This window comes from Kosakonia sp. R1.Fl (assembly GCF_023516815.1).
GTDB lineage: Bacteria > Pseudomonadota > Gammaproteobacteria > Enterobacterales > Enterobacteriaceae > Kosakonia.
The window spans coordinates 910,041-1,025,383 of record NZ_JAMGSQ010000001.1 but is presented as its reverse complement, the minus strand read 5'-3'; the positions used below and the strand labels follow the sequence as shown (position 1 = coordinate 1,025,383).

At 54.8% G+C, this 115,343-nt stretch carries 107 protein-coding genes and 2 pseudogenes (2 of these 109 cut by a window edge); 54 read left to right on the top strand and 55 right to left on the bottom strand.

Features of this window, described 5'->3' with window-relative positions; translation table 11 throughout:
- The 6 genes from bcsB to M8Q36_RS04840 form a co-directional block, all read left to right on the top strand.
- Positions 1 to 904 carry the 3' portion of a cellulose biosynthesis cyclic di-GMP-binding regulatory protein BcsB gene (bcsB, locus tag M8Q36_RS04865; RefSeq protein ID WP_249880180.1) on the top strand. 1,481 nt of this gene lie to the left of the window's left edge, so only the last 904 of its 2,385 coding nucleotides appear in the window; its start codon lies off the left edge, out of view; its stop codon occupies positions 902 to 904.
- A gap of 5 nt (positions 905 to 909) precedes the next feature.
- The gene (bcsZ, locus tag M8Q36_RS04860) at positions 910 to 2,016 is read left to right on the top strand and encodes a cellulose synthase complex periplasmic endoglucanase BcsZ (RefSeq protein ID WP_249880179.1); all 1,107 of its coding nucleotides are present in this window, start codon (positions 910 to 912) and stop codon (positions 2,014 to 2,016) included.
- Positions 1,998 to 5,486, top strand: coding sequence for a cellulose synthase complex outer membrane protein BcsC (gene bcsC / locus M8Q36_RS04855; protein WP_249880178.1), 3,489 nt, complete (start codon positions 1,998 to 2,000; stop codon positions 5,484 to 5,486). Before bcsZ ends, bcsC begins: the two co-directional genes overlap by 19 nt.
- A gap of 220 nt (positions 5,487 to 5,706) precedes the next feature.
- Positions 5,707 to 7,713, top strand: coding sequence for a biofilm formation regulator HmsP (gene hmsP, locus M8Q36_RS04850; protein WP_249880177.1), 2,007 nt, complete (start codon positions 5,707 to 5,709; stop codon positions 7,711 to 7,713).
- A gap of 157 nt (positions 7,714 to 7,870) precedes the next feature.
- Entirely contained in the window at positions 7,871 to 9,157 is a 1,287-nt protein-coding gene (locus tag M8Q36_RS04845) for a dicarboxylate/amino acid:cation symporter (protein WP_017458265.1), read from the top strand.
- A gap of 217 nt (positions 9,158 to 9,374) precedes the next feature.
- Positions 9,375 to 10,874, top strand: coding sequence for a M16 family metallopeptidase (locus M8Q36_RS04840; protein ID WP_249880176.1), 1,500 nt, complete (start codon positions 9,375 to 9,377; stop codon positions 10,872 to 10,874).
- A gap of 41 nt (positions 10,875 to 10,915) precedes the next feature.
- On the opposite strand, the gene kdgK is transcribed toward M8Q36_RS04840, so the two are convergent.
- Complete coding sequence (gene kdgK / locus M8Q36_RS04835; RefSeq protein WP_249880175.1) at positions 10,916 to 11,845, bottom strand: 2-dehydro-3-deoxygluconokinase; 930 nt, start codon at positions 11,843 to 11,845, stop codon at positions 10,916 to 10,918.
- Between the two features lie 232 nt (positions 11,846 to 12,077).
- On the opposite strand from kdgK, the gene pdeH reads away from it, so the two are divergent.
- Together pdeH and M8Q36_RS04825 are read left to right on the top strand one after the other, a co-directional pair.
- Positions 12,078 to 12,848 carry a cyclic-guanylate-specific phosphodiesterase gene (pdeH, locus tag M8Q36_RS04830; protein ID WP_249880174.1) on the top strand — a complete coding sequence of 257 codons (771 nt, stop codon included), beginning with the start codon at positions 12,078 to 12,080 and terminating at the stop codon, positions 12,846 to 12,848.
- Positions 12,849 to 12,915: 67 nt separating this feature from the next.
- Positions 12,916 to 14,970, top strand: a complete 2,055-nt coding sequence (locus tag M8Q36_RS04825; protein WP_249880173.1) for an AsmA family protein — start codon at positions 12,916 to 12,918, stop codon at positions 14,968 to 14,970.
- Positions 14,971 to 15,020: 50 nt separating this feature from the next.
- Here the strand turns inward: M8Q36_RS04825 and M8Q36_RS04820 are convergent, their stop codons facing one another.
- From M8Q36_RS04820 to M8Q36_RS04810, 3 genes are all read right to left on the bottom strand, one after another.
- A complete protein-coding gene (locus M8Q36_RS04820) occupies positions 15,021 to 16,337 on the bottom strand; it encodes an MFS transporter (RefSeq protein WP_249880172.1) in 1,317 nt (438 codons plus the stop codon).
- Between the two features lie 272 nt (positions 16,338 to 16,609).
- Complete coding sequence (gene yhjD / locus M8Q36_RS04815; protein ID WP_020455658.1) at positions 16,610 to 17,641, bottom strand: inner membrane protein YhjD; 1,032 nt, start codon at positions 17,639 to 17,641, stop codon at positions 16,610 to 16,612.
- Positions 17,642 to 17,690: 49 nt separating this feature from the next.
- On the bottom strand, positions 17,691 to 18,593 hold the full coding sequence (locus M8Q36_RS04810; RefSeq protein WP_044489752.1) for a LysR family transcriptional regulator: 903 nt from the start codon (positions 18,591 to 18,593) through the stop codon (positions 17,691 to 17,693).
- 119 nt (positions 18,594 to 18,712) lie between these two features.
- On the opposite strand from M8Q36_RS04810, the gene M8Q36_RS04805 reads away from it, so the two are divergent.
- The gene (locus M8Q36_RS04805; protein WP_249880171.1) at positions 18,713 to 19,471 is read left to right on the top strand and encodes an SDR family NAD(P)-dependent oxidoreductase; all 759 of its coding nucleotides are present in this window, start codon (positions 18,713 to 18,715) and stop codon (positions 19,469 to 19,471) included.
- A gap of 41 nt (positions 19,472 to 19,512) precedes the next feature.
- Here the strand turns inward: M8Q36_RS04805 and M8Q36_RS04800 are convergent, their stop codons facing one another.
- Both M8Q36_RS04800 and M8Q36_RS04795 read right to left on the bottom strand, forming a co-directional pair.
- Positions 19,513 to 19,911 (bottom strand): YdeI family stress tolerance OB fold protein, encoded by a 399-nt coding sequence (locus M8Q36_RS04800; RefSeq protein WP_249880170.1) that lies wholly within the window; start codon positions 19,909 to 19,911, stop codon positions 19,513 to 19,515.
- 68 nt (positions 19,912 to 19,979) lie between these two features.
- Positions 19,980 to 20,525: a GNAT family N-acetyltransferase gene (locus tag M8Q36_RS04795; RefSeq protein WP_502825488.1), complete on the bottom strand. Its 546-nt coding sequence runs from the start codon at positions 20,523 to 20,525 to the stop codon at positions 19,980 to 19,982.
- 148 nt (positions 20,526 to 20,673) lie between these two features.
- Here M8Q36_RS04795 and M8Q36_RS04790 point away from each other — a divergent pair, with 148 nt between their 5' ends.
- Positions 20,674 to 22,263 carry an STY4199 family HEPN domain-containing protein gene (locus M8Q36_RS04790; protein ID WP_249880168.1) on the top strand — a complete coding sequence of 530 codons (1,590 nt, stop codon included), beginning with the start codon at positions 20,674 to 20,676 and terminating at the stop codon, positions 22,261 to 22,263.
- 125 nt (positions 22,264 to 22,388) lie between these two features.
- On the opposite strand, the gene M8Q36_RS04785 is transcribed toward M8Q36_RS04790, so the two are convergent.
- Entirely contained in the window at positions 22,389 to 24,038 is a 1,650-nt protein-coding gene (locus M8Q36_RS04785) for an alpha,alpha-trehalase (protein ID WP_017458277.1), read from the bottom strand.
- Positions 24,039 to 24,345: 307 nt separating this feature from the next.
- Here M8Q36_RS04785 and M8Q36_RS04780 point away from each other — a divergent pair, with 307 nt between their 5' ends.
- A complete protein-coding gene (locus tag M8Q36_RS04780; RefSeq protein WP_249880167.1) occupies positions 24,346 to 24,753 on the top strand; it encodes a GNAT family N-acetyltransferase in 408 nt (135 codons plus the stop codon).
- A 31-nt stretch (positions 24,754 to 24,784) separates the two neighbouring features.
- On the opposite strand, the gene aguA is transcribed toward M8Q36_RS04780, so the two are convergent.
- On the bottom strand, positions 24,785 to 25,867 hold the full coding sequence (gene aguA / locus M8Q36_RS04775) for an agmatine deiminase (protein WP_249880166.1): 1,083 nt from the start codon (positions 25,865 to 25,867) through the stop codon (positions 24,785 to 24,787).
- Positions 25,868 to 25,870: 3 nt separating this feature from the next.
- Positions 25,871 to 26,755 (bottom strand): N-carbamoylputrescine amidase, encoded by an 885-nt coding sequence (gene aguB / locus M8Q36_RS04770; protein ID WP_020455649.1) that lies wholly within the window; start codon positions 26,753 to 26,755, stop codon positions 25,871 to 25,873.
- Between the two features lie 133 nt (positions 26,756 to 26,888).
- On the opposite strand from aguB, the gene M8Q36_RS04765 reads away from it, so the two are divergent.
- Positions 26,889 to 27,782, top strand: coding sequence for a LysR family transcriptional regulator (locus M8Q36_RS04765; protein ID WP_249880165.1), 894 nt, complete (start codon positions 26,889 to 26,891; stop codon positions 27,780 to 27,782).
- The gene (locus M8Q36_RS04760; RefSeq protein ID WP_249880164.1) at positions 27,783 to 28,391 is read left to right on the top strand and encodes a histidine phosphatase family protein; all 609 of its coding nucleotides are present in this window, start codon (positions 27,783 to 27,785) and stop codon (positions 28,389 to 28,391) included.
- Between the two features lie 16 nt (positions 28,392 to 28,407).
- On the opposite strand, the gene M8Q36_RS04755 is transcribed toward M8Q36_RS04760, so the two are convergent.
- The 3 genes from M8Q36_RS04755 to M8Q36_RS04745 form a co-directional block, all read right to left on the bottom strand.
- Positions 28,408 to 28,788 (bottom strand): hypothetical protein, encoded by a 381-nt coding sequence (locus M8Q36_RS04755; RefSeq protein ID WP_249880163.1) that lies wholly within the window; start codon positions 28,786 to 28,788, stop codon positions 28,408 to 28,410.
- Positions 28,789 to 28,922: 134 nt separating this feature from the next.
- Positions 28,923 to 30,275 carry a glutathione-disulfide reductase gene (gene gorA / locus M8Q36_RS04750; RefSeq protein WP_020455643.1) on the bottom strand — a complete coding sequence of 451 codons (1,353 nt, stop codon included), beginning with the start codon at positions 30,273 to 30,275 and terminating at the stop codon, positions 28,923 to 28,925.
- Positions 30,276 to 30,357: 82 nt separating this feature from the next.
- Positions 30,358 to 31,200, bottom strand: a complete 843-nt coding sequence (locus tag M8Q36_RS04745) for a 23S rRNA (adenine(2030)-N(6))-methyltransferase RlmJ (protein WP_249880162.1) — start codon at positions 31,198 to 31,200, stop codon at positions 30,358 to 30,360.
- Positions 31,201 to 31,394: 194 nt separating this feature from the next.
- Here M8Q36_RS04745 and M8Q36_RS04740 point away from each other — a divergent pair, with 194 nt between their 5' ends.
- The 3 genes from M8Q36_RS04740 (at position 31,395) to rsmJ (ending at position 35,647) form a co-directional block, all read left to right on the top strand.
- Positions 31,395 to 32,663, top strand: coding sequence for an acid phosphatase (locus M8Q36_RS04740; RefSeq protein WP_249880161.1), 1,269 nt, complete (start codon positions 31,395 to 31,397; stop codon positions 32,661 to 32,663).
- Between the two features lie 184 nt (positions 32,664 to 32,847).
- The gene (gene prlC / locus M8Q36_RS04735; protein ID WP_249880160.1) at positions 32,848 to 34,890 is read left to right on the top strand and encodes an oligopeptidase A; all 2,043 of its coding nucleotides are present in this window, start codon (positions 32,848 to 32,850) and stop codon (positions 34,888 to 34,890) included.
- A gap of 4 nt (positions 34,891 to 34,894) precedes the next feature.
- Positions 34,895 to 35,647, top strand: coding sequence for a 16S rRNA (guanine(1516)-N(2))-methyltransferase RsmJ (rsmJ, locus tag M8Q36_RS04730; protein WP_249880159.1), 753 nt, complete (start codon positions 34,895 to 34,897; stop codon positions 35,645 to 35,647).
- A gap of 189 nt (positions 35,648 to 35,836) precedes the next feature.
- Here the strand turns inward: rsmJ and uspA are convergent, their stop codons facing one another.
- On the bottom strand, positions 35,837 to 36,274 hold the full coding sequence (gene uspA / locus M8Q36_RS04725) for a universal stress protein UspA (RefSeq protein ID WP_007369617.1): 438 nt from the start codon (positions 36,272 to 36,274) through the stop codon (positions 35,837 to 35,839).
- 26 nt (positions 36,275 to 36,300) lie between these two features.
- Here uspA and M8Q36_RS04720 point away from each other — a divergent pair, with 26 nt between their 5' ends.
- A complete protein-coding gene (locus tag M8Q36_RS04720) occupies positions 36,301 to 36,516 on the top strand; it encodes a hypothetical protein (RefSeq protein ID WP_097406451.1) in 216 nt (71 codons plus the stop codon).
- Positions 36,517 to 36,723: 207 nt separating this feature from the next.
- On the top strand, positions 36,724 to 37,062 hold the full coding sequence (uspB, locus tag M8Q36_RS04715) for a universal stress protein UspB (protein ID WP_017458289.1): 339 nt from the start codon (positions 36,724 to 36,726) through the stop codon (positions 37,060 to 37,062).
- A gap of 61 nt (positions 37,063 to 37,123) precedes the next feature.
- Here the strand turns inward: uspB and pitA are convergent, their stop codons facing one another.
- Entirely contained in the window at positions 37,124 to 38,620 is a 1,497-nt protein-coding gene (pitA, locus tag M8Q36_RS04710) for an inorganic phosphate transporter PitA (protein ID WP_045507687.1), read from the bottom strand.
- A 229-nt stretch (positions 38,621 to 38,849) separates the two neighbouring features.
- On the opposite strand from pitA, the gene M8Q36_RS04705 reads away from it, so the two are divergent.
- Entirely contained in the window at positions 38,850 to 40,052 is a 1,203-nt protein-coding gene (locus M8Q36_RS04705) for a BaiN/RdsA family NAD(P)/FAD-dependent oxidoreductase (RefSeq protein ID WP_249880158.1), read from the top strand.
- A 73-nt stretch (positions 40,053 to 40,125) separates the two neighbouring features.
- Here M8Q36_RS04705 and M8Q36_RS04700 read toward each other — a convergent pair whose 3' ends face one another.
- Complete coding sequence (locus M8Q36_RS04700; protein WP_249880157.1) at positions 40,126 to 40,962, bottom strand: DUF1796 family putative cysteine peptidase; 837 nt, start codon at positions 40,960 to 40,962, stop codon at positions 40,126 to 40,128.
- Between the two features lie 673 nt (positions 40,963 to 41,635).
- Here M8Q36_RS04700 and M8Q36_RS04695 point away from each other — a divergent pair.
- Positions 41,636 to 43,057: a hypothetical protein gene (locus tag M8Q36_RS04695; protein ID WP_249880156.1), complete on the top strand. Its 1,422-nt coding sequence runs from the start codon at positions 41,636 to 41,638 to the stop codon at positions 43,055 to 43,057.
- A gap of 150 nt (positions 43,058 to 43,207) precedes the next feature.
- Here M8Q36_RS04695 and M8Q36_RS04690 read toward each other — a convergent pair whose 3' ends face one another.
- Positions 43,208 to 43,912 carry a GNAT family N-acetyltransferase gene (locus M8Q36_RS04690; RefSeq protein ID WP_249880155.1) on the bottom strand — a complete coding sequence of 235 codons (705 nt, stop codon included), beginning with the start codon at positions 43,910 to 43,912 and terminating at the stop codon, positions 43,208 to 43,210.
- Between the two features lie 531 nt (positions 43,913 to 44,443).
- Here M8Q36_RS04690 and M8Q36_RS04685 point away from each other — a divergent pair.
- The 6 genes from M8Q36_RS04685 to M8Q36_RS04660 all read left to right on the top strand — a co-directional run bounded on the left by M8Q36_RS04685 (position 44,444) and on the right by M8Q36_RS04660 (position 53,406).
- Entirely contained in the window at positions 44,444 to 46,369 is a 1,926-nt protein-coding gene (locus M8Q36_RS04685; protein WP_249880154.1) for a type VI secretion system Vgr family protein, read from the top strand.
- Positions 46,369 to 46,788 carry a DcrB-related protein gene (locus M8Q36_RS04680; protein WP_249880153.1) on the top strand — a complete coding sequence of 140 codons (420 nt, stop codon included), beginning with the start codon at positions 46,369 to 46,371 and terminating at the stop codon, positions 46,786 to 46,788. Before M8Q36_RS04685 ends, M8Q36_RS04680 begins: the two co-directional genes overlap by 1 nt.
- A gap of 2 nt (positions 46,789 to 46,790) precedes the next feature.
- Positions 46,791 to 51,308 carry an RHS repeat-associated core domain-containing protein gene (locus tag M8Q36_RS04675; RefSeq protein ID WP_249880152.1) on the top strand — a complete coding sequence of 1,506 codons (4,518 nt, stop codon included), beginning with the start codon at positions 46,791 to 46,793 and terminating at the stop codon, positions 51,306 to 51,308.
- An 8-nt stretch (positions 51,309 to 51,316) separates the two neighbouring features.
- Positions 51,317 to 51,751 (top strand): hypothetical protein, encoded by a 435-nt coding sequence (locus M8Q36_RS04670; RefSeq protein ID WP_249880151.1) that lies wholly within the window; start codon positions 51,317 to 51,319, stop codon positions 51,749 to 51,751.
- Between the two features lie 267 nt (positions 51,752 to 52,018).
- Positions 52,019 to 52,741 carry an RHS repeat-associated core domain-containing protein gene (locus M8Q36_RS04665; RefSeq protein ID WP_249880150.1) on the top strand — a complete coding sequence of 241 codons (723 nt, stop codon included), beginning with the start codon at positions 52,019 to 52,021 and terminating at the stop codon, positions 52,739 to 52,741.
- A gap of 8 nt (positions 52,742 to 52,749) precedes the next feature.
- Entirely contained in the window at positions 52,750 to 53,406 is a 657-nt protein-coding gene (locus tag M8Q36_RS04660) for a pentapeptide repeat-containing protein (RefSeq protein WP_249880149.1), read from the top strand.
- 746 nt (positions 53,407 to 54,152) lie between these two features.
- Here M8Q36_RS04660 and M8Q36_RS04655 read toward each other — a convergent pair.
- Positions 54,153 to 54,740 (bottom strand): DUF4291 domain-containing protein, encoded by a 588-nt coding sequence (locus tag M8Q36_RS04655; RefSeq protein ID WP_249880148.1) that lies wholly within the window; start codon positions 54,738 to 54,740, stop codon positions 54,153 to 54,155.
- Positions 54,741 to 55,351: 611 nt separating this feature from the next.
- Here M8Q36_RS04655 and M8Q36_RS04650 point away from each other — a divergent pair.
- Both M8Q36_RS04650 and M8Q36_RS04645 read left to right on the top strand, forming a co-directional pair.
- Positions 55,352 to 55,825, top strand: coding sequence for a hypothetical protein (locus tag M8Q36_RS04650; protein WP_249880147.1), 474 nt, complete (start codon positions 55,352 to 55,354; stop codon positions 55,823 to 55,825).
- Between the two features lie 347 nt (positions 55,826 to 56,172).
- Entirely contained in the window at positions 56,173 to 57,150 is a 978-nt protein-coding gene (locus M8Q36_RS04645; RefSeq protein ID WP_249880146.1) for an AEC family transporter, read from the top strand.
- Positions 57,151 to 57,167: 17 nt separating this feature from the next.
- Here M8Q36_RS04645 and M8Q36_RS04640 read toward each other — a convergent pair whose 3' ends face one another.
- The 7 genes from M8Q36_RS04640 to nikA form a co-directional block, all read right to left on the bottom strand.
- A complete protein-coding gene (locus M8Q36_RS04640) occupies positions 57,168 to 57,962 on the bottom strand; it encodes an SDR family NAD(P)-dependent oxidoreductase (protein ID WP_249880145.1) in 795 nt (264 codons plus the stop codon).
- Between the two features lie 132 nt (positions 57,963 to 58,094).
- Positions 58,095 to 58,496 (bottom strand): nickel-responsive transcriptional regulator NikR, encoded by a 402-nt coding sequence (nikR, locus tag M8Q36_RS04635; RefSeq protein ID WP_249880144.1) that lies wholly within the window; start codon positions 58,494 to 58,496, stop codon positions 58,095 to 58,097.
- Entirely contained in the window at positions 58,484 to 59,269 is a 786-nt protein-coding gene (gene nikE / locus M8Q36_RS04630) for a nickel import ATP-binding protein NikE (protein ID WP_097406459.1), read from the bottom strand. Before nikE ends, nikR begins: the two co-directional genes overlap by 13 nt.
- A complete protein-coding gene (gene nikD, locus M8Q36_RS04625; protein WP_249880143.1) occupies positions 59,266 to 60,030 on the bottom strand; it encodes a nickel import ATP-binding protein NikD in 765 nt (254 codons plus the stop codon). The genes nikE and nikD overlap by 4 nt, the downstream gene beginning before the upstream one ends.
- Positions 60,030 to 60,863 carry a nickel ABC transporter permease subunit NikC gene (nikC, locus tag M8Q36_RS04620; protein WP_020455617.1) on the bottom strand — a complete coding sequence of 278 codons (834 nt, stop codon included), beginning with the start codon at positions 60,861 to 60,863 and terminating at the stop codon, positions 60,030 to 60,032. The genes nikD and nikC overlap by 1 nt, the downstream gene beginning before the upstream one ends.
- Positions 60,863 to 61,804, bottom strand: a complete 942-nt coding sequence (gene nikB / locus M8Q36_RS04615) for a nickel ABC transporter permease subunit NikB (RefSeq protein WP_249880142.1) — start codon at positions 61,802 to 61,804, stop codon at positions 60,863 to 60,865. Before nikB ends, nikC begins: the two co-directional genes overlap by 1 nt.
- The gene (gene nikA / locus M8Q36_RS04610) at positions 61,801 to 63,372 is read right to left on the bottom strand and encodes a nickel ABC transporter substrate-binding protein (RefSeq protein WP_249880141.1); all 1,572 of its coding nucleotides are present in this window, start codon (positions 63,370 to 63,372) and stop codon (positions 61,801 to 61,803) included. Before nikA ends, nikB begins: the two co-directional genes overlap by 4 nt.
- Positions 63,373 to 63,537: 165 nt before the next feature.
- Between nikA and M8Q36_RS04605 the strand changes: the two genes are divergently transcribed.
- On the top strand, positions 63,538 to 64,269 hold the full coding sequence (locus M8Q36_RS04605; protein WP_249880140.1) for a substrate-binding domain-containing protein: 732 nt from the start codon (positions 63,538 to 63,540) through the stop codon (positions 64,267 to 64,269).
- Here the strand turns inward: M8Q36_RS04605 and M8Q36_RS04600 are convergent.
- The 4 genes from M8Q36_RS04600 to M8Q36_RS04585 form a co-directional block, all read right to left on the bottom strand.
- The gene (locus M8Q36_RS04600; RefSeq protein WP_249880139.1) at positions 64,231 to 65,001 is read right to left on the bottom strand and encodes an ABC transporter ATP-binding protein; all 771 of its coding nucleotides are present in this window, start codon (positions 64,999 to 65,001) and stop codon (positions 64,231 to 64,233) included. The genes M8Q36_RS04605 and M8Q36_RS04600 overlap by 39 nt on opposite strands.
- A complete protein-coding gene (locus M8Q36_RS04595) occupies positions 64,998 to 65,999 on the bottom strand; it encodes a FecCD family ABC transporter permease (RefSeq protein WP_249880138.1) in 1,002 nt (333 codons plus the stop codon). The genes M8Q36_RS04600 and M8Q36_RS04595 overlap by 4 nt, the downstream gene beginning before the upstream one ends.
- Positions 65,986 to 67,044 carry an ABC transporter substrate-binding protein gene (locus M8Q36_RS04590; protein WP_249880137.1) on the bottom strand — a complete coding sequence of 353 codons (1,059 nt, stop codon included), beginning with the start codon at positions 67,042 to 67,044 and terminating at the stop codon, positions 65,986 to 65,988. The genes M8Q36_RS04595 and M8Q36_RS04590 overlap by 14 nt, the downstream gene beginning before the upstream one ends.
- 100 nt (positions 67,045 to 67,144) lie before the next feature.
- Entirely contained in the window at positions 67,145 to 68,002 is an 858-nt protein-coding gene (locus M8Q36_RS04585) for a LysR family transcriptional regulator (protein WP_020455614.1), read from the bottom strand.
- Between the two features lie 98 nt (positions 68,003 to 68,100).
- On the opposite strand from M8Q36_RS04585, the gene M8Q36_RS04580 reads away from it, so the two are divergent.
- The 8 genes from M8Q36_RS04580 to arnF all read left to right on the top strand — a co-directional run bounded on the left by M8Q36_RS04580 (position 68,101) and on the right by arnF (position 76,443).
- Positions 68,101 to 68,607, top strand: a complete 507-nt coding sequence (locus tag M8Q36_RS04580; protein WP_045507718.1) for a phenolic acid decarboxylase — start codon at positions 68,101 to 68,103, stop codon at positions 68,605 to 68,607.
- A gap of 428 nt (positions 68,608 to 69,035) precedes the next feature.
- Positions 69,036 to 70,172: a UDP-4-amino-4-deoxy-L-arabinose aminotransferase gene (gene arnB / locus M8Q36_RS04575; protein ID WP_249880136.1), complete on the top strand. Its 1,137-nt coding sequence runs from the start codon at positions 69,036 to 69,038 to the stop codon at positions 70,170 to 70,172.
- A gap of 1 nt (position 70,173) precedes the next feature.
- Positions 70,174 to 71,157 (top strand): undecaprenyl-phosphate 4-deoxy-4-formamido-L-arabinose transferase, encoded by a 984-nt coding sequence (gene arnC, locus M8Q36_RS04570; protein ID WP_065369572.1) that lies wholly within the window; start codon positions 70,174 to 70,176, stop codon positions 71,155 to 71,157.
- Positions 71,154 to 73,133, top strand: coding sequence for a bifunctional UDP-4-amino-4-deoxy-L-arabinose formyltransferase/UDP-glucuronic acid oxidase ArnA (arnA, locus tag M8Q36_RS04565; RefSeq protein WP_249880135.1), 1,980 nt, complete (start codon positions 71,154 to 71,156; stop codon positions 73,131 to 73,133). Before arnC ends, arnA begins: the two co-directional genes overlap by 4 nt.
- A gap of 2 nt (positions 73,134 to 73,135) precedes the next feature.
- Positions 73,136 to 74,038: a 4-deoxy-4-formamido-L-arabinose-phosphoundecaprenol deformylase gene (gene arnD, locus M8Q36_RS04560; protein WP_249880134.1), complete on the top strand. Its 903-nt coding sequence runs from the start codon at positions 73,136 to 73,138 to the stop codon at positions 74,036 to 74,038.
- Positions 74,035 to 75,693, top strand: a complete 1,659-nt coding sequence (arnT, locus tag M8Q36_RS04555) for a lipid IV(A) 4-amino-4-deoxy-L-arabinosyltransferase (protein WP_249880133.1) — start codon at positions 74,035 to 74,037, stop codon at positions 75,691 to 75,693. The genes arnD and arnT overlap by 4 nt, the downstream gene beginning before the upstream one ends.
- Before the next feature lie 13 nt (positions 75,694 to 75,706).
- Complete coding sequence (arnE, locus tag M8Q36_RS04550) at positions 75,707 to 76,045, top strand: 4-amino-4-deoxy-L-arabinose-phosphoundecaprenol flippase subunit ArnE (RefSeq protein WP_249880132.1); 339 nt, start codon at positions 75,707 to 75,709, stop codon at positions 76,043 to 76,045.
- Positions 76,042 to 76,443: a 4-amino-4-deoxy-L-arabinose-phosphoundecaprenol flippase subunit ArnF gene (arnF, locus tag M8Q36_RS04545; protein ID WP_249880131.1), complete on the top strand. Its 402-nt coding sequence runs from the start codon at positions 76,042 to 76,044 to the stop codon at positions 76,441 to 76,443. Before arnE ends, arnF begins: the two co-directional genes overlap by 4 nt.
- On the opposite strand, the gene acpT is transcribed toward arnF, so the two are convergent.
- From acpT to M8Q36_RS04445, 20 genes and pseudogenes are all read right to left on the bottom strand, one after another.
- Positions 76,397 to 76,984 carry a 4'-phosphopantetheinyl transferase AcpT gene (gene acpT, locus M8Q36_RS04540; RefSeq protein WP_249880130.1) on the bottom strand — a complete coding sequence of 196 codons (588 nt, stop codon included), beginning with the start codon at positions 76,982 to 76,984 and terminating at the stop codon, positions 76,397 to 76,399. The genes arnF and acpT overlap by 47 nt on opposite strands.
- 2 nt (positions 76,985 to 76,986) lie before the next feature.
- Positions 76,987 to 78,216, bottom strand: a complete 1,230-nt coding sequence (locus M8Q36_RS04535) for a beta-ketoacyl-ACP synthase (protein ID WP_249880129.1) — start codon at positions 78,214 to 78,216, stop codon at positions 76,987 to 76,989.
- Positions 78,213 to 78,944 (bottom strand): 3-ketoacyl-ACP reductase FabG2, encoded by a 732-nt coding sequence (locus tag M8Q36_RS04530; RefSeq protein WP_249880128.1) that lies wholly within the window; start codon positions 78,942 to 78,944, stop codon positions 78,213 to 78,215. Before M8Q36_RS04530 ends, M8Q36_RS04535 begins: the two co-directional genes overlap by 4 nt.
- A complete protein-coding gene (locus M8Q36_RS04525) occupies positions 78,941 to 79,417 on the bottom strand; it encodes a hotdog family protein (protein WP_200551315.1) in 477 nt (158 codons plus the stop codon). The genes M8Q36_RS04530 and M8Q36_RS04525 overlap by 4 nt, the downstream gene beginning before the upstream one ends.
- The gene (locus M8Q36_RS04520; protein ID WP_249880127.1) at positions 79,414 to 80,583 is read right to left on the bottom strand and encodes a beta-ketoacyl-[acyl-carrier-protein] synthase family protein; all 1,170 of its coding nucleotides are present in this window, start codon (positions 80,581 to 80,583) and stop codon (positions 79,414 to 79,416) included. Before M8Q36_RS04520 ends, M8Q36_RS04525 begins: the two co-directional genes overlap by 4 nt.
- A 1-nt stretch (position 80,584) precedes the next feature.
- Positions 80,585 to 81,169 (bottom strand): DUF3261 domain-containing protein, encoded by a 585-nt coding sequence (locus tag M8Q36_RS04515; protein WP_249880126.1) that lies wholly within the window; start codon positions 81,167 to 81,169, stop codon positions 80,585 to 80,587.
- Complete coding sequence (locus M8Q36_RS04510) at positions 81,166 to 83,487, bottom strand: MMPL family transporter (RefSeq protein ID WP_249880125.1); 2,322 nt, start codon at positions 83,485 to 83,487, stop codon at positions 81,166 to 81,168. The genes M8Q36_RS04515 and M8Q36_RS04510 overlap by 4 nt, the downstream gene beginning before the upstream one ends.
- On the bottom strand, positions 83,456 to 84,061 hold the full coding sequence (locus M8Q36_RS04505) for an outer membrane lipoprotein carrier protein LolA (protein WP_249880124.1): 606 nt from the start codon (positions 84,059 to 84,061) through the stop codon (positions 83,456 to 83,458). The genes M8Q36_RS04510 and M8Q36_RS04505 overlap by 32 nt, the downstream gene beginning before the upstream one ends.
- On the bottom strand, positions 84,058 to 84,480 hold the full coding sequence (locus M8Q36_RS04500; RefSeq protein ID WP_249880123.1) for an acyl-CoA thioesterase: 423 nt from the start codon (positions 84,478 to 84,480) through the stop codon (positions 84,058 to 84,060). The genes M8Q36_RS04505 and M8Q36_RS04500 overlap by 4 nt, the downstream gene beginning before the upstream one ends.
- A gap of 3 nt (positions 84,481 to 84,483) precedes the next feature.
- Positions 84,484 to 86,187 (bottom strand): glycosyltransferase family 2 protein, encoded by a 1,704-nt coding sequence (locus M8Q36_RS04495; RefSeq protein WP_249880122.1) that lies wholly within the window; start codon positions 86,185 to 86,187, stop codon positions 84,484 to 84,486.
- A complete protein-coding gene (locus M8Q36_RS04490) occupies positions 86,178 to 86,531 on the bottom strand; it encodes an ApeI family dehydratase (protein WP_200551322.1) in 354 nt (117 codons plus the stop codon). The genes M8Q36_RS04495 and M8Q36_RS04490 overlap by 10 nt, the downstream gene beginning before the upstream one ends.
- Entirely contained in the window at positions 86,518 to 87,876 is a 1,359-nt protein-coding gene (locus M8Q36_RS04485; protein WP_249880121.1) for a class I adenylate-forming enzyme family protein, read from the bottom strand. The genes M8Q36_RS04490 and M8Q36_RS04485 overlap by 14 nt, the downstream gene beginning before the upstream one ends.
- On the bottom strand, positions 87,873 to 88,403 hold the full coding sequence (locus tag M8Q36_RS04480; RefSeq protein WP_249882716.1) for a COG4648 family protein: 531 nt from the start codon (positions 88,401 to 88,403) through the stop codon (positions 87,873 to 87,875). Before M8Q36_RS04480 ends, M8Q36_RS04485 begins: the two co-directional genes overlap by 4 nt.
- A 57-nt stretch (positions 88,404 to 88,460) precedes the next feature.
- Positions 88,461 to 88,712, bottom strand: coding sequence for an acyl carrier protein (locus tag M8Q36_RS04475; protein WP_200551324.1), 252 nt, complete (start codon positions 88,710 to 88,712; stop codon positions 88,461 to 88,463).
- 13 nt (positions 88,713 to 88,725) lie between these two features.
- Positions 88,726 to 88,983, bottom strand: a complete 258-nt coding sequence (locus M8Q36_RS04470; RefSeq protein WP_131413160.1) for a phosphopantetheine-binding protein — start codon at positions 88,981 to 88,983, stop codon at positions 88,726 to 88,728.
- A pseudogene (locus M8Q36_RS04465) lies at positions 88,964 to 89,784 on the bottom strand (lysophospholipid acyltransferase family protein). The gene M8Q36_RS04470 and the pseudogene M8Q36_RS04465 overlap by 20 nt, the downstream one beginning before the upstream one ends.
- Positions 89,763 to 90,485, bottom strand: a complete 723-nt coding sequence (locus M8Q36_RS04460) for a beta-ketoacyl synthase chain length factor (RefSeq protein WP_249880120.1) — start codon at positions 90,483 to 90,485, stop codon at positions 89,763 to 89,765. Before M8Q36_RS04460 ends, M8Q36_RS04465 begins: the two are co-directional and overlap by 22 nt.
- Before the next feature lie 75 nt (positions 90,486 to 90,560).
- Positions 90,561 to 91,619 carry a methyltransferase gene (locus tag M8Q36_RS04455; RefSeq protein ID WP_249880119.1) on the bottom strand — a complete coding sequence of 353 codons (1,059 nt, stop codon included), beginning with the start codon at positions 91,617 to 91,619 and terminating at the stop codon, positions 90,561 to 90,563.
- A gap of 73 nt (positions 91,620 to 91,692) precedes the next feature.
- Positions 91,693 to 92,082, bottom strand: coding sequence for a hypothetical protein (locus tag M8Q36_RS04450; RefSeq protein ID WP_200551327.1), 390 nt, complete (start codon positions 92,080 to 92,082; stop codon positions 91,693 to 91,695).
- Between the two features lie 436 nt (positions 92,083 to 92,518).
- The gene (locus tag M8Q36_RS04445; RefSeq protein ID WP_249880118.1) at positions 92,519 to 93,568 is read right to left on the bottom strand and encodes an AI-2E family transporter; all 1,050 of its coding nucleotides are present in this window, start codon (positions 93,566 to 93,568) and stop codon (positions 92,519 to 92,521) included.
- A 145-nt stretch (positions 93,569 to 93,713) separates the two neighbouring features.
- Here M8Q36_RS04445 and M8Q36_RS04440 point away from each other — a divergent pair, with 145 nt between their 5' ends.
- Positions 93,714 to 94,913, top strand: a complete 1,200-nt coding sequence (locus M8Q36_RS04440) for an MFS transporter (protein ID WP_249880117.1) — start codon at positions 93,714 to 93,716, stop codon at positions 94,911 to 94,913.
- A 44-nt stretch (positions 94,914 to 94,957) separates the two neighbouring features.
- Here M8Q36_RS04440 and M8Q36_RS04435 read toward each other — a convergent pair whose 3' ends face one another.
- A complete protein-coding gene (locus tag M8Q36_RS04435; RefSeq protein WP_065369566.1) occupies positions 94,958 to 95,515 on the bottom strand; it encodes a DcrB family lipoprotein in 558 nt (185 codons plus the stop codon).
- 72 nt (positions 95,516 to 95,587) lie between these two features.
- A complete protein-coding gene (locus M8Q36_RS04430; RefSeq protein ID WP_017459585.1) occupies positions 95,588 to 96,253 on the bottom strand; it encodes a 7-cyano-7-deazaguanine/7-aminomethyl-7-deazaguanine transporter in 666 nt (221 codons plus the stop codon).
- A 187-nt stretch (positions 96,254 to 96,440) separates the two neighbouring features.
- Here M8Q36_RS04430 and tusA point away from each other — a divergent pair, with 187 nt between their 5' ends.
- A complete protein-coding gene (gene tusA, locus M8Q36_RS04425; RefSeq protein WP_025263810.1) occupies positions 96,441 to 96,686 on the top strand; it encodes a sulfurtransferase TusA in 246 nt (81 codons plus the stop codon).
- On the opposite strand, the gene zntA is transcribed toward tusA, so the two are convergent.
- Together zntA and M8Q36_RS04415 are read right to left on the bottom strand one after the other, a co-directional pair.
- On the bottom strand, positions 96,683 to 98,899 hold the full coding sequence (zntA, locus tag M8Q36_RS04420) for a Zn(II)/Cd(II)/Pb(II) translocating P-type ATPase ZntA (protein ID WP_249880116.1): 2,217 nt from the start codon (positions 98,897 to 98,899) through the stop codon (positions 96,683 to 96,685). The genes tusA and zntA overlap by 4 nt on opposite strands.
- 75 nt (positions 98,900 to 98,974) lie before the next feature.
- Complete coding sequence (locus tag M8Q36_RS04415) at positions 98,975 to 99,601, bottom strand: lysoplasmalogenase (RefSeq protein ID WP_249880115.1); 627 nt, start codon at positions 99,599 to 99,601, stop codon at positions 98,975 to 98,977.
- Positions 99,602 to 99,730: 129 nt separating this feature from the next.
- Between M8Q36_RS04415 and M8Q36_RS04410 the strand changes: the two genes are divergently transcribed.
- Positions 99,731 to 100,096 (top strand): DUF2500 domain-containing protein, encoded by a 366-nt coding sequence (locus M8Q36_RS04410; protein ID WP_249880114.1) that lies wholly within the window; start codon positions 99,731 to 99,733, stop codon positions 100,094 to 100,096.
- Between the two features lie 24 nt (positions 100,097 to 100,120).
- Here the strand turns inward: M8Q36_RS04410 and M8Q36_RS04405 are convergent, their stop codons facing one another.
- The gene (locus M8Q36_RS04405) at positions 100,121 to 100,390 is read right to left on the bottom strand and encodes a DUF1145 family protein (protein WP_025263811.1); all 270 of its coding nucleotides are present in this window, start codon (positions 100,388 to 100,390) and stop codon (positions 100,121 to 100,123) included.
- Positions 100,380 to 100,982: a 16S rRNA (guanine(966)-N(2))-methyltransferase gene (gene rsmD / locus M8Q36_RS04400; protein WP_249880113.1), complete on the bottom strand. Its 603-nt coding sequence runs from the start codon at positions 100,980 to 100,982 to the stop codon at positions 100,380 to 100,382. The genes M8Q36_RS04405 and rsmD overlap by 11 nt, the downstream gene beginning before the upstream one ends.
- Positions 100,983 to 101,171: 189 nt before the next feature.
- Between rsmD and ftsY the strand changes: the two genes are divergently transcribed.
- The 6 genes from ftsY (at position 101,172) to M8Q36_RS04370 (ending at position 108,236) form a co-directional block, all read left to right on the top strand.
- Positions 101,172 to 102,542 carry a signal recognition particle-docking protein FtsY gene (gene ftsY / locus M8Q36_RS04395; protein ID WP_249880112.1) on the top strand — a complete coding sequence of 457 codons (1,371 nt, stop codon included), beginning with the start codon at positions 101,172 to 101,174 and terminating at the stop codon, positions 102,540 to 102,542.
- Between the two features lie 2 nt (positions 102,543 to 102,544).
- Complete coding sequence (ftsE, locus tag M8Q36_RS04390) at positions 102,545 to 103,213, top strand: cell division ATP-binding protein FtsE (RefSeq protein ID WP_017459577.1); 669 nt, start codon at positions 102,545 to 102,547, stop codon at positions 103,211 to 103,213.
- Positions 103,206 to 104,264 (top strand): permease-like cell division protein FtsX, encoded by a 1,059-nt coding sequence (ftsX, locus tag M8Q36_RS04385; protein ID WP_249880111.1) that lies wholly within the window; start codon positions 103,206 to 103,208, stop codon positions 104,262 to 104,264. Before ftsE ends, ftsX begins: the two co-directional genes overlap by 8 nt.
- A gap of 267 nt (positions 104,265 to 104,531) precedes the next feature.
- Positions 104,532 to 105,389: an RNA polymerase sigma factor RpoH gene (gene rpoH, locus M8Q36_RS04380; RefSeq protein ID WP_249880110.1), complete on the top strand. Its 858-nt coding sequence runs from the start codon at positions 104,532 to 104,534 to the stop codon at positions 105,387 to 105,389.
- 236 nt (positions 105,390 to 105,625) lie between these two features.
- Complete coding sequence (locus M8Q36_RS04375) at positions 105,626 to 106,891, top strand: 4-aminobutyrate--2-oxoglutarate transaminase (RefSeq protein ID WP_017459574.1); 1,266 nt, start codon at positions 105,626 to 105,628, stop codon at positions 106,889 to 106,891.
- 241 nt (positions 106,892 to 107,132) lie between these two features.
- A complete protein-coding gene (locus M8Q36_RS04370; RefSeq protein WP_141402823.1) occupies positions 107,133 to 108,236 on the top strand; it encodes a branched-chain amino acid ABC transporter substrate-binding protein in 1,104 nt (367 codons plus the stop codon).
- Between the two features lie 230 nt (positions 108,237 to 108,466).
- Here M8Q36_RS04370 and panM read toward each other — a convergent pair whose 3' ends face one another.
- The gene (gene panM / locus M8Q36_RS04365) at positions 108,467 to 108,850 is read right to left on the bottom strand and encodes an aspartate 1-decarboxylase autocleavage activator PanM (protein WP_200551339.1); all 384 of its coding nucleotides are present in this window, start codon (positions 108,848 to 108,850) and stop codon (positions 108,467 to 108,469) included.
- Between the two features lie 487 nt (positions 108,851 to 109,337).
- Between panM and livK the strand changes: the two genes are divergently transcribed.
- The 8 genes and pseudogenes from livK to ugpB form a co-directional block, all read left to right on the top strand.
- A complete protein-coding gene (livK, locus tag M8Q36_RS04360; RefSeq protein ID WP_249880109.1) occupies positions 109,338 to 110,447 on the top strand; it encodes a high-affinity branched-chain amino acid ABC transporter substrate-binding protein LivK in 1,110 nt (369 codons plus the stop codon).
- Between the two features lie 54 nt (positions 110,448 to 110,501).
- On the top strand, positions 110,502 to 111,428 hold the full coding sequence (gene livH, locus M8Q36_RS04355; protein WP_020455590.1) for a high-affinity branched-chain amino acid ABC transporter permease LivH: 927 nt from the start codon (positions 110,502 to 110,504) through the stop codon (positions 111,426 to 111,428).
- The gene (locus M8Q36_RS04350) at positions 111,425 to 112,702 is read left to right on the top strand and encodes a high-affinity branched-chain amino acid ABC transporter permease LivM (protein WP_020455589.1); all 1,278 of its coding nucleotides are present in this window, start codon (positions 111,425 to 111,427) and stop codon (positions 112,700 to 112,702) included. Before livH ends, M8Q36_RS04350 begins: the two co-directional genes overlap by 4 nt.
- Complete coding sequence (gene livG, locus M8Q36_RS04345) at positions 112,699 to 113,466, top strand: high-affinity branched-chain amino acid ABC transporter ATP-binding protein LivG (protein WP_017459568.1); 768 nt, start codon at positions 112,699 to 112,701, stop codon at positions 113,464 to 113,466. Before M8Q36_RS04350 ends, livG begins: the two co-directional genes overlap by 4 nt.
- 1 nt (position 113,467) lies before the next feature.
- Positions 113,468 to 114,181 (top strand): high-affinity branched-chain amino acid ABC transporter ATP-binding protein LivF, encoded by a 714-nt coding sequence (gene livF, locus M8Q36_RS04340; protein WP_200551342.1) that lies wholly within the window; start codon positions 113,468 to 113,470, stop codon positions 114,179 to 114,181.
- Positions 114,182 to 114,468: 287 nt separating this feature from the next.
- Positions 114,469 to 114,537 (top strand): annotated as a pseudogene (locus M8Q36_RS04335) (DUF5431 family protein); the annotation flags it as partial.
- Entirely contained in the window at positions 114,506 to 114,604 is a 99-nt protein-coding gene (locus M8Q36_RS04330; protein WP_231943034.1) for a Hok/Gef family protein, read from the top strand. The pseudogene M8Q36_RS04335 and the gene M8Q36_RS04330, both read left to right, overlap by 32 nt.
- Positions 114,605 to 114,901: 297 nt before the next feature.
- Positions 114,902 to 115,343, top strand: the start of a protein-coding gene (gene ugpB / locus M8Q36_RS04325) for a sn-glycerol-3-phosphate ABC transporter substrate-binding protein UgpB (protein ID WP_017459565.1). 875 nt of this gene lie beyond the right edge of the window; the window shows 442 of its 1,317 coding nt (coding positions 1-442); the start codon lies at positions 114,902 to 114,904; its stop codon lies off the right edge, out of view.

Here is a 115,343-nt window from a genome sequence, read left to right as displayed (position 1 = left end):
GAACCAGTTGCGCTTTGATTTCCAGTATATGAACCCGATGCCGGGCGGCACTATTGAGAACTGCGTGACCTTCCAGCAGGTGCCAAACCGCGTGGTGATTGGCGACGACTCCACCATCGATTTCTCGAAGTATTACCACTTTATTGCGATGCCGGACTTACGCGCCTTCGCCAATGCGGGCTTCCCGTTTAGCCGGATGGCCGATTTGTCGCAAACTATCGTCGTCACGCCGCCGCAGCCCACGCCTGCGCAGATGGGTACACTGCTCGATTCGCTGGGTGCGGTGGGCGCACAAACTGGTTTCCCGGCAATCAATGTGCAGCTGACTAACGATGGTAATCAAATCAAGGATAAAGACGCCGACATCATGATTATCGGTACCATTCCACCAGCGTTAAAAGACGATAAGAAAATCGATCTGCTGGTGAATGCGGCGCAAAGCTGGGTGAAAACGCCGCTGCGCCAGACGCCGTTCCCGTCGATTGTGCCGGATGCCGCCGACCGTCAGGCCGATGCGCAAACCGGGATCACGTCCGATGGCCCGATGGCGGCGATTGTCGGCTTCCAGTCGCCGTATCACGATCAGCGCAGTGTGGTCGCGCTGCTGGCAGACAGCCCGCGCGGGTATGAATTGCTTAACGGCGCGATGAATGACAGCGGCAAGCGCGCGGCGATTTATGGTTCGGTGACCGTGATTCGTGAATCTGGCGTAAGTGGCCTGCGCGTCGGCGATATTTACTATGTCGGCCACTTGCCGTGGTTTGAGCGCATCTGGTACGCGCTGGCTAACCATCCGGTGCTGCTGGCGGTGCTGGCGGCAATCAGCGTGGTGTTGCTGGCGTGGGTGCTGTGGCGTCTGCTGCGGATCATTAGCCGTCGCCGTCTCGACCCGGATCACGAGTAACGAAAATGAGAACGCGACGTTGGTGGGTGATAGTGGCGTTGATGCTGGCGGCGGTAAATGTGCGCGCCGCCTGCACCTGGCCTGCCTGGGATCACTTCAAACAAGCCTATATCAGCGACGGTGGCCGGGTGGTTGATCCCAGCGATCAACGCAAGATAACCACCTCGGAAGGGCAGAGTTATGCGCTGTTCTTCGCGCTGGCGGCTAACGATCGCGACACCTTCGCCAGGGTGCTGCAATGGACGCAAAACAACCTGGCGCAGGGCTCGCTCAGTACCCATCTTCCCGCCTGGCTGTGGGGCAAAAAAGAGGACGATAGCTGGGCGGTGCTCGACACCAATTCGGCATCTGACTCCGATCTGTGGATTGCCTGGTCGCTACTGGAAGCGGGGCGTTTATGGAAAAACGACGAGTACAGCCAGACGGGTAAGTCGCTGTTAGCCCTCGTCGCCAAAGAAGAAGTGGTGACGGTGCCAGGGCTGGGCTCGATGCTGCTGCCGGGCAAAATCGGCTTTGCCGAACCGACCACCTGGCGTTTTAACCCGAGCTATTTGCCTCCGCAACTGGCGAGCTATTTCAGCCGCTTTGGCGCACCGTGGTCGACGCTGCGCGAAACCAACCTTCGCCTGTTGCTGGAAACCGCGCCGAAAGGCTTTGCACCCGATTGGGTACGTTTTCAGAAAGGGAGCGGCTGGCAGCTTAAGTCCGAAAAGACGCTGGTGAGCAGTTATGATGCCATCCGCGTTTATTTGTGGGTCGGCATGATGCACGACCGGGACACGCAGAAAGCGCGCCTGCTGGAAAAATTCAAACCGATGGCCAGCGTGACCGTGAAAAACGGCCGCGTGCCGGAAAAAGTGGATGTGGCGAGCGGAAAAACTCTTGGAGATGGCCCGGTGGGGTTTGCCGCCGCGCTGTTGCCCTTTTTACAGGATCGCGATGCGCAAGCCGTACAACGGCAATGGGTCGCCGATCATTTCCCCGGCGACGATGCCTACTATAGCTATGTTCTGACCCTGTTTGGCCAGGGGTGGGACCAGCACCGTTTTCGCTTCACCCCTCGCGGTGAGTTACAACCTGACTGGGGCCAGGAATGCGCAACTTCACAGTAAGCTTACTCTGTTTCTCACTCGCCCTTGCGCTGGCTCCCGCCGCGCATGCGGCCGATGCTGGCGCACAGCAGCAACTGCTTGATCAAGTCCGCCTTGGCGAAAGCACCAAGCGTGAGGATCTGGTGCGCCAGTCGCTCTATCGCCTTGAGCTTATCGCGCCGGATGACCCGGAAGTTATCGCCGCGCGCTTACGTTATTTGCTGCGCCAGGGCGATAACGCGGGCGCGCAAAAGCAGCTTGATCGCATGAAACAGCTGGCACCCGATTCCAGCACTTATAAATCGGCGGTGACCACCATGGCGCTCTCCACGCCGGAAGGCCGCCAGGCGCTGCAACAAGCGCGTTTGCAGGCCACTACCGGCCATACGCAGGAAGCGCTTGCGGCCTACGACGCCTTATTCAAAGGTAACCCGCCGCAGGGCGATCTGGCGGTTGAGTACTGGATGCTGGTGGCAAAAGTGCCCGCGCGTCATGCGGAAGCGGTTAAACGTTTGCAGGCGTTAAATGCCGCTAACCCTGGCAACGATCAGCTGCAGGGCGGGCTGGCGCAAATGTTGTTTGCCGACGGGCGCAGCGCGGAAGGGTATGCGGTGCTGGAACAGATGGCGAAAACCAGCAACGGCCGCGCAGCAGCAGCGAGCATCTGGTATCAACAAATTCAGGCGATGCCGACCAGCGATGCCAGCGTAAAAGCCCTTCAGCGTTTTCTGACGCTGTTTAGTTCCGGCGACACGGTAGACAGTGCCCGTACGCTGCTTGCCGCGCAGCAAAAACAGCTGGCCGACCCGGCGTTTCGCGCGAAAGCGACAGGGCTTGCGGCGGTGGATGCCGGGCAGGGCGCGAAAGCGGTGGGTGAGTTGCAGCAAGCGGTCAATGCTAACCGCGCGGACAGCGAAGCGGTCGGGGCACTGGGGCAAGCCTATTCACAAAGCGGCGATCGCGCCCGCGCGGTGGCGCAACTGGAAAAAGCCATCGCCATGGATCCGACCAGCGGCAATCGCAGCAAGTGGGACAGCTTGTTGAAAACTAACCGCTACTGGCTATTGATTCAGCAGGGTGATGCGGCGCTGAAAGCCAACAACGTGCAGCAGGCGGAACGTTATTACCAGCAGGCGCGCAACACGGATAACACTGACAGCTACGCGGTGCTGGGTCTTGGTGATGCCGCCGCAGTGCGCAAAGATAATGCGGCGGCCGAAGGTTTCTATCGCCAGGCGCTGCGCATGGATAGCGGCAACAGCAACGCGGTGCGCGGTCTGGCGAATATTTACCGCGCGCAGTCGCCGGAAAAAGCGGAACAGTTTATTCAGTCGCTCTCTGCCAGCCAGCGGCGCAGCATTGATGATATTGAACGCGGGTTGACGAACGACCGGCTCGCGCAACAGGCAGAAGTGCTGGAAAACAGAGGTGAATGGGCGCAAGCGGCAGAGTTGCAACGTAAGCGGCTGGCGCTCGATCCTGGTAGCGTTTGGATAACCTACCGGCTGGCCAGCGATCTGCGCCAGGCGGGGCAGCGGGGCGAAGCCGATTCGCAGATGAACCGTCTGGTCACGCTCAAACCGCGCGACCCGGAACAGGTCTACGCGTATGGCCTCTACCTTTCCGGCAATAACCAGCCACTGGCGGCGCTGAATCACCTAAATGCGCTGCCGAAAAGCCAGTGGAACAGCAATATTCAGGAGCTGGCCGACAGGCTGCAAGCCAACCAGTTGCTGGACAATGCCAACCGTCTGCGCGATGGCGGTCATGAAGATCAGGCGGTAGCGCTGCTGGCGCAGCAACCGGCGTCTTCACGCATTGATTTAACCCTCGCCGACTGGGCGCAGCAGCGCGGCGACAACGGCGAAGCACAACGTTATTACCAACGTGTTCTGCAAAGAGAACCCGCCAATGAAGAGGCATTGCTTGGCCTTGCGGAGCTGTATGCCGCAGACGGCAATCGCATGGCCGCGCGTGCGGCGCTGGCGAAACTGCCGGCAGCGACGCCCGCCCAGCCGCCATCAATCAACACCCAGCGTCGGCTGGCGCTGGTACAAACCCAGTTGGGCGATACCGCCAGCGCAAAACGGATCTTCACAACCATTGTCCCGCAGGCGAAATCTCAGCCGCCATCAATGGAGAGCGCGCTGGTATTGCGCGATGCAGCGCGCTTTGAGGTACAAACCGGCGAGCCACAGCAGGCACTGGACAGTTATAAAGATGCGATGGTAGCGTCTGGCGTCACGACGACGCGCCCGGTGGATAACGACACCTTTACCCGCCTGACACGCAATGATGAAAAAGATGACTGGCTGAAACGCGGCGTGCGCAGCGATGCTGCCGATCTCTATCGTCAGCAGGATCTGAATGTCACATTGCAGCATGAGTTTTCGGACTCCAGCGGCACGGGCGGTTATTCGGATTTGAAAGCGCATAACACCATGTTGCAGGTGGATGCACCGCTGTCGGACGGGCGGATGTTTTTCCGGACTGACGTGATAAATATGGATGTAGGAACTTTCAGTAAACGCGATGACGGTACTTATAACCCCCGTTTTGGTACCTGTGTCGATGTGCCTTGCGTTGGCGGGAATCGCCACCAGTCTGATAGCGGTGCCAGCGTTGCGGTGGGGTGGCGAAACAATACCTGGTCGATGGATATTGGCACCACGCCGATGGGCTTTAACGTTGTGGATGTGGTAGGCGGGGTCAGTTACAGCAGCGATCTCGGGCCTTTTGGCTATACCGTGGATTTACATCGCCGCCCCATTTCCAGTTCCTTGCTGGCCTTTGGCGGGCAACAAGATCCGAGCAGCAACACCGGTAAAACCTGGGGTGGCGTACGGGTGAACGGCGGCACGCTGAGTCTCAGTTATGACAAGGGCGAAGCGAACGGCGTGTGGGCGAGTCTCGGGGCGGATACGCTGGAAGGCAAAAACGTTGACGACAACTGGCGTGTGCGCTGGATGACCGGTTACTACTACAAGCTCATCAATGAGAACAACCGACGCGTTACCGTGGGCCTGAACAATATGATCTGGCACTACGACAAAGATTTGAGCTATTACACCTTAGGCCATGGCGGTTACTACAGCCCGCAGGAATATCTCTCTTTCTCGGTTCCGGTGTTGTGGCGTGAGCGTACCGAGAACTGGTCCTGGGAACTTGGCGGTACGGTGTCGTGGTCGCACTCCCGCACCAAAACAATGCCGCGCTATCCACTGCTTAGCTTGATTCCTGCGAATTTCCGCACCCTGGCAAGCGAGCAGACCGAATCCGGCGGCAGCAGTAATGGCTATGGTTATACCGCGCGTGCGCTCATTGAACGCCGGGTGACGTCCCACTGGTTTGTCGGTGCGGGTGTCGATATTCAGCAGGCCAAAGATTACACCCCAAGCCACGCGCTGATTTATGTGCGTTATTCCGGTGCGGGCTGGCAGGGCGATATGGATATGCCGCTCCAGCCGCTAGTGCCGCACGCCGACTGGTAAAAAAGGAGTATTCCTGGCGGGAAATAACGGTATAAAGCGATAATCGCACCGTTGTTAACCGCCAGAGATTCAACACGTTATCACCTTCTTTCCCCGCAGTTTTACCCTGATTGAGATTCTGCTTAGCGGTTTATCTCAAGCGACGTGCGATAGAGTATACTCTGGCGGCTAAGTACCCTTTTTTTCTGTTCTGCGCTCATTGTGTCTCTGGAGAGTGATTTTGCGTGTCAGCCGTTCTTTAACCATTAAACAAATGGCCATGGTTGCTGTTGTCTCTATGGTGTTTGTTTTTATTTTCTGCGTCATTTTGCTGTTCCATTTCTTACAGCAGAATCGCTATAACACGGCCACACAACTGGAAAGCATTGCCCGCTCCGTACGCGAACCGCTTTCCGCGGCGATTTTAAAAGCCGATATTCCCGAAGCAGAAGCGATTATCAAACAGATTAAACCGGCGGGCGTTGTCAGCCGCGCGGATGTGGTGCTGCCGAATCAATTTCAGGCCTTGCGCATGAGTTTTATCCCGGAACGTCCGGTTCCGGTGATGATTACCCGGATGTTTGAACTGCCTGTACAGATCTCCTTGCCTATCTATTCGCTGGAGCGCCCGGCAAACCCGCAGCCGCTGGCCTACCTGGTGCTGCAGGCGGATTCATATCGGGTTTACAAGTTCGTCATCAGCACCTTATCAACGTTAGTGACGGCTTACTTACTTTTGACGTTGATGCTCACGGTGGCGCTCACCTGGTGTATCAACCGGCTGGTGGTTCACCCGCTGCGAAAAATTTCACGGGCGCTTAACGATCTTCCGGCGTCGGAGCTGGCCGGGCATCAACTGCCGGTGCCTCGTCTCCATCATGATGATGAAATCGGCATCATGGTGCGCAGTTACAACCGCAACCAGCAGTTGCTGCTGCGTCAGCAAGAAGAGCTGAACACCCAGGCGACGCATTTCCCGGTTTCTGAATTGCCGAATAAAGCCTTCCTGATGGCGCTGCTGGAGCAAACGGTGACCCGGCAAAACCCCACCGCGCTACTGGTTATCACCTGCGAAACACTGCGTGATACCGCCGGTGTGCTGCAGGAGTCTCAGCGCGAGATGTTGCTGCTGACGCTGGTGGAGAAACTGAAATCGATACTGACGCCGAACAGGGTGCTGGCGCAGGTGAGCGCTTATGACTTTGCGATTATCGCTCACGGTGTGAGTGAGCCGTGGCATGCCATGACGCTAGGTAAGCAAGTGCTCACTGTAATTAACGAGCGTGTGCCGCTGCACGGCATCCAACTGCGTCCCAATGCCAATATTGGTGTGGCGATGTTTTACGGCAACCTTTCTGCCGGGCAGCTTTACCACCGGGCCGCTTCCGCTGTCGTCAGCGCGCAGCGCAAAGGGAAAAACCAGATCCAGTTCTTCGAGCCAGAGCAGATGGAACGGGCACAGCAATGGCTGGCGCAGGAGAGCGACATTCTTACCGCACTCGATGAGGGACGTTTCGCGATTTGGTTGCAGCCGCAGGTGGATGCAGCGAGCGGTGAACTGGTGAGCGCGGAAGCGTTGCTGCGTTTGCGCCAACCAGATGGCAGCTGGGCATTACCGGAAGGGCTTATCGAACGTATTGAGTCCTGCGGATTGATGGTCAACGTCGGCTATTGGGTACTGGAAGAGTCCTGCCGTCTGCTGGCGGGTTGGCAATCGCGGGGCATTATGCTGCCGCTCTCGGTGAATCTCTCGGCCTGTCAGTTGACGCATCCCACCATGCTGGCCGATATGCTGGATTTATTGCAGCGTTACCGTATTGCGCCGCAGACGTTGATCCTCGAAGTGACCGAAAGTCGCCACATTGATGATCCCCAGGCCGCAGTGGCGATTTTGCGCCCGCTGCGTGAGGCCGGGGTGCGCATTGCGCTGGATGATTTCGGCATGGGTTATGCCGGGCTGCGCCAGTTGCATCATATGAAGTCGCTGCCGGTGGATGTGCTGAAAATCGACAAAATGTTTGTTGAAGGTTTGCCGGATGAAAACAGCATGGTGGCCGCCATTATCCACCTGGCGCGTAGTCTGGATCTGCGCATCGTCGCTGAGGGGGTGGAGAATGAAGCGCAACGGGCATGGCTGGCTGACGCGGGTGTGGATGTGGCGCAGGGCTTTTTATTTGGCCGCGCGGCGTCTGCCGAGGCGTTTGAACAGCAGTTCTTTGCTGGATCGGATAAGCCTGAAAACACGTAATTTGTTACGGGCTTGTGCGAGTCAGTTCAAAGTTTTTAACATTGTTGTTTCAGATTTGATGTAAGTTTATTTCTGTCATGTTTGACGGGTGTTATTTTTAAACCGCAGGCTAACTGAAAACCCTACAAAGCCTGAGGTTTAATATCAAGGACACCTTATGAAAACCTCCCTGTTTAAAAGTCTCTACTTTCAGGTTCTGACCGCGATTGCCATCGGTATTCTGCTTGGTCATTACTACCCTGAACTCGGGGCGCAGATGAAACCGCTTGGTGATGGCTTCGTGAAGCTCATCAAGATGATCATTGCCCCGGTGATTTTCTGTACTGTTGTTACTGGTATCGCCGGCATGGAAAGCATGAAGGCGGTAGGTCGTACCGGTGCGGTTGCACTGCTTTACTTCGAAATTGTCAGTACGCTGGCGCTTATTATCGGGCTGGTGATCGTTAACGTGGTGCAACCGGGCGCCGGAATGAACGTCGACCCTGCAACACTCGATGCCAAAGCCGTGGCGGTGTATGCCGAGCAGGCGCAACAGCAGGGGATTGTCGCCTTCCTGCTTGATGTCATACCGGCGAGCGTGATTGGCGCTTTCGCCAGCGGCAATATTCTGCAAGTGCTGCTGTTCGCGGTGCTGTTTGGCTTCGCGCTGCATCGCTTAGGCCATAAAGGCCAGCTGATTTTTAACGTTATCGAAAGTTTCTCGCAGGTGATCTTCGGCATCATCAACATGATCATGCGCCTTGCGCCGATTGGCGCATTCGGGGCAATGGCGTTTACCATCGGCAAATATGGTGTCGGTACGCTGGTGCAACTCGGCCAGTTGATTATCTGCTTCTATGCCACCTGTATTCTGTTTGTGGTGGTGGTGCTGGGTACGATTGCCCGTGCGACAGGCTTCAGCATCTTCAAATTTATCCGCTATATCCGCGAAGAGCTGCTGATCGTGCTGGGTACCTCTTCATCTGAATCCGCGCTGCCGCGCATGCTGGAGAAGATGGAGCGCCTGGGCTGCCGTAAATCGGTAGTCGGGTTGGTTATTCCAACCGGTTACTCCTTCAACCTGGATGGCACCTCCATTTACCTGACGATGGCGGCGGTGTTTATCGCCCAGGCAACCAACAGCCATATGGATATTTTCCATCAGATCACGTTGCTGGTCGTGCTGCTGCTGTCATCAAAAGGCGCCGCCGGGGTGACGGGCAGCGGGTTTATTGTGCTGGCAGCCACGCTTTCCGCCGTCGGGCATTTGCCGGTGGCAGGGCTGGCGCTGATTCTGGGCATTGACCGCTTTATGTCCGAAGCGCGCGCGCTGACCAACCTGGTGGGCAACGGCGTCGCGACTATCGTGGTGGCGAAGTGGGTAAAAGAGCTGGATCAAAAACAGCTGGTCGACACGCTGGATAACCGTTCCAGCGCGGCGAAAACCCCCGGAATTTCTTCATAATTTCGTGACTTATGACCGCAGTCCCTTGTCGGGCTGCGGGTACCTGCGCATAATTACCTCCTGGATCCGTCACAATTTACGATGAAATTTCGTGATAATTCACATCGCGATGTGACGTTTTGCATTTCCCGCGGTCTAAAAGCGAAGTGTTTTAACACGCTTTTAGCCCCTTTGCGCGGGCATACTTTTTAACCAGGAATGTTGATTAGGGGTTCACATGCAGGGCACAAAAATTCGACTGTTAACGGGCGGTTTGCTGATGCTGGCAGCTGTCGGTTATGTGCAGGCAGATGCGCTCCAGCCTGACCCGGCCTGGCAACAAGGGACGCTGGCAAATGGTTTTCAGTGGCAAGTTCTGGCCACACCCCAGCGCCCCAGCGATCGCATTGAGATTCGCCTGTCTATTGATACCGGTTCGCTCACCGAAGGCAGCCAACAGAGCGGTTTCAGCCACTTTATTCCCCGCGTTGCGTTGACCCATAGTGGTCGGCTCGAACCTTCCCAGGTGCGCTCGCTGTGGCAACAAGGTATTGACCCGAAGCGCCCGCTGCCGCCGGCGCTGGTCTCCTACGAATACACGCAATATAACCTCAGCATACCGAACAACCGCAGCGACTTGCTGAAAGAGGCGATGGTTTACCTGGCGGATGCCGCCGGGAATCTCACCATCACGCCGGAAACGGTGAATCACGCTCTTGCCAGCAACGATATGGTTGCTACCTGGCCGCCCGACACCAAAGACAGCTGGTGGCGCTACCGCCTGAAAGGTTCGCCGCTGCTGGGGCACGATCCCGCCGGAACGCTGAAAGAGCCGGTCGATGCGGCGCAACTGAAAGGTTTCTACGAAAAATGGTACACGCCGGACGCGATGACGTTGATTGTGGTCGGGAATGTGGATAGCCGCGCTATCGCCGAGCAGATTGGTAAAACCTTCGGCGAGCTGAAAGGGAAACGCCAGACGCCTGCGCCGGTTGCGACGCTGTCGCCGCTGCCGCGCCAGTCGGTTAGCCTGATGAGCGAGGGTGTCACCCAGGATCGTTTGTCGATCATGTGGGACTCCGCCTGGCAACCGATTCGCGAGTCCGCCGCGCTTGAGCGTTACTGGCGTGCGGATTTAGCGCGTGAAGCCCTGTTCTGGCATATCCAGCAGAACCTGAGCAAAAACAACGCCAAAGAGATTGGTCTCGGTTTTGACTGCCGGGTGCTATTCCAGCGGGCGCAATGCGCCATTAACGTTGATTCACCTAATGACAAGCTCAATACCAATGTCGGCGTGATTGCGCGTGAGCTGGCGAAAGTGCGCGAGAAAGGGCTGCCGGAAGAGGAATTTAAAGCGCTTATCGCGCAGAAAAACCTTGAGCTGCAAAAGCTGTTCGCCACCTATGCGCGCGCCAGTACCGATATTCTGATCAGCCAGCGGATGCGTTCTTTGCAAAACCAGGTGGTGGATATTGCGCCGGAGCAGTATCAAAAGCTGCGCCAGAGCTTCCTGAACAACCTGACGCCGCAGATGCTGAACCAGGATCTGCATCAGCAGCTTTCACAGGATATGGCGTTGGTGTTGCTGCAGCCAAAAGGCGAGCCGGAGTTCAACATGAAGGATTTGCAGGCAACGTGGGATGAAGTGATGGCACCGCCAGCGGATAACGCCGCAGCGCCTGCTGCCAGTGGTGACGAAAGCCATTCTGACGTCTCGGACATTCCCCCGCAGCAGTAGCTTAGCCACCCCTCTCCGGTAAAGGAGAGGGGTGAACATCGTTATTGCGGCATGGCATCGCGCGGAATAATCGCGCCGCGATACTGAATGACCGTACTGGCGGTTAAATGTCCGCGTTTTGCCGCTTCTGTTGCATCGCCACCGGTCAGACGTACCGACAGGTAACCCGCGCTGAAGGAATCCCCGGCCGCTGTGGTATCAATCACTTTCTCTTTTGGCAGTTTCACCGCCGGAACTTCCACCAGCGCTTCACCGGCAATCGCCACCAGGCAGGAGTCTGCGCCGCGCTTGATAACCACTTCTTTTACGCCCGCGCGCTGCGTACGTTCGATAACTTCTTCTACCGGTTTCTCGCCCCACAGCAGATCTTCGTCATCCAGTGTCAGGAACGCGATATCCGTGCAAGCCAGCATTTGCTGATAAACCTGACGCGTCTCTTCTTTGCTGGCCCACAGGCGCGGACGGTAGTTGTTATCAAAAATTACTTTGCCGCCATTCGCACGGCATGCCTGCAACAGCGACAACAGTTTGTTACGACTTGTCGGGCTAAGAATGGCAAGGCTGATGCCGCTCAGGTAGAGGTAATCGAAGGTCGCAAGCTGTTCGCAGATAGCCGCAGACTGCTCACTCTCCAGCCAGAATTTGGCGGCTGCTTCGTTACGCCAGTAGTAGAAAGTACGCTCGCCGGTGCTGTCGGTTTCGATGTAATAGAGACCAGGCAGACGGTTTTCCAAACGTTGTGTCAGGCTGGTATCGACATCCTCGCTTTGCCAGGCATCCAGCATCTGCTGGCTGAAATTGTCGGTGCCAAGCGCGGTAACATAGTGCACGGAAAGCGCCGCAGGATTGACCTGGCGGGCGATATAAACGGACGTGTTAAGCGTATCGCCACCAAAGCCACGGTTCACTTCCGTGCCTTTTTGTGACAGTTCAATCATACATTCGCCAATGACGGCAATTTTCCTGGACATAGTCATCAACCTGGATCAGATAAATTAACGGTAGTGTGCGTTGTGGGTGATTCGTGGTCAACTATATTAAAACAACGTTCCAGTATTTTTTTGAGCTAAAACCTGTTCCTGGCAGATTTCCCGTCGGCGGTTTTTAAATTTGCCCGCAGACGGAGCGTAAAGTTATCGACACGCCCGCCGATAACTCATTGACGAATTCCTCCCGGTCATCGCCTTCGACAGGACAGCAGAAATGAAGTTAAAGCAGGTCATCCAGCAGCTAAACATTCCGGAAGCAAGCATTGAAAGCTTGCAGGAGCGTCGTTATTGGCTGCAATGCGAACGTGCTTATACTTATCAGCCCATCTATAAAACCGATGGTCGTCTGATGGCTGTTGAAGTATTGACCATTGTTACCCATCCGTCGCAGCCGGAAACGCGCATTGCGCCGGATCGCTACTTTTCCGAAGTGGCGGTGCGCCAGCGTGTTGATGTGGTGCATGAGCAAGTGGCGCTGCTGGCGGAACAAAAAGCGTTTTTCCTCAGCAATGATGTGCTGGCCTCGGTGAATGTTGACGGCCCAACCCTGCTGGCGATGCGCCAGGATACCGATCTGATGGCGCTGGTTAATTCGCTGCCGTGGATCCGCTTTGAACTGGTGGAGCATATCCGTCTCCCGCAGGATTCGACGTTCGCCTCGATCAGCGAAATCGGCCCGCTGTGGCTGGACGACTTCGGCACCGGCATGGCGAATTTCTCTGCGTTAAGCGAAGTGCGTTACGACTACATCAAAGTGGCACGCGATTTGTTCATCATGCTGCGTAAAACGCCGGAAGGGCAAAATCTGTTCACTATGCTGTTGCAGTTGATGAACCGCTATTGCCAGGGCGTGATTGTCGAAGGCGTGGAAACGCTGGAGGAGTGGCGCGATGTTCAGGATTCGCCTGCTTATGCGGCGCAGGGCTATTTTCTCTCCCGTCCGGTTCCTTTAGCCAAACTTGAACACGTGATACTCGAACTGTAACCGCAGCCCTTTCCGCGAGCCTCTACTATCTTTATGACAGGTAAGGCTTTAAAGGAAAGGCAGAACGATGACAAAAACGAGTAAAGCGATTATCGCCGTCTTCGCGACGTTGCTGTTGCTGATTGTGGTCGCCATTATCATCATCGCCACATTCGACTGGAACCGCCTCAAACCCACTATTAACGAAAAAGTCTCCACGGAGCTTAACCGTCCGTTCGCCATTCGCGGCGATTTGGGCGTGGTGTGGGAACGACAAAAAGAGGAAACCGGCTGGCGCAGCTGGGTTCCATGGCCGCATGTTCACGCCGACGATATTATGCTGGGCAACCCGCCGGGTATCGACGAAGTGACAATGGTGCATTTACCCCGCGTTGAAGCCACCCTCGCGCCGCTGGCGCTGTTCACCAAAACCGTTTACCTGCCGTGGATCAAACTGCAACAGCCCGATGCCAGGCTGATTCGTCGCTCGGAAAAGCTCAATAACTGGACCTTCACGCTGGCCAGCGACGCCAACAAAGACGCAAACGCGCAGCCTTCGAGTTGGTCATTCCGGCTGGATAACATTCTTTTTGATCGCGGGCGTATCGCCATTGATGATGTGCTCAACCGCGCTGATATCGAGATTCTGGTAAATCCCTTAGGCAAGCCGCTGCCGTTTAGCGAAGTGACCGGCAAAAGCGACAGCAAAGTCAACGCCGGGGATTACATCTTTGGTCTGACGGCGAAAGGGCGTTACAACGGCCAGCCGGTGTCCGGCAGCGGCAAAATTGGCGGCATGCTGGCGCTGCGCGGCGAAGGCACACCTTTCCCGGTGCAGGCGGATTTCCGCTCCGGTAACACGCGCGTGGCGTTTGTCGGCACCATCAATGACCCGATGAACCTGGGCGGTGCTGACTTACAGCTCAAGTTCGGCGGCAACTCCCTTGGCGAACTGTATGACTTAACCGGCGTGCTGCTGCCGGACACGCCGCCCTTTGAAACCGATGGTCATCTCATCGCGAAGCTCAACAACGAAAAAGGGTCGGTGTATGACTATCGCGACTTTAATGGTCATATCGGCGAAAGCGATATTCATGGCACGCTGCGCTACACCACCGCTAAACCGCGTCCAAAGCTGGAAGGCGACGTTGAATCGCGCCAGTTACGGCTGGCGGATTTAGGGCCGCTGATTGGTGTCGATTCCGGCAAAGGCGCTGAGCAGTCGAAACGCACCGAACAGCAAAAGGGCGAGAAAGCGGGGCAACCAGCGGGCAAAGTGCTGCCGTATGACCGTTTTGAAACCGATAAATGGGACGTAATGGATGCCGATGTGCGCTTTAAAGGTCGCCGGATTGAGCACGGCTCAACGCTACCCATCAGCGACTTGTCGACCCACATTCTGCTGAAAGATGCCGACCTGCGCCTGCAACCGCTGAAATTTGGTCTTGCGGGCGGCACCATCTCATCGAATATCCATCTCGAAGGGGATAAAAAACCGATGCAAGGTCGGGCGGAGATCCAGGCGCGGCGGCTGAAGCTCAAAGAGTTGATGCCTGATGTCGAGCTGATGCAGAAAACCCTTGGTGAGATGAACGGTGACGCGGAGCTTCGCGGCGTGGGCAACTCCGTGGCGGCGCTGCTGGGCACCAGCAATGGCAACCTGAAACTGTTGATGAACGACGGGGTAGTCAGCCGTAACCTGATGGAAATTCTTGGTCTTAACGTCGGCAACTATATTGTCGGTCAGTTGTTTGGCGATGACGAAGTGCGGGTAAATTGTGCCGCTGCGAACCTTGATTTAGTCAACGGTGTCGCGCGTCCGCAAATCTTCGCCTTTGATACGGAAAACGCGCTGATTAACATTACCGGCACCGCCAGCATGGCGTCGGAACAACTCGACTTAACCATTGATCCTGAAAGCAAAGGCGTGCGTATTGTCACGCTGCGTTCACCGCTGTACGTGCGTGGCAGTTTTAAAAACCCGCAGGCGGGGGTGAAACCCGGGCCGTTGATTGCGCGCGGTGCGGTGGCGGCAGCGCTGGCAACCCTGGTCACCCCGGCGGCGGCATTGCTGGCGTTGATCTCGCCATCGGAAGGTGAGCAGAATCAGTGCCGGGCGATTTTGTCACAGATGAAACACTAGGAAGCGCAACGGGAAGTGGCCCTCTCTTCAGCGAAGAGAGGGCAAAAAGGTTACAGCGACTGGTGTTTGGTTTCGTGGGTCAGCAGCAGCGCGATAAGCGTTAATGTGGCCATCGCGGCCAGGTAGAACCCGACATACATCAGACCATAATTGGCCTGCAGCCAGGTGGCGATATAAGGTGCCACCGATGCGCCGAGGATCGACGACACGTTGTAGGAGAACGACGCGCCGGTATAACGCACTTCCGTCGGGAACAACTCCGGCAGCAGCGCGCCCATCGGACCGAAGGTCAGCCCCATCAGGCTCAGGCCGATCAGCAGGTAGGCTATTACCAGCACCGGGCTACCAGAACCGAGCAGCGGCGGGAAGACAAACAGCGCGAACAGGATGATAAGCGTGGTGATGATCACCATGCTTTTGCGGCGACCAAACGCGTCCGCCAGCAGACCCGCCACCGGCACCATCACACCGAAGCCAATCACCGCCATCATCAGCATCCACAGCACTTCGTTACGCGGCAGGCCCAGGCCCTGCGGCGAGGTGCTGAAGGTCATGGAATAGACCGTCATGATGTAGAACAGCGTGTAGGTCGCCAGCATGATAAAGGTGCCCAGCACGGTAACGCGCACATGTTTGGTCAGCAGCGTGCCCAGCGGCACTTTCACCTGCTTCTTCGCGGCGGCGACTTTGGCAAATACCGGTGTTTCATGCAGCGAAACGCGAACGTACAGGCCAATCAGCACCAGCACGGCGGAGAAAATAAACGGCACGCGCCAGCCCCACGCCATAAACTGCTCATCGGTCAGTAACCAGGAGAGCAGCAGGAAGGTGCCGTTCGCAAAGAAGAAGCCAATCGGCGCGCCCAGTTGCGGGAAAGAGCCGTACAGCGCGCGTTTGCGCGGCGGGGCGTTTTCCGTGGCCAGCAGCGCCGCCCCGCCCCATTCACCGCCCAGACCCAGACCCTGGCCGAAACGCGCCAGTGCCAGCAGCAACGGTGCCATCACGCCAATGGTTTCGTACCCCGGCAGCAGACCGATCAGCACGGTAGAGATCCCCATCGTCAGCAGCGAGGCCACCAGCGTCACTTTACGGCCAACGCGGTCGCCAAAGTGTCCAAACACAGCGGAACCAATCGGGCGCGCAATAAAAGCAATGGCGAAGGTCGCCAGCGACTGTAGCGTGGCGGCCGTCGGGTCGCCCTGCGGGAAGAAGATATGCGGGAATACAATCACCGCAGCGGTGGCGTAAATATAGAAATCGAAGAACTCGATGGCGGTGCCAATCAGAGACGCAACGACGACTTTATTACGTGAATTTACCGGCGGATTTTCCTGCTCGTTGTCGAAAGTTGTGGCTGTAGCTTGCATAGAATTTTCTTATTTTTGCGCGAACGAACGACCATATTAGCCACAGCAAAAGCGACATTTCAATCTGTAACAAACCGGGCTTTCGCGCAAAAAACCGGCAAAAAGCGAATAATTTTCAGACTCACGATTTACCTTCTATGAAATGCTTCACAGATTTTAATAATCAGAGAATAAAACTGGTTTTTGGTTAAATAAAAGTTACGGACTGGATTTTCATGCTGAAATCGCCAGGCGGGCTGAAATATTCCATTTCCTTCAGCCCGATAGCGGTGTTAGTGGTGGGTTTTGTCCGGCATGCGCGGGTCACCTTTGTACTGCGCGGTGGCGATCCACGCGGCGCAAAACAGCGTCAGGCGAGCAAAGAAGTAGAAGAATGCCATCAGCCCGAGCACCGAGCCAAACGCCGCGCCGGAGGGCGATTTCACCAGCGATGGCAGCGTCCAGGTCATAATGATTTTGATCACTTCAAACCCAATTGCCGCGAGAAATGTGCCGCGGATCAGCGCCTTTTTACGCGGACGGTGGCGCGGCAAACGCCAGAAGATCCAGAAGAAGAGCAAATAGTTCGCGAAAATCGAAATAGCCAGGCCAATCAGTCGCCAGGCCGGTTTCAGCCATTCAATGTAATCCAGGTGCAGCGCGTTGATGATCAACTGCTGCGCGGAGCCCGCCACCGACGTTATGGAAAGCGTCACGATCAGCGCGACTAACAAGCCAATCAGCGAAATGAAGTCGCGGAAATACTTTACCCAGATTTTTTCTTCATCCTGCGCGTTACGCTCCCAGACATCACGCGACTGGGCGCGGATCGCCTCACGCAGGTTGCCGGTCCAGTTCACGCCGGAATAGAGGGCGATAGCCAGCCCGACAATTCCTACCGTCGTGCGCTGCTGCACGGCAATATTGAGGGTGTTTTGCAGTGTTGACGCCATCGTCGGGTCGCTCACGCTCATCAGGATCTTATTGAAAATGTCCTGCAATAGCGTTGGGTGCGAGGCGAGCACAAAACCGGCGGCGGCAAACGACACCATCATGATGGGGATCATCGACAGAAACGAGAAGTAGGTAATGGCCGCGCCAAACTGGTTGCCCATGCGGTCGTTAAAACGTTCCGTCGCGCGGATCAGGTGCGCAACTACTGGCCAGCGCTGGATTTTTTGCACCATGTCGGTGAGTGATGCCAGCGTGGTACTGGCGGCTGAAGGGGCAGAGTGTTTCTTTTCGGTGGGCTGCTCAGCCATCTTCCTGACGGGTTCGTAGTCGAGGTCTTGCGTCGGGCGTTTTTCATGATTTTCCGGCGTCATCAGGTCTGTTTTCCTTCTCCTGAATGTGTGGTAACTGAAATTATAGCTGCTAGTGGTCGACGTAATCCTTCAGTACGGTCGCCAGCCACTCCATAAACAGATGCACGCGGCGCGATAAATTACGGCGGTGCGGGTAAATCAGCGAAACCGGCATCGGTTCAGCGCGGTATTGCGGCAGGATCTCCACCAGCTTCCCCGCCCGCAGCGCTTCGCGTACGCCAACGCGCGGCACCTGAATAATCCCTAATCCGGCCAGACAGGCAGCCTGGTATGTTTCGGTGCTGTTCACCGTCAGGATACCGCCGGTTTTCACCCAGTGTGTCTGCTTATCCTGCCAGACCTCAAAGCCTGGCGGGCGCGTACCAAGGTTAACGGCGTAATGCACCAGCGCGTGGGAGGATAAATCGTCGAGCGTTTCCGGGTAGCCAAAACGCGCCAGATAATCGGGGCTGGCGCAGTTAATGACCGACAGCCGCCCGAGCTGGCGGGCGATCAGACCGGAATCTTTGAGCGTGCCAACGCGCACGACGCAGTCGAACCCTTCGCGAATAATATCCACCAGCCTGTCGCTGCTGCTGAGCTCCAATTCAATGCCGGGATATTGTTGCAGGAAAGCGGGCAGGCGCGGGATCAGCAGATTTTTCGCCACCCCGACCGGCATATCGACGCGCAAACGCCCGCTGATGCTTGATGGATCATGCAGGAACATACCGTCGAGCTCATCCATATTCGCCAGCAGATCTTTCGCCCGCTCGTAGTAAACCATGCCGTCCTGCGTGAGCTGGACGCGGCGTGTGGTGCGGTGCAACAACTGGGTGCCGAGGTGCGTCTCCAGCGCCTGGATCTGGCGCGATACGCTACCCTTAGGAAGCCCCATCGAGTCCGCCGCGCGGGAAAAACTCTCCAGTTCCGCCACGCGGATAAACAGTTGCATTGCGTAAATTTTATCCATCATCACGCTCTATTGTTGCTTGTAATGAAACAGTGAAGCGTAATTTAGCACCTTTATTGTTTATTCGTCAGCTAATAAGCTTTTTCCACAGTCTCACATCAGCGAAAACGAGGTTTTTTATGACAGAACATATTGCTTTAGTGACGGGTGGCAGCCGCGGTTTGGGTAAGAACGCGGCGCTGAAGCTGGCGGCGAAGGGAACGGGCATTATCCTGACCTACAACAGTAACGCCGAAGAAGCGCAGAATGTGGTGCGTGAAATTGAGCAAAAAGGCGTAAAAGCGGTGGCATTGCAGCTTAACGTCGGTGATATCGCCGGATTTGATGCTTTTGCGCGCAATGTGCAGGAACAATTGAAATCGGTATGGCAGCGCGAGACGTTTGATTGTTTATTGAACAATGCTGGCATCGGTATCAGTGCAACTTTCGCCGAAACCAGCGTTGAGCAATTTGATCAACTGGTGAATATCCATTTCAAAGGCCCGTTCTTCCTGACGCAAAGCCTGCTGCCGCTGCTGAAAAATGGCGGGCGCATTCTTAATGTTTCCAGTGGCCTGGCGCGTTTTTGCCAGCCGGGCTATGCGGCGTATGCGTCAATGAAAGGGGCAATGGAAGTGCTGACCCGTTACCAGGCGAAAGAGCTTGGCGCGCGGGGCATTTCGGTGAATATCATTGCACCGGGCGCGATTGAAACCGATTTTGGCGGCGGGGTAGTGCGTGATAATGAGCAGGTTAATCAACACATTGCTGCGCAAACCGCGTTGGGTCGTGTCGGCCTGCCGGATGATATTGGCGATGCGATTGCCGCACTGCTGAGCGACGAGCTGGCATGGATGAATGCGCAACGCGTGGAAGTGTCGGGTGGGATGTTCCTGTAAGACCGTCACGCCCGGCAGGGTTCGCTGCCGGGCGTGCAGTGTTACTGTTTCTGAAAATGCGTTACCCGGATACGCACCGGTTGCTGTTTTTTATCCAGCGAACCGCTGATGCCGACCAGTTCATCCGGCGACACGGATTTACCATCAAATATCGCCGCTGGAATATAGACCTGAACCTGATCGGTTTTATCGCGGAACAGGTAAAGATCACCGCTCTCCTTCTCAACCAGGTTACCGCGCAGCGAGACGGACGCGCCATCATGCAGGGCTTTTGCCTGTTTGATGGTCATGGTGCGCGCATCTTCCATGCCGCGATAGCCGTCATCCATTTTATGCGGCGGTGGCGGCGCTTTGTCCGCTTTCAGACCGGGTGCATCTTCTGCGAATGCCGTCATGGAGAACAGCGCCACCAGACCGGCGGCAAGCACAATTTTCTTCATAACCTCTCCTGAATATTGCCGGAACACGTCCTTAAGCCTGGCAGAGCATAGCGAACTATGCTGACGAATTATCGTTTTTCGTCATATTCGTGGCGCAGTAAGCCAAACAGCCAGTCGTTATGCCAGCGTCCTGCCAGCCAGTAGGACTCGCGCAGTTCGCCTTCGAGGATAAAGCCGGTTTTTTCCAGCAAGTGTCGGGACGCGTGATTTCCCGCCGTTACGGTAGCGGTGAGTTTACGAATGCCGCCTTCGCTGAAGGCGTAATCACACAGCGCTTTTAGCGACTCCTGGCCATAGCCTTTGCCCTGCGCGGCAGTCGCGAACAGGAAGCCGACTTCGGCGCAATCATCCTCGCGGTGAATATAACCGGTTACGCCCAGCGGTTCGTTTGTCGCCGTGTCGCGTACCAGCAGGCAGAGCCAGTGTCGGCTGCCGGGGGACCAGGGGGCCAGCCGGGCGTCGAATGCTTCACGGATCTCATGTTCACTGCGGGCATCGGCAACGTAGCGCATTACCTGCGGATCTTGTTGCAGTGAAAGAAAGAATGGCCATGTCTCTTCTGTTATTGGCGAGCAGGTTAGTCTTGGGGTAAAAAGTATTAACACAGTGAATATCTCCTGCTGTTTTTTTTTCGGCTTGAAACCACTATCACTGATAATAATCGTCAACTGAGCTATCTTTTACTTACTCATAAATAAAGAAAAAATTAAGCGCTCAGGTTGGCCAGTTAATTGTTTCTTCAGTTGTACTTAAAGGAAAATAATGACTCTTTCTGCCCCATTGAATACGGGTGAACAGTTTGAAAAATGCATTGCTATTATTCGCGAGGCGTCTGTTGAAATCTTATTGCTGCTGAATGTGCATTTTGATGAAGGTAAAGATCCTCGCTGGTTTTTGGAACAACTGGATGTTGCGCGCCTGAGTTTGGGTGGCTGGGGCGCGGTGGCTAAACGACTAAAACTCAACGATGCGGAATTAACACAGTTCACTTTACAGCTTCGTCACTTGCAGCAGCTCGTTCCGCGTTATGAGAACGGGCAGAATGTGACAGAAAATCAGCTTATTGCGGCGCTGCGATTTATCAGCGCGCTGGAAAACCTGCGTAATAAGCAGAAGTTGCTGAGCTACAACACCGCCTTGCCGTCGGATGATGCGCAGCAGCGGCAAGGGCTACAGCAGCTACGCGCCATGGAAACGATGATTAAATCGCTGGTGATGCAGGTGTGGCCGGATAGCGAAAAGCTGCGTAATCACCTGAAAACACAGTTTGGTGCCGATCGTGTGCGGCGCTGGCTACGGCTTGGCGATCACAATGATGTACTGAGCGGCATGCGGTTTAGCGAGCTGGCGCTGTTGCTGATAGATAAAAAAGAGTTTAGCCAGCGTTATGCCCGGCTGTTTAATGACGCCTCGGAACTGAACCTGCTACTGGAACCGCGCAAAACGTTGCAAACCTTTCTGGATGACATTCGCCAGATGCGTGCAAGCGTGGTGTCAGGACAGCCGCTCACCTCTAATCAGTTGCTCTTATTGAACAGCTATTATCCGCAAATTACCGGACCGGTTCAGCGCGCGTTCGATGAAGGGCGCACGCAAACCAATCCCGCTGAAATACTGCGTGAGGCCGGCGGGGATTTAGACGCTTACTGGGAGCAGACGCGGAAAAAAGACCGCGCTGCCGGAGGTGATGCGATGCCGATGCGTGACAGTATTGATAAACCTGCAAAACGGTCGGTGCGCAGCCGCGAAGAGCGCGACCAGATGCTCTCTGGCGTGCTGTGGAGCGCGGTCGGTGTGATGGTGTTGCTGATGGCGATTGGCGCCTTCTGGATGTTTACCAGCGGGATGTCTGGACCGGTAGCACGTCAGGCCCGGGTTACCGTGCCGATTGCCGAGGATCGCGAACGCCCCTCACCGAAAGAGGAACTCAGCCGCCTGGGGCTGCCGCGCGACGAAAATAACTTCCGCGCGGCGATTGATCGCAACGATACGCGTGTGGTGTCGCTGTTTTTACGCACCGGGATGAACTGGAAACTCTCCTGGACGGAAAACGCGGTGATAGCGGATTACAATGATGTGCTGGATCTGCTGCTGCGATATCGCCTGCAAATGGATGAGAACCGCCCTTGCCGGCGTTTTATCACCACGCTGACGCACGAAATGGCGGCCAATAACAAAAAGCTGACCTCGATTACGCGCGACTATTTACGCGCGTTTTGTACCGTCAAGCCGGTGGTAGAGCGCCAGCGGTATGAGATGGAGCAAGCGCAGTTGCGTTTCGAGGCCGATCCGTCGGATGAAAATCGCAAGTGGTCGGATATTCAAACCTCGATTTATGACGTGATTGATTAATTTTCTCAGGCACATGCTTTCGCGTTACGAACAGCAAACTGGCACATCCTGGCGCTTACAAGCGTAAGCGACCAGGATGTGCCAGCATAGCCAATCAAGTGATAGCGCGCCGCTGAAGCGGCAGCTTATGGTTCGCCGTACAAACCGATAAGGCGGCGCACCACGCCGTTTGTCCAGCCAAAACCATCCTGCAGCGGGTATTCACCCCCGCCACCTTCACGCGGCGTACTGCTGGCGATATGGTACTTCTCAATCAGCTTGTGATGCTGCTGATAGTAGTGATTTACCGTCTGCAACCAGCTATGGGCGATCTCATTGCCCAGCGAGTCATTACCGTACATTTTGAAGCCCTGAATCGCCATCCATTGCAGCGGTGCCCAGCCGTTGGGTTTATCCCACTGTTCACTGGTTTCGTACTCGGTCGCCAGAATACCGCCAGGCGTGAGCAGGCGCGCTTTTACGGCGTCCGCCAGCCGCTCTGCCTGCTCATGAGTCGCCATACCCACATACAGCGGGACAATACTGGCCGCGGAAAACAGCGCCATCTGCTCGCGACGCCAGTCGTAGTCGCGATAGCAGCCATTCTCGTCATCCCACAGATAGCGGTTCACCGCCGCGCGGCGATCGCTCGCTTTCTGGCGGAACAGTGCTTCACGTTCTCTGTCGCCTTTCAGCCCGGAAATATTGGCAATCGCGCTTTCCAGTTTGAACAGAAACGCGTTCAAATCAATCGGGATAAACTGCGTGGTGCGAATACTCGCCAGCCGTTGCGCATCGCGCAGCCAGCGCGAGGAGTAGTCCCAGCCGGAAGCCGCGCCCGCGCGCAAATCGCGATAGACCTCACTTGCCGGTCGCCCGGAATGACGCGCGGTTTCAACGTCCTCAAGCCAGGATTCGTCGCGCGGCGTGTCGCGATCGTCCCAGTAACGGTTGAGCAGCGAACCGTCCGGCATACGCACCGCGTGGCGGTACGCCTGGTTCAGCGCCAGCGATTCGGCGCCATCCATCCAGAACGCGTACTCCATTAACAGGTGATCAAGATAGCGCCGCGCACCTCGTACGCCGTCCTCTTCAAATAGCTCAACCATCAGCGCGAAAACTGGCGGCTGCGAGCGGCTCAGATAATACGTGCGGTTGCCGTTCGGAATATGACCGTAACGCTCAATCATCCACGCGAAGTTATCCGCCATACAGCGCAGCAAATCGTCGCGACCACTCTCTGCCAGCCCAAGCATGGTGAAGTAGGAATCCCAGTAGTAGGTCTCGCGGAATCGCCCACCGGGCACAATGTAAGCCTGCGGCAACGCCAGCAGAGAAGACCACGGAATGTGATCCTGCGGCTCGCGGGTGAGGATCGGCCACAACTGGTCGATATGCTCTTTTAACGAATTCTCCGGGTTGGAGACATACGCTTTGGAATAGTCCTCCGGCATCCAGAAATGCGCTTTCACGAATTGGCGCAGATCGAACTCCGGTTTGCGTTTGATTTTGCGATAGCGAATCAGAATATCGAGCGGATCCATTTTCGGCGCGCAGTCGGGAAAGGTTTTGCTGTCGGCAAAAATACGCGACGACTGCACGTGTTCAAACAGTTCAAGGTAACGATCGGCAGGGGTTAGCGCGTCGGACGCCGGTAACCCTTCGATCATTTCCGGCTCCGGCTCCGCCTCGATCATTTCATCCAGTTTTAACTCGCACGGATCGGTTTCGTAGACGATCTCTTCCTCAATCACGAACTCGACGGATTCTGCGCTTTGTAGTTTCTGGTTGAACATAAGGATTATGGCCTCCGGATGTCGTCGTAAAAAATTACGGGTGTTGCCCGGCTATCTATTAAGCGTAGACATTCGCTTCGATCCGTGAAGGACGAAGTGTGCGGTTGATCACATTTTAGCGTGGTAAGAAATAAACGCCAAAACCCACAACCTACTGATTAATAGTGTATAAAACGTACTGAAGCTCATTTAACGCCGTGGCGAAATTAGGAGCATTCGTTTTGCAACGATTTGTGAACAATCGCCCGCAGAACCTAATCATGGGGTGTAGCCGGTCAGTCCCCCCGCAATGACTGAGGAAAAGCCTTTGCAGCTCGTCTCTATTACGTTAGAGCAATGTCTCGATATCCGCCATACGGTACTGTGGCCGCATCTTCCCCGTAATGCTTCGTGCGTTGAAGGTGATGACGATGCCCACCATTTTGGTGTGGCTGAAGACGGGAAAATTGTCAGTTGCTTATCGGTTTTTATGCTTGATGAACGGCGGTGCCAAATCCGTAAATTCGCCACCTTGCACACGCATCAACAGCAAGGTTATGGCGGTTTTCTGTTGCAGAGCGTGCTGGAAAAGTTAGTCCGGGCGGGCGTTGATTTTGTGCAACTGGATGCCAGAACGTCGGCGGCGGCATTTTACGCGCGCTTTGGCTTTATGGCGAAAGGCGAGCCGTTTTATAAACAAGAAGTGCAGTACATTCGTATGTCACGCACGTTGTAAAACCCGGCGACGAACGCCGCCGGGGTAAGGATTACCGCGGGATTTGCTGCGTAATGCAGTGGATATTGCCACCGCCGAGCAAAATCTCACGCGCCGGAACGCCGGTGATGACGAAATCCGGGAACATCTCTTCGAACAGCGCCTGCGCTGCGTCATCGGTGGCCGGATCCAGCAGCGGGTAAATAATCTGCTGGTTACTGACCAGATAGTTAACGTAAGAACCCGCCAGGCGGTTGCCTTCGTGGCGCTCAATCGCCGTGCCTTTTTCGACATCACGGGTCTCTTCAGCGCTGGCAAACAGCGGTAGCGGCGACGGTACTTTCCACACTTTCAGCGTGCGCCCTTGCGCATCTTTAGTGTTTTCCAACACCTCAAGTGCGGCAACGGAGCGCGCGTACTGCGGATCGTTCTGGTCGTCAGTCCAGTGCAGGGCGACTTCGCCAGGACGGACGAAGCAGCACATATTGTCGATATGACCGTCGGTTTCGTCATTGAACACGCCTTCCGGCAACCAGATAATCTGCGTCACACCCAAATAATCGCGCAGTTGCTGCTCGATCTGTGCTTTGCTCAGATGCGGGTTGCGGTTCGGGTTCAGCAAACATTCCGCGGTGGTCAACAATGTGCCTTCGCCATCGACATGAATGGAGCCGCCTTCCAGCACCAAGTCGGTGTGATAGCACGGCATCTGGTGATAAGCCGCAACCTGCCCGGCCACCAACTGATCGCGATCCCAGCTTGCATATAAACCGCCATTCAGCCCGCCCCAGGCGTTAAATGTCCAGCTGATACCACGCTTTTCACCGGCGTTATTGACCACCACGGTCGGGCCGGTATCGCGCATCCATGCATCGTCGCTTTCCATCTCCACCAGCGTCACTTCCGCAGGCATGGTGGCGCGCGCTTTGTCCATTTCGGCGGCAGGCACGCCCATGATCACCGGCGTGTTGCGTGAAATCACTTTGGCGACAGCGGCAAACGCCTGCTGCGCCGGCGCGGCGTCGGCGCGCCAGTTATCAGTGCGGTAGGGCCAAATCATCCAAACCGCCTGATGCGGCGCCCATTCTGCCGGCATGGCGAAACCGTCTTTCACGGGCGTGGTCAGCTGTACCATCGCTTAGCTCCTTACGCTGCCATCGGAGGTGGCAATCGCGCTGTACATATTCGGGCGGCGATCGCGGAACAGCCCCCATGCGGCGCGCTGCGCGGCAATGGCGTCGAGATCGAAGGTGTGCACCAGCACCGCTTCGTCGGTTTTGTTTGCCTGTTCAACCAGCGCACCGGTTTGATCGGCGATAAAGGAAGAGCCGTAGAAGGTCATTTCCAGGCCTTCGATGTATTTGCTGGTTTCGGTGCCAATACGGTTAGACGCAATCACCGGAATGACGTTGGCGGCGGCGTGGCCCTGCTGCACGCGCGTCCAGTGCGGCTGGCTGTCGATATCCGGGTAAGCGGGTTCAGAGCCGATCGCGGTCGGATAGAAAATAATCTCCGCGCCCTGCAAGGCGAGAACGCGCGCGGTTTCCGGGAACCACTGGTCCCAGCAGATGCCGACGCCGATTTTCGCGTAACGGGTGTTCCACACTTTGAAACCGGTGTCGCCTGGGATAAAGAACTGTTTCTCCTGGTAAGCCGGACCGTTCGGAATATGGGTTTTACGGTAGGTGTCGAGCACGCTGCCGTCGGCATCAATCATCACCAGCGAGTTGTAATAGGCGTTGTTGCACTTTTCAAACAGGCTCAGCGGCAGCACCACTTCCAGCTCTTTGGCCAGCGCAGAGAAGTGTTTGATCAATGGGCTATTCGCCACTTCCTGCGCCAGTGCGTAGTGTTCCGGGCTTTGATCGATGCAGAAGTAAGGGGCAGCGAACAGCTCCTGAATCAGGATCACCTGTGCGCCTTTGCTGTGGGCTTCACGCACCAGACGTTCAGCGTTTTGAATGTTCTTATCCAGATCCCAGCTACACGCCATTTGCGTTGCGGCGACGGTTACATTTCTCATAAAAAACTCTCCCGTTGTTCTCGGTTCAGGCAGTGCAAATCGACAGCACTTATTTTGCTGCAAACTATAGCAACGAAATACGTTATGCATAAAATGTATTGTTATCATGAAAACATGAACAGGATGCATAGTGGTGATCGACCTGAATTTGCTGCGGCTGGTGCCGATTCTGGCGAAAGAGAAGAGCGTGACTCGCGCGGCGCTGAAAGCGAATCTGTCACAATCTGCCTTTAGCCATGCCCTGAATCGCCTGCGTGAACAGCTCAACGATGAGATGTTTATCCGCACGCGCAACGGCATGGAACCGACGCCCTACGCCGCGATGATGATCCCGGTGATTGAGAGCGCGCTCAGCAAGCTGGATACCGCCACGCGCGGGCCAAGCCATTTCGACCCGCTGCGCGACGCGCACACGTTTTATATTGGCGCGGTGGATTATTTCGAGTTCATGTTTATGCCGGTGCTGACCGCGCGCTTTAAAACCATTGCGCCGAATGTCCGGCTTTCGGTCGATATTCTTTCAGAAACCATCAAGGTTGAGCGGGTGGAGCAGGGCCAACTGGATGCGTTTATCGGCGTCGATAACGTTCAGCATATCCCGCATTATTTTAATAAACATAAGCTTATCTCCGACCACTTTGTCGCTATCGCTTCCGTCGAACGCACCGATTTGCCGGAACAGCTCACCATGAGACATCTGGTCAGTGAAGCGCAAATCCATTTACCGGCGGTCAGCTCCGGCGCGGATCATATTGACGGCTGGTTGCTCGAACAGCACCTCTACCGGCCGCTGGCGACGGTGGTGCAAAGTTACGCCGTTGGCGGGCGCGTGGCCGTAGCGACTGGCTATTTGATGTGCGTGCCGTTTCGCATTGCCAGGGAGCTGGCAACCATGTTGCCGCTGCGCATTATGCAGTTGCCGGAGGGCGCGCCATCGTATGATTTGCTGCTGCTGACACACCGGTTGTTCGACTACCAGCCCGCAGTGCAGTGGCTGATTAACGAACTGAAGGCGGCGAGGATTTAGATGAAAGTGATTTTAATTCGCCATCCGCAAACTGAGTGGAACCGGGCGGGGATTATCCAGGGGCAGCTCGATAGCCCGCTAACGCCGCGCGGGCGCGAAGAGGGCCACGCTTTGCTTCGCGGGCTGCGGGATGCAGGGATTCACCCTGACGTCGTTTTTTCATCGCCGCTCGGCAGGGCGCAGCAGATAGCTTTGTTAATCGCGGAACAATATCACTGTGATATCCGCCTCGACGAGGCGTTACAGGAGCAGAATTTCGGTGAGTTTGATGGTCGGCTGCTGAGCGATATTCGCCGGGAATATCCCCGTTTCGCGGATGATGAGGCTTTTCAACCGCCGCAGGGCGAGTCGCTGGGGCAGGCTGCGCAGCGGTTGCTCGACTTTTTACATCGCTTGCCGGATCTCTGCCCGCATCACACGGTAGCGCTGGTGTCGCATGGACAAATTATGCAGGCGGCGATAGCGCAATTGCTGGAAAATTCCCTCGAAAATGTGGCGCGTTACCACCATCCCAATGCCAGTTATTCGCTGCTGGAGATCGACCACGGCACCTGCCAGGTGGTGCGCTGGGGAGTGGCTAGCCATTTGCTGCGGCGAAAAAGTTTTTAACTTCAGCGCGCCATGCTCACTTCTTAAAAAAACGGATGATCTTTTGCCACAATGACGTTTTGGTTGCAGAGCGTGCCCACGAAGGGTTGAGCAAATCCTCCGGCAGCAGATAGGGGCGATCATCATCATCGCGCAGGTGCGCATTCAGGGCTGTGGCAATCTCCAGCATTTTCTCGTAAAGCGGCTGCGTGGGCGATTTGCTGTAGATTTCGCCATCACGCCAATCCAGCCAGCAGGTTTCTTGCCCTTTCCAGATGACGTGAAATTCGCCATTTCGCCGATCAAAGGCGAGTTCGTTATCACTGTTAATCAGCGCTACCCATTCTTCGCTGCCGATCGGCTGCGTTTCGCTTTCCGCCCAACATTCCGCCCGGGTGATATGCATTTCCCAGCCCATTAGTGGCTCCTTTTTTGCTGCTGAATAATGTTGCTATTTTTTCAGAAAATCGCGCCGGTAAGACGGTAAAAAAAAGAAGCCCGCAGGGGCTTCTCTTCGTGTTTAACGCACAGGAAATACGTGTAGCGCGCTGCTTAACGCATGGTAACGAATTCTTCAGCGGCTGTCGGGTGGATTGCCACCGTGTTATCGAAGTCTTTTTTGGTCGCGCCCATTTTCAGCGCCACCGCGAAGCCTTGCAGCATTTCGTCCATGCCGGAGCCAATACCGTGAATGCCGACAATTTTCTCCTCCGGACCAACGCACACCAGCTTCATACGACACGGCTGGCGGTGAGTGGTGACGGCGGTATACATCGCGGTGAAGGATGATTTGTAGATTTTCACCTGGTCATCGCCGTACTGCTCGCGCGCTTGCGGTTCGGTGAGGCCAACGGTGCCAATCGGCGGATGGCTGAACACCACGGTCGGAATGTTGCTGTAGTCCAGATGCTCATCCGGCTTGTTATTAAACAGGCGTTCAGAGAGACGACGACCGGCAGCTACGGCAACCGGCGTTAGTTCCACCGCGCCAGTGTTATCGCCCACCGCGTAAATGCCAGGCACGCTGGTGTTCTGGAACTTATCGACTTCGATATACCCTTTGTCGTTGGTTTTCACTCCAGTAACCGCAAGGTTGAAATTATCGGTTGCCGGTTCGCGGCCAATCGCCCAAATCAGGCTGTCCACGGTTTGTGAACGGCCATCTTCCAGCGTCAGCGTCAGGCTGCCGTCAGCGTTTTTCACCACCTCTTTCGGCACCGCGTGGGTGTGCAGCGTCGGGCCTTCTGCCGCCATTACTTCCACCAGCGTTTCGGTGATGAGCGGATCAAAGCTGCGCAGCGGCGCATGTTTACGCACAAACAGGTGCGTTTCGGCACCCAGGCCGTTGATCACACCCGCCAGTTCCACGGCGATATAACCTGCACCAACCACCGCCACGCGTTTTGGCAGCGCGGGCAGGGCGAAGAAACCGTCGGAATCAATACCGTATTCCACGCCCGGAATATTCGGGTGGCTTGGACGGCCGCCGGTGGCGATCAGGATATGGTCGGCGGTAATCGTTTCGCCGTTCACTTCCACTGTTTTGGCATCAACAAAACGCGCGAAACCGCGGATCACATCGACATTGTTTTTACCCAGCACGTTATCGTACGAGGTATGAATGCGGTCGATGTAGGCGCTACGGCTGGCAACCAGTTTGCTCCAGTCGAAATGGTTTACGGTGGTGTCGAAGCCGTAATCCGGGCCGTACAGATGAATCGCTTCAGAAATCTGCGCTGCGTGCCACATCACTTTTTTCGGCACGCAACCGACGTTCACGCAGGTGCCGCCAAGTTCTTTTGCTTCGATCAGCGCGCATTTTTGACCGTACATAGCCGCACGGTTAATCGATGCGATACCGCCGCTACCGCCGCCAATAGCGATGTAGTCGTAATGTTTGCTCATGGTTGTTTCCTTAATCCTGAACGAAGTCGAAAATATTCGCGATTGTAGCGCGCAGCCGAAAAGGTTCCACCAATGGCTGCGATTACTCCGGCACCACCTGGTGAATCAGCGTATGCCCGGTGCCGGCTGGCACCAGTTTGCTGTGCAGCCACGGCAGCACGTTGTTCATTTGCGCTTCGAGTTTCCACGGTGGGTTAATCACAATCATGCCGGAAGCCGTCATGCCGCGTTGATCGCTGTCCGGGCGCACACCCAGCTCGATTTGCAGGATGTTGCGAATGCCGGTGGCTTCCAGATCGCGCAACATACGTTTGATTTGCTGGCGCAGCACCACCGGATACCACAGCGCGTAAACGCCGGTGGCAAAACGTTTGTGACCTTCGCTGATGCCGCTGACTACCGCCTGGTAGTCAGTTTTCATTTCGTAGGGCGGGTCGATAAGGATCAGACCACGACGCGAAACTGGCGGCAGTTTGGCTTTTAACTGCAGAAAACCGTCGGCGCGATCAACGCGGGTACGGCTATCTTTCTGGAACTCCTGGCGCAGCAGCGGGTAGTCGCTCGGGTGCAGTTCAGTCAGTTGCAGGCTGTCCTGCTCACGCAGCAGTTCACGGGCGATCAGCGGTGAACCGGGGTAATAACGTAACTGCCCGCTACGGTTGAAATGGCGCACCACGTTCATATACGGCTCCAGCTCAGCCGGTAAATCATCCTGCTGCCAGATACGGGCAATGCCTTCCAGATATTCGCCAGTGCGTTCTGCATGTTCACCGGAAAGCTGATAGCGCCCGGCACCTGCGTGGGTGTCGAGATAGAGAAACGGTTTCTCTTTTTCTTTCAGCGCTTCGATGATCAGGCTCTGAACGGTGTGTTTAAGGATGTCGGCATGGTTGCCTGCGTGGAAGCTGTGGCGATAACTGAGCATGGATACTGAGATTCCGGAAAATAAACGAGATTTCGCACAGTTTACCGCAGATTGGTGCAGATTACCGTAGCCCGCGCCCGCTTGTTTCAGCGGGGCGCAAAAGGTTTCAAAACATAACTGTGTCATGAAAATGTCAAACTGAGGGGCTAGCGTCGCTTTCAGGCAAGGTAATTGTTTGAATAAAAGGATAAAAAATGAAAATTCGTCTCACGCTTTTAACTGCCGCGCTGCTGCTGGCTCATCAGGCGAGCGCGAAAGATATTTCCGTTATGCAAGCGCGCGATATCGCAAATACGACGACGCCTGCGTCAGAAAGCCAGGCGTATGTTGCACTGGAAGCGCAGTCGCTGGCGGGCTTGCGCCAGGCGTTGCAGGGAAGTGCCTCCTCGTTGACGCGCGATCAACTTGAGCACTCAGCCCAGCATCAACAAGCGGACAACACGTGGCTAAAAGCGCGGGGTTATGACTTCCAGGTCAAAGCTAATCAGCAAGCCGGGATTGCGCTACTTTCCGCATTTAGTTCGCTGCCAAAAACGACGCTGGATGCCAACCTGCAAACTGCCGAGGAAATTAACCTCAACGCGACAAAAGGTTTACGTCGCCAGGCGCTGGCCGATGCCGAAGGCATCAGCTATCTCTACTTTATTGCCGATGCGCTGGGACCAAAGCTGGGCAAAGCGTTTCTCACCGCCTATGACAAAGGCGAGTTAGGTAAAGCCGCGGCGCTGATCAAAGCGACGGAGATCAGCACCAGCGCGGCGAAAAAGCACTTTGATTACAAGCGGCCATTCCTGATTGCTGGCAACACCATTCACCTTGTGGCGGACGATGTGGTGGTGAAAGACAATAAAGCCTACACCGCAGACGGCGGCTCTTTCCCGAGCGGCCACACCAATACCGGCTATACCGATTCGCTGCTGATGGCGGAAATGCTCCCGGAACGTTTTGATGCGCTGATGACGCGCGGTGCGCGCTACGGCTACTCGCGCGTGGTGTTAGGCGTGCATTACCCGCTGGATGTTATGGGGTCGCGCATGCTGGCGCAGCGCAATGTGGCGCATTACCTCAACGATGCGGCTTACCGTACGATGTTTAACGAAGCCCGCGATCAGTTGCGTGCCGCGCTGGAAAAAGAGTGCGGTACGACGCTGGCGCAATGCGCGCAGACCGCCGGTAAAGACGATCCTTATCGTGACCCGGCAATGCGCGATTTCTACCGCTTTACAATGACCTACGATCTGCCACAACAGAAAGGGGCAGCGAAAGCGGTGACTGTACCGCAAGGCGCAGAAGTGCTGCTGGAAGCGGCGCTGCCGAACCTTTCTGCCAGTCAGCGCCGTGCGTTGATGGTGAAAACGGCCTTACCGGCGGGTTATCCGCTTTCCGGCACGACAGATGAGCAAAATTTCTGGCAGCGTTTGAACTTGTCTGCCGCCTTCGAAATGGCGCATAAAGCGCGCTGAGTTACCCGCATAACGACGCCCGGATGGCGCAATGTCGCCGGGCTTTTTCTTCGCTGCTGCTTATTGCAGCGATACCCTGCTAAGCGCAACGTCCGGGATTGAAATCTCCTACACTTAACCCCATGCTAGAAAACATTGCCAAGCGCCTAAGCGCTTTATTCACCTCATTCCAAGGACTGCGCATATGACCAACCCTTTATTGACGCCTTTCGTGCTACCGCCGTTTTCTCAAATCCTTCCTGAGCATGTTGTTCCCGCCGTGACCAAAGCGCTGGACGATTGCCGGAACGCGGTGGAAAGCGTTGTCGCGCAGGGTGGCCCGTATACCTGGGCGAATCTTTGCCAGCCGCTGGCGGAAGTGGATGACCGTCTTGGTCGCCTGTTTTCGCCGGTCAGCCATCTCAACTCGGTGAAAAACAGCCCGGAACTTCGCGAGGCTTACGAACAAACGCTGCCGCTGCTCTCTGAATACAGCACCTGGGTAGGGCAGAACGAAGGGTTATACAACGCCTACCGCGATCTGCGCGATGGAGAGCATTACGCTTCGCTGAGTGTGGCTGAGAAGAAATCGGTCGATAACGCACTGCGTGATTTCAAATTGTCGGGCATCGGCTTGCCGAAAGAGAAACAGAAACGTTACGGCGAAATCGCCGCACGTCTCTCTGAGCTCGGCAACATCTACAGCAACAACGTGCTGGACGCCACCATGGGCTGGAGCAAACTGGTGACGGACGAAGCTGAACTGGCCGGTATGCCGGAAAGCGCGCTGGCGGCGGCGAAAGCACAGGCGGAAGCCAAAGAGCAAGAAGGCTGGCTGCTGACGCTGGATATCCCGAGCTATCTGCCGGTGATGACCTACTGCGATAACCAGGCGCTGCGTGAAGAGATGTATCGCGCTTACAGCACCCGCGCCTCTGATCAGGGGCCGAACGCCGGGAAATGGGACAACAGCCCGGTGATGACGGAAATCCTCGCGCTGCGTCACGAGCTGGCGCAACTGCTGGGCTTTGAAAGCTACGCCTTTAAATCACTGGCTACCAAAATGGCGGAAAACCCGTCGCAAGTGCTGGAGTTTTTAACCGATCTCGCCAAACGAGCGCGTCCGCAGGGCGAAAAAGAGCTGGCGCAGTTGCGTGCTTTCGCTAAAGCCGAGTTCGGTGTGGATGAGCTGCAACCGTGGGATATTGGCTACTACAGCGAAAAACAGAAACAGCATCTTTACAGCATCAGTGATGAACAACTGCGCCCGTACTTCCCGGAAGAGCGCGCGGTAAACGGCCTGTTTGAAGTGGTAAAACGCATTTATGGCATCACCGCGAAAGAGCGTAAAGATATCGACGTCTGGCATCCGGATGTGCGCTTCTTCGAGCTGTATGACGAGAGCAACGAGCTGCGTGGCAGCTTCTACCTTGATCTCTATGCTCGCGAGAACAAACGCGGCGGCGCCTGGATGGACGACTGCGTGGGTCAGTTGCGCAGAGCCGATGGTTCGCTGCAAAAACCGGTGGCTTATCTCACCTGTAACTTTAACCGCCCGGTGAATGGCAAACCGGCGCTGTTTACCCATGATGAAGTGATTACCCTGTTCCATGAATTTGGGCATGGCTTGCATCATATGCTGACGCGTATTGAAACCGCCGGCGTGGCGGGTATCAGCGGTGTGCCGTGGGATGCGGTCGAGCTGCCGAGTCAGTTTATGGAAAACTGGTGCTGGGAGCCGGAAGCGCTGGCGTTTATCTCCGGCCATTATGAAACCGGCGAACCGCTGCCGCAGGAGCTGCTGGATAAAATGCTGGCAGCGAAGAACTACCAGGCGGCGATGTTTATTCTGCGCCAGCTGGAGTTCGGCCTGTTCGACTTCCGTCTGCATGCTGAGTTCAGCCCGGAACAAGGGGCGAAAATCCTCGAAACGCTGGCAGAAATCAAACGCCAGGTCGCGGTCGTGCCGGGGCCGTCGTGGGGGCGCTTCCCGCATGCGTTCAGCCATATTTTCGCGGGTGGTTACGCGGCAGGTTACTACAGCTATCTGTGGGCCGATGTGCTGGCGGCGGATGCGTTCTCCCGCTTCGAAGAAGAGGGGATTTTCAACCGCGAGACCGGGCAGTCGTTCCTCGATAACATCTTGACCCGTGGCGGTTCGGAAGAACCCATGGAGCTGTTCAAACGCTTCCGTGGCCGCGAGCCGCAGATTGACGCGATGCTTGAGCATTACGGTATCGAAGGCTAACGCATTGAAAATTTGTTTGCAGGATGAAACAGGCGCCGGAGACGGCGCCTTATCTGTTCTTGTGGCCCGCTTTGGGCTGGAGCAGGACAATGACAACCTGATGGCGCTGGTGCTCACACCGACGCATCTGGAGCTACGTAAGCGCGACGAACCGAAGCTCGGCGGGATTTTTGTCGACTTCGTGGCAGGCGGCATGGCGCACCGACGCAAGTTTGGCGGCGGGCGCGGTGAAGCGGTGGCGAAAGCGGTCGGCATCAAAGGCAGCTATCTGCCGGAAGTAGTGGATGCGACCGCCGGGCTGGGACGCGATGCGTTTGTGCTGGCGTCGGTGGGCTGTCGGGTGCGGATGCTGGAGCGCAATCCGGTTGTCGCCGCGTTGCTGGAGGATGGTCTCAATCGCGGCTATGCCGATGCGGAGATTGGCCCGTGGCTGCGCGAGCGTTTGCAGTTGATTCATGCCTCCAGTCTGACGGGGTTGGTGGATATTACGCCGCGCCCGCAAGTGGTTTACCTCGACCCGATGTTCCCACATAAGCAAAAAAGCGCGCTGGTGAAAAAGGAGATGCGGGTGTTTCAGTCACTGGTTGGCCCGGATCTGGATGCCGACGGTTTACTGGAGCCTGCGCGTCAACTCGCCATTAAACGCGTGGTGGTTAAACGCCCGGATTACGCGCCGCCGCTGGCGGGGATCGCTACCCAATCGGCGGTTGTCACGAAGAGCCATCGCTTCGATATCTACCCCGGTTCGGGAGAGTAAACAGACGGCGGCATGGATTGCGCTCTGTAAGGGTGTACCAAAAACCTGCCACATCTGTGGGCTTAACCCGACAACGCGGCGCCAACGCCTGTTGATAGGCACGTGGAGTTTGCCGTGAGCAATAAAAAGCCCGGCCGCATTACGCGGGCCGGGCGGTATTTAGCCTAACGTTTAGCCGTTAGCGAAATATCAATCTTCTTCTTCATCCCGCAGCGGGACAATCAGCATATCAACGTGGACGGTGTTGATAAGCTGGCGCGCGGAAGACATCAGTTTGCTCCAGAAGTCCTGATGGTGGCCGCATACCACCAGATCCATATCGTATTTTTTAATCGCATCCACCAGTACTTGCCCCAGATCGCCGCTGCCGCTCAGGGTTTCAGTGATCGGGTAACCCGCGTTGGTGGAAAGCTCTGTCAGCGCCTGATGCGTTTCGTCGGAGATACGTTTTTGCATATCGCCGAGGTTAACGTCGATAAGGCCTGTATAAAGATCGGAGTAGTTTACATCGACATGAATCAGGGAAATTTTCGCGTTGTACGGTCGCGCCATGGATACCGCTTTCTCAACCAGCAATTTGCTTTCGGGGGAGAGATCGACTGCGATAAGGATATGTTTGTAAGCCATAGTGTTACTCCTTCCATAAGTTGTCGATGACCATCGGGGTTAAACCCCCTGATGCTGTTGCACTGCGCCCGCATCCTGCGTTTCACGTGAGCGTAGCGCCCGGCCTTAAAGATCTCATTGTGAAGATATTTCTACCTTATAACGCTCTTTTAGCACCGTCAATCAACCTGGATCACGATTCACTTAAGCCAGATTTACAGCCAGATGCATTGATGATGGTGATGCTGGTGGCAAAAAAATAAACTGATCTCCTACACTATAAATAAACCGTACGGAAAACAGACGGTGTCCCTCAGTTGTCTGGCGCATGGAAGCGAAGTCAATTGCGGGACACCGCCTGTGTTGTCATCCCGTACGGCGATTAATACTCTTCGTTGTTTGGCTTGGTTGGGTATCCGGGAGCGAGGGTCCAGGAGCGAATCTCTGTGGGCGGTCGCCGGGGAGGGGATATGGTAATCAGCACTGTTGCGCTGTTTTGGGCTTTGTGTGTCGTATGTGTGGTTAACATGGCGCGTTATTACTCATCGCTGCGTGCGCTGTTAGTAGTACTTCGCGGATGCGACCCTCTACTTTATCAATACGTGGACGGTGGCGGCTTTTTCACTTCCCACGGTCAACCGAGCAAACAGATGCGGCTGGTGTGGTATATCTACGCCCAGCGCTATCGCGATCATCATGACGATGAATTTATTCGCCGCTGTGAACGTGTGCGCCGTCTGTTCATTTTAACCAGTTCACTCTGCGGTCTGGTGGTGGTGAGCCTGATTGCGTTGCTGATTTGGCACTAAATTGAAACCATAAAAAAACGGGCCAGCAAGCGGGCCCGTTTTTTGTCGTGCGTGAAACGCGTTAAATCAGATGCAGCGCCAGCCAGTACAGTACGCCGGACAGAATAATCGATGCTGGCAGGGTGAAGACCCACGCCATCAGAATATTGGTCACGGTTTTACGCTGCAGGCCACCGCCGTCAACGATCATCGTCCCGGCAACGGAAGACGACAGCACGTGCGTAGTGGAAACCGGCATCCCGGTGTAACTCGCCAGACCGATGGAAACGGCGGCTGTCATCTGCGCGGACATCCCTTGCGCATACGTCATGCCTTTCTTACCGATCTTCTCACCGATGGTTGTCGCCACGCGACGCCAGCCGATCATCGTACCCAGGCCTAACGCCAGCGCGACGGCCATGATTATCCAGATTGGCGCGTACTCAATGGTGCTCAGCATATCGCCTTTCAGCTTTTTCAGCAGACGCTGGTCGTCAGCGCTGACTTCCGGCTGCTTCGCCACCTGGTCGGTGATATCTGACAGGCAGAGCATAATGCGACGCAACTGGCTGCGTTGTTCCACCGGCAGTTTGTCGTAGCTTTCAACGTTGGTCAGCATCGTTTTCGCGCGATCCAGCGCCATAATGGCGCGGCCCGGATGGCAATGGAACTCACCCGGTTGGGTGGCCACTTCTTCCGGCGTTGGGATGAGCGGATCGACACCGGTCACTTTTTGCAGCAGCGCCGGATGTTGCTGGAAGTACGTTTCCACGTTGTTGACGGCATCACGCGTACGGGTGATGTCGTAACCAGAGGCATTCATATTGACCACGAAGCCCGCAGGCGCAACGCCAATCAGCACCAGCATAATCAAGCCGATACCTTTCTGACCGTCGTTCGCACCGTGCGAGAAACTCACGCCAATCGCGGAGAGGATCAGCGCGATACGCGTCCAGAACGGCGGCTTTTTCTTGCCGTCGATTTTCTCGCGTTCAGCGGGGGTCATATGGATGCGCGCACGTTTTTTCGTATTGCTCCAGTAACGACGCAGGATAAACACCAAACCGCCAGCGAAGACCAGGCCCACGATCGGTGAAACGATCAGCGAAGCGAAGATATTCAGCACTTTCGGGATGTTTAACGCGTCCACCACTGAGGTGCCGGTCATCAATGCATTGGTTAAACCAATACCGATAATCGCGCCAATCAGGGTGTGGGAGCTGGAAGCAGGCAGACCCAAATACCAGGTGCCAAGGTTCCAGATAATTGCGGCCAGCAGCATGGAAAAGACCATCGCCAGACCATGCGCAGAGCTAACATTCAGCAGCAGATCGGTCGGCAACATATGCACGATCGCATACGCGACGCTCAACCCACCCAGCAAAACGCCGAAGAAGTTAAACACCGCTGCCATCACGACTGCCAGCTGAGAACGCATAGCGCGTGTATAAATGACGGTTGCTACGGCATTGGCTGTGTCATGGAAGCCGTTGATAGCTTCATAGAACAGAACAAAAACCAGAGCAAGCAAGAGTAATAGCCCGGTATGAAGATCCAGGCCGGCAAACAAATGTACCATAGGTCGTTAAGCCATTTTGAGGACATGAACGCGGCGCATTATCAGGGACATTGGCAGCGTCGGCAAAGTGAATTATGGATTTTTTTTGACATTATTTCTTAAATTAAACTGACATTTTAAAATTAATTTATATTTTTCAATGCCCTGTTACCATTCGCGCGTATTCACGCTGGTGCGACCAGCGTGAACTCTTTACAATCCGCCACGATTTATCAATGAGGGTGAAGTTGTGGAAAAGTTTGATGCCATTATTATCGGCGCCGGTGCGGCGGGCATGTTCTGCGCGGCGCTGGCCGGGCAGGCGGGTCGCCGGGTGTTATTGCTGGATAATGGCAAAAAACCCGGCCGCAAAATTTTGATGTCCGGCGGCGGACGCTGCAACTTTACTAACCTTTATGTCGAGCCTGCGGCATATTTGAGCCAAAACCCGCATTTTTGCAAATCTGCGCTGGCGCGCTACACCCAGTGGGACTTTATCGATCTGGTTGGTAAATACGGTATCGCCTGGCATGAAAAGACGCTGGGGCAGCTTTTTTGCGATGATTCGGCGCAGCAAATTGTCGATTTGCTGGTGGTCGAGTGCGAAAAAGGGAACGTCATCCTGCGTCTGCGCACGGAAGTGCTGAGCGTTGAGCGCAACGACGATGGCTACACCTTGCAACTCAATGGCGAAAGCGTGCAGGCGAAAAAGCTGGTCATTGCGTCCGGCGGTTTGTCGATGCCGGGGCTGGGCGCTTCGCCGTTTGGTTATAAAATCGCCGAACAGTTCGGTTTAAAGGTGCTGCCAACGCGTGCCGGATTAGTGCCGTTTACCCTGCATAAACCGCTACTGGAGCAGATGCAGACGCTTTCCGGCGTCTCGGTGCCATCGGTGATCACCGCCGAGGACGGCACGGTTTTTCGTGAAAACTTGCTGTTTACCCATCGGGGATTATCCGGCCCGGCCATTTTGCAAATTTCCAGCTACTGGCAGCCCGGTGAATTTGTCAGCATCAACTTGCTGCCCGATGTCGATCTGGACGGCTTCCTCACTCAGCAGCGCGATGCGCACCCGAATCAGAGCCTGAAAAATACGCTGGCGATGCAGTTGCCAAAACGGCTGGTAGAGTGTCTGCAACAGCTTGAGCAGATCCCGGATGTCACCTTGAAGCAGCTCAATAGCCGCGAGCAGGATAATCTGGTTGCGCTGCTGACGAACTGGCGTGTGCAGCCGAATGGCACCGAAGGGTATCGCACGGCGGAAGTGACGCTCGGCGGCGTCGATACCCATGAATTGTCGTCGCGCACCATGGAAGCCCGCAATGTGCCGGGCCTGTACTTTATTGGTGAAGTGATGGATATCACCGGCTGGCTTGGCGGGTACAACTTCCAGTGGGCGTGGTCGAGCGCCTGGGCCTGCGCACAAGCCTTAGCGGCGGAACCCTCGGCCTGAGCCCGCGTAACGCAGAAGAAAAAAGCCCAGCCCGGGCTTTTTTATCGCCGGTGAATCGCTAACGTTTCTTTTGTTACAGCGGCACGCCTGAGCCGGTGGAGACAAGTGCGCTGTCGGGGAGCGTGTGGCGCTTACTGAGATTGTATTGGTCCACTATCCCGAACATCTCGGCGAAAAGCGCATCGTCTTTTTTCGCCCAGAATGTCTCTAAATCATCCCCGCCCCATATCTCATGGGTATGGCATACAAATTCAAGCAAACCGCTTTCATGCGGCGTAAAGTCGATACGTTTGGCGCTATTTGCCGCAATAATGTGTTGATAGAAAAGCACGATCTTACAGTCGCAACCTTGCGCGTTATACAACGACAAGAATTCATTGAGATGTTCCCGTAAAAGGCAGAGATCGGAATGCTCGGTGATACGGTGATGATAAAGAAACACAAAATCTTTTTTGCCCCGGTATTGTAGCTGGCGGGAAATACGGCGTTGAAAGGCGCGGCTGTCTTCTTTAATTCTTAGCGGGTCATGATGGGTGAATTCAAAACCCAGCATATGCCTTTCGCTGTATTGCCCTGTACATTTTTCGTAAAACGTTGAACGCACAACGGCATGCTCGCCATCCGGGAAATGTTGTAAATGCTCTTTTTCCAGCAAATGACAATAGTCGTCTTTTTCCATTTGCAGAATATATTCAATATTTGAGCGCCCCGATGAAAAAACGGAACTGAAGGATTTTCGGTTATGTCGGCGAAGAATATCATCGGGAAGACAATTTTCACCCAATGAAATCCAAAGTACTTGCGAAGTGAAATTATTGCGATATTTCCATTTCTTATGCAGGTTACGCATTGTTCTTTTCAGCGATTTGAGGTTATCTCTCACGCGTTGTTTAATGGCTTCGCCTTTCATCAGGGGCACCTCATGTTGTTATTACACCATTCCAGATAAAGCGATGAGTGACCTTATCGCTGCTGATTTTATCTATTGCGCTGCCTCTGAATGTTTGTGCAGCGTTAAGGTAAGTGATTGTTATATTTATTCTTGTCTGACGCAGGGTTGCTATTCTGCGTAGGCGTTGTGAAATAAAGAAATTCGCTTTACTGACCGTGGTCAGTAAATGACGGGCGAATGCGTGACATCCGCTATTACTTCTCCTGGCGGATTTTAAAATAAGAAATTTTTGTTGATGGCCTGGTGGTGATTATTTCTTTGGCAGAAGAAATAAATTATGCCAGCCATAATAATAAAGTTAGGTCATATACATGATATATCCTGAGTTATGCGCTTCATTAAGAAATTCCTCACGGCACATTTCATAAGCGCCATGAACAGGAGATAAATTTGATATAAAGACTCACACGCCGTTACATATTTTACACTTTGTCTTGTCTTTACCCCTCATCAGGAAAATCTCAAAATAGTCCGCCGGGCTTGATGCAGGTCGCGGAATGAAAATAAAGCCGCGTCAATTTTTTGTGAAGCCGATTGTTTTTACGCATTTAATGTTTGCCGCTATCTGCCGATAACGTCAGGACGCCCTCCGTTGCGCAATTAGTGAAAATACCTCTGACAAGGAACGAGAATGAAAACCGGCACGTTACTCCTGCCTGCACTACTGGCCGTCGCTATTAGCGCACAAGCCACTGATTACCCTGAAATCCAGGGCAAAAAAATCGTCAGCAACACCGTAAACCCCTTACTGATGATGCGAGTGAATGACCGTATTTCCGCCCTGAACCAGCTGGTTTTCAGCGACGGGCAACACATTAACCGCTGGGATGGTTTTGATTGCACTACCAACAAAGCGGTGAAGCTGTACTGGGAAATGCTTGACGATCAAGAGGCAGTAATTCGCCGCTTCTACGGCGACAGCTACAACCGTTACGCGGAACCCAAACCCCAGAGCGCGCTGGATGATATTGCTAAAAATCTTTGCCAGGCTTCCCGACTGAAAAACCCAAGCTGGGTTTATATCGAGAAAATGTCGAAATATGAGACGCCAATTCTGCTGGATACGGCTTCAGTGTTGCGGGTTAACGAGTTGGTGATCGCTAAAATTGGCTTTGAATACAGCGAGATCACTTTCGATCCGCCGTATGACGCGCCCTACGATTTGAAACTTGAAATCCATGGCTATAACTGTGAAACCCAGCATGACAATGTGATTGCCGGGCTGGATATCACGCCCGAAGGTTATGTCTCGGACAGCCTGACCGGTAAAGCGGCACAGCGTCGCGCGGACACGTTTGTCAACACACCGGCCACCGTCGCTGCGTTCAAACAGCTTTGCGCCATGAGCACGCCTGCTGCGTTTAAAGGGGAAGGGGTGTATGTTCCGTCAACGAAGAAAAAAAGCGTCTCCACCCTCCTTGGCCCAAGTCTGCCAGACTTCACCAACAATTCACCGCAATGGATGACCCAGTTCCCGCTGCGCGCAGATATCGAAAAGCAGGCTCTGCAAATCGTTAATCCATGGGCCACACCGCGCTTTAAAAAGCTGACATGGAACATGCAGTGGAGCGATAACGATGTCGTACCGATGCAACTCGATGTGCAACCCAACGGGCTCATGCTGCTGCTGGAAAACTACAAAATGTTCAAGGCGCAGCGCCTGACGATGGGCAACCTTGGACAGTTAAAAGGCGCCATCAGTCTGAGTTATTCACCAACGGTAACCAGTGAACTTCACACCAATCTGCGTTTTCCGCTGTACCAGGGGCAGAAATTCACCTTTGATACGGTGGCACCGAAAACGGGTAAAGATGAGAAGAATACGGTGATCAATCGCCGGTGCGAAGTGAACGGCAGTGATGATGCGCATCAGATCAACAGTGCGTTCAGCGGGCGTTACTGGAAAGTAGTCTGCGAGATTGAAAGCGATGGCGAAACGCATAAAGAGACGCTGGCCTGGCTGTCTGATTTGAATGTCTTTATGCCGTTAACCCAGTGGGAAAAAGGCAAAGAGACACCGGTGAAAGTGACCGATGTTGAGGTAACACGCTAGTTAAACGTAGACCTGAGCCGACCGGCTCAGGTACCACCGTTAACCAGGCCACCTGGGCGGGTTTCACCTGCGGGTGCAGGCAATGCAGAGCGTGTAATAGCGTTATTCGCAAGTGCCATGCGTTGAGGTGTGAATCAACGCATGGCGCTGTCAGTAGCGGCGGAATGAAGAGAGTTTATGCAACTGGCGACCGCGACCGTCAAAGTTATCCTCGTTCAGCCAGCCATTCATCATTGAGGAGAGACCCGACCATTCGCGCACGGTAATTGAAAACACCGTAATATCGCTCAGCCGTCCTTTACGGATTTTCTTTTCGCGCAAAATCCCTTCTTTCACAAAACCAATGCGTTCCGCCGAATGAATCGCATCCGCGTTATAACTGCCGGTGCGCCATTCACATCTGCGATACTTCAATTGATCGAAAAAGTAAGACAAAACAAGATAAAGACTTTCAGTACTCATACGGGTTCTTTTCATTAACGGCGTCCAGTTAACGTCTCCAATATCGAAAGAACCATTTTCCTGATCGAATTTCCCGGTATAGAAAATGCCTTTTATTTGCTTATCGGCTTTATCTTGTACCGCGAAATAGACTCTGTCAGGACGTGACGCGAGATTTCTGAGATAGGCATAACATGCGGTCATATCTTTCGGCCGGGGATCTTCAAGATAAGTCCAGTCCCGGTCATCATCGATGCTTTGCCATTCCGGGAAGAGATCTTCCGCGTGATCCACGACAAGCGGTACAACGTCGCAGTAACGGCCTTTAAGCGAAATTTTTTCTGGCAGCGGGCGTTTTGTCCAGTCCTGGATTTCCTGACCAATGCGCTGTCCATACTGATTAAAAAATTCCATTATCCCCTCCTGATTATTACGAATTTAATCCTGCTTAACTCTTATTTAATGGGTGTTAAATGGTAATGATGTATAGAGCTATATTTTATCGGCATATAATTATGAGACTTTATATAATCACGGAAATAATATAACGGCGGGTGTTTTAAAAACTTATACTGCTTTTCATCTGGCGTGTCTGCGCTTTCGCGTGAAAGTGGGATAATAATCGCGAAACAGGTATTGCATAATTTAACTTAGCATTTTTGAATAACACGGCTGCAACAGCGCAATAGCAATTTAGCGGTATGAGATTTGGCCTAAGCGTCATTTTTTAGAGATTATTCAGCGTCTGCTTGTAAAAAAATGACTCTTTTTTTAGTAGGTTAATCGCGGATTAGGATAATTCCTGGCATTTCTTGCCGCGAAAAACCAGACAATATTGATCTTTTTGTTTACAGCAATCGTGCGGTAGCTTTTTCTCAAACCCGTAACGTTAAACTTCTGGACAGCACCCGGAACCGTGCATGTCCCTACGTCAGGATCCGATTTATGAGCAATCGAATTACTGTTCAGTTACCCGTCGATGGACTGCTTTTCTGGAAAATCTCCGGACGGGAAGCGCTGTCCGAAGCCTTCACCTTTAACCTGCAGTTGCTGGGCACCGACGCGCGAATGGACCGCAGCACGCTGCTGGGTAAATCGGTGACTGTCGCAATACCAACACAAACGCTGACCGGCGCGCCGCGCTACCTTAACGGCAAAATCACCCGCGTGGCGGTGAGCGCCGTTGAGCTTTCTGGCACCCGTTATGCGGTGTATCAACTCACCGTCGAGCCGGATCTCTGGCCGATGAAACGCGACCGCAATCTGCGTATCTTCCAGGGCCAGACAGTACCGCAAATCGTCAAAACCCTGCTCGGCGAATACCAGGTCAACATTGAAGACAAACTGACCGGCAGCTATCGCACCTGGGACTACTGCGTGCAGTACCAGGAGAGCAGCTTTGATTTCGTCAGCCGCCTGATGGAGCTGGAAGGCATCGCTTACCACTTCCGCCACGAAGCGGACAAACACACGCTGGTGCTGACGGATGCGGCGACTCAGCATGATCCCTTCAGCGGTTACGAAACCATCCCTTATCACCAGACCCCTTCCGGTGGCAGCACCGATGAAGAAGGTATCAGCCAGTGGGCGCTGGAAGATAGCGTAACGCCGGGGCTTTATAGCCTTGATGACTACGATTTCCGCAAACCCAACGCGTGGCTGTTTCAGGCGCGACAAAATCCGAGTTCACCCACGCCAGGCACCATTGATGTTTATGACTGGCCAGGGCGCTTTGTCGAACACGGTCACGGCGAGTTTTATGCCCGCATCCGCCAGGAACGCTGGCAGGTGGAGCATCAGCAAATTGAAGGCACGGCAACAGCAATTGGCATTGTGCCGGGCAGTACGTTCCAGTTGACCAATGCGGCGTTCTTTAACGATAACGGCGAGTATCTGGTGACGGCGGCGAACTACTTTTTTGAAGAGAACCGGTACGCCAGCGGCGCTGACAGCGAAACCATTCACCGCATTGATTTCAGCGTTATCCCCTCATCGGTGGTGTTCCGCCCGGCGCAGCAAACCGCGTGGCCGCGCACGTACGGCCCGCAAACTGCGCGTGTTGTTGGCCCGCAGGGGGAAAGCATCTGGACGGATAAATATGGCCGCGTGAAGGTGAAATTCCACTGGGACCGGCTGGCAAAAGGCGATGACACCAGCTCCTGCTGGGTGCGTGTCTCCAGCGCATGGGCCGGGCAGGGCTTCGGCGGCGTACAGATCCCGCGCGTGGGCGACGAAGTGGTGATTGACTTTATCAACGGCGACCCGGACCGACCGATTATCACCGGACGTGTCTATAACGAAGCGAGTATGCCGCCGTGGGCGCTGCCCGCTGCCGCCACGCAAATGGGCTTCCTCAGCCGCTCAAAAGATGGTTCGGTAGACAACGCCAACGCCCTGCGCTTTGAAGATAAAGCAGGCGAAGAACAGGTGTGGATCCAGGCGGAACGTAACATGGATACGCACGTCAAAAACGACGAGACGCATACCGTCGGCGGTTCACAAAGCGTAAGCGTCACGCGGGATTACACCGGTTCAGTAGCGGGCAAACACACCCAGGCAACGCAGCTTTCGCACGAACAACTGGTTGGTGGCGGCTTTACACAGATGGTGCAAGGGCCGCTGGTGCAGGCTTCTGACAACAGTATTCAACTGGTGGCGGGGCAATCGGTGCTGACGCTGGGCGCGAACGGCACCGTCACGCTGAAATGCGTGGATTTTCAGATCGATGCTATCGGTTCGGGGGCTATCAACACCGCAGGCCTGCTGGATTTAAACCTGACAAAACCGACAAAAGGTGAAGATGCGCAGCCCACCATTGCGCAGATCCAGGCGGCGGTAAAAGCGGCATTTAATCAAGGGACGGATAAATAATGGCGACGGCGCAATTTGTACTTTCCGAAGGCGAACTCACGCTGCCGGATGCTTACCAGGATCGCAGCATTAACGTGCTGAAATTCAAAGAGAACAATGCCACGCTGGTAATCACCCGCGCGTGGGATATCAAACCCGGCGACGAAGAGAGTTTCCTGAACCAGCAGCTGGCGAAAGTGAAACGCAGCATGCGCAAAGTGGTGATGGGTGAAACGCAGGACAGCACGGTTGCTGGTCAGCCTGCCCGCGAAGTGTCGCTGCGTTTCGAAAACCAGGGCGCGGTGATATATGAAAAACTCGCCGTGACCCGCATTGACGATCACCTGCTGGTGCTGACGCTCAGCCGTACCATGCCCTTTGATACGGACGCAGATGCGTTCTGGACATCAATCCGTACAGGTTTACAGCTGAGGGCGTAAGGATGACGGATTACATCGCGGCCCGCATTGAAGACCCGCTGGTTCATAGCTCTGCGCTGGCGGATCTGGTCAGTGGGTTGGTAGAAGGGGCGATTGTCCTGGGGATCATGTTCGTCGCCGGAACGGGCATTGGCGCCGTGGTGGGCGCGGTGGCGATTGGCGCACTGATGGTCAGCGGCACGCTGGGCAAAATTGGCGATGCGGCCGGGAAAATGGTGGATGCGCTCATCGACCCCGGACCGCCGGATGCGCATATCGTATCCGGCTCGGACGATGTCTTTATCATGAAGAAAAATGCCGCGCGCGCCGCCGCGACGGTAGACAGGGACTATTTACAAAACCTTGCCGCCGCGCCTGCCGATGAGAGCATCGACTGGGCAGCCATCGGCATGTTAGCCCTTGCTGGCGCCGCGGCGGTGATGAAAACCGCCCTGAACCCGAGTGCGGCGCTGCTGGCGGTTGCCGAACGCGCCAGCCATCTTACGCTCGACGACATGAAAAAGTGGGGCTCCAACCTGTGGGAAGATTTGACGCAGCCGATGGTGGAGAGCGCCGATCCGCATGCCACCCCGATGCCGAAAGATAATGTCGACTGCAAAAAAGGGCACATGGTTACCAGCAGTAACTTTGTCGCCCAGGGCTCCAGAACCGTTTTAATCAACAACCAGCCTGCCGCGCGCAACGGTGAGAAAAGTACCTGCGAAGCCGAAATCAAAGTCAAAGAAGATCCGCGCGTGCGCATCGGCGGCGAAACCATTACCGTGCGCGATATCCGCAGCGGCAAAAACCAGCTGGCTTACCTGATTGGTAACCTGCTGGGGAGCCTGGGGATTGGCGCGCTGTCGCGCCTGATTAAAATGGCCTGTGAGCGCCAGCTTATTCGCGGCCTGCTCAAAGAGATCATCTGCCCGCTCGGCGGAATGGCCGTTTCACAGGTGGTTTCCGCCGCGGCCATCAGCGCGGTGAACACCGCCTTCCCGGTGAACATTCCCACCGGGGCAAAAGTCCTCGCCAAAGAAGAGGATCTCGATTTTGTGCTGCCAGACCGTATGCCGCTTTACTGGCAGCGCATCTACCACAGCCGCAACCGCGCCACCGGCATGCTCGGCACCGGCTGGATGCTGCCGTTTGAAACACGATTGCTGCGCCTGGCCGATAACCAGTTGATCTTCCGCGATATGAGCGGGCGCGAGCTGGGGCTGGGCGAAGTGCTCAGCGGCGATATGATCTCCTACCCGGAAGATGGCCTGAAGCTGTTTTGCAGCCCGAACGGGGCGATGGTGATTCAAACCGGCGACGGCGAGCAGCAGATTTATGAGCCGGATCCAACACGGCCCGGCGAGTGGCGTATGCACCGTCTGTATGACCGCCACGAAAACGCTCACTATTTTAGCTGGAACGAACAAGGCCAACTGGCGCGTATCTCCAGCGATAACGAAGCGCTGGACGTGGAGCTGGAGTACGAAGCAACGTTCGGACGACTGCGTGCGGTTTACCAGGTTTACGGCGGCGCGCGCCATCTGCTGGTGTCCTATCGCTATAACGAACAAGGACAACTGATTGCCGTTACCGACGCTGATGATATTGTCACCCGTCAGTTCGGCTGGGATCGCGCCAGCGATATGCTGGCCTGGCACGGCTTTTCAACCGGCTTAACCGTCCATTACCAGTGGCGACCCGCAGCCGATTCCAGCCACTGGCGCGTGAGCGCCTATCAGGTGCATGACGAGCAAGGCGCGGTGCTGGAAAACTGGCGTATCGACGCCGATGAAATCAAACGCTACGCACGCGTCAGCAACGATGAAGGCGTGGTGAGCGAGCACCACTGGGATGCGCTGTATCGCATCACGAACTATACCGATGTGCACGGCGGCAACTGGCAATTTAGCTGGTCCGGGAAATCCGAGCAGCCGCTTGCGGTGATTCAGCCGGACGGCGGTCGCTGGGAATATGCGTGGGACGATCGCGGCAACATGACGCTGGAGCGCGATCCGCTCGATCGCGCGACGCTGAAAACCTGGCACCCGCTGTACGACTTCCCGCTGACCGAGGTGTTACCGGACGGCGCAAGCTGGCGCTATGAGTACAACCTGGCGGGCGATGTGGTGTCGTTGACCGACCCGGAAGGCGGCGTGACCCGCTTTGAGTGGAACGACCAGGGCGATTTGCTCCGCCGTATCGATGCGCTGGAAAACAGCCACCACTTTTGGTGGGATGCGCTGGGGCAGTTGATCCGCGAAGAGGATTGCTCCGGCAACCTGAGCCGCCGCCAGTATGACGATGCCGGTCGGCTTGTGCTGACCACCGATCCGATGGGCAACACCGAACGCTATATCTGGAGCCCGGCAGGTCGCCTCAAAACGTTCATCCGCGCCGATGGCCGCGAAACCCTGTTCAGGTACAACAAAGCCGGTCTGTTATGCGGCCAGAGCGTAGATGGCGTCAGCGAGCGGAAAGTGACGCTTAACGCGCGCGGGCAAGTGACAGAAGCTGTCGATCCCGCCGGGCATGTTACCCGTTTCCGCTTTAACCGCGCGGGTCGCCTGGTGACGCTAACCAACGCCAACAACCAGCAATGGCGCTTTGATTACACCGCCACCGGCTTGCTGACGCGCCAGTATGATTACGCCGGTCGGCAAACCGAGTATCAGTACAACGCTCTGCAACAAGTGGCCACGCTGGTGCGCCACCCTGTTAGCGGCAGCAACCTGCCGCCGCAGGTGATGAACTACGAATATGACGCGCTTGGGCGCATGATCGCGCGGGAAACCGAGCAGCACCGCACCGAGTATCGCTATAGCGAACTGGCAACGGAAGTGCGCCGCTATGTCTACAGCGAGTGGCGTCAGGCGGCGATTGATATGCGCGAACCGGGAAACGCAGAAGTGATTGTTTTCCGCCGCAATAAACTTGGCGACCTGGTGAGCGAGGAGAACCACGCTGGCAAATTCGAACACCAGTACGACGCATTAAGTAACCTCAGCGCCACCACGTTCCCGGACGGGCGGCAGATGCAGTACCTGCGCTACGGCACCGGGCATCTGCTGGAGATGCAGCTCGTCTTCGGCGGCAAAACGCTGCCTATTACCGACTACCAGCGCGACAAACTGCACCGCGAAACCCATCGCACGCTGGGCGCGCTGGAGCTGGAGACGCAGTACGATATCGTCGGGCGCATCACGCAGCGGCGCTGCATGGACAATGTGCGTGACCGGCTGGTCTTTGAACGCCGCTATCAGTGGGATCGCGCCGACCAGATTATCCGCCAGATGTATACCGACGGCGCGCCGTCAACACCTGCGGAGAAATACCGTCAGTCGCTGTGGGGCTACGACGCGGCTGGACGCATGACGCAGAGTATTCAGCCAACCGGCGAGGAGCGTTTCTGGTATGACGCGGCGGACAACCGCACCACGCCGGATTTACCGCCGGTGTGGGACAACCTGCTGAAACGCCTGGAGGGCGTGCGCTGGGAGTACGACGGTTTCGGGCGCATGACCGAACGCCACGACAGCTATCGCGGCACGGTGCAGCGCTTCAGTTATGACGATGAACATCGCATCAGCCAGGTAATCATTGAGGGCGACGCGGAGTTCACCCGGGCCGAATACCGCTATGACGCGCTCGGTCGCCGCACGGAAAAACAGGTGTGGCGACGCCATACCCGCAACGCGGAACGCACGCAGTACGCATGGTCGGGGCTGCAGATGGTCGGCGAGTGCAGCGACAGCAATCCGGACGCGGCCGTGCAGTATATCTACACGGAAAACAGCTACGAACCGCTGGCCCGCGTCGACAGCCGCGGCGAGCATGCGGATGTTTACTGGTATCACACGGAGCTGAACGGTCTGCCGGAAAAAGTGACCGACAGCAGCGGCGACGTTGTCTGGCAGGGCGTTTCCACCACCTGGGGACGCAGCGAGCGGGAAAGCAGCAACGCGGACTGGGATGTGCCGCAGAACCTGCGCTTCCAGGGCCAGTACCTCGACCGCGAAACCGGACTGCACTACAACACCTTCCGCTACTACGACCCCTGCGGCGGGCGCTACACCCAGATGGACCCGATAGGGTTACTGGGTGGGCTGAATACCTATACGTATGTGGTGGATCCGCTGGGGTGGGTGGATCCGCTGGGATGGAAGAGTTGTAGGTTACAATATATGGGTAGAACCCCCAGTAAAAACTCTCGTACCGGTCGTGCAGTAATTCAAAGAATGCGGGAAGAGGGAAGGATAATAGGTTCGGGGAATAACATGAGATTCAAAAGTTCTACCGATGGTAAGTGGTATCCTGTAAAAATGGCTGACATGGCACATCTAACAGATGCCGTTTCGTATTGGAACCAAAAGGGAGGATATTATGGCGCTAAGGCATCAGAGGTAAGGGCATGGATGAGAGACCCTAATAATTACGAGCTTGAATATTTTGGACATAACCGCTCACAAGGGGCAAAGCTATTAGAAACCTATAAAGATCCTTCTACTTTCATCGGGCCTGCTGAAAGAACACAATATTTTTAGGAGAAAAAATGAAAGAATTATCGCAAATCAACGCTGAATTAGAAAACCGTATTATCGGTATTATCACAGAAGGGAATGAATGTGATGATAATAAGGATTTTAAAGCAGCGATTAATAAGTATGATGAGGCTTACGATATTTTGCCGGAGCCGAAATTTGAATGGGAAATGCTTAGTGCGTGGCTGGCTGGAAGTTATTTTAATGCATATTTCTCATTGGGCAAATTCTCAGAGGCAAAACATTGGGCAGGTATTGAGTTAAAATATAGGAGTTCAGATATTGATGTGGGGCCTTTTATGGATATTGGTATGGCATCATATGAACTTGGAGAACTTGATGAAGCTTATGAAAACTTTAATGCGGCTTATCTGTATGGTAAGGAAAGGCCATTTAAAGAGTACCCAAAAAAATATCTGAAGTTTTATCTTGAAAGAAAGATATAAATTCTGTTTTTTACAGCATCGACTCTTTGGTCTTCATGGCTGTGATTAATGTTAGCCGGAAATGATCCTTCCGGCCTTCATTTATAAAACCAAAACAACGGCGGTTTTCCTTATTTAAATATTATCTGTATATGTTTCTGGTAAAACAGGGTGCATAATATTTGAGTTATGACGGTTATAGCATCCGCCAGATGATTATTGACATTGAGCCGAAGTGAATGAAAGCGGCCCGCCCGTTCGGTTTTGTTGGACGGTCTGCCGGAAAAAGTGGCCGACAGCAGCGGCGATATCGTCTGGCAAGGTGTTTCCCCCCCCTGGGGACGCAGCGAGCGGGAAAGCAGCAACGCGGACTGGGATGTGCCGCAGAACCTGCGCTTCCAGGGCCAGTACCTCGATCGCGAAACCGGACTGCACTACAACACCTTCCGCTACTACGACCCCTGCGGCGGACGTTACACCCAGATGGACCCGATAGGGCTACTGGGTGGGCTGAATACTTATGACTATGTGCCGAACACATTAAGGTTTATCGATCCGCTTGGGTTGGCAGCATGTGGTGTGGGTTCCGGTGGTAAAGGGTTAGGAGGTCACCAGGCAGTCGATCGTGCCGCTGCTGAATTAGATACAGCTGCGCAACGTGCGTCACGATTACTCGACCGAGGGGGCCATATGAATACAGCATGGGGAAAAATTTATCAGCGATGGGCTAATAATCAATATGTACCTCAATGGCTTAAAAATGTTTCCCGAGGCAATGCTATTCAACAAATAACTGATAGACTGATATTAAACAATAGATATTTAACTGATATAGACATAAAGCGGAATGTAACGGGTTCATGGTGGGGTAATCTCCGTCCTGACTATCATGCAACTTTACCTAATGGAAAAGTTGCTGTGTTTGATATAACAACGCCTGGCCAGGCTCCCAAAATTATGAAATATAATGTTGACGGCGTAACAGATTTTTTGATCAACATTCTTTATTGAGGCGTTTTATGAGTAAGAAATTAAAAAAAGAATTAGTTGAGAGATGGAACCATGAGTTGGATTTTGGTATCAATCATAATCTTAAAAAAGAAAACTGGAAGGATAAGAATACGCCTAATTCTCGCTGGGTTGAGCATCCTTTTGGCATAACTGAAGAAGGTAAACTCGATTTTAGAGGTTTTCCATTTAGAGAACCTCTAAAATTTCATTATCTACAAGATATAGATTTTTCTTACTCATTAACACTTAATGAGATGACTAAAGGGTATGGTATGTCTCGCGGTGGGAGCATTATTTCATCTATAGTTGAATATTGCTCTTTTGTTGAGTCTTTAATGCCTGCGAATTTATCTGAAAAATTCGTTGGATGTAATTTTGATAAGGCTGTTTTTGACTCGACAAGAATAAATGCATTATTTGAATCCTGTACTTTCATTAAATGCAAAATAAAAAATGTTCTTGGCGAGATGAGGTTCATTAATTGTAACTTTGCGGGGGCTAATCTGACAAAATCTAATTTTTACTCCTGTTATTTTGAAAATTGTCAGTTTGATAAAGCGAATTTCTCTGGATGCAATATTTCAGGATCAACGTTCGTTGGTACAAAACCATCAGAGTCTCAGATAGCAAGTTGTGCCGTGGCAGATAAATTGAAATTTATGTGAACATAAATTCCTCAGGAGATATTTTTTGGCTGATTTAATTATTTGAGTTCGATCACGCCCAAACTTTTTGTTTGGAATTATCGGGGTCTAAATATTGGCGTTTATGCGGTGTGCGGATTTATTATAGCTAAATAAATTTAATTGAAAGCTATTGCGAAAGGGGGGCGCTGCTTCTTTTTCAGAATTAGGTTATGTTACCACTACTGGTAAAGTATCTTTCTTAAATTATATGTTCTGGCGATAGTATGTATATTCGTAATGACTGATACGTCAGGAATTCTCTTTAGACTCTTTTGGAATAAAATGAATAATGATTTCTCGATTTTAGATGAATTAATTATGGATGTGGTCGTAAAATCAGGCTTGCAGATACGCCTGGCGAGGGAGAGATAAATACATTGTATCGGGAGTTAGACGTTTTTTGTGATACGGATAAAGATAAAAATCTTGTTCCCAAAAAAAATATTTCATGCGCGTTTTATCCTTCACGATAACCTGGAAGGTATGCTTCAATATTCATCAAAGGGAAGCTCTACTTATTTTTTTTTGAATTTAATTCTATGGTCAATGAATATATTGAGAGGTTGTTTTTAGGTTAAAGATGATTTTTATATGGTTAAAACTGTTCTGGTGATAAATAATGACATAAAAAAGACTATTATGAACATCCCGTTAATACATCCAGCCTTAATGGCTGATTGTATTGTTTCGAAGGTTACACCATATTTCAATATATCCCACTTTAATTAAATATCATAAACCCGCTCCTCCGGTAGCAACGCAAGTGCTTCATTAATGCGCTCACTCTCTACCAATTCATGAATTTTCGCGGCAAGTTCTGTAACATCGCTAATGTTCACAATCCATTTCTGGCAGTAATCGGCGACCGCCTGATTGCGTAATCCTATCTGTATCGTGCGGTGTTCCAGTTTGTTCAAACGGATATCACGTTCCGGATCCCACTGGATCACCACATCTGACGCTTTTATTTGGCTTTGCCACTCAGCTTCTTCTGCGCCTGAGTACCGGTGATGGCTCAAAATTCCCTGATTAAGGATTTGCTTAAACCCGTCATGGGTAAGATCAATCGCCAGAATCCGATGCTGATTTGGATCTTTCTTTCCCCAGCCGGAGCGGTACATCATCCACAGAAAAGAGGGTTTAATCCACGTCATGCGGGTCATACTGAAAGGGGGCGAGACGAAGGTGCCATGCGCAAGCGCGCTGTCTGCGATGGTGTCGGAATAAGCCTGGTAAACGCGGATAAAATCGTTGTTGTAAAATGCTCTTAATTGCTTTTCGGCAGTTAATTCATCTGCCTGGTTTTTTTTCATTATTCGTGTACTCATTCTAAGTGAACATATTGCCTGGTCATTCTAGCACAGCGTTTATCGTCGAGGATAAGCACCATACCAAAGCATAAGAATTATTAGTGTTCGAATAATCTCATTCATACGCCAACCGCATTCCTAATCTGCTGATGTAACAAATTACATTCACCATAAAAAATATTAATCGACAATCTCTGGCAACGGAAAATGTTGTCGCTCTTAATTATGCCGCTAACTGTTTTTCATTCGATGTGATTGATAGCATAAGCAATGCATACGCCTTTCGGAAATTCCTTATCAGACTTGAAACGCATACCAGTGATAAAATGTGTTCGAAACGTGACGGGTAGACCTACCAATAACCGTAGTTTTTATAATGAAAATATAGCGTATACGATTTGTCGTACATTATTTTATGGACATAACAGCCGTTATTCGATGAAAAAATATTTATAAAAGAAAAGCTAATGCATGCGCTACACTGCATAGAAAAGTGCATCCTTTCAAGGAACTGATAAAAGAAATTACTCGCATCTAGTATTGGTTTATCCTGGGTTTACTTAATTTTATATATCGTGCATCAGAGATGGTTTAATGGTTACGGAAGGATGTTTATGGTTGACTTTAACGCGGATATTGTGAGCTTTATATCATTAGGTAATGTTCTTCTTGGCGATTCCATTGACCTTTACCTGGAAGACATTTTTAATAATTATACTGTGGAAATTAAAGAGTATTCTCTGCCTGCACCGTCCAGTGAAATCCGGTATGCTTATTCGATACAAAATGGCACGCTAATAATAGTAACCACCACGGATGATATTATTGTTTCAGTCGGCTGCAATGAAAATTATGTTGGGAAATATAAAAATAGATTGTATGCTGGTATAACCATGCAAGAACTTTCTCAGCGTAGCAAAGACCTGCGAATCCTGAATGGTGCGCTGATTGTTGACCAGGACTACGGTCTCTCATTTACGTTGCCGCCGCCATATGATGAGATTGCCGATTCCCTTGGGCAAATCCCACATGATTTATCACTTAATGAAATTTATGTGTGCGATCATTCCGGCTGGATAAACGGATAATAAGCCTCTTTTCGAAAACTCTGTTGATAATGATGTCTGAGGCAATATTTTTGTGCTAAAGGCAAACTCAACAGAGTTTTTATATCGATATTAACAACGCCATCGTACCCAGCTAATACACAATACTATTGACCATTAATCGCAGCTGCTTGACCAGGCGACAATCCCTGCAGGCGCATGGAGGCAGCAGGCGTTAACGCCAGTGCTGTGAGCGTTGGGTTATACGACATGCTTTTTTCAGCTAAAACCTCAAAGCTGGCGTCAGGCACGCTGACGGCGGTGATACCTTCCCCTATACTGCGGAAAACAAAAGAAAATAACCGCTCGCTACATTTACAGGGTAAAGAATGGATACGGCTGAATTCTTCGCGCAGCTCGCGCAACAACTGCTGCTCTCTGCACCGCTTTTTTTATTGATTGCACTGGGATATTGCCTCGGGCGCGTCGCCGGTTGGCCGGAATCGGTCAACGAAGGGCTCAACCGCTTCTGCTTCAATGTGGCAATCCCATGCATGCTGTTCAAAGTGATGAGCAAGTTCTTCGAAAGCCCGCCGGTGGATATGCGGCTGCTGATTGCCTACTTCGGCACCTGTTTTGTCATCTATGTGATTGGGCGCATCGCAGCGAAAAGCCTGTTCCGTATGGACGCGGTTTCGGCCTCGGTGTTCGGCCTGGCGGGCATTTTTTCCAATAACGTGATGCTGGGCATTCCTGTGGCCATTATTTTACTTGGCGCATCGAGCCTCTCGTCGGTGGCGCTGGTGCTGGTGTTTAACAGCCTGATTTTATGGACCCTGGTGACCGTGTCGGTGGAGTGGGCGCAAAACGGCAGCTTCTCAGCGCGGGGAATTGGCAAAACGCTGGTGAGCGTGCTGCGCAACCCGATTATCATCGGTATCTTCAGCGGGTTCGCCTGGAGTTTTTTGATTCATCGCCCGCTGCCGGCATTCCTCGATAGCCCGGTAAGCATGGTGGCGCAGGTCGCCGCGCCATTAACGCTCATCACCCTCGGCATGAGCCTGTCGCGCTATCAGATCCGCAAAGGATTAGCGGAAAGTTTGACCATCTGCTTGCTGAAACTGATGTTGATGCCTGCTTTGATTTGGTTGATTGCCTGGTTGCTGCATCTGCCGCGCGAAGAGAGCCAGGTGGTGGTATTGCTGGGGTCGATGGCGGTGGGGATTAACGTCTATTTGATGGCGCAAAAATTCCAGGTGCTGCAGGGCGCGACGGCGACCAGCATGCTGCTTTCCACCTTGCTGTCGACCGTGACCACGCCGCTGTTTATGATCCTGATGACGCATTTCTATCCGAACTGGCCCTGAGGCCAGCCGGAAAGCCGTCAAACGATATCATCCACCACGCCGCCGTCCACGCGCAGCGCTGCGCCGGAGGTGGCGGAAGCCTGTTTCGAACAGACATAGACCACCATATTCGCCACCTCTTCCACGGTGGCGGCGCGCTGGATAACTGAACTCGGGCGATTGGTCATCACAAACTCTTTCGCCAGCGTTTCCAGTGATTTACCGGTCTTTTCCATCTCTTCTTTCATCATGCCGGCAAAACCGTCTGACATTGTTGGTCCGGGCAGTACGCTGTTAACAGTGACGCCGCTGCCGGCGACAAATTTCGCCAGCCCGCGTGCCAGCGAAAGCTGCGCGGTTTTCGTCACGCCGTAATGGATCATATCCGCCGGGATATTGAGCGCCGATTCAGAAGAGATAAACACCACGCGCCCCCAGCCTTTTTTCACCATTGCGGGCAGCAGCGAACGCGAGAGGCGCACGCCAGACATCACATTGGTTTGCCAGTAATTTTCCCAGGTCGCATCGTCGGTGGCGTAAAAATCCTGCGGGCCGTAAATCCCGGCGTTATTCACCAGAATATCGACCTCGCCGCTCGCTTTCAGCAGCGTTTCCACGCCCTGCGCTGTGCCGAGATCGGCAACGGCGGTACGCAGCTTCGCACCCGGCACCTGTTTTTCCAGCGCCGCTTTTGCCTCATTCACCGAACCTTCGCTGCGCCCGTTAAGGATCACTTCCGCGCCGCTTTCTGCCAGCCCTTTAGCAATGGCAAAACCAATACCGCCCGTTGAAGCGCTGACCAGCGCGACTTTACCGTCGAGTGAGATTTTCATTGTCTGCCCCTTATCCAGTGGATTTCACAAATGTATTAAGGCTAGCAGTTGGGGCACAGCGCGCGTTGCCAATTGTTGCTCATAAAATGTGCGCGTCGGGTTAATACCCGCCGCAGTATGACGGCGGCAACGTTACTCTTCGGCGGCGAGACACTGCAAATGGCCGTGACGTACGCCGCGCTGGGCGATAACGTCATCGGCGAAGTGTTGCACATCGCCCATTTTGCCTTTCAGCACGGCGATTTCGAGGCAGTCGTCGTGGCTGATATGGACGTGCAGCGTGGCGACAGATAAGTCGTGGTGATGGTGTTGCGTGGCGACAATGCGGCTCGCCAGGTCGCGCTTCTCATGTTCATACACATACGACAGCACCGCGTAACCCTGCTGTTCGTTGTTCTGCACAGACTCCTGCGCCAGCGCGCCGCGCAAAATATCCCGCAGCGCTTCCGAACGGTTGTTGTAACCGCGCCGTGCGCTAAGGTTGTCCAGCGTATCGAGCAGGTCATCATCCAGTGTTATGGTCACGCGTTGCATGGTTGCGTCCTTTGTAATGAGAGGGGAAAGGCGGGCAGCACCGCCTGTTGCAGCGCCTGGCCTGCCGGTGAACGCAAGCGCAGCGGTGAAGTGACGTCGAGCGTTTCCACCAGCGCGCCGCTCTCCATCACCAGCACGCGCTGGCAAAAACGCTCCACCAGCCGCAAATCATGGGTGATGAACAGACAAGCTACGCCGGAACGCTGTTGTAACCGCTGTAAGAGTCGGATAACGCCCGCTTGCAGCACTAAATCCAGGCTGGAAACCGCTTCATCCAGAATCAATAGCGTGGGTTCCACCGCCAGCGCGCGCGCCAGGCAAACGCGCTGCAACTGCCCACCGCTCAATTGCGGAGGGCGTTTATCGAGCAGAGAGGTATCCAGCTCGACATCTTCCAGCAATTGTTGGATACGTGCCTGCTGCTCGCTGTTGGGCAGTGATAACAGATGGCGCAGCGGTTCACGCAGAATATCGCGCACGGTTTTACGCGGGTTGACCGCGCTGACCGGATCCTGAAACACCATCTGGATATCGCGGCGAAACGCCTGGCGGGCGCGGGCGTTAAGCTGCTTCAACGGTGTGCCCTGCCAGCGCACTTCGCCTTCGTCTGGCGATTCCAGCCCTACCAGCAGCCGCGCCAGCGTGCTTTTCCCGCAGCCGCTGCGCCCGAGCAGCGCCACGGTTTCCCCGCTTTTTAACTGAAAAGAGATATTGTCCAGCACCGGTCGCTGGTGGTAGGTGTGCGACACACCGCTCACATCAAGAAGGTTCATTGCGCCAGCTCCAGTCCATACAGCGCCAGGTGGGCCGCGACTAATTCGCGGGTCACTGCCTGTTGTGGCGCGCTGAACAGGGTTTCCACCGTGCCTTGTTCAATAATGCGCCCGTTATCCATTACCGCGACATCATCCGCCAGCCGCGCCACCACGCCCATATCGTGTGTAACCAGCAACATGCCGGGCTGACGCTCGCGCATAATCTGCGCCAGCAAATCGAGAATGCGCGCCTGCGCCACCACGTCGAGATCGGTCGTCGGTTCATCGGCAACAATAAACGGCGCATCGCTCAGCAGCGCCATGGCGATCATCATGCGTTGCAACATGCCGCCGCTCATCTCGAACGGGTAAAGCGTGAGCACACGTTCGGCGTCCTCCAGCCCGACATCCTGCAATGCCGCGATCAGTGTGGCGTTATCGGCGGGTTTACCGAGTGCCAGGCAGGTTTCCCGTGCATGAGCGGCCATGGTGCGTAGCGGGTTAAACGCGCTGCGCGGGTTTTGCATAATGGTGGCAACCGTCGAACCACGCAGTGCTTGCGGTGTGACGGGCTGATTATCCGCCAGCAGCCGACCGGCCGTTTGCCGTACGCCAGCAGGCAGCACGCCGAGCGCCGCCGTACAGGTTAATGATTTGCCGCTGCCGCTACCGCCTACCAGCGCCAGCACGCGCCCGCGTTGCAGGGTTAACGACACTTCCTGCACCAGCGGGCGTTCCGCGTGCAGGTTGATATTTTGCAGGCTCAGTTGTGCAGGCATCAGTGGGCGTGCTCCGTTTCCAGGTGGGGATCGAGATGGTCGCGCAGCGCGTCGCCCACCAGATTAAACGCCATCACGCTGATAAACAGCGCCAGCCCCGGCCAGACCATCTGCAGCGGCTGCGTCCAGATATATTGCCGGGCGTCGTTAATCATCACGCCCCATTCCGGTGTTGGCGCGGTGACGCCAAGCCCGAGGAACGACATCCCGGCGACGTGCAGCATCATATGGCCGATATCCAGCGTCGCCAGCACCAGCAGCGAAGGCACTACCGCTCCCGCCAGATGATCGCGAAACACATGCAGATAACTCGCGCCACTTAAACGCGCCGCCAGCACGTACTCGCGGCTACGCAAGGAGATCACAAGGCTGCGCACCATGCGCGCATACCAGGCCCAGTGTGAAAGCGCGATGGCAATAATCACGTTGGTCAGCCCTGTCCCAAGCACGCCGACCATAAAAAACGACAGGATCGAGGTGGGAAAGGTCATAAAAATATCCGCCACGCGCATGATGGCCTGATCGACGCGCCCGCCGAGCAGCCCGGCGCAGCCGCCTGCGCTTAAACCAAGCGCCAGCACCAGCAGCAGACACATCATCACCGACCCCAGCGATACCCGCGTGGCGGCCATTAAGCGTGAGAAAATATCCCGTCCTAGGTGATCGGTGCCGAGCCAGTGCTGGCTGCCCGGCGGCAACAGGCGCGCGGGTAAATCGATGGCTTGCGGATCGTACGGCGTCCACCACTGGCAGGTCAGGGCAATCACCAGCAGTAACAGCAGGATCAGCAGCGCGAAACGCACCGGCCAACGGGCCGTTTTTATAAAGTGCATCAGTGCGCTCCTTCATGGTGGCGAATGCGCGGATCGAGCGCTGCGCTCAGCAGATCGACTGCCAGATTGCACAGCACAAAAACCAGCACCATCACCAGCGTAAAGCACTGGATCACCGGGTAGTCGCGATTGAAGATTGCCGATACGGCATAGCGGCCAATTCCGGGCCAGGCGAAGATGCTTTCGATGATCATCGTACCGCCAATCAGTTCGCCAATATGCATGCCCAGCGCGGTGATCACCGGCAGTGACGCGTTACGCAGAATATGCCGCCGCTCGGTCTGCTTATCGCTTAACCCGCGCAGCCGCGCCCACGTCACGTGGCGTTGCCCGGCGGCTTCCAGCATGCTGGCGCGCAGCAGACGAGCGTTGATGGCCAGCGACATAAAAGCAATCGACACCGCAGGCAGGATCAGGTGCTGCCAGCCGCCGTAGCCCATCGCGGGCAGCCACTGCAAATGCACGGAAAAAAACATCACCAGCAGGAAGGCCAGCCAGAAGTTCGGCATCGACACGCCAAGAAACGCCACCGCGCGTACCAGAAAATCCGGCAAACCATCGCGGTGACGCGCCGCCCAGATACCAAGCGGTACGGAAGTGAGCAGGATCAGCGCCAGCGCCGCGCCTGCGAGTTGCAATGTCGCGGGCAGAAAATGCAGCACATCGTCGAGCACCGGGCGCTGCGTGGCATACGAAATGCCGAAATCAAGATGCAGTGCGCGCCACAGCCAGTGAAGATATTGGCTGGCGAGCGGCTGATCCAGCCCCAGTTGAATGCGGGTGGCGGTAATCATTTCCGGTGTTGGCGGCAGGTTCGACAGGCGCAGATAATCCATCGCCGGATCCCCGGCGCCAAGGCGCAGCAGCAGGAAAATCACCACCGAAGCGGCTACGATCATCGGGATCAACAGCAGCAGACGGTGCAGTAAAAAGCGGCTCACGGCGCGGCGTCCGGGGTTATCTGATCAAACGGGATCTCCGAGGCGATCGGGGCAAACGGAATCGTGCCGAGCTGCGGTTTTGCCACCACCATCATCGAGATGTAACTGATGGGCAGATAAACCGCGTCGTTGTGCAAACGGGTGAGAATATCCCGGTACAGCGCCTGACGCGCGCTGTCATCGCTGGTGGTGAGCACCTCGCCAATCTCTTTGTCGATAATCGCTTTGTCCGGCAGGCCTAACTGCGCCTGGTAATCGGCATGCGACGGCACGCGCATTGAACTCATAAACGCATGCGGATCGTACGGTGCGCCCCAGGTGCGGTTGAAAATCATGCCGAAACGGCCATCGCGCTGACGGGCATAAATACTGCTCTCTTCCTCGCCGATCAGGGCGATATCTACGCCAATCTGGCGCAAGTTGGCCTGAATGATTTCGGCCATCGACTTACTCAGCGCATCGGTGCCGATATAGGCCAGCTCAATATGCAGTGGCTGGCCTGCTTTTTCGCGGATAGTTTTTCCGGCGGGCAGCAGCCAGCCCGCTTTATCCAGCAGCGCGCGCGCCTGCGCCGGATCGTACTGGCGCGGTTTCAGGCCGATATTGGCATACGGCACGGAAGGGGCGAACAGCGTGTCGGCAACCTGCTGCGTGCCATACAGCGCGCCATCGACCAGCGTTTTCTTATCCACCGCGTAGTTCAGCGCTTCGCGCACGGCTAACTCATTGGTTGGCGCATGCGTGGAGTTCAGCGCCAGCATCACTGTCTCCATTGGTGCAGAGAGCTGGGTGCGCCAGGCGGGGTTCTGGCTGAAACGGGCAAACGTATCCAGCGGCAGTAAACCTTCGTTGCCGTAAAGCAGATCGATATCGCCGGTTTCAAATGCCACCGCGCGGCTGGTCGGGTCTGGGATCACTTTGACGATAATTTTGCCAACTGCCGGTTTCGCGCCCCAGTAGTGTTCATTCCGTACCAGCACGTCGTACTGGTTCAGCTTTGATTCCTGTAACACCCACGGGCCGGTGCCGATGGGCGCTTTAATCCCGTTCAGTGTTTCATGGTCTTTAAACTGCGACGGGGCGATAAAGCGGAACGGGCGGGGCAGGGCGAGTTCTTGCAGGAAAGGGTAGTAGGCGCTTTTCAGGGTGATTTTTAACTGCTTGGGGCTAAGGGCTTTGACGTCGGTGATTTGGTTGGCAAGCTCAAGCCAGGCGTGGCGTTGACGGTTATCCAGCACGGCGCGGAAGTTCTCCGCAGCGGCGGCGGCGTCAAACGGTTCGCCGTTGGAGAACGTCACCCCGTCGCGCAGGGTGAAGACCCAGGTTTTGCCATCCTCCGAGTGCGTCCAGCTTGTCGCCAGCCACGGTTTCACGCTGCCGTCGGCCTGGTATTTCACCAGCGGTTCATACACCATACTTTGCGCGAACATCTGGTTTGGCGTGTAAAGGTGCGGGTTGAGTGGGCCAACATTCACCGGCCAGGCGGTGGTTAGCGTGTTTTGTGCCGCGAAAACGGCAAAGGATGCGCAGAGCAGAAGCAGAGCGCCAGCCTGACGATAGAAAGACACGTTCGGTTTCCTGACGAAAAGTCGGTGGCGAGAAAAGTATGACGATTTTAGTAATTCATCATACGAATAGTATGTTCTGGATCAAAGGCCCTGTTTATAACAGGGATTTATCTCATCGCTGTGCGCGAGTAAGATGCCCGGATGTTCAGAGATAACGGAAAATCAATGACTCCCGCTTTGACTGTACTGGCGGCCGGTAGCCTTAAGCGTGCGTTTACCCCTTTACTGGCCGCGTTTAGCGAGCAAACCGGCATCGCGGTTGCCGCGAATTTTGGCCCGGCAGGTCTGCTGCGTGAACGCATTGAAGCCGGTGAACCTTGCGCGTTGTTCGCTTCTGCAAATACTGCGCATCCCGGTGCATTACTGGCGGCTGGCCACGCGCAACGCGAAGCGCGTTTTGCTGCCAACAACCTGAACCTGACGGTGCGCAGCACGGCGCGTACGCAACAGGCGGACTGGCTGGAATTACTGGAAGATTTCACGCTGCGTCTGGGAACCTCGACGCCGGGTTGCGATCCTTCAGGGGATTACACCTGGCAGTTGTTTAGCAATGTCGACGCGCTGCGCCCCGGGCTTGGCAAACAGTTGATGCAGCGCGCGCAGCCGCTGGTGGGCGGGCGCGATACCCTGACGGTGCCGCCCGGCGAGATTGCCAGCGCATGGCTGATCCGTGAGGGATACGCCGATATGTTTATTGGCTACCAGCATTACACCCGTTTGTTGGCAGAGGCGGAAGATCTGCGTGTGGTGGCGATCCCGCCAGCGGCTAATATCCGCTGTGATTACGCACTCGCCCTGCTGGATGCGCAAGCAGAACCGCTGATGCAGTTTATTCTTGGCGCGCAGGGCCAGGCGTTGTTAGCTGCCGCCGGTTTTTTGCCGCCGCAGGTTGAATAGCGCCACCAGCGCGGGCGCGCGGGCCTCGTCAAGCTGGATGCGCCTTACCGGTAAACCGTAAGCACGTTGCAGGTTTTCTTCGCTCAGCACGGTTTGTGTTTCGCCCGCCAGCCAGTGTTGATTTGGCAATAGCAGCAGCGTGTGATGAGCAATCTGCAAGGCGTGGGTAGGATCGTGAGTGGTAAACAGCACGCTGCGCCCTTCGTCGTGGGCAAGCGTTTCTATCAGTTGCAGCACTGTTTGCTGGTTGGACAGATCCAGCGCCGAGCAAGGTTCATCGAGCAGAATGGTGTGATTACCGCTGACCAGCGCGCGGGCAATCATCACCAGCTGTTGCTGCCCACCGGAAAGGTGGATAAACGGCGTGCGGGCGAGGTGGCGGATATTGAGCTGCGCCAGCGCGTTTTCAACCTGTTTTTCATCTTCTGTTGACGGCATCGAAAACAGCCCGACATGGCGGGCGCGCCCCATCAGCACCACATCCTGTACGCTCCAGGCAAAAGCCGGGCGAAAAGATTGCGGCACAATGCCGATGCCGCCCTGCACCGTAAAACGGCCCGACAGCGCAGGCAACACACCGGTAAGCGTATCCAGCAGCGTACTTTTCCCCAGCCCGTTTGCCCCTAATACCGCCCAGATTTCACCGGGCTGGCAGGTGAAACTGAGTGGGGAGAACAGTGCGCTTTTGCGGCCATATACCAGTTCGTCGACCACTAATGCGGGTGGTTTCATCGCGTGTTCCTGCGGTTGTTATGTATCAGCAGGGCGGCGAATACCGGCGCACCAAGCAGCGCAGTAATGATGCCAATCGGGATTTCCACCTGCGTTACTGTGCGCGCCAGGTCATCAACGACAATCATAAAACCGCCGCCCAGCCAGAAGGCAACCGGCAGCAGACGGCGGTGATCGGCACCGACCAGCAGACGCGCCAGATGCGGGATCACCAGCCCAACCCACGCAATGCTGCCGCTTACCGCCACTTGCGAAGAGACCAGTATCGCGCAGCACACCAGCACGCCACGGCGCAGGGGCTTTATCGGCACGCCGAGCGCCAGCGCCTCGTTTTCATCCAGCGCCAGCAGGTTAATGCGCCAGCGCAGCAGCAACAGAAGGGTTGTCGTGAGGGTAACCGGAACCGCCAGCAGTGTGACTTTGTGCCAGTTAGCGGTGGCGAAGCTGCCGAGCAACCAGAAAACAATGTTTGGCAGCGTCTCTTCGGTGTCGGCCATGTACTGCATCAGGCTGACCAGCGCAGCGAAAAAGCCGCTGATGATAATGCCGGAAAGGATTAGCATCAGCGTATTTTCCCGCCCCTGGAGCGTGGCAATCAGCCACACCAGCACCAGCGCGCCAAGACCGAAACCAAAGGTGGATGTCATCATCAACAGCGGGCTGAAACCGAGCAGGATCGCCAGCGTACCACCGAAAGCTGAACCGGAAGTGACGCCGATAATGTGCGGGTCGACCAGCGGGTTCCTGAATACACCTTGCAATACTGCGCCGCACAAACCCAGCGCGCCGCCCGCCAGCAGCGCCAACAGGATGCGCGGCAAGCGCACCGACCAGATAATCTGCCCGGCGGTACCTTCGCTGGAAAACGCGAGCAACTGCGTGGTGACTTCACTCAGGCTTAACCGGTACTGACCCAGACACAGCGAGCTCAGCGCCAGAAACACGGTGAGAACAATAAACCCGCCATGCAGCAGCGGGTAACGGTTATTTGGGCGCATTGGCACGCCAGTCGACACGATAGAAGCGCTGGTAATAATCCTGCGCCTGCGCATCCACATTCACTTTCTCATAACGCGCCGGGTAGAGTTTTTTCGCCATCCACAGTTCGCCAATCGCCAGTGCTTCCGGCATCGGATAACCCCAGGCTTTGGCGTATTCAGGCATCAGCCAGACACGATGGTTTTTTACCGCGTCGATGTTTTTCCAGCCCGGATCGTTTTCAATTGCTTTCACGACTTCCGGGTAGCGATCCTGGACAAAAATAACCTGCGGGTTCCACTGGATAACCTGCTCCAGCGAGACCTGACGCGCACCTTTGATGGTGTCGGCAGCCACGTTTTTCGCCCCGGCGTGCTCCATCATCAGGCCGGTATATTTCCCGGAGCCATAGGTGTTGAGATCCGGGTTGGCCATATAGACGCGCACTTTGTCCGCTTCGGCGATGTTCGTCACCGGCGCGTTAAATTTGGCACGGGCGCTAAAGGTGTAGTTGATCAGCGCTTCCGCCTGCTGTTTGCGATCCACCACTTCACCGATCAGGCGGATCCCTTGCTTCAACCCCTCGTTATAGGCTTTCTCTTCGTCTGCCATGGTGGGGTTCATTTTGTTCTTCTCACCTTCGGCATCATCGCGCAGCGACACCGCAACTACCGGGATACCGGCCTGTTGGATCTGCTGGATCATATCGGCAGGGGCATAGTTGGCGATAAATACCACCTGCGGATGCAGCGCCAGCAGGCTTTCGATATTCACCTGCGTTAAGTCGCCCGGCGTGGGCAGTTTTTCGATACCCGGCATAAAGCGCGCGAACTCAGGCCCCAACTGCTTTTTCCAGCTACTGAGCACGCCGACGATATCGTCTTCGGCGTTGAGCTGCACCAGCAGGTTTAAGGTTTGGTGCTGTAATACCACCGTGCGGGTAATGTGATCCGGCAATGTAACCTGGCGGCCAAGCTGGTCGGTGATAGTACGGTCAGCGTGGGCGAAAAGGCTGGCACAGGCCAGCGTAGCGCCCAGAATCAGTGAAGAGATTTTATTCGACATGGTTATCGCTCTGTCTGGATTAAGAATTTAGCGATATGTATTAGAGTATATAGCGTCGTGTTATGTAAATGGTCGCTTAAAGAAATTCAGGGGTAGGAGATTACCCCTTAAACAACTGCAACAGCATCTCCACTTGCTCATCGAGCGGCGCGAGGTCTTTTTTCACAATCAGGTGCAGCGGTGTGGCGCGGCGCGTACCGTGGCTGAGCGGCAGCGTTTTGAGTACGCCGCTGTCGAGTAAGGGCTGGATGCGCTCCTCCGGCAGCCAGCCGTAACCCACCTGATACAGCACAGCTTCCACCGCCGCATCGATGGTGGAAAATGTCCACGACTCCTGCGCCACCGGGCTTTGGCGATGGTCGCTTTCGGCAATGCGGATCAGCGGCCAGCTGGCGAGCATCTCTTCGCTTACCTGTTCCGCCGCGCACAGCGGGTGATCGCGATGCGCTACGGCGACAAAATCAATATTCATCAGCCATTCGCCGCGCCCGGTCATATCCTGACGGCGGGTCAATATCATGACATCGGCTTGCGCATGCACCGGCAACTCGCTGGAGGCGGTCTCCAGCACTTCAGTCAGCCGCACCTGCGTTTGCGGGTAGCGCTGCTGAAACTGGCGCAAAATGGCAAACAGCCGCGCGCGGGGGAAAATGCTGTCGACCACTAAATCAAGCCGCGTGCGCATGCCATTGCGCAGCGTGGCGGCGCGGGTTTCTACCCAATCGAATGCCTTGAGTAACGGTTTTACCTGGTTGAGCAGCAACTCACCCGCCGGGGTAAGCACCGCGCGCCGCCCTTCCTGTACCAGCAGGGCAACGCCGAGCCGCTCCTGCAACAGCGCCAGGTTGTAACTGACAGATGACTGGCTGCGATGCGTCTCTTCCGCCGCTTTCGCAAAGCTCCCCAGCTCCACCACCTTTTGCAGCAGCGTCCATTGTTCCAGCGTCGTCTTATGCATAACTCATCTAAAAAATGAATGAATTTGATGCAAATATAACGTTATTTATTCGTTTTTTGCAGGCGTACGATCATTTCATCCACCAGAGGAGGTAAAAAATGAGCACCTTTGATAAACATGATTTGAGCGGTTTCGTCGGCAAACATCTGGTTTATACCTACGATAATGGCTGGAACTACGAGATTTATGTGAAAAACGCCACGACGCTCGATTACCGGATCCACAGCGGTATCGTGGCGAACCGTTGGGTGAAAAATCAGCAGGCCTACATTGTTCGCGTTGGCGAAAGTATCTATAAAATTTCCTGGACCGAACCGACCGGCACCGATGTCAGCCTGATTGTGAACCTTGGGGATCGCTTGTTCCACGGCACCATTTTCTTCCCGCGTTGGGTTATCAATAACCCGGAAAAAACCGTCTGCTTCCAGAACGATCATATTCCGTTGATGGAGTCTTATCGCGCGGCTGGCCCGGCTTACCCCACCGAAGTGATCGATGAGTTCGCCACCATTACGTTTGTGCGTGATTGCGGCGAAAATAATGACAGCGTGATTAACTGCGCTGCCAGTGAATTACCGGCCAACTTCCCGCAGAATTTGTCATAAAAATTTCACGCTGTTTAATATATTCTGCTGGTCACGAATGAAATAATTCATTGCATAATGATATTAATTTTCGTGCATTCGTTGATGTGCCGTTTAAATAACTACGCTAACGCCTTTGTATACATTGCAAAGGCGTTAAATATTTCAGTTTTTTGACATTCATCACGTTAGGATTTTGCTGTTTTCATTTGTAACCCATTGTTTGAAAGAAATTATTTTATATTTGTTAAGCTTATCATTTATCCCTTTTCTTAATCTTGTCCTAATATTCAATTGGTAGCATTCTCCGACTAACCGTAACGAATAATAAATGCAGGAAACGCGCATTCATTATATTTTGGTTTAACTTTCATCCGCCATTTTACTCACTAGCCGCAACGTGTCTTTGTGGCGGTTCGTTAACGCGTCAGTGACGCCAAGGAAAAACGATGAGTGATTTTTTACCGTTCTCACGCCCGTCAATGGGGGATGAAGAGTTCGCAGCCATTCAGCAAGTGCTGGCATCTGGCTGGATCACGACAGGCCCAAAAAATCAGGCGCTTGAAGAGGCTTTTTGCACACTGACGGGCAACCGCCACGCCATTGCCGTTAGCTCGGCGACGGGTGGCATGCACGTCACCCTGATGGCACTCGGTATTGGCTCCGGGGATGAAGTGATTACCCCGTCGCTGACCTGGGTTTCCACCCTCAATATGATTGTGCTGCTCGGCGCGACGCCGGTGATGATCGATGTCGATAAAGAGACATTGATGGTCACGCCGGAAGCGATCGAAGCGGCTATCACGCCGCGTACCAAAGCGATTATCCCGGTGCATTACGCCGGTGCACCGGTGGATATCGACGCCATTCGCGCGCTTGGCGAGAAGCACGGCATTCCGGTGATTGAAGATGCTGCTCACGCCGCCGGAACGTACTACAAAGGTCAGCATGTTGGTTCACGCGGCACCGCTATTTTCTCCTTCCACGCCATTAAAAATATGACCTGTGCGGAAGGTGGGCTGGTGGTGACGGACGACGAACAACTGGCAAACCGCATTCGCAGCCTGAAGTTCCACGGGCTGGGCGTCGATGCTTATGACCGTCAAACGCATGGTCGTGCCCCGCAGGCTGAAGTGATCTCCCCAGGGTTTAAATACAATCTTGCGGATATCAACGCGGCGATTGCGCTGGTGCAACTGGGCAAACTGCCCGCCGCTAATGCCCGCCGCCAGGAAATCGCCCAGCGTTATTTGCAGGAACTGGCGGATACGCCGTTTCAGCCGCTGGCCTTGCCGTCATGGCCGCACCAGCACGCCTGGCACCTGTTTATTATTCGCGTCGATGAGCAACGTTGCGGTATCTCCCGCGACGCATTGATGGAAACCCTGAAAGCGCAAGGCATTGGTACCGGCCTGCATTTTCGCGCGGCCCATACGCAGAAGTATTACCGCGAACGCTTCCCCCTCTCTTTACCCAATACGGAGTGGAACAGTGCGCGTATCTGTTCGCTACCGCTTTTCCCGGATATGACCCATGACGACACAACCCGCGTCATTCGCGCGCTCCGCAACATTGCAGGGCGCTGATATGTTTAATTTACCGCCTGTAGAAAAAGTTTCTGTGGTGATCCCGGTCTACAACGAGCAAGAGAGCTTGCCGGAGTTGATTCGCCGCACCACCGAAAGCTGCGATGTACTGGGCATCGATTACGAAATTTTGCTGGTGGATGACGGCAGTAGCGATAACTCTGCGCTGATGTTAAGTGAAGCGGCAGAACAACCCGGCAGCCACGTTGTCGCGGTGCTGCTGAACCGCAACTACGGCCAGCACTCGGCGATTATGGCCGGATTCAGCCATGTCACCGGTGATTTGATCATCACGCTTGATGCCGATTTGCAAAACCCGCCGGAGGAGATCCCGCGTCTGGTGGCAAAAGCCAATGAGGGTTATGACGTGGTGGGCACGGTGCGGCAAAACCGCCAGGACAGCCTGTTTCGTAAAATGGCCTCGCGCACCATCAACCGTCTGATCCAGCGCACCACCGGTAAAGCGATGGGCGATTACGGCTGCATGTTGCGTGCGTACCGCCGCCATATTGTCGATGCCATGCTGCACTGCCATGAGCGCAGCACTTTTATCCCGATCCTCGCTAACACCTTCGCCCGTCGCGCGGTGGAAATCCCCGTGCATCACGCGGAACGCGAGTTTGGCGATTCCAAATACAGCTTTATGCGCCTGATTAACCTGATGTACGACCTGGTGACCTGCCTGACCACCACGCCGCTGCGCTTGCTGAGCGTGTTTGGCAGCGTGATCGCCGTGCTGGGCTTTTCGCTCGCCGTGCTGCTGGTGGTGCTGCGTCTGGCGTTTGGCCCGCAGTGGGCGGGAGAAGGGGTGTTTATGCTCTTCGCCATTCTCTTCACCTTTATCGGCGCGCAGTTTATCGGCATGGGGCTACTTGGGGAGTATATCGGGCGCATCTATAACGATGTTCGCGCGCGTCCCCGCTACTTTATTCAACGTGTTGTTCGTCAGGAAAATGACGTTTCGCAAGAGGAAAAAAATCAATGAAAGCCGTTGTCTTTGCTTACCACGATATGGGATGTGTCGGTACACAAGCGTTACTGGATGCAGGTTTCGAGATTGCGGCGATTTTTACCCATCCCGACAGTGCCAATGAAAACCACTTTTTCGGCTCGGTGGCGCGTATTGCCGCTGAACGTGGCATTCCGGTTTATGCCCCTGACGATGTTAACCACCCGCTGTGGGTCGATCGTATTCGCTATCTGAACCCGGATGTGATTTTCTCTTTCTATTACCGCAACTTACTGTGCGACAACATTCTCAATACCGCGCGGAGCGGCGCATTTAACCTGCACGGCTCGCTGCTGCCTGCCTACCGTGGTCGTGCGCCGCTGAACTGGGTGCTAGTGAACGGCGAAAGCGAAACTGGCGTCACGCTGCACCGCATGGTTTCCCGCGCGGATGCGGGCGCGATTATCGCGCAACAGCGCGTAGCCATTGCCGAGAACGATGAAGCGTTGTCGCTGCACCGCAAATTAGCGGAAGCCGCAAAAGGCATGCTGGCCGGCGTGCTGCCGACGATTAAAACGCAAACCTTCAGCGAAACGGCGCAGGACGACAGCAAAGCCAGCTACTATGGCCGCCGTACGCCGGAAGATGGCCGTCTGGACTGGGAAAAACCCGCCCAAACGCTGCAAAACCTGGTGCGCGCGGTTTCTGACCCGTGGCCGGGCGCGTACAGCTATGCCGGTACGCATAAATTTATCGTCTGGAAATCCCGCGTACGCACCGACGTGGCTCCGGCTCGCGCGGGCACTGTGCTCTCTGTTTCGCCGCTGCTGGTGGCCTGTGGCGATGGCGCGCTGGAGATCCTCACCGGTCAGATGGACAACGGCGTGTATATGCAGGGCGCACAGCTGGCGCAATCGCTCGGCCTGGTGGCTGGCGCGCTGCTGACCAGCAAACCGGTTGTGGCGGTAAAACGCCGCACCCGCGTGTTGATCCTCGGCGTGAACGGTTTTATCGGTAACCATTTGACCGAACGTCTGCTGCGTGACGATAACTACGAGATTTTCGGTCTTGATATTGGATCGGATGCGATCAGCCGTTTCCTCGACAATCCGCGTTTCCACTTTGTTGAAGGCGATATCAGCATTCACTCCGAGTGGATCGAATACCACATTAAAAAATGTGACGTGGTGCTGCCGCTGGTGGCTATCGCGACGCCTATCGAATACACCCGTAACCCGCTGCGCGTGTTCGAGCTGGATTTCGAAGAGAACCTGAAAATCATTCGTGACTGCGTGAAGTACAACAAACGCATCATTTTCCCGTCGACATCGGAAGTGTACGGTATGTGCACCGACAACAATTTCGATGAAGACAACTCGAATCTGGTCGTTGGGCCTATCAACAAACAGCGCTGGATTTACTCGGTATCAAAACAGTTGCTCGACCGCGTGATCTGGGCATATGGCGACAAGCACGGCCTGAAATTCACCCTGTTCCGTCCGTTTAACTGGATGGGGCCGCGCCTGGATAACCTGAACGCTGCACGTATCGGTAGTTCGCGCGCCATCACCCAGTTGATCCTCAACCTGGTGGAAGGTTCGCCGATCAAGCTGATCGAAGGTGGTAAACAGAAACGCTGCTTTACCGATATCAGCGATGGTATCGAAGCCCTGTTCCGCATTATCGAAAACAAAGATGGGCGCTGCGACGGGCAGATCATCAACATTGGTAACCCGGACAACGAAGCGAGCATTAAAGAGCTGGCCGAGATGCTGCTGGCAAGTTTTGAAAAACACCCGCTGCGCGACCGCTTCCCGCCGTTCGCGGGTTTCCGCGAAGTGGAGAGCAGCAGCTACTACGGCAAAGGCTACCAGGATGTGGAACACCGCAAACCGAGTATCCGTAATGCCAAACGTTGCCTGCACTGGGAACCGACTGTGGATATGCGCCAGACCATTGACGAAACGCTGGATTTCTTCCTGCGTACCGTTGAACTGACGGATGAGAAATAAGCATGAAATACGTCGGCTTACGTATTGATGTCGATACCTTTCGCGGCACGCGTGACGGCGTTCCGCGCCTGCTGGAGCTACTGAAAAAGCACAACATTCAGGCGAGCTTTTTCTTTAGCGTCGGGCCGGACAACATGGGGCGCCATATCTGGCGCCTGCTTAAGCCGAAATTTCTGTGGAAGATGCTGCGCTCGCGCGCGGCATCGCTCTACGGCTGGGATATTTTACTGGCGGGCACCGCGTGGCCCGGCAGACTTATCGGTGAAGGCAACGCGGACGTTATCCGCAAAACCGCGCAGGCGCACGAAGTGGGGCTGCATGCGTGGGACCACCATGGCTGGCAGCGCTGGAGCGGCGTGTGGGATCAGGCCCATCTCGAAGCGGAAATTGAGCGCGGATTACTGGCGCTGGAGCTGATTATTGGCCGGTCTGTGAGCTGTTCCGCCGTGGCGGGATGGCGCGCCGATCAGCGAGTGGTGAAAGCCAAATCGAATTTTAATTTCCGCTATAACAGCGACTGTCGTGGCACGCAGCCGTTTCGCCCGCTCATCGCAGAAAACACCTATGCAGCACCGCAAATCCCGGTCACGCTACCCACCTGGGATGAGGCTGTTGGCATTTCGGTGGCGGCGGAGCACTACAACCGCTTCATTCTCGACGCGATGAAGCAGGATAACGGCACGCCGGTTTATACCATCCACGCCGAGGTGGAGGGCATTATCGGCGCGGAAGGTTTCGATGAACTGCTGAGCATGGCGGCGCGCGAAGGCATCGCTTTTTGCCCGTTAAGCCAGTTGTTGCCGGAATCGTTAGAGACGCTACCAGCAGGCAAAGTGGTACGCGGAGAAGTGGCTGGCCGGGAAGGCTGGCTGGGTTGCCAACAACTGTTGAGTCCTGGGTTATGAAATCCATTCACTATGGTCTGGCGCTGGTTGCGCTGATCGCCCTCTACTATGTTGTTCCCCTGGAATATCGTCTGCTCTGGCAGCCGGATGAGACCCGCTATGCGGAGATCAGCCGTGAAATGCTCACCAGCGGCGACTGGATTGTGCCGCATTTCCTCGGCCTGCGTTATTTTGAAAAACCCATCGCCGGTTACTGGATCAATAGCATTGCGCAGTGGCTGTTTGGCCATAATAACGTCTCCGTGCGCCTGGGTTCTGTTTTCTCCATCATCGTATCGGCGCTGCTCGTGGGCGCGCTGGCGTGGAAAATGTGGCGCGACAAACGCACTGCCGTGCTCTCGGCGGTGATCTTCCTGACCGCGTTTCTGGTGTATGGCATTGGCACTTATGCGGTGCTTGACCCGATGATCACGCTGTGGATGACGCTGGCGATGCTCAGCTTCTGGCTGGCTGCACAGGCGAACACATTACGCGGTAAGTTTGGCGGCTATGTCCTGCTTGGCGTGGCGTGTGGCATGGGGGTAATGACCAAAGGTTTTCTTGCGCTGGCGGTGCCGGTGATTGGCGTGCTGCCGTGGGTGATTGTGCGCAAACGCTGGAAAGAGGTGCTGCTCTGGGGCTGGCTGGCCGTGATCTGCTGCGTGCTGACGGTGCTGCCGTGGGGACTGGCAATTGCATCGCGCGAACCCGATTTCTGGCGCTACTTCTTCTGGGTGGAACATATCCAGCGTTTTGCGCAGCAGGACGCACAACATAAAGCGCCGTTCTGGTATTACATACCGTTCCTGATTTTAGGTTCGTTGCCGTGGCTGGCGCTGCTGCCCGGTGCGCTGAAAACGGGCTGGCTGGCGCGTAAAGAGGGCGTGCGGGAGGCGTTTTATCTGCTGGGCTGGGTGGTGATGCCGCTGCTGTTTTTCAGCATCGCTAAAGGGAAGCTGCCGACTTACATTCTGCCCTGTTTCGCGCCGCTGGCGATACTGATGGCGCGTTATGCCATGCAGATGGCGCAAACCAACGGGCGCGCGCTGCGCGTCAATGCGTGGATCAATATCGGTTTTGGCCTGGTTGGCGTGATTGCCGCGCTGGTGGTGTCGCCTTTGGGCTTCCTGAAACATCCGGTATGGACGCAAATTGAGGTCTACAAAGCGGCGCTGGCGGCGTTTGCTTTCCTTGCGTGGGCGCTGGTTGGGCTGTTTACCTTGCGAGCCAGCGCAGAGCGTTGGTCATACGCGGCGCTGTGCCCGCTGGCGATTGCGCTGCTGGTGGGGATCGTTATCCCGGATAAGGTGATGGATTCCAAGCAGCCACAATTTTTGATCAACTTTGTTAATGAGCCGCTGACGCCGAGCCGCTATGTGCTGGCCGATAACGTTGGGGTTGCCGCAGGTCTGGCCTGGGAGCTGAAACGCTCAGATATCATGCTGTTTGGCACGCGCGGCGAGTTAACGTACGGTATGTCGTACCCTGATGGCGAAGGGCGGTTTGTACGCGAAGACGATTTCACCGACTGGCTGTCACAACATCGTCAGGAAGGGGTGATTTCACTGGTGCTGCACCAGTCGAAAAAAGATGACTTTACCCGCATGCCGATACCGAAACCGGACAACGTTTATGTACAGGGGCGTATGGTCTTTATTCAGTACTTTCCACAATGATGAGTAAGCTGCAATGACCAGCTGGCTCTGGCTCGCGCTGGCAAGCCTGCTCAGTTGCGCAGGCCAACTGTGCCAGAAGCAGGCGACACGCCCGGTGCCGATGGATAAGCGTAATAAGCATCTCGGTCTGTGGCTGGGGCTTGCGCTGATGGCGCTCGGTGCGGGCATGGCGCTGTGGCTGCTGGTTTTGCAACGCATTCCTGTTGGCGTGGCGTATCCGATGTTGAGCCTTAATTTTGTCTGGGTGACGCTGGCGGCGCGTTTTCTCTGGCGTGAGCCTGTGAGCCTTCGCCATGCGTTCGGCGTGGCGCTGATTATCACTGGCATTGTGTTGCTGGGGAGCTCGCTATGAAGGGGCTGCACTGGGCGTTACTCAGTGTGTTGCTGGTCAGCGGCGCACAACTGATGTTGCGCTATGCGATGGTGTCGCTGCCACCGGTGACATTTTCCTGGTCTTTTGTTTCGGCGCTGCTGCAACCGCAAAAAGGGACGCTGGCGCTGATATTGGGCCTGTTTGGGTATCTGGCATCAATGGTTTGCTGGTACTTTGCCTTGCACCGTTTGCCGCTGAGTAAGGCTTATGCCTTGCTGAGCCTGAGCTACATTCTGGTGTGGGCGGCGGCCATCTGGCTTCCCGGATGGCACGAGTCGTTTTCCCTGCGCGGCGCGTTGGGTGTGCTGGTCATTGTGGTGGGCGTGCTGGTTATTTTTCTTCCCCGGCGCTCTCGATCTGGTCGGCAGCGAGAGTAAAAGGCGTGGGAGTGCAGATCGCGAGACTTAGCCCCGCACGGTGAGAATGGCTAAGGTGCAGATTGAGAGGGTTGCAACTGTCTACGCTGACGATCTCCCAGGCGCTGCCGCCACGCTGTTTGATAATGGCCTCTTTACGTGTCCAGATGCGCCAGAACGCGTCCAGTTGCTGTGCGGGATGCTCCTGCTCGATTTCACGGTGTTCCGACTGGCTAAACACCGCATTCGCCAGGCTACGCCAGTTGTTACGCGGGCGTATCACTTCGATATCGCAGCCGACTTCTCCTTCATCGCTCACCAGCAGTGCAATATGATCGCCGCTGTGACTCAGGCTAAACCATAACGGTAGATCGCCAGCAAACGCGGGCTTACCCTGCTCCCCATAAACTATCTCCGGCAACGGGGAGATCACGCGGTTAAGCAAAAGCCGCCCGGCAAGCCAACTATTATGACGAACGCCGGATGGCGCCGCTGATTTTAGCTCGGGTGGGATCTCCTGCGCGCATAATTCAGAAAGAGTAGCCAGTAAAACGCGATACATTATTACGCCCAACGTTTGATGATAATTGAGGTATTTATTCCGCCAAACGCAAAGTTATTGCTTTGCAGGAATTCACAATCAATATGCCTTGCTTCACCGCGGATATAATCCAGTTCGCCGCAATTTTCATCCGGTGTCGTCAGGTTTAACGTTGGCGCAAACCAGCCTTCGCGCATCATTTGCAGGCTCATCCACGCTTCAAGCGCACCACAGGCGCCAAGCGTATGACCGAAGTAGCTTTTTAATGAGGAGATGGGCACCGTATTGCCGAAGATAGCGGCGGTTGCCTGGCTTTCTGCAATATCACCCCGATCGGTAGCTGTGCCGTGTGCGGAAATGTAGCCGATATCCTGCGGGCTGAGCCCAGCGATGTTAAGCGCCTGCTCCATACAAATTTGCATCGTCTCACGCTGGGGTTGAGTGATATGCGCGGCATCGCAGTTGGTGGCAAACCCGACAATCTCGCCATAAATGGTGGCACCGCGCGCTTTCGCATGTTCCAGCTCTTCCAGAATCAGCGTTCCTGCGCCTTCACCAATCACCAGACCATCACGACGGGCATCAAATGGAGACGGAGTGGTTTTCGGCTCATCATTGCGTTGACTGGTGGCGAAAAGCGTATCAAAAACGGCGGCTTCCGATGGACATAACTCTTCCGCACCGCCCGCGACCATCACATCCTGATAACCATGGCGAATGGCTTCCCAGGCGTAGCCTATCGCCTGGCTACCGGAAGTGCAGGCGCTGGATGTAGGGATCACCCGACCACGCAACCCGAAAAACAGGCCGGTATTAACTGCGGTGGTGTGCGGCATCATCTGCACATAGGTGGTGCCAGTGATGTTATTGGTGTGCTTTTCGGTCAACATGGTCGCAAATTCACTTACCGGACCAGTGCTGCCAGTCGATGAACCATATGCAATGCCGGTTCGGCCCTGGGTGAGTACAGGATCATCGATTAACCCTGCCTGTTCCAGCGCTAGTTCGCTGGCTCTGGTGGAGAGCAACGAGACGCGTCCCATCGCGCGGATGCGTTTGCGGGTGTAATTTTCCGGCAGCGCAAAATCATCAATGGGCGCACCCAGCAGAGTATGCAGGCCATCATAAATTTGCCATTCCGGCATTTTCCGTACGGCATTCTCGTAAGCCAGTAACCGCTTCGCAACTTCCTGCCAGTTTTGACCAAAGGCGGTAACGCCGCCCATACCGGTAATAACTACGCGACGCGTCATAGCATGCCTCCGTTAATCGAAATGACCTGGCGGGTAACATAACCCGCAATATTGGACATTAAATAGCTGGCGAGTCCGGCCACTTCTTGCGTTTGGCCCATACGTTTCATTGGGATCAGGGACATCGCTTCTTTCAGTGCCGCCTCTTCCATCTCAATCATGCCGGTGTCAATCAGGCCCGGAGCAATACAATTCACGGTGATTTTGCGTTTCGCCAGCTCGATAGCCAGCGCTTTTGTCGCGCCAATGATCCCCGCTTTAGCTGCGCTGTAGTTGACCTGGCCACGGTTGCCCATTACGCCAGAAACCGACGAAAGCGTAATGATGCGTCCGCCGTTGCGAGCAGAGATCATGGGCATAATGCAGGGTTGGATCACATTGTAAAAGCTGTCGAGGTTGGTATGGATGACCATGTCCCAGTCCTCTTCGCTCAGCGCCGGGAAGGCTGCGTCGCGTGCAATCCCGGCATTACTGACCACTCCGTACCATGCGCCGTGGCGGCCAATTTCGCTCTCCAGCACCTCACGACATTGCTCGCGGTTGCCAACATCGAAACTGAGCAGACGTCCGCTTCCCCCTGCCTGTTCAATCGTGTGCAGCGTTTGCTGCGCGCCTTGCTCATCACGATGGTAATGCACGCCGATCGTAAAACCGTCTGCGGCAAGTTGTTGGGCGATGGCGCGGCCGATGCCTTTGCTGGCACCAGTGACCAATACGGAACGATTCATGCCGTTTTTCCTTGAATAAAAAGTGACGTTAACTCTTCCTTTGTCGGCTGGAAGGTATTGACTCGGCCCGAAGCCAGCGTGTCGGTTTGAGCCTTAATGGTGCAGTCGAAGCTGCCGAAACGTTCATCCTGCATCAGGAGCCTGACGTGGATATCCAGCACGGCATTCGCTGGTAGCGAATTCGCCGCACAGGTTAATTCTCTGGCACCCAACACCATACCGAGGGCGATATTTTCCTCACCGCGTTGCTGGCGATGCCAGCCCGACCAGACGCCAATACTTTGCGCCATCAGTTCGAGAGCATACCAGCCAGGCAAGTGGCCTTCGGCATCAATAAACGGTGCAAGGACACCTTGCTTGTTAACGGTCACGCGGCAGTGGGCGCAATCGGCACCGACAGCAATGACCTCTTCCAGCAGGATCATCGGTGCCTCATGAGGTAAATAGGCACCGGGTGCAAGGTAATGGCTCATGACACTCTCCCCAGCAAAATGCTGGCGTTGTTTCCGCCGAAGGCGAAGGAGTTTGACAAAATCACCGGGCGTGAAAGCGGCTGGGGCGCGCTTAGCAGGCCGCACTCTGGCAAGGTTGTGTCCCGCGGATAATGGCTGAAATCCTGCGGTGGCAATGGCAAATCGCGCAGCAGAATCAGTGCGCTCAGTGCTGCTTCAGTGATACCCGCCGCGCCAAGAGTGTGACCGGTCAAATGTTTAGTAGAACTACAGGGGATACGATCGCCAAACAGCGTATGCACGACCTGTGATTCAATTTGATCGTTAAGGATCGTGGCGGTTCCGTGCAGATTGATATAACCAACGTCGTCTGGCGTCAGGCCCGCCTGGGCGAGCGCCATGTTTATTGCACGGATCGCGCCTTCGCCTTGAGGATGCGGTGCAGAAATATGCCAGGCATCGCTGGATTCTCCACAGCCTAACAGCGCCAGCGGCTGCGGTTCCCGTGTCAGAACCATCAACGCGGCAGCTTCACCAATAGTGATGCCGCAACGGTCACGGCCAAATGGCTGGCATAATGTCGGCGAGAAGGATTCAAGACTATTAAAGCCGTTGATCGGCATCTGACTAAGTGTGTCTGCGCCACCAACGATGGCGACATCCGCGAGCCCCGCATTAATCAGGCGCTGACCATTAATGATCGCCCTGGCACTGGAGGAACAAGCGGTAGAAACCGTAAATGCCGGGCCATCGAGAGCCAGCCAGCGGCTTAAAAAGCGCGACGGATCGCCTAGCTCCTGTTGCGAATAGCGCCATTCCAGGCTCTCTTCGCCGTTATGCAGGTAATTAACGTGTCTACCCCCTTCCTCCAGACCCGATGTGCTGGTGCCCAAAACGACGGCAACGCGATCGCGGCCATAGCGGGAAATCGCCTCATCCACCGTCGGCTGGATCTGTTGCAGCGCGACCAACAAAAGCTGGTTGTTGCGGCTGCGATGCGCCTGCCACTCCTCGGGCATTGGCGGAAGTTCTGTATCCACGCCGCCGAGCATGACTTCAGCATCGCCCTGTAACCAGCCTTTTCGGTTGATCATGCCCGGCGCGACGCCACGGCTTAGATTGGCAGCGATTTCATCACAGGTGTTTCCCAGCGCGTTAATCATGCCAATCGCGGAAATGTAGATCATCTCAGTCACCCAGATATTGAATGGTGATGTGGTATTTAAAGACGTGCTGCTCAATGCTAATTGGCTCGCGTTTGCCTTTGCGCTGTAGGTAGGTGATTTCCGTCACCAGCTTTCCGCGCGCATTGCGCAGCTCGCGCTTGTCGCCTGTGTCGGTGAGCGTCCAGCCTTTCGGTAACTGCGGCTGCCAGACGGCGACAGGCCAGTGGCTGACCATTACATCGGCCAATACCTGGCTTGCCGGTGGTAACTGCGGTACGACAATAGATTGCTCAGTATGAATACCGTTTTCGTCGTAGGTGACGAGGAACAGGCGAATCCCTACGGAGGAGAGCCCGGCGAGCGTGATTTTTTTTTCGTCGGCGGTCATCATCACCAGCAGCGACTGCGTTTTCCCGTTAAAGCTCCCGGTGAGTAGCTGCTGGGAATTGACCGCCGGGCTAATTCCCGGTGCCGGTAACGTCACGCGCGTGCCGGGCTCCAGCCACGCTTGCGGGCGGGTGCTGTCGGAGGAGTGCGTGGTAGAACTGCATCCGGTGAGCAGTAGGGCAGTGGCCAGCGCCATGCCGGTCCAGAGGGTGCGGATCATCGTTTTCTCTCTTTTTTACCCGGCATTGCGAGTGGTGAAAGTAAAAAGGCGGTAAAAATGCCGCTTACCAGAACGATGCCAAAACAGCTAATCGCCTGGGTATCGCTGAATACCAGCATGCCCAGCGTGAGGAGCGTTGTTACCATCGCCAGCGAGATCGCCAGTAGCGAGGTGAGCGGTGTGCCGCGCGGGTTACTGAAAAACAGCGTGTAATTAATGCCAATCCCTAACACCAGTACCAGCGCCAGCAGGGAGAAGAGATTGACCGAATGGCCGCTTAGCGACAATGCTGCCAGCCCGCAACCAAGTGACAACACAGAAGGGACAAGGCTGATAAGCCCCTTTTTCCAGCCAAGACGAAGTATGGCGCCCGCCGCGATCACTGCCAGCGCAACACACAACAGGCCGGTTAACACCAGACGATAGAGCGCGAAAAGCTCGTCGAAAGCGCTTTTTCGATCCACCCAGGCAATGCCTGGCTGCGCCTGTGCCAGCGTACTTAACGCTGCGCTATCTTTTACGCCATCAACGGGCACCAGTACGCCGCTTTGCCCGTCTGGTATGGTCAGCCACAGCAAACGCCAGCCTTCACTGGCCGGACTGGCAAGCCACTCATCAACCGTGACCGTCATTGGGCTGAGATCGGGGGTAACCGCCTGCAAACCAGCGCCCTGCAAGGTATGAGCAACGGTGGGCGCGGCATTTTTGAGTAACGTCAGATCCTGCTGCTGGCGTGAGATCGAGTTGATCGGCACATAACGAAAACCCGAAATTGCGCCGTTCTCACGCGCTTGTTCCAGACGTGGAATAAACGCTTCCAGACGTTCCAGTGTCTGCTGGGGATTTTCGCCATAAACCACAAACCATTTCTGATCGACGCTCTGTCCGGTGAGAGCAGTGATGGCTTTTTCCTGCGCAAGGATGTTCTGCGGTAATGCCTGTAACTGGCTGATATCATCATTGATGCGCAGTGTCGACAACCCGGCAAGAGAGACCGCCGCCATTATCAGCGGCAATCCCACCGACAGTTTTTTATTGCGCCTCCAGGCTGCCAGCCAGCGCAGTAACAGCACCATCGCAGGCACGGGACGTACCGGTAAACCACGGCACAGCCAGGGGTGCCAGAAGACAACCGTCAGGCAAGAGGCGCTGAGTCCGGTAGCGGCGAAAATCGCCATCTGGCGAATACCAGGGAAGGGCGCCAGCATCATGATCAGATACGCCACGACGGTCGTCGCCAGTGCCAGCAACAGCGCATTTCGTACTTTTGCCAGGCTTTGCCATGGCGATGACTCTGCGCCATGCACCATACGTTCGGTGAGATAGTAAAGTGTATAGTCCGCAGAGATCCCGATGATGCTCATGCTCATCACCAGCGTCATCAGGTGCAACTCGCCGAAGACCAGCAGCGTCACTACCGTACCGGCCAGCGCGCCAACGGCGATTGAAAGCAGGCATAACAGCAGTGGGCGCAAGGAGCGGAACACGGCAACAATCAACAGCATGACGCCGACGATAGTTGCGATCCCCAACGTTGAAATGTCGCGCTTTGCCTGCTGGCTGGCGTAGTCGCTATAGAATACCGTGCCGCGTGATAGCAATTGCGCATGTGGAAACTGCTTCTTGAGTTGTGTTTCCAGCGAGCCGAGCGTGGCGACAAACTGGTGTGTTTGCTGCATATCGAAGGAGGAGCCTGCCAACTCGCCGTGGAGCAGATACCAGTAGTTGCCGTCGTTGTCCTGAGTGACTAACCACCCATCCATCAACCGCAGTCGCTGCGTATTTTGCGCCATCGCCAATTGTGCGCCGCGCATCAACATTAGCGGATCGTTTTGCAGCTCTTTACCCGATACGCCGGAAAAGGCCGAGTAGAGCTGAGTCAGCACCCATTGTGCCTGCGCTTCGCCGCCGTTTTGCAGACGCGCGCGGGTTGCGTTATCAAGCAGAGCGTTACGGTGCTGCCAGAAAAATGCGCCCCACGCTTGCTGACTCTTTGCATCCATCGCGCCTTTCAGGTGATTAACCGCCTGCGATTGACCTAACAGCGTCAGCCAGTATTGCGCCACCTCGGGATTGGCCTGTTTACCAGGGCTGACCAACCAGACGAGTTGCTTATCGAGGCGTTGCATAAAGCCGTCATTCAATGCCGCAGGCAGCGCGCCCATGGTCTGTGCCGGGAGCATCGCCAGTACGCTGCTGTTCATTCGCGCTTTGGGAAGCAGCACGAGCAGCATACCCAGCATCACCAGGCATACTGCGCCCCACAGTAGTGCCGGGCGTGGGGAATTAGTGCGTTGCAAAACGTTGGCGTTCGTCATCAGTCAGCGTCGGGGGTGTGAGTCGGTGTTGGGAAAAAGCGATATCGGTGAGATCGCCCTGTTTATCATTCAGGCGGATGCTGTCGAGATAGTGATCCCCGGCCAGGTCGATGGAGGTGAATATTTTATCCAGCGGCGTGGTGATCGGGGTCAACTTCAGGGTCCAGCGGCCTTTCCCAGCATCGTTAAAGTCAATGCGGAAGTTCTGTTCCAGCACGGCGCGATCGGCCTGAAACAGGGCGCGCAGAAGATGGTTAAACTGGAACATTTGCGGGTTGTTCTGCGCAGTGATCACCTGCGGTGGCTGACCGTTAATGATTTGCACCATCCGCGAATCATCAAGCATTAGCATCATCGGGAACGGTGCGGTCTGATCCCACAATAATCCCTGCTCACGGGCGATAAGCATTTCGCCCTGCGAGCGCAGCGGCTGCGGCAAGTCTTTAATGGTGCGGGTTTGGGTGAAATGCGCACGTACCACAGGTTGTTGGGTAAAGCGCTGCTGTAATTCCTCCAGCGTCACTGCATTGACGAAGGGAGCGAACAGCAGAACCAGCAGAGGCCAATATCTCATGGTGTGACCCCCATACGTTCAAACAGAATGGCCGGGCTGACGAAGCACATCTCCCGGCTTTTCTCCTCCACCGCCACCTGAATGGTGTAACCGGTGGTGGTCCGCTTGCCGCTGGCGGCGTCGATGATTTCATACGCGATTTTAAGCCTGTTTTCGAACTCTTCGATTCGGGCGCGTACGCGAAAATGCTGTTCGAATGTCAGTACATCACGGTATTTCACCCGCGTATCCACGACCGGCCACAAATACCCCGACGTTTTCATCTGGCGGTAGCCGTAATCGAACTGATTCAGTAGCGCCTCACGCGCTATCTCAAAGTAGCGAAAATAGTTGCCGTGCCAGACAACGCCCATCATATCGACGTCGTGAAAGGGAACGCTTAGCGCAACCTCGGCTGTGAAACGGGGATCGTTTAACACCTGTTACTCCTTATCCGTGGCTTGCGGTGCGTGGTCAGGCAACCGCCAGAAATCAAAAAAATTAAACCAGTCGAGTGGTGATTGCAGCGCGTAGTGTTCAAGGCGTGCAGCGTAGTTGTCGACAGCCGCTTGCAGCGCTGCTTGTCGATTTGCGCGAGGCATGGGCAGCGGATCGGCAAAAGGTTCGCAATGCAGGCGCAATTTGCCGTTTTGGCGCAAAGCAAACATTAACAGCACCGGGCAGCGTAGCGCCGCCGCCAGAATAAATGGCCCTTGCGGGAAGGGGGCGGCGTGACCCATAAACGTGCTCCAGCACACCCGCCAGTCGCCACCGCGCTGTGGGTTAACCGCAATACGATCGCCGACAATGGCCACCCATTCGCCCCGATCGAGCTTATCTTTCAGCAACATGGCGGTATCCGGGCCAATATGCGTTACCGGGATAAGGTGTACTCCGGCTTCGGGAGCCATCTCTTGCATGATCTGTTTAAAACGCTGTGCATTCTCATGAAACACCAGCGCATTGATCACTTTGCTGTTATGTAATTGCGCCAGCGCACGGCAGGCTTCAACATCGCCCAGATGGGATGCGAGCAAGAGCTTGCCGTTGTTATCGTCCAGCCCCATTGCGGCTTCAGCACCGGGCGCGAATTCAACGTCACGGCCTAACTGGAGTTCGCCGCGCCAGCCTGCCACTTTATCCAGCATGGCTTCGGCAAAACGTAGAAAGTGGCGATAGCTACTGAGTTTTGCCGGTGACGGCAGCCCGCGCAGCGCCAGGCTGGTGCGCACACGCGCCAGCCAGAGCTGCGATGCCCGCCGCGCGTTACCGGCGCTAAGCCAATAGACGGCGACAACAGGATAGAGCAGCAGCGAGAATGCTCGGCGTCCAAGCACTCTCCAGACTAGTAACATAAAGCGCATACCCCATAACCCCTTCCTCTCGTGCTGCTGCGCCCAGTGCGTATCAGCGCGGCGAAACAGCAGGGAAGGAATGCGCGGCAGCATGCCGAAGAATAAGCGGGTATGCATCAGCGAGATGCGAACATTGTCTTTCAGCGCATCAAAGTGAGAAAGACCGTCCTGCGGATACGTTACGCGTGTCGGGACAAAGTAGCTGGGAGTTCCCTGCCAGTAGAGGCGAACCATCACTTCTGTGTCGAAATCCATACGCCTGCCCAGCGTGACACGTTCAGCAAGCCGCAGCGTGGAGGCGATGGGATAGACGCGAAAACCGCACATGCTGTCTTTCAGTTGCAAAGACAATGTTTCTATCCACACCCAGACGTGTGTGACCCAGCGGCCATATCGCCGCGAACGGGGAATGGAGTCATCATAAACAGGCTGGCCTGAAATCAGCGCTTGTGGATGTTGCCTCGCCAGATCCAGTAATTTGGGAATATCTTCGATGGCATGCTGCCCGTCAGCATCGACCTGCACGGCGTGAGTAAAACCCGCGCGTGAGGCATTTTGCAAACCTTCGATCACTGCCTCGCCTTTACCGGCGTTTTGCGTAAGCCGCGTCAGGGTAAGCATTTCATTTCCTGCGGCCAGTGTTTCCAGCACCCGCTGCGTTGCCTCATCACTGCCATCATCAACGATAAAACAGTGCAGGCCTGTCGGTTGCAGGCGTTCAACCACGCGCGCCATCATTGCACCGTGGTTATAGCAAGGGATGACCACACAAGGGTTAAACGTTACTGACATAGGCGAATTTTCCCGCTGCTACAGGTATGGCGTTCTTCGCCCGCATGGCGCAGGTAGCTGAAACTCAGTTGCTGCTTCTGTTCCTGCCAGTCGAGTCGCAGCGTGACTCTGTTTCCCGGCAGGAGTGGGGCCTGGAATTTAACGTTTTGAATGCTGTGGAAGCGATAACCCGGGGTGAGCATTAACGTGGCGTAATGCATCACCCAGTCGAGTTGCGCTACGCCTGGCAGCAATGGCTGAACCGCAAAATGACCGCGGAACCAGAACAGGTCCGTCTCCAGTTGGATATCGATTTCAGCGTGCGTCGGTGACACCTGACGGTGTGCAATTTCATGAGGTTTCATGAAATAACTCCTGTAGTTGAGCATAAACACGCTTGTTCATACTATTAACGGGGATCTCTTCCAGGATGCGCCAGTAACGTGGCACCGCCACCGGCTCCAGCCACGGAATCAGTGCTCTTCGCCAGGCAAGCTCCATTGCTTTGCTGTCACAATTAAGCCACTGGCGATGTGCCTCTTCTTCCAGCACCAGCAGCACGCCAACGCCCTGGCGCCCGCCACGGGACACAGGGAGCGCTGCGGCATCCCGAATACCCTCAAGCGCTAACACGCGTCTCTCTATTTCACTCAGCGAGATGCGCTTCTCTTCGATTTTAACAACGCGGCCACGACGCCCGGCGATGTGGAAAGTCCCGCCGTCATTAAAGAGCAAGATATCATCGAGCAACAGGCCGTCTGGTTCGGGAATAATCGGCGAATGCGCGCGAAATGCCTCACCTTCCGGCACGATCGAAACCCCCGGAAAAGGTTTCCACGGGATGCTATCGTGCTGGCGATGCCGCCAGGCAAGAATGCCTGTTTCGGTGCTGCCATATATTTCATCTGGTTGAACACCGCACCAATCAGCGGTTCCCTGAACATCTGTCCATGGCAGCATTCCACCAGCCGAGAGAATGATCGCCATCGGCGGTGGTGCGAGCCGGGGATCAAGGCGTTTTAAGAACGCGGGACTACTGATAAACGCATAGCGATGGTGGCTTTCCAGCGCGGCCAACTGCTCAGCGTAATAGAGCATTGCGGCGTGAAGCGGCAGTCCGAGCGACATTGGCAGAAAGATGCGGAAGGTTAGTCCGTATAAATGTTGCGGCACGACCGAAGCCACGACGCGACAGCCCGCCAGTTGGTCACTAAAACGCGCGGCGAGCAGTGTTGCTTCACGATCGAGACAGGCTATCGGTTTGATAACCCGGCGCGGCTGCCCGGTTGAACCGGAGGTAAAAAGTTCGATAAACGCCCCTTCACGAAGGGGCGGAAAAACGGGGTCTTTCGCGGCGTGTGGTGCGTTTGCCTTTACCACACAATGCGGGCCTTCCCAGCGTAAAGACTGATCGCTGAGTACTCCCTGAAAGAGCGTTTTTTGCTCGGCCAGCAATGATTCCCGGCAGTGCCCTGGAATTACAGGTGTTTTCCCGGCATGCAGCGTAGCCAGCAGCGCGACAATAAAAAGGTAGCTATTTTCAAAGCACAGCGCCCAGCGTTCATCGTCCTGCGTCTGTAGCCAGGTCATAAGCTGGGCGACATCGCTGCGCAGGTCTTCCAGCGTCCACGTCCGAACACCAAGCCAGGCGATGGGAGTATCATTGGCCCGCGAATGGCTGAGCCAGTCGGCGAAAGGAAGGGTTTTCATTGCATCTCTCGTTTTATCATCTGGCGGCGTATCAGCCATTCACCTGCCATCAGCAAACCCATCAGCAGGTAGGAGATCATGCCGTTCCAGAGCGTCCATAGACGCATATCGCCATACAGCGCTGTAAATAGCGCAATCCCGCCATTCAACACGAAAAAAACACACCAGACTTGCGTCACGCGGCGGGTATAGCGTACGGCTTCCTCAGGAAGGTCGGGGCTGCGCAGGCGAGCCAGACGCTCGACCAGCGGCATTGCGCTCCACAGTGAACTGCCAAACACCAGTAGCATGATGAAACTGACGGCGACCGGGTAATAGAGCAGGAGCTGATGCGTTTTTAACAGCCAGCTTGCCGCACACAGCGCGATACCGGTCAGGGCAACGCTGCGCGTGACAAAGCGCATCGGCGCAAGCCCCTGGCGGGCTTGCCGCAAACGGAAAAACAGCATGACGGCCATCAAAGGGAGCAGCCAGTGCAGACTGTTATGCGCAAGGCCGACCCAGATCACAAAAGGCCAACAGAGCATCAATAACGCGGCGAGCAGCTTCAGGCCCGTTTCCAGGCGAGATCCGTACACGGTGGCTTATTCTTCCCGCAGCAGATGTGCTACCGCATCGACGACATCCTGTACGGTGCGCACTGCTTTAAACTCTTCCGGTTTGATTTTCTTACCGGTCTTTTTCTGAAGATGCACAATCATGTCGACAGCATCAATGCTGTCGAGCTCCAGATCTTCGTACAGACGAGATTCGGGAGTAATATCCTGCGGATCGATTTCAAAAAGTTTGATAAGAAGAGCGGAAACTTCCTGATAAATTTCGTTTTTCTCGGTCATAGCGTATCCGTTTTTATGCGCGTTGGGCCTGAATAAAAGATGCCAGCGTGGCGACAGAGTAGAAATGCTGGCGCATTTCTTCGCTTTCCGCTGAAAGCACCACCGCGTATTGATTTTTGATCGCCAGACCAAGTTCGAGCGCATCGATAGAATCCAGCCCCAACCCATCCCCGAAGAGCGCGCTCTCGGTTTCGATGTCGTCGGCGCTGAGTTCATCCAGATTTAAGGTGCTGATAATAAGATTTTTAATTTCAAGATAGAGCTGTTGCATCATCCGTTCCTAAAAAGGTGCAAAACCTGATGTTAATTGATGCAGAAGATGCCGGTTGAGCTGTCTTGCCGCCAGTGCCGGTTCTTGCGATTCCGCATCATAAAATTGTTTTATCGCCACGCGCTCCCGCACCTTAACGGTAAAAAGAGGTTTGCATGGCGGGACGTCATACCATCGGCTGTGTTTGTCCAGCAGATGTTCACTACAGTGGATAACCACGATGCGCAAATCACAACCGCAGCGCACGGCAATATTCGCCGCGCCGCGTTGCAGTGTCATTTTTTCGCCGGGACGCGTACGCGTTCCTTCCGGGAAAATTAAAATAGTTTCGCCGTGCCGAAGGCGCTTTTCACAGGCGGAGAGCAGCGTATCCGCCTGGCTGTTGATCAAATAGTCTGCCGCTCTGATCACCCCGCTAACGAAGGGATTATTGAGCAGTGCGCCTTTGACCAGACAGTCTGTTTCGGGCATCACAGAGGCCAGCAGAACGTAATCGATCAAGGTGGGATGATTGGCAATGACCAGGCAACCGCGCTCGCCGCGCAGCGCGTCAATCCCTTCAATTCGGTAATCCAGCGCGCCAGTCAACTTTGCGGTGTTTAAAAACAGGCGAAAGCTGGCAGCAATGCTGCGGCGCGCCAACATGCGTCGCTTTGCTTTGTTACGTACCACGAGGATCAGCAGGTTAAACCACACCAGTGACAGCAACAAACCACCAATGCCGAACAGTGCAAAACACAACCCGGTCATGAGTAAACGCCATAGCCAGTTAATGCGGCTCATGCACGGCTCCAGCGCCAGTTGAGACGCTCGCCGGCAATGCTGAATTCAGACTCATTAAGCAGATAACGTTGCAAAAACTGCATACTTTGCGGCAAATGGGGTTCACCGTTCCATATCGCGGATTCGCTGACGCACTGTAAGGTATCGCCCGCTTCGATAACGAGCGCAACCGCATAGGCCCAGGTGGGCATATCCGGATGCAACCCCGGGTGATAAAACGCCGGAAGTGTGCCGTCGAAATCCACCATCAATACGCGTTTATAGCCCGCCTGTAAGAAACAGATCGCTTCACACAGCCCCTGCTGGAATGTGTCAAGCCCGGCTGAAACAGAAGAGGATGCAATCGGCTGTTGCATGGCGATAGTGAGGTTACCCACCGCGGAGTTATGCACCGACATAGCAAAATCGGTAGGGGAGATATCCTGGTCTGCCGCCAGCGCCTGAAGAATGCGATAGTTGCGTTCCAGTTCACCATGACGGCTGCTAAACACAACGGCATCCACCGTATGCTGGCGCATCAGCGTTATGCCACATTCAACAGCCAGTCGGCTGCCTGAACTGAGGCGACGCGCGGTCATCATCGGCAGAGCGGCGAGTTTCGCCTGCGCAAGCGCAGGATCAATAGCGCCACTACCCAGCGACCATTGCTGCCACTGTGTCGTTTCGCTCAGACCTGGCGCTCTGGCCAACCAATCCGTAATGTTTAGTGCAAATTTCATCAACGCGTATCCGCGAAAAACGGTTTTTCCAATGATGCCGGTAAGGCATCATGGCGGCACAGTCGCCGCCCTGTCTTATTTTTTATGACATATCAATAAGGTATGTCCCACCCCGAGATTATCGAGGCGTTTTTCAATGCTGAAACCGGCCATTTCCAGGTAGCGTAGAAAGTTCTCCGCGCTGTAGAAACGACTGTTACCGTTCGCCATACAGGTAAAATAGAGTGACGTTGCATTCAAGCTAAAGGCGGCAGCATCAAATTTTTGTGCGTCCCAGAAAAGCTCCATAACACAGAGTCTGGCACCCGGTTTCATGACTCCGGCTATTTTACTTAAGATGCCAACAATTTGTTCTGGTGAAAAGCAATCCAGGAATTGACACATCCACCAAATATCCGCTTCACCAGGCAGCGGTGCTTCGCTAAGCATATCGACCGGATGGAAGTGAATCCGTGATGAGAAGCCTGCGGCATCGACATTTTTCTGCGCCAGTGCAATTTGTTCAGGCAAATCTAATAGGGTTACCGCGACATTTGCATCATATTTGCAACAAGTCATCGCCCATTTTCCGGTATTGCCGCCGACATCGTACAGGCTTACAGGCTGGCTTGCGAATATATGTGGCAGAGCCGCCGTAAATGCCGCATCGGAATAATAGTGATCAAAAGCGAACCAACTATCCCGTGCCGGGTTAGGCAATTGCGATAAAGCTGGATAAATCGTTGGCCAGTCACCAAATACGCGCAACCCCGCGGGTTTGCCTTCTTTTAAGGCATCTTCCAGAAAATACAGTCCCTGGTAACAAACATCCTGCGAGAAATCCATATTGACCCGCGTCATCGGATCGTGCAGCAGGAAATGCCCTATCTTCGCGATATAAAAACGCTCTTCACTGCGGGTGACAATCCGTCCACTCAGCGCCATATCAAGCAATACACTGGCGGCGTAGGCATCAGCTTCGCAACCTTCGACAATCTCATCGAGCGTTGCGCCCTGCTTGCCTTGCTTATCCAGAAATTCCAGCAACCCGAATTTACGCAGACAAACCGCGGTCTGAAATAACATGGGGGCAAAAGCAATACGCTGCGCTTCAGCTATCGCTTCCAGCGCGCTGAAGGGATCTTGTTCATACATGGTGTGCACAACCTTAATTAAGAGCACATTGATTATCGGACCGTTCCCGGTCCGACTCTAGGCTGGATGACAATTAAAGCGCAGCACCTGATGATAAATTCAGCTGAATATCTTTGTCGAGGTTGTTAACCCAGCGGTTGTAATTCTTATGAATCTTCCCATCTGAGGCTTTCAGATTCATGCTGTTTTCATAGTTAATTGAATAGCTGTTTGCAGAGTAGTTAATACGAATTTCTGCAGTATGGTCGCGGCTTTGCATGCGACCTTTGATAACGCCCGGACCTGCATCTGTCATGATCCACTGGCGTTGTTGGCCGGCTTTCAGAATGGCAGCACGTACCTGCGCCTGAGAATGGCCCGCACTGACCGGGGTGTTAATATTATGAATACTGGCAGTACGCGCGCAACCCGTTAGCGCACCTACGACAGCAATTGCAGTCAGTAACTGAACAATCTTTTTCATGAGAACTCCGTATCAAATAAATATAAGATTGGTGACACATTTAATAACGCAAACTTAGGCGAAATAATGATGCTGTTCTGAAAATAAATGGTACCACCTTGATTTTTATGCTGGAATCATAAGTATTTACAGAACGAGAATGAATGCGCGGGCGATAAAATACCATTATGCTTTGCGCAACGGTAGCTTTTATTAGGAAACTGATAACCAAATTGATGCGTGGATCAGATAACCGCAAAGCTCCTTGATTAATAATTGGCTGTTTGACCGCGTTATATATTTGTTATGTTTATTATCTCATCTTAAGGTAAATTTCCGCGATTTATCTCATTCGGAATTTGAAAATAAAAACGCCCATAAGATTATGGGCGTTTTTATTTTCTTAATATTAGCAGTTGTGATTACGGATATAAAACTACCCCGGTTGGTAGGTACTTTACCCAGGCAGACGGCTTTTCGGTCTGCCTGGCCCCAGTAAAATTGCCAGTTTGCTGCCGCCGGTGGTGGTTTCCATCCAGATTTTACACACGCTGGTTAGCGGCACTGACAACAACATTCCTACCGGACCAAGCAGCCATCCCCAAATCAACAACGATAAAAACACCACCAGCGTCGACATCCCCAGGCGGTGGCCCATCATGCGGGGTTCCAGGATGTTGCCAAGCAACATATGCACCACAAGGAACAGCCCACCCACCAGCAAACATTCGTACGTGCCGTTAAACAGCAGCGCCTGGATCATTGGCGGGATAGCTGAGATCACCGAGCCGATATTGGGTACGTAATTGAGCAGGAACGCCAGCACCCCCCACATCAGCGCAAATTGCACATCCAGAAACACCAGCCCGACCCAGACAATCAGGCCTGTCCACACGCTCAGCAGCGTTTTCAGTGCCAGATAGTGGGAAACGCCTTTCAGCGCGCGGTGCAGTCCGGCGATATGAATTTGCGGGTTATGCAGCGCAAAGCGCAGCTTATAAGGTACGTGGCGCACTTCAAACAGCATAAACACCACGGTCATCACCAACAGAACAATGCTGGCCATTGCGTTCGAGAGCTGAGTTGCCATGGTGGTGGCAAAGCCCATTAGCCGCTCAGAGTCCATCCGTTGCAACATACGTTCTGGCGACATGTGCAAACGAAGAAACGGCATCGCATCCTGCAACTGGATAAATTTCCTGGTGAATTCGCGGTTGTACCTCGGCAGCAGCGTCATGAAGTCGTTAACCGACGCGGCAAGCACGCCGAACAGCGCAGTGAGAAAAACCAGCATCACCAGCACCACAATGCCGATCGCCACCGGGCGCGAAATGCCGCGCCGGAGAAACCAGGTAACCAGCGGATTGAGAACAATCGCGAAAAACAGCGCCAGAAGAAGTTGCACAATAATGTCGGCCGCAGCATGAATGCCGGCCAAAATGATCACCAGCGAAGCCAGCTTTAACAGAATATGTAAACCCGCCCGATCGGGTTGAGGATGTGTCATGGTTAATTCCTTTTGTCATCGGCCCGTTAAGTGTAGTGCCCCGCCACACCTTCGCCCGCCAGAGATATTCTTAAAGTGAATGCTGCTTTCTGTTTCATCACGTGGTAATAGTGAAACACTGTTGTGAAAAACTGAGTAAAACTCCATGCCTGAAAACGCCGCCGAACCGGCGCTAAGCGGATTGCGCCTCAATCTGCGGATTTTGTCCGTCGTTATGTTCAACTTCGCCAGTTACCTCACTATTGGCCTGCCGCTGGCGGTGCTCCCTGGCTATGTCCATGATGTGATGGGCTATAGCGCGTTTTGGGCCGGTCTGGTGATCAGCCTGCAATACTTCGCAACGCTACTGAGCCGACCGCATGCCGGGCGCTATGCTGACCTGCTGGGGCCGAAAAAAGTGGTGATCTTCGGTTTGTGCGGCGCGTTTCTGAGCGGGCTGAGCTATTTGCTGGCGGGCGTTGGCGGCAGTGTTGGCGTGTTAGGCCTGATATTGCTTTGTCTGGGGCGCGTCATTTTAGGCATTGGCCAGAGTTTCGCCGGAACCGGCGCGACGCTCTGGGGCGTGGGTGTGGTCGGGTCGATACATATCGGGCGGGTGATTTCGTGGAACGGTATTGCCACCTATGGCGCGATGGCAATCGGCGCGCCGCTCGGAGTGGTCTGTTATCAGTACGGCGGGCTGCATGGACTCTCGCTGACCATTATGGGTGTGGCGCTGCTGGCAATATTACTGGCGCTGCCGCGTGCGGCGGTTAAAGCCAACAAAGGCAAGCCGCTGCCGTTTCGCGCCGTGCTGGGACGCGTCTGGTTATACGGGATGGCGCTGGCGCTGGGTACTACCGGTTTTGGCGTCATCGCCACCTTTATTACCCTCTATTACGATGCGAAAGGCTGGGAAGATGCGGCGTTTGCCCTTACTCTTTTTAGCTGCGCCTTTGTTGGTGCGCGCCTGCTGTTCCCGAATGGGATTAATCGCTTCGGCGGTTTAAATGTGGCGATGCTCTGTTTTGTGGTCGAGACCCTTGGGCTGGTGCTGGTTGGCCTGGCGGTGGATCCGTGGATGGCGAAACTCGGTGTGTTCCTTGCCGGGGCTGGTTTCTCGCTGGTTTTCCCGGCGCTGGGCGTCGTGGCAGTCAACGCAGTGCCGCAGCATAACCAGGGCTCAGCACTGGCGACATACACCGTATTTATGGATTTATCGCTGGGGATAACCGGGCCGCTGGCGGGGTTGCTGATGGCGCAGGCGGGAGTCTCGGCTATCTATTTCGCCGCCGCAGGACTGGTGGCAATAGCCTTACTGCTGGCCTGGCGGCTGAAGTACAAGCCGGTGGCGGTTGCCGGGTAGAAAAAAGGGAACCGTCAGGTTCCCTTTTTCATGTTCAGAGGGGCTTATTTCACTACGATGGTGTTAATAATGTTTTCCGCTGTGGTTTGCGCCTGCTGCTGGTTATCCGCAGGCAGCGTCACCTGGATGGTCAGCAGTTTGTCGTCAACTTTACCCAGCACCACGGAAGACCATGCCGTCTGGCCTTTCGCGGAGATAATGCTGTCGAGCTGTTGCAGTTTCTGGCCTTTCAGTTCGATAGATTTGTTGGTGACCACCTGCAACTGCGGGTCGCGGCTGCGCTGCTGCTCTTCCAGACGTTTTGCCAGCGCGCTTAACTCTTCTGTCGTGTTGTCGCCGACAATCACAATCACCGCTTTCTGACCGGTGGCATCGGAATATACGTGCATATTATTGGACTGGGTGCCCAGTTTGCCGCTCTGATCGGTCATATCCGCAGGCAGCGAGAAGCTGAGTTTGCCGTCGAGCAGGGTTACCGGTTGACCGTTGGCGTTGCTTTCGGCGGCAGCACCCTGAACAGGTTTTTTGCTGTCGCTGTTATCACAGGCAGCCAGCCCAACAACCAGCAGGCCGATACCGACATATTTCACCAGATTGCGCATTGACTTCTTCCTTTCAATAAACAGCCATAACGGCTCATCGGCGCATCTTATCACATCTGTTAAGCCGTACCTTTAACTCGCCTGCAACGCGCTAATTTCAGATTTGTCTGCCAGTCTTTTCAGCAACATATTCAACAACACACCGTACATCGGCAGGAAGAACGCGATGCTGATAAGCACTTTGAAGCTGTAATCCACCAGTGCGATTTCCGTCCAGTGCTGCGCCATAAAGGCATCCGGGCTGCGCCAGAAAGCGATAAAGAAAAAGGCGATGGTGTCGCTGGCGTTACCAAAAACTGTCGACGCGGCAGGCGCGAGCCACCAGCGGCGGTTCTGGCGCAGGCGGTTAAAGACATGCACATCAAGAATTTGCCCCAGCGCGTAAGCCATAAAGCTGGCGGTGGCGATACGGGCGACAAACAAATTGAAATGCGCCAGCGCGCCGAAACCCTGCCAACTGCCCATGTAGAACAGCGAGGAGATAACGTAAGAAGCAAGCAGCGCGGGCACCATCACCGCGAAGATGATTCGCCGGGCTAACGGCGCGCCGAAAATGCGCACGGTTAAATCTGTCGCCAGGAAGATAAACGGGAAGCTAAATGCGCCCCAGGTGGTATGGAAACCAAAGATAGAAACCGGCAACTGCACCAGGTAGTTACTGGAGATGATCACCAGCAGGTGAAAAAGCGAAAGCCAGACCAGCGCCTTCATGCGCTGTGCGTTTGAAAAGTGCGTCATATTGTGACCTTTTTGGTAAATGGGGTGAGGGAACCCAGTACTTTTTATGCTCTGACAAGCAGAGCCGCCGCATGATACTGCAATCGGAGTGGGATGCAATGGTTAATTTTAGCGCAATCGTTAACCTTGCTTGCGTCACAAAAAAGGCGGCGTAAACTAATGCGGTTTTTTCCCTTGCGAGATGAAGATGACCGATCCGTTTTCCACCGCCGACCATACGCTGGATGCTCAGGGCTTACGCTGCCCGGAGCCGGTGATGATGGTGCGCAAAACCGTACGCAATATGCAAATCGGCGAAACGTTGCTGATTATCGCCGACGATCCGGCAACCACCCGCGATATTCCCGGCTTTTGCCGTTTTATGGAACACGAGCTGGTTGCCGGGCAAACCGAGTCTTTGCCGTACCGCTATGTAGTGCGTAAAAACCATTAATCTTTGGTGTGCAACAGGCGCAGCGCGTTGGCGGTTACCAGCACCGTTGCGCCCGTATCTGCCAGCACTGCCAGCCATAGCCCGGTTATTCCCAACAGCGTTGTCACCAGAAAAATCGCTTTCAGACCGAGTGCCATAGCGATGTTCTGGCGAATATTGCTGTGCGTGGCGCGCGCCAGGCGAATCATCTGCCCCAGACCAATCAGCCGGTTATGCGTGAGCGCGGCATCGGCGGTTTCCAGCGCGACATCCGTTCCGCTCCCCATCGCGATACCGATGGTTGCGGCTTTCATCGCGGGCGCATCGTTAATGCCATCACCGACCATTGCCAGCGGGGCTTGCTGGTTGAGTGCGCGTACCGCATCGACTTTATCTTCCGGCAGCAAGCCAGCGCGGAAATCCAGCCCCAACTGACCAGCAATGGCCGCAGCGGCGCGCGGGTTGTCGCCGGTGAGGATCACGCCCTGTAAGCCGAGCGCATGCAGGGCGGCAACGGCTTCTCTGGCGTCATCGCGCAGCGTATCTTGCAAGCCGATCGTACCGATAACCTCGCCGCCGCGCTGTACCACCACCACGGTTTGCCCATGGCTCTCCTGCTGCGCAATCTGCGCCAGTACGGTGTCGTGAAGCGCGCCTTGCGGCAGTTTGTCCGGCGCGCTGATAAGCACCTGCTGCCCGTTAATCGTCGCCTCGATGCCTTTGCCCGCCAGCGCGCGCTGCCCCAGAGCCTCCGGAATCGCCAGCGCACGTCGCTGCGCTTCCTGCACAATGGCCAGCGCCAGCGGGTGGGTGGAACCCTGTTCAACCGCGGCGCTCAGCGTCAGTAATTCGGCCTCTTCAGTACCGGAAAACGGCGTGATACTGGCGACTTGTGGTTTGCCGATGGTCAGCGTGCCGGTTTTATCAAACGCCACCTGACGAATGCTGCCGAGCTGCTCCTGTGCCGCACCGCCTTTAATCAGCGCACCGCGACGTGCCGCTGCCGCAAGGCCCGAGGTGATCGCCGCCGGCGTTGAGATCACCAGCGCGCACGGACAGCCAATCAGCAGCAGCGCCAGCCCTTTGTAGATCCACGCAAGCCAGGGTTGCGCAAACAAAAGCGGTGGAACGATGGCGACCAGCAGTGCCACGGCCATGATAGCCGGGGTGTAAATGCGGCTGAAACGGTCGATAAAACGCTCAATCGGCGCGCGGCGCTCTTCTGCTTCTTCAATCAGTTTCAGAATGCGGTCAATCGCGCTTTCACCCGGTTTAGAAACCACTTCAAGCTGCACCAGACGGTCAACGCTGGTGGCACCTGCCGGAACGCTTTCACCTTCTGCGCGCTCAACCGGTACGGATTCGCCCGTTAGCGCGCTTTCGTCAAAGCTGGCAAAGGGCGAGACCAGGCGACCATCCGCAGGCAAACGCCCACCCGCCGGGACTTCAATCACATCGCCCGGTTGCAGATCGCGTGCCGCGACACGCTGGCGTTCACCGTTGCGCAGGCGTGTGGCGGTATCCGGTTTTAGCGCCATTAATGCGCTGACGCCGCGCCGCGCACGGCTGGCGGCCCAGCCTTCAAGCCGCTCGCCAATCAAAAACAGCAGCAGCACCATCGCCGCTTCTGCCGTCGCGCCAATAAACAGCGCGCCGATTGCCGCCACGCTCATTAACGTTTCGATGGCGAACCAACTGCCGCTTTTCATTAAGCGCAGCGCCTGGCGGGCAATCGGCCACAACCCAACCAGCGTGGTGGCGATAAACGCCATCTGGCCGAACGGATGGTTGACCTGTTCCAGACCCCAACTGAGCGCCATCATCGCAATTAAAAGGAGAAGCGGCAGGTTTTCGCGCAGCCGTGAAGTTTCTGGCGCCGGTGCGTTTTCGCTGCGCAGTTGATATCCGGCCTGTTGTACGGCGCGTTCGACGCGCTCACGCACATCATCTTGCGCCACGACGATAAGTTTTTCGGTGGCAAAGGCGACCTGAACCTGGCCGACGCCTTCGATCTGGCGCACCGCGTTTTCCACTTTGCGGGCGCAGGCGGCGCAATCCATACCGTCAACCTGCCAGCTATAGCGTTCGCCTTCGGCGGAAATTTCGGGTGTTTCGCGCGCATCGCAGTGGCTGTCAGCGCAGCAGGATGTCGCCTTTTCTTCAATTGGGCGCAGTTTCATCGCCGCGAATTGCGGCGCTTTTTTCAGTTCAGGCGATGAGGTGGGGGCAGGCATGGCATCCTCCGGTGAATGATAATTTTCTCATTAACCGGAGTATGCACTCTGGAGTCGACTCCAGAGTCAAGCCTTTTAAATATACAGCGAGCGGACAATCAAAAAGTGCCCGGCAAAATAGCATGCGGAAGCGATAGCGTTATCGGCGCTAAAGCGTTTGCGATAGTGGCTGCCAAGCCAGACCACGTTGCTGAGCAGCAGTAGCGATGCGCCAACGAAAGCTGACAGTGCCGGGCTGGTCGGGCGGAAAAACCACAGCTCGCCTGCCAGCCACACCATCACCAGCGTCATGGCGATAAAGGTACAGACCGCCATGCGCAGTTCTTCGAGGCGCGACCAGATCACCGCTACCAGCAGCGCGCCGATAATTAGCAACGCCACCGGCAGCGGCCAGAAGAACGAAAGCGTCATCTGGCTGGCGAAATAGATGGTATAGAGCAAATGCGCGAGGAAAAACGCGCCGATGGCATAGAGCAGTTTTTGCCGCGGCAACAGCGTGAGCGCATCACCGACCAGCGAGGCACACAGACCCGCCAGCACCAGGTAGCTAATGGCATCGAACATGGGCGCTTGCCAGGCCAGTAACAGCAGGAGTAAGAGCGTAACGGGTTTGAAAACCCAGCGCTGCCAGACCGGGCCACGATACGAAGCGTCGACATATAGCCAGGCGGAAAGGCAGACAGCAATAAATGACCACAGCATAATTAAGTCCCTGTATCTGTTATTGTTGCGTAAATCTCTCTTACTCAGTGTAGTGGCGGGAAAAGGAGGATGACAACGCTATTTCCGCCGCGATAAGCTCAATTCCGCTTTTTCCGACAGGTATTCGCTATGAGTAAACCACCGCTTTTTTTCGTTATCGCCATTGGATTGATTGTGGTTTTTGCCTCTTTCCGCTTTGTACAGCAACGGCGCGAAAAAGCCGAAAACGACAGTGCGCCGCAGCAACAAAAAAGTGTGGTGGTGAGCAACAAACGGGAAAAACCGCTTAACCCGCGCCGTTCTCGCCAGCAACAGGTTACGCCCGCAGGAACCGCCATGCGTTATGAAGTGAGTTTTAAACCGCAAGCCGGCGGGCCGGAGATGCGTTTTCGTCTGGATGAGCAGCAATATAATGCGCTGACGGTGGGCGACAGAGGCGTGCTGCGTTACCAGGGCTCGCGCTTTGTGGACTTTACGCCGGAAGCAGCCCGGTAAGCAGGACGCCACCGGGCGATGGGACTACTTCTTCTCTTTTAATTTCTTCTGCCAGATAAGCAGCTCAAACACGCCGAAGAGAAAAACACGAATTTGCTCCGCTTTGCTCATTTGCGGACCGTCTTTCGGCAGTGCCGTTTTCAGCATGGTGGCTTGCAGCGCATGCATAAAAACAGTGAAGACAAGCGCGACGTTGACGAAAATGTTCAGCGGACGCGGAAAAGGCTTAATCAGGTTCAGAATCAGAAACGCCCAGATGCAGAGCATCAACAGACGCCCGAGGTTAATCAACAGCGGCATGCTTCTCTCCTTGTGCTTCGCGGTGATACAAACGATATGCTACCTGCCCGGCGACTTTTTCCCGATGCAGTTGCCAGTGAGCGGGTACAGGCGGTAATCCCTTTTCGACTTCGCTTTCGATATAAATCAGCGCGTCGTCGGCGAGCCAGCCGTTGTTTTCCAGCAGGCGCACGGTCTCTTCCAGCATCCCTTTACGAAACGGCGGATCGATAAACGCAATATTGTGCGGCGTGCCGGGATTGGCTAAAAACGTCAGCGTGTTGGTGTTGACCACTTTCGCGTTGGCGGCTTTTAACGTGGCCAGGTTTTGCTGCAACTGCTGGGCGACACTGCGCTCCATTTCCAGCAGGGTTGCGCTGGCGGCATAGCGCGAGAGCGCTTCCAGCCCCAGCGCGCCGCTGCCGGCGAAGCAATCGAGACAGTGGGCGTCTACCATTGACGGCGCCAGCCAGTTGAATAAAGTTTCACGCACGCGATCGGTGGTCGGGCGCAGGCCGGGGCTATCCGGAACCGGTAATTTACGGCCCCGCCACTGGCCGCCAATAATGCGGATCTGGCCGGTGGCGGCGCGGGTAGGTTTCTTCATGGTTATCGCTTTGCTCATCATTTCGACCTGCTATTCTAGCGGTCTGTCGAATGACGTTAAACCCTAATCCTCAGGCCGTGATGCAAGTTGAGGAAAGTGGTAGACTATCCGACTAATTAACAAATGTTTTCAGTCCCGGCCGTGCAGACGGGCTGCGCCATGAAACAATAGCGAGGAGTGTGGTCGCCAATGGCAAATGAGAAGAAACGTGGCTTTTTTTCCTGGCTTGGCCTTGGGCAGAAAGAGAAGGCTGAAGAGGCGCAAACCGAACAGCAACCTGTAGCTGAGCAGCCGGTTGAAGAAACCCCGGTTGCCGAGCCAGCAGCCGACAGCGAAAAATTCGCCGAAGAAATTGTCGAAGTCAGCGAGCAACTGGTGCACGAAGAGGCGCCGGCGGAAGCTGTCATCGAAGAAAGCCCGGCGGTTATCGAACATGAAGAACTGCCGCTGCCGGAAGAGGTGGCTGAGCAGGAGATCGGTGCTGAAGAGTGGCAGGCGGAAGCTGAACCGCTGGAAGAAGACGATGTTCCGCTAAGCGATGAAGAGCTGGACGCGCAAGCGCTGGCCGCTGAAGCGGCGGAAGAAGCGGTGGTTGTCGTGCCGGTTGAAGAATCCGTGCAGGAGCAAGAAAAACCGACCAAAGAAGGGTTCTTCGCGCGCCTGAAGCGCAGCCTGCTTAAAACCAAAGAAAACCTCGGTTCCGGATTTATCAGTCTGTTCCGCGGGAAAAAGATCGACGATGATCTGTTCGAAGAACTGGAAGAGCAGTTGCTGATTGCCGATGTCGGGGTGGAAACCACGCGCAAAATCATCACCAATCTGACGGAAGGCGCGAGCCGCAAGCAGTTGCGCGATGCGGAAGCACTTTACGGGTTGCTGAAAGATGAGATGAGCGAGATCCTCGCCAAAGTGGATGAGCCGCTTAACATCGAAGGTAAAACTCCGTTTGTGATTTTGATGGTTGGCGTTAACGGCGTGGGTAAAACGACCACCATCGGTAAGCTGGCGCGCCAGTTTGAGCAGCAGGGTAAATCGGTGATGCTGGCGGCGGGGGACACCTTCCGCGCCGCCGCAGTTGAGCAGCTTCAGGTGTGGGGCCAGCGCAACGATATCCCGGTGATTGCCCAACATACCGGCGCGGATTCCGCTTCGGTGATTTTCGATGCTATCCAGGCGGCGAAAGCGCGCCATATCGATGTGCTGATTGCCGATACTGCAGGCCGCTTGCAGAATAAAGCGCACCTGATGGAAGAGTTGAAGAAAATTGTCCGCGTAATGAAGAAGCTGGACGAAGACGCGCCGCATGAAGTGATGCTGACGATTGATGCCAGCACCGGGCAAAATGCTATTAGCCAGGCCAAACTATTCCACGAGGCTGTCGGCTTAACCGGTATTACGCTTACCAAACTTGATGGCACCGCCAAGGGCGGCGTTATTTTCTCGGTGGCGGATCAGTTTGGCATTCCTATCCGCTACATCGGCGTCGGCGAACGTATTGAAGATTTACGTCCGTTTAATGCGGGCGATTTTATAGAGGCACTTTTTGCCCGAGAGGATTAACAATGATTCGCTTTGAACACGTCAGCAAAGCCTATCTCGGTGGGAGACAAGCGCTGCAGGGGGTGACATTTCACCTGCAGCAGGGCGAGATGGCCTTTCTGACCGGGCATTCCGGTGCGGGGAAAAGTACCCTGCTGAAGCTGATTTGTGGGATTGAGCGGCCAAGCGCCGGGAAAATCCTCTTTGGCGGCCACGATATTACCCGTTTGAAAAACCGGGAAGTGCCGTTTTTGCGTCGTCAAATCGGGATGATTTTCCAGGATCACCACCTTCTGATGGACAGAACCGTGTTCGATAACGTGGCGATCCCGCTGATTATCGCGGGTGCCAGCGGCGATGATATTCGTCGTCGCGTTTCGGCGGCGCTGGATAAAGTCGGGCTGCTCGACAAAGCGAAAAGCTTCCCGATCCAGCTCTCCGGCGGTGAACAACAGCGCGTGGGGATTGCCCGCGCGGTGGTGAACAAACCGGCCGTGCTGCTGGCGGATGAACCGACCGGTAACCTGGATGAAGCGCTGTCTGAAGGGATTTTACGTCTGTTTGAAGAGTTTAACCGCGTAGGGGTAACGGTGCTGATGGCAACGCACGATATCGGGCTGATTTCCCGTCGTTCGTACCGCATGCTGAGCCTGAGCGACGGTCATTTGCATGGAGGCCTGGCGGGTGAATAAGCGCGATGCACTAAACCACATTCGGCAGTTTGGCAGCAAATTAGACCGTTTTCGTAAATCGTCCGCGTCCTCCAGCGAGGGCAACCGTAATGCGTCGCGTCGCGGCAAAGCGCCAGTTAAGGCGCCTTCGCGAAAGAGTAACGTTTTTAACGAGCAGGTACGCTACGCCTGGCACGGTGCGTTGCAGGATCTGAAAAGCAAACCACTGGCGACGTTCCTGACGGTGATGGTCATTGCCATCTCTCTGACGCTGCCCAGCGTCTGTTACATGGTCTATAAAAACGTTAATCAGGCAGCGTCGCAGTACTATCCGTCGCCGCAGATCACCGTCTATTTCGATAAAGCGCTGGATGACAAAGCGGCGCAGCAGGTGGTGGGGCAGCTCCAGTCCGAACAGGGCGTGGAAAAGGTCAATTACCTGTCGCGTGAAGATGCGCTGGGCGAGTTCCGTAACTGGTCCGGGTTTGGCGGCGCGCTGGATATGCTCGAAGAGAACCCGCTGCCCGCCGTGGCGGTGGTGGTGCCGAAACTGGATTTCCAGAGTACCGATTCGCTGAACACATTGCGTGACCGCATTTCCCGCATTCAAGGTATTGATGAAGTGCGCATGGATGACAGCTGGTTTGCGCGGCTGGCATCGCTGACTGGCCTGGTCGGGCGCGTGGCAGCCATGATTGGTGTACTGATGGTTGCGGCCGTGTTCCTGGTGATCGGCAATAGCGTGCGGCTGAGCATTTTCGCCCGTCGCGATACCATTAACGTGCAAAAGCTGATTGGTGCAACGGACGGTTTTATCCTGCGCCCGTTCCTCTATGGCGGCGCGTTGCTCGGTTTCTCCGGCGCGTTTTTATCGCTGATCCTGTCGGAAATCCTGGTGATGCGCTTGTCGTCGGCGGTGACGGAAGTGGCGAAGGTATTCGGCACGCAGTTTGAGCTGAGCGGGCTGTCGTTTGACGAGTGCTTGCTGCTGTTGCTGGTGTGTTCGATGATTGGCTGGATTGCCGCCTGGCTGGCAACGGTTCAACATTTACGTCACTTTACTCCGGACTAAAGAATCTCTGGTATACTCTTTCCCTGCACGTGAAGTATTCCCGTAGCAGGGAAGCGTAATACCCCTTCTGAGGTTCCTTGCTCCGGTTTATCATCCTGATGTCACATTTTGTGCGTAATTTATTCACAGACCTACAAGGAACTTGTGGATAAAATCACTGTCTGATAAAAATGTGAATGCTATTCTCGTTGCTCAAAAGTGCTGGCATGTTTGTTGCCTGATGGGGACAGACCGCCGCCAGCTGATAAGTGAATTGAGAGGATTTGAATGACCAAAGAAATGCAAACTTTAGCTTTAGCCCCTGTTGGTAACCTGGAATCTTACGTCCGGGCTGCGAACGCATGGCCGATGTTGACGGCTGATGAAGAGCGGGCACTGGCTGAAAAGCTGCATTACCAGGGCGATCTGGAAGCAGCGAAAAAGCTGATTCTGTCTCACCTGCGCTTTGTTGTTCATATTGCTCGTAACTATTCGGGCTATGGTCTGCCGCAGGCGGATCTCATCCAGGAAGGTAACATTGGCCTGATGAAAGCCGTGCGTCGCTTTAACCCGGAAGTGGGTGTGCGCCTGGTCTCTTTCGCCGTGCACTGGATCAAAGCTGAGATCCACGAGTATGTGCTGCGCAACTGGCGTATTGTGAAAGTCGCGACCACCAAAGCTCAGCGTAAGCTGTTCTTTAACCTGCGCAAAGCTAAACAACGTCTTGGCTGGTTTAACCAGGACGAAGTGGAAATGGTAGCCCGTGAACTGGGCGTGACCAGCAAAGACGTGCGTGAAATGGAGTCGCGTATGGCGGCGCAGGACATGACGTTTGATATGTCTTCCGATGACGACGCGAACGATAGTCAGCCGATGGCACCAGTGCTCTATCTGCAGGATAAATCATCTAACTTTGCCGATGGCATTGAAGATGATAACTGGGAAGAGCAGGCGGCCAACAAGCTGACCGATGCGATGCAGGGGCTCGACGAACGCAGCCAGCAGATCATCCGTGCCCGTTGGCTGGACGAAGATAACAAGACCACCTTGCAGGAGCTGGCCGATCGCTACGGCGTATCCGCTGAGCGTGTGCGTCAGCTTGAAAAGAACGCAATGAAAAAACTGCGCGCCGCGATCGAAGCGTAAGCGTATTGCAGTGAATAAGCCGGGTCGGCGCAAGCCTCACCCGGCTTTTTATTATCTGAATTATCCCGCCACCACTATCTTCACATCATCACGCGTTCATTCGTCTTCTGTCACAACGCGGCAGGGAAGCTGTCCTGTCGGTGTCCCTGCGCTTGCGCGAGACTGAGTAAAACATCGCTTTATCAAAGGCGCTATATACTTGATAAGCGGGCATACACAGACAGGGGGCAATCAAGGTGAAGAACAACGAATTGAATCAGCGCCGTTTACAGGCGACGCCGCGTGGCATCGGGGTCATGTGCGGTTTTTACGCTGAAAAAGCTGAAAACGCGACGCTGTGGGATGTGGAAGGGAACGAAGTGATCGACTTTGCCGCCGGGATTGCGGTGCTTAACACCGGGCACCGGCATCCAAAAGTGATGGCGGCGGTGGAAAAACAGTTACAGGCATTTACGCATACCGCTTACCAGATTGTTCCTTACGAAAGTTATGTCTCGCTGGCGGAACGTATTAACGAACGCGTGCCGGTTGCTGGCCCGGCGAAAACGGCGTTTTTCTCGACTGGCGCCGAAGCGGTGGAAAACGCGGTTAAAATTGCCCGCGCCTATACCAAACGCCCCGGAATTATTACCTTTGGCGGCGGTTTCCACGGTCGCACTTTCATGACTATGGCGCTCACCGGCAAAGTTGCGCCGTATAAAATTGGCTTCGGCCCATTCCCCGGTTCGATTTACCACGCCCAGTATCCCAACGCGCTGCACGGTGTGAGCACTGACGAGGCGCTGAAAAGCCTGGAACGTATTTTTAAAGCGGATATCGCGCCGGATCAGGTGGCCGCCATTCTGCTGGAACCCGTACAAGGCGAGGGCGGTTTTAACGTCGCACCGAATGATTTTATGCAGGCGCTGCGCACGTTGTGCGATAGCCACGGTATTCTGCTGATCGTTGACGAAGTGCAGAGCGGTTTTGCCCGCACCGGTAAGCTCTTTGCCAGTGAATATTACGATGTGAAACCGGATTTAATCACCATGGCGAAAAGTCTCGCCGGTGGTTTGCCGCTTTCGGCGGTGGCCGGGCGTGCGGAGGTGATGGATGCGCCTGCACCGGGTGGTTTGGGCGGCACTTATGCGGGCAATCCGCTCGCTATCGCGGCGGCACATGCGGTGCTGGACGTGATTGAAGAAGAAAATCTCTGCGAACGGGCGAACCATCTGGGTCAACATCTGGTGGAAGTGCTGAACCGCGCAAAAGCGCAATGCCCCTATATCGCTGATATCCGTGCACAGGGCTCCATGGTGGCGGTGGAATTTAACGATCCGCAAACCGGCGCGCCATCTGCTGAATTTACTAAACAGGTGCAGGAAAAAGCGCTGGCGGACGGGCTGCTGTTGCTGAGCTGCGGGGTTTACGGCAACGTTATTCGCTTCCTCTACCCGTTAACCATTCCGGAAGTTCAGTTCCGCAAGGCGCTGGATATTCTCTCCCAGTCGCTGACGGATTAATTATTCAGCCGCCTGATGGGCGGCTTTCTCATTTTCTGTCATCGGTCTGTCGTACAACCTTCAAAATTGTTATTCCATATTCCGAAAAATGGGGTATGTTTTAGCAGAGTATGCTGCTCAGGCACGGGCAGAACGGCTAAAAACTACTATCATATTCTTTGCTTATGATAATAAGCGAAATAATGTGCCACACAACAACATCACAACAAATGCAATAACCATAACAATGGGGAAACTCAGGATGAAAATGAAGGGCAAAGCGTTACTGGCAGGATGTATTGCGTTAGCAATGAGCAACGTGGCATTCGCCAAAGATATCAAAGTTGCCGTTGTCGGGGCGATGTCCGGTCCGGTTGCGCAGTACGGTGACCAGGAGTTTACCGGCGCTGAACAAGCTATCGCCGACATTAATGCCAAAGGTGGAATCAAAGGCGACAAACTGGTTGCAGTAAAATATGACGATGCCTGTGACCCGAAACAAGCGGTGGCGGTCGCCAACAAAGTGGTCAATGACGGCATTAAATACGTTATCGGCCACCTCTGCTCCTCTTCTACCCAGCCGGCGTCGGATATCTACGAGGACGAAGGCATTCTGATGATCACGCCTGCGGCGACAGCGCCTGAGCTGACCGCGCGTGGTTACAAACTGACACTGCGCACCACCGGCCTGGATTCTGACCAGGGCCCGACCGCGGCGAAATATATTCTGGAGAAAGTGAAGCCGCAGCGCATCGCCGTTATCCATGACAAACAGCAGTACGGTGAAGGTCTGGCGCGTGCAGTTCAGGACGGGCTGAAAAAAGGCGGCGCGAACGTGGTGTTCTTCGACGGTATCACTGCCGGTGAAAAAGACTTCTCTACGCTGGTTGCGCGCCTGAAAAAAGAGAATATTGACTTCGTTTACTACGGTGGTTACCACCCGGAAATGGGGCAGATCCTGCGTCAGTCTCGTGCCGCTGGCCTGAAAACCCAGTTTATGGGGCCGGAAGGCGTAGCGAACGTTTCCCTGTCTAACATCGCCGGTGAATCCGCAGAAGGTATGCTGGTCACCAAACCGAAAAACTATGATCAGGTTCCGGCGAACAAACCGATTGTGGATGCGATCAAAGCGAAGAAACAGGATCCAAGTGGTGCGTTTGTATGGACCACTTACGCTGCGCTGCAATCACTGGCTGCAGGCTTGGGGCAGTCTGCCGATCCGGCGGCTATCGCAACCTGGCTGAAAGGCCATTCAGTGGATACCGTAATGGGGCCGCTCTCCTGGGATGAGAAGGGCGATCTGAAAGGTTTTGAATTCGGTGTCTTCACCTGGCATGCGAACGGTACAGCAACTGACGCTAAGTGATTTCCTGGGCTGAGCGTCGTCTTTCGCGCCTCAGTGGCGTTGGCTGCACGCACTCACCCCGGTCACTGACTTCAGTAAGCTCCCGGTGATGAGGGAACTTACCGCTTTCCTGCGAGGCGAAAATCCAGGTCCGAACTAATTGAAAAAGCCGGGAGAATCCCGGCTTTTTTTCTTTTTTGAAGGCAGGTCTGTTAAGCGTCGCGCCACCAGGCACATCCACAGTGCGGGCTTTATCGTTTTTCCCAGCCGTTTTCCTGCGCGGTAAATCCCAGTCTCTGGGTGAAGGCAGCCATTACGGCCCGGTCTTCGACGCCAATATCGGCTATCCACCAACTGGTGATCGATGGGTTATCACGCATCACTTCTTCCACCAGATATTGCCCCACGCCGCGACGACGAGTGATATCGCGCACGCGCAGGGAATCCAGCGCCCCTTCGACGCCGAGTAGCGTCACGCGAACGGCAGCCAGCAGACGGTCATTAAAACGCGCCGCGTAGATACGGTGAGTGTCATCCACGTCAAGCGATGCAGAGGAGTATTCCGGCCAGACTTTCGCTAAATCAATATGATCCTGTTCGGTGAAGGTCACCAGCCGGACGATAGTCAATTTCATGTACAGCTTGTCCAAAACGCAAAACATAGTGTGAGTGTAATCAATTTCGCATGGCAGGGTTTGATCGTTTTTTATTTTTCATTCGACAGGTGAATAATTTTGCCGCAGCGGTTGGCGTAGTGTTAAACATTGGAGATCGAAAAACAGGCAGGATTTTAACCTAATTGGTAGCGTTTTATTCCGCTTTATATGCCGTTATTTTATGCTGGAGTCGGGGCTTTTTTTGTTTATCTCAGAAGAAATACAGAATATTATCTCTGCTTAATAGCCTGAAAAATAGAGGATTTAGTCTGGTTTTTGCTAAAAAACTGCGCTAAACCATTAAAGGCACTGGTAAAAATAGCGTTGTGCATTAAAAGTACAGAATGCTTTTTAACCATAATAAAACAAAATTATTACACGAATAATTCAGGCAACAGCAAGCCAACGTTCCGGCTGCCTGAGGCAGGAAGTGTAAACACGACATCACGAATGGGGATTTACAACAATGAAAAGGAACGCGAAGACATTAATCGCGGGGATAGTAGCACTTGCGATGTCTCACGCGGCCATGGCGAAGGATATTAAGATAGCGGTTGTCGGTGCGATGTCCGGTCCGGTTGCCCAGTGGGGCGATATGGAGTTCAACGGTGCGCGCCAGGCTATCCACGATATTAACGCTAAGGGCGGGATCAAGGGCGATAAACTGGTCGCCGAGGAATATGACGACGCCTGTGACCCAAAACAAGCTGTTGCCGTGGCGAATAAAATCGTCAATGACGGTGTGAAATATGTAATTGGCCATCTTTGCTCATCATCAACACAGCCCGCATCGGACATCTACGAAGACGAAGGTATCCTGATGATCACGCCCGGTGCGACCAACCCGGAGCTGACGCAGCGCGGCTATCAACACATTATGCGTACCGCCGGGCTGGACTCCTCCCAAGGGCCGACCGCCGCGAAGTACATCCTGAACACCGTGAAACCGCAGCGTATTGCCATCATTCACGATAAGCAGCAGTACGGCGAAGGCCTTGCTCGCTCCGTGCAGGAAGGGCTGAAGGCGGGCGGTGCGAATGTGGTGTTCTTCGATGGCATCACCTCCGGTGAGAAGGATTTTTCTGCGCTGGTGTCGCGTTTGCAAAAAGAAAATATCGACTTTGTCTACTACGGTGGTTACTACCCGGAGATGGGACAAATCCTGCGCCAGGCGCGCGCCAGCGGTCTGAAAACCCAGTTTATGGGACCGGAAGGCGTGGGCAACGCCTCGCTGTCGAATATCGCGGGGGATGCGGCAGAAGGCATGCTGGTGACGATGCCGAAGCGTTATGACCAGGATCCGGCGAACCAGAGTATTGTCGATGCGCTGAAAGCCGAGAAGAAAGATCCGAGCGGCCCGTATGTGTGGATCACCTACGCCGCCGTGCAATCGCTGGCCACCGCGCTGGAGCGTACCGGCAGCAGTGAGCCACTGGCACTGATTAAAGATTTAAAAGCCAACGGGGCTAAAACCGTGATTGGGCCGCTGAACTGGGATGAAAAAGGCGATCTGAAAGGATTTGAATTCGGTGTCTTCCAATGGCACGCCGATGGTTCGTCGTCCGTGGCGAAATAACTGTCATCCCTCTCCCGGGGCGCAATGTTTCGGGAGATTTTAGAAGGTTACGTTATGTCCGAGCAGTTTCTCTATTTCTTGCAGCAGATGTTTAACGGCGTCACGCTGGGAAGCACCTACGCATTGATCGCCATTGGTTACACCATGGTTTACGGCATTATCGGCATGATCAACTTCGCCCACGGCGAGGTTTATATGATCGGCAGTTATGTCTCCTTTATGATCATCGCCGCGCTGATGATGATGGGTATCGACTCCAGCTGGCTGCTGGTCGCGGCCGGCTTCGTCGGCGCCATTATCATTGCCAGCGCTTATGGCTGGAGTATCGAGCGAGTGGCCTATCGGCCGGTGCGCAACTCCAAACGCCTGATTGCGCTGATTTCCGCCATCGGCATGTCTATTTTCCTGCAAAACTACGTCAGCCTGACCGAAGGCTCCCGCGATGTGGCGCTACCAAGCCTGTTTAATGGGCAGTGGGTTGTCGGCAGCAGCGAAAACTTCTCTGCGGCGATCACCACTATGCAACTGGTTATCTGGATTGTGACCTTCGTTGCCATGCTGGCGCTGACGCTGTTCATCCGCTATTCCCGTATGGGGCGCGCCTGTCGCGCCTGTGCGGAAGACCTGAAAATGGCAAGTCTGTTGGGTATCAACACTGACCGTGTTATCGCGCTGACTTTTGTGATCGGCGCGGCTATGGCGGCGGTGGCGGGCGTGCTGCTTGGCCAGTTCTATGGCGTTATCAACCCGTATATCGGTTTTATGGCCGGGATGAAAGCATTTACCGCCGCGGTGCTGGGCGGTATCGGTAGCATTCCGGGCGCGATGATCGGCGGCCTGATCCTGGGTGTCGCAGAATCCCTCTCTTCGGCGTATCTGAGCACCGAATACAAAGATGTGGTGTCGTTCGCGCTGTTGATTGTGGTGCTGCTGGTGATGCCGACCGGCATCCTCGGTCGCCCGGAGGTTGAAAAAGTATGAAACCGATGCATTTTGCGATGGCGCTGCTCTCAGCGGCGATGTTTTTCATCCTGGCGAGCGTCTTTATGGGCGTTCAACTGGAGCTGAACGGCACCAAACTGGTGGTTGATACTGCGGCGGATATTCGCTGGCAGTGGATCTTTATCGGCACGGCGGTGGTGTTTTTCTTCCAGTTGCTGCGGCCTGTATTCCAGAAAAGCCTGAAGGGCGTTTCCGGGCCGAAATTCGTGCTGCCGGCAATTGATGGCTCTACGCTCAAACAGAAGTTGTTCCTGTTGGCGCTGCTGGTGATTGCGGTGGCGTGGCCGTTTGTCGTTTCACGCGGCACGGTGGATATCGCCACCATGACGATGATCTATATCATCCTTGGCCTCGGCCTGAACGTGGTGGTCGGGCTTTCTGGTTTGCTGGTGCTGGGTTACGGCGGTTTCTATGCCATCGGTGCATATACCTTCGCACTGCTGAACCACTATTACGGTCTGGGTTTCTGGACGTGCCTGCCGCTGGCGGGGCTGGTTTCTGCTGCCGCCGGTTTCCTGCTCGGTTTCCCGGTGCTTCGACTGCGCGGCGATTACCTGGCGATTGTGACGCTGGGCTTCGGCGAAATCGTCCGTATCCTGTTGTTGAATAACACCGAAATCACCGGCGGCCCGAACGGTATTAGCCAGATCCCCAAACCGACCCTGTTCGGTCTGGAGTTCAGCCGTACTGCCCGTGAAGGTGGTTGGGACACGTTCAGCAACTTCTTCCATGTGGAATACGATCCCAGTGACCGTGTGGTGTTCCTCTACCTGGTGGCGTTGCTGCTGGTGGTGCTGACGCTGTTTGTGATTAACCGTCTGCTACGCATGCCGCTGGGGCGCGCGTGGGAAGCGCTGCGTGAAGATGAAATCGCCTGCCGCTCGCTCGGCCTGAACCCAACACGCATTAAGCTGACGGCCTTTACCATCAGCGCCGCGTTCGCCGGTTTTGCCGGTACGCTGTTTGCCGCGCGCCAGGGCTTTGTCAGCCCGGAATCGTTCACCTTCGCCGAATCGGCATTTGTGCTGGCGATTGTGGTATTGGGTGGTATGGGCTCGCAGTTTGCGGTGATCCTCGCGGCTATCCTGCTGGTGGTTTCCCGCGAGTTGATGCGTGACTTTAATGAATACAGCATGTTGATGCTGGGTGGTTTGATGGTACTGATGATGATCTGGCGTCCGCAAGGCTTGCTGCCGATGACCCGTCCGCAGTTGAAATTGAAAAACGGGCAAGCGAAAGGAGAGCAGGCATGAGTCAGCCACTGTTATCCGTAAACGGTTTGATGATGCGCTTTGGCGGTCTGCTGGCTGTCAACAATGTGTCGTTAGAGCTGCGCCCGCAGGAGATCGTTTCGCTGATTGGCCCGAACGGCGCGGGCAAAACCACCGTGTTTAACTGCCTGACCGGTTTCTATAAACCGACGGGCGGCACCATTATGCTGCGTGACCAGCACCTGGAAGGGCTGCCGGGACAGCAAATCGCCCGTATGGGCGTGGTGCGGACTTTCCAGCATGTGCGTCTGTTTCGCGAAATGACGGTGATTGAAAATCTGCTGGTAGGGCAGCATCAGCAGCTCAAAACCGGAGTTTTCTCCGGCCTGTTGAAAACGCCGGCGTTTCGTCGTGCGCAGAGTGAAGCGCTGGATCGCGCCGCAACCTGGCTGGATCGCATTGGTTTGTTAGCGCACGCTAACCGTCAGGCCAGCAACCTCGCTTATGGCGATCAACGCCGTCTGGAGATTGTGCGCTGCATGGTGACACAGCCGGAAATCCTGATGCTCGATGAACCGGCGGCCGGTCTGAACCCAAAAGAGACCAAAGAGCTGGACGAGCTGATTGTCGAACTGCGTAACCATCACAACACTACCATCCTGCTGATTGAGCATGATATGAAGCTGGTGATGGGGATTTCCGACCGGATTTATGTCGTGAACCAGGGCACGCCGCTGGCGAACGGGACGCCGGAAGAGATTCGTAACAACCCGGACGTGATCCGCGCATACCTTGGTGAGGCATAAGATGGAAAAGGCGATGTTATCTTTTGACAAAGTTAGCGCTCACTACGGCAAAATCCAGGCGCTGCATGATGTCAGCCTGCATATTAACCAGGGCGAGATCGTGACGCTGATTGGTGCCAACGGCGCGGGGAAAACCACGTTGCTCGGTACGCTGTGCGGCGATCCGCGCGCCAGCAGCGGACGCATTGTGTTTGATGGCAAAGACATTACCGACTGGCAGACCGCGAAAATTATGCGCGAAGCCGTGGCAATTGTGCCGGAAGGCCGCCGCGTCTTTTCACGGATGACCGTGGAAGAGAACCTGGCGATGGGCGGTTTTTTCGCCGACCGCGAGCAGTATCAGACGCGTATTCAACGGGTTTATGAACTGTTTCCGCGCCTGCACGAGCGCCGCATACAGCGGGCTGGCACTATGTCCGGCGGCGAGCAGCAGATGCTGGCGATTGGCCGCGCGCTGATGAGCCAGCCGCGTTTGTTACTGCTGGATGAACCTTCGCTGGGTCTTGCGCCGATCATTATTCAGCAAATTTTCGACACCATTGAGCAACTGCGAAAAGAGGGCATGACCATCTTCCTGGTGGAGCAGAACGCTAACCAGGCGCTGAAGCTCGCCGATCGCGGGTATGTACTGGAAAACGGCCATGTAGTGCTGGAAGACACCGGCGACGCGTTACTGGCGAACGAAGCGGTGCGCAGCGCTTACCTGGGCGGGTAACTTGTTGATGTAATAGCATTTAAACCGGTCTCGCAAGGGCCGGTTTTTTTGTCTTAAAAACGTTTTCCTGCGATGCGACCAGACGGCTTGATGGGATATGATGCGGGTGGCGCTTGAGGCTTTTGCCTCATGACGGTAAAAAGTTGTGCGGCAGAAAGAAGAAAGCCCCGAAGGTCATTTTTCAATTAACCAACGAGGCCTGTCTATATGCTCGACACATGTAGAGTAGCCTCTTACCCGCCGAAAGGCAAGGAGCCGCAGGTTATGAAGCTACCGCAAGGAACCCTTATCTGGTGCGTGTTTATCGTGTGTTTCACACTGCTGATATTCACTTATCTGACACGGAAATCGCTGTGCGAAATTCGTTACAAAGATGGGTTCCGCGAGGTCGCGGCTTTCATGGCTTACGAATCCGGTAAGTAGCAACCTGGAGGCAGGGAGAAATCCCTGCCTTTTCAGGGGAAACGGTAATGTGCATACCTCTAAGCGCCTTTATAAAGGGCTTCTCAGTTTAACAGGGAAGCCCTTTTTCCTTTCTAAAGCGCGACGGCCACCCCGTTAACCGCCATTTTTCCTTCACCGTACCATCATCCTGGCGACATTTTCCTGACGCCTGGCTGTCATCTATTTGTAATTAAATGGTTATTTTTCTGTAATTCGAGCATGTCATGTTACCTCGCGAGCATAAAATCGCGCATCCGCATAACAAGAGAGAGCACAATGACAACGTTACGACATACAGCTTTGGGTCTGGCGATGGGGTTAGTCTTTGCAGGTAACGCCATGGCGGTAACCACCATTCCGTTCTGGCATTCGATGGAAGGGGAGTTAGGTAAAGAAGTTGACTCCCTGGCGCAACGTTTCAATGACACCCACCCGGATTACAAAATCGTACCGATCTATAAAGGCAACTACGAGCAGAGCCTGAGCGCGGGTATCGCTGCCTTCCGTACCGGTAACGCACCGGCGATTTTGCAGGTTTATGAAGTCGGTACCGCCACCATGATGGCGTCTAAAGCGATCAAACCGGTCTACCAGGTGTTTAAAGACGCGGGCATCAACTTTGATGAAAGCCAGTTTGTGCCGACCGTTGCGGGTTACTACACCGATTCTAAAACGGGTCATTTGCTCTCTCAGCCGTTCAACAGCTCTACGCCAGTGC

Coding starts and splice junctions, on each gene's coding strand:
- kdgK (WP_249880175.1), bottom strand. CDS start 11,845: ATGTCCAGGAAAATTGCCGTCATTGGCGAATGTATGATTGAACTGTCA.
- M8Q36_RS04490 (WP_200551322.1), bottom strand. CDS start 86,531: ATGAAACCTCATGAAATTGCACACCGTCAGGTGTCACCGACGCACGCT.
- arnD (WP_249880134.1), top strand. CDS start 73,136: ATGAAATACGTCGGCTTACGTATTGATGTCGATACCTTTCGCGGCACG.
- arnE (WP_249880132.1), top strand. CDS start 75,707: ATGACCAGCTGGCTCTGGCTCGCGCTGGCAAGCCTGCTCAGTTGCGCA.
- M8Q36_RS04460 (WP_249880120.1), bottom strand. CDS start 90,485: ATGAAATTTGCACTAAACATTACGGATTGGTTGGCCAGAGCGCCAGGT.
- M8Q36_RS04505 (WP_249880124.1), bottom strand. CDS start 84,061: ATGAGATATTGGCCTCTGCTGGTTCTGCTGTTCGCTCCCTTCGTCAAT.
- M8Q36_RS04680 (WP_249880153.1), top strand. CDS start 46,369: ATGGCGACGGCGCAATTTGTACTTTCCGAAGGCGAACTCACGCTGCCG.
- nikE (WP_097406459.1), bottom strand. CDS start 59,269: ATGAACCTTCTTGATGTGAGCGGTGTGTCGCACACCTACCACCAGCGA.
- bcsC (WP_249880178.1), top strand. CDS start 1,998: ATGCGCAACTTCACAGTAAGCTTACTCTGTTTCTCACTCGCCCTTGCG.
- rsmD (WP_249880113.1), bottom strand. CDS start 100,982: ATGAAGAAACCTACCCGCGCCGCCACCGGCCAGATCCGCATTATTGGC.
- rpoH (WP_249880110.1), top strand. CDS start 104,532: ATGACCAAAGAAATGCAAACTTTAGCTTTAGCCCCTGTTGGTAACCTG.
- aguA (WP_249880166.1), bottom strand. CDS start 25,867: ATGGTACAGCTGACCACGCCCGTGAAAGACGGTTTCGCCATGCCGGCA.
- M8Q36_RS04655 (WP_249880148.1), bottom strand. CDS start 54,740: ATGAAAAAAAACCAGGCAGATGAATTAACTGCCGAAAAGCAATTAAGA.
- ftsE (WP_017459577.1), top strand. CDS start 102,545: ATGATTCGCTTTGAACACGTCAGCAAAGCCTATCTCGGTGGGAGACAA.
- M8Q36_RS04760 (WP_249880164.1), top strand. CDS start 27,783: ATGAAAGTGATTTTAATTCGCCATCCGCAAACTGAGTGGAACCGGGCG.
- M8Q36_RS04785 (WP_017458277.1), bottom strand. CDS start 24,038: ATGTTCAACCAGAAACTACAAAGCGCAGAATCCGTCGAGTTCGTGATT.
- M8Q36_RS04415 (WP_249880115.1), bottom strand. CDS start 99,601: ATGCTGTGGTCATTTATTGCTGTCTGCCTTTCCGCCTGGCTATATGTC.
- M8Q36_RS04435 (WP_065369566.1), bottom strand. CDS start 95,515: ATGCGCAATCTGGTGAAATATGTCGGTATCGGCCTGCTGGTTGTTGGG.
- M8Q36_RS04590 (WP_249880137.1), bottom strand. CDS start 67,044: ATGTCGAATAAAATCTCTTCACTGATTCTGGGCGCTACGCTGGCCTGT.
- livF (WP_200551342.1), top strand. CDS start 113,468: ATGGAAAAGGCGATGTTATCTTTTGACAAAGTTAGCGCTCACTACGGC.
- livH (WP_020455590.1), top strand. CDS start 110,502: ATGTCCGAGCAGTTTCTCTATTTCTTGCAGCAGATGTTTAACGGCGTC.
- uspA (WP_007369617.1), bottom strand. CDS start 36,274: ATGGCTTACAAACATATCCTTATCGCAGTCGATCTCTCCCCCGAAAGC.
- pdeH (WP_249880174.1), top strand. CDS start 12,078: ATGAAGTTAAAGCAGGTCATCCAGCAGCTAAACATTCCGGAAGCAAGC.
- M8Q36_RS04660 (WP_249880149.1), top strand. CDS start 52,750: ATGAGTAAGAAATTAAAAAAAGAATTAGTTGAGAGATGGAACCATGAG.
- M8Q36_RS04650 (WP_249880147.1), top strand. CDS start 55,352: ATGGTTGACTTTAACGCGGATATTGTGAGCTTTATATCATTAGGTAAT.
- M8Q36_RS04455 (WP_249880119.1), bottom strand. CDS start 91,619: ATGTATGAACAAGATCCCTTCAGCGCGCTGGAAGCGATAGCTGAAGCG.
- M8Q36_RS04450 (WP_200551327.1), bottom strand. CDS start 92,082: ATGAAAAAGATTGTTCAGTTACTGACTGCAATTGCTGTCGTAGGTGCG.
- tusA (WP_025263810.1), top strand. CDS start 96,441: ATGACCGATCCGTTTTCCACCGCCGACCATACGCTGGATGCTCAGGGC.
- M8Q36_RS04605 (WP_249880140.1), top strand. CDS start 63,538: ATGACTCCCGCTTTGACTGTACTGGCGGCCGGTAGCCTTAAGCGTGCG.
- arnA (WP_249880135.1), top strand. CDS start 71,154: ATGAAAGCCGTTGTCTTTGCTTACCACGATATGGGATGTGTCGGTACA.
- M8Q36_RS04720 (WP_097406451.1), top strand. CDS start 36,301: ATGACCATCGGGGTTAAACCCCCTGATGCTGTTGCACTGCGCCCGCAT.
- nikC (WP_020455617.1), bottom strand. CDS start 60,863: ATGCACTTTATAAAAACGGCCCGTTGGCCGGTGCGTTTCGCGCTGCTG.
- acpT (WP_249880130.1), bottom strand. CDS start 76,984: ATGTATCGCGTTTTACTGGCTACTCTTTCTGAATTATGCGCGCAGGAG.
- M8Q36_RS04640 (WP_249880145.1), bottom strand. CDS start 57,962: ATGAAAATCTCACTCGACGGTAAAGTCGCGCTGGTCAGCGCTTCAACG.
- M8Q36_RS04475 (WP_200551324.1), bottom strand. CDS start 88,712: ATGACCGAGAAAAACGAAATTTATCAGGAAGTTTCCGCTCTTCTTATC.
- arnF (WP_249880131.1), top strand. CDS start 76,042: ATGAAGGGGCTGCACTGGGCGTTACTCAGTGTGTTGCTGGTCAGCGGC.
- M8Q36_RS04585 (WP_020455614.1), bottom strand. CDS start 68,002: ATGCATAAGACGACGCTGGAACAATGGACGCTGCTGCAAAAGGTGGTG.
- M8Q36_RS04580 (WP_045507718.1), top strand. CDS start 68,101: ATGAGCACCTTTGATAAACATGATTTGAGCGGTTTCGTCGGCAAACAT.
- M8Q36_RS04535 (WP_249880129.1), bottom strand. CDS start 78,216: ATGACGCGTCGCGTAGTTATTACCGGTATGGGCGGCGTTACCGCCTTT.
- M8Q36_RS04645 (WP_249880146.1), top strand. CDS start 56,173: ATGGATACGGCTGAATTCTTCGCGCAGCTCGCGCAACAACTGCTGCTC.
- M8Q36_RS04510 (WP_249880125.1), bottom strand. CDS start 83,487: ATGACGAACGCCAACGTTTTGCAACGCACTAATTCCCCACGCCCGGCA.
- livK (WP_249880109.1), top strand. CDS start 109,338: ATGAAAAGGAACGCGAAGACATTAATCGCGGGGATAGTAGCACTTGCG.
- M8Q36_RS04840 (WP_249880176.1), top strand. CDS start 9,375: ATGCAGGGCACAAAAATTCGACTGTTAACGGGCGGTTTGCTGATGCTG.
- M8Q36_RS04520 (WP_249880127.1), bottom strand. CDS start 80,583: ATGATCTACATTTCCGCGATTGGCATGATTAACGCGCTGGGAAACACC.
- zntA (WP_249880116.1), bottom strand. CDS start 98,899: ATGCCTGCCCCCACCTCATCGCCTGAACTGAAAAAAGCGCCGCAATTC.
- M8Q36_RS04845 (WP_017458265.1), top strand. CDS start 7,871: ATGAAAACCTCCCTGTTTAAAAGTCTCTACTTTCAGGTTCTGACCGCG.
- uspB (WP_017458289.1), top strand. CDS start 36,724: ATGGTAATCAGCACTGTTGCGCTGTTTTGGGCTTTGTGTGTCGTATGT.
- M8Q36_RS04530 (WP_249880128.1), bottom strand. CDS start 78,944: ATGAATCGTTCCGTATTGGTCACTGGTGCCAGCAAAGGCATCGGCCGC.
- nikR (WP_249880144.1), bottom strand. CDS start 58,496: ATGCAACGCGTGACCATAACACTGGATGATGACCTGCTCGATACGCTG.
- M8Q36_RS04480 (WP_249882716.1), bottom strand. CDS start 88,403: ATGCTCTGTTGGCCTTTTGTGATCTGGGTCGGCCTTGCGCATAACAGT.
- M8Q36_RS04745 (WP_249880162.1), bottom strand. CDS start 31,200: ATGCTCAGTTATCGCCACAGCTTCCACGCAGGCAACCATGCCGACATC.
- M8Q36_RS04410 (WP_249880114.1), top strand. CDS start 99,731: ATGAGTAAACCACCGCTTTTTTTCGTTATCGCCATTGGATTGATTGTG.
- M8Q36_RS04350 (WP_020455589.1), top strand. CDS start 111,425: ATGAAACCGATGCATTTTGCGATGGCGCTGCTCTCAGCGGCGATGTTT.
- M8Q36_RS04690 (WP_249880155.1), bottom strand. CDS start 43,912: ATGGAATTTTTTAATCAGTATGGACAGCGCATTGGTCAGGAAATCCAG.
- M8Q36_RS04600 (WP_249880139.1), bottom strand. CDS start 65,001: ATGAAACCACCCGCATTAGTGGTCGACGAACTGGTATATGGCCGCAAA.
- M8Q36_RS04485 (WP_249880121.1), bottom strand. CDS start 87,876: ATGAAAACCCTTCCTTTCGCCGACTGGCTCAGCCATTCGCGGGCCAAT.
- M8Q36_RS04800 (WP_249880170.1), bottom strand. CDS start 19,911: ATGAAGAAAATTGTGCTTGCCGCCGGTCTGGTGGCGCTGTTCTCCATG.
- M8Q36_RS04470 (WP_131413160.1), bottom strand. CDS start 88,983: ATGCAACAGCTCTATCTTGAAATTAAAAATCTTATTATCAGCACCTTA.
- M8Q36_RS04430 (WP_017459585.1), bottom strand. CDS start 96,253: ATGACGCACTTTTCAAACGCACAGCGCATGAAGGCGCTGGTCTGGCTT.
- nikD (WP_249880143.1), bottom strand. CDS start 60,030: ATGCCTGCACAACTGAGCCTGCAAAATATCAACCTGCACGCGGAACGC.
- aguB (WP_020455649.1), bottom strand. CDS start 26,755: ATGAGAAATGTAACCGTCGCCGCAACGCAAATGGCGTGTAGCTGGGAT.
- M8Q36_RS04755 (WP_249880163.1), bottom strand. CDS start 28,788: ATGGGCTGGGAAATGCATATCACCCGGGCGGAATGTTGGGCGGAAAGC.
- livG (WP_017459568.1), top strand. CDS start 112,699: ATGAGTCAGCCACTGTTATCCGTAAACGGTTTGATGATGCGCTTTGGC.
- M8Q36_RS04440 (WP_249880117.1), top strand. CDS start 93,714: ATGCCTGAAAACGCCGCCGAACCGGCGCTAAGCGGATTGCGCCTCAAT.
- gorA (WP_020455643.1), bottom strand. CDS start 30,275: ATGAGCAAACATTACGACTACATCGCTATTGGCGGCGGTAGCGGCGGT.
- yhjD (WP_020455658.1), bottom strand. CDS start 17,641: ATGACGCCGGAAAATCATGAAAAACGCCCGACGCAAGACCTCGACTAC.
- M8Q36_RS04370 (WP_141402823.1), top strand. CDS start 107,133: ATGAAAATGAAGGGCAAAGCGTTACTGGCAGGATGTATTGCGTTAGCA.
- prlC (WP_249880160.1), top strand. CDS start 32,848: ATGACCAACCCTTTATTGACGCCTTTCGTGCTACCGCCGTTTTCTCAA.
- panM (WP_200551339.1), bottom strand. CDS start 108,850: ATGAAATTGACTATCGTCCGGCTGGTGACCTTCACCGAACAGGATCAT.
- arnB (WP_249880136.1), top strand. CDS start 69,036: ATGAGTGATTTTTTACCGTTCTCACGCCCGTCAATGGGGGATGAAGAG.
- M8Q36_RS04805 (WP_249880171.1), top strand. CDS start 18,713: ATGACAGAACATATTGCTTTAGTGACGGGTGGCAGCCGCGGTTTGGGT.
- M8Q36_RS04695 (WP_249880156.1), top strand. CDS start 41,636: ATGAAAACCGGCACGTTACTCCTGCCTGCACTACTGGCCGTCGCTATT.
- arnT (WP_249880133.1), top strand. CDS start 74,035: ATGAAATCCATTCACTATGGTCTGGCGCTGGTTGCGCTGATCGCCCTC.
- M8Q36_RS04670 (WP_249880151.1), top strand. CDS start 51,317: ATGAAAGAATTATCGCAAATCAACGCTGAATTAGAAAACCGTATTATC.
- M8Q36_RS04810 (WP_044489752.1), bottom strand. CDS start 18,593: ATGGATAAAATTTACGCAATGCAACTGTTTATCCGCGTGGCGGAACTG.
- bcsZ (WP_249880179.1), top strand. CDS start 910: ATGAGAACGCGACGTTGGTGGGTGATAGTGGCGTTGATGCTGGCGGCG.
- ftsY (WP_249880112.1), top strand. CDS start 101,172: ATGGCAAATGAGAAGAAACGTGGCTTTTTTTCCTGGCTTGGCCTTGGG.
- pitA (WP_045507687.1), bottom strand. CDS start 38,620: ATGGTACATTTGTTTGCCGGCCTGGATCTTCATACCGGGCTATTACTC.
- M8Q36_RS04685 (WP_249880154.1), top strand. CDS start 44,444: ATGAGCAATCGAATTACTGTTCAGTTACCCGTCGATGGACTGCTTTTC.
- M8Q36_RS04740 (WP_249880161.1), top strand. CDS start 31,395: ATGAAAATTCGTCTCACGCTTTTAACTGCCGCGCTGCTGCTGGCTCAT.
- M8Q36_RS04595 (WP_249880138.1), bottom strand. CDS start 65,999: ATGCGCCCAAATAACCGTTACCCGCTGCTGCATGGCGGGTTTATTGTT.
- arnC (WP_065369572.1), top strand. CDS start 70,174: ATGTTTAATTTACCGCCTGTAGAAAAAGTTTCTGTGGTGATCCCGGTC.
- M8Q36_RS04700 (WP_249880157.1), bottom strand. CDS start 40,962: ATGAAAGGCGAAGCCATTAAACAACGCGTGAGAGATAACCTCAAATCG.
- M8Q36_RS04445 (WP_249880118.1), bottom strand. CDS start 93,568: ATGACACATCCTCAACCCGATCGGGCGGGTTTACATATTCTGTTAAAG.
- M8Q36_RS04675 (WP_249880152.1), top strand. CDS start 46,791: ATGACGGATTACATCGCGGCCCGCATTGAAGACCCGCTGGTTCATAGC.
- M8Q36_RS04790 (WP_249880168.1), top strand. CDS start 20,674: ATGACTCTTTCTGCCCCATTGAATACGGGTGAACAGTTTGAAAAATGC.
- M8Q36_RS04820 (WP_249880172.1), bottom strand. CDS start 16,337: ATGCAAGCTACAGCCACAACTTTCGACAACGAGCAGGAAAATCCGCCG.
- M8Q36_RS04515 (WP_249880126.1), bottom strand. CDS start 81,169: ATGATCCGCACCCTCTGGACCGGCATGGCGCTGGCCACTGCCCTACTG.
- M8Q36_RS04825 (WP_249880173.1), top strand. CDS start 12,916: ATGACAAAAACGAGTAAAGCGATTATCGCCGTCTTCGCGACGTTGCTG.
- M8Q36_RS04525 (WP_200551315.1), bottom strand. CDS start 79,417: ATGAGCCATTACCTTGCACCCGGTGCCTATTTACCTCATGAGGCACCG.
- M8Q36_RS04495 (WP_249880122.1), bottom strand. CDS start 86,187: ATGTCAGTAACGTTTAACCCTTGTGTGGTCATCCCTTGCTATAACCAC.